General features: G+C 71.5%; 110 protein-coding genes and 1 pseudogene (2 of these 111 running past the window's edge). 45 read left to right on the plus strand and 66 right to left on the minus strand.

What is annotated here, in order from left to right; genetic code table 11:
• The 3 genes in view from AC3ANR_RS15280 to AC3ANR_RS15290 are tightly spaced (at most 37 nt apart) and all read right to left on the minus strand, a layout consistent with a single transcriptional unit that may run on beyond the window.
• Positions 1–201: the beginning of a sulfite exporter TauE/SafE family protein gene (locus tag AC3ANR_RS15280; protein ID WP_488291824.1), read on the minus strand. Its footprint begins 471 nt before the window's first position; the window shows 201 of its 672 coding nt (coding positions 1–201); it begins with the start codon at positions 199–201; the stop codon falls past the left edge of the window.
• 16 nt (positions 202–217) lie between these two features.
• Positions 218–1,597, minus strand: a complete 1,380-nt coding sequence (hemN, locus tag AC3ANR_RS15285) for an oxygen-independent coproporphyrinogen III oxidase (protein ID WP_488288961.1) — start codon at positions 1,595–1,597, stop codon at positions 218–220.
• Positions 1,598–1,634: 37 nt separating this feature from the next.
• On the minus strand, positions 1,635–2,075 hold the full coding sequence (locus AC3ANR_RS15290) for a universal stress protein (protein ID WP_488288962.1): 441 nt from the start codon (positions 2,073–2,075) through the stop codon (positions 1,635–1,637).
• A gap of 164 nt (positions 2,076–2,239) precedes the next feature.
• Between AC3ANR_RS15290 and AC3ANR_RS15295 the strand changes: the two genes are divergently transcribed.
• The 4 genes from AC3ANR_RS15295 to AC3ANR_RS15310 all read left to right on the plus strand — a co-directional run bounded on the left by AC3ANR_RS15295 (position 2,240) and on the right by AC3ANR_RS15310 (position 5,059).
• A complete protein-coding gene (locus tag AC3ANR_RS15295; protein WP_488288963.1) occupies positions 2,240–2,608 on the plus strand; it encodes a TraR/DksA family transcriptional regulator in 369 nt (122 codons plus the stop codon).
• A gap of 150 nt (positions 2,609–2,758) precedes the next feature.
• The gene (locus AC3ANR_RS15300; protein ID WP_488288964.1) at positions 2,759–3,052 is read left to right on the plus strand and encodes a GNAT family N-acetyltransferase; all 294 of its coding nucleotides are present in this window, start codon (positions 2,759–2,761) and stop codon (positions 3,050–3,052) included.
• A 64-nt stretch (positions 3,053–3,116) separates the two neighbouring features.
• On the plus strand, positions 3,117–3,776 hold the full coding sequence (locus AC3ANR_RS15305; protein ID WP_488288965.1) for a response regulator: 660 nt from the start codon (positions 3,117–3,119) through the stop codon (positions 3,774–3,776).
• A complete protein-coding gene (locus AC3ANR_RS15310; RefSeq protein WP_488288966.1) occupies positions 3,773–5,059 on the plus strand; it encodes an ATP-binding protein in 1,287 nt (428 codons plus the stop codon). Before AC3ANR_RS15305 ends, AC3ANR_RS15310 begins: the two co-directional genes overlap by 4 nt.
• A gap of 472 nt (positions 5,060–5,531) precedes the next feature.
• Here the strand turns inward: AC3ANR_RS15310 and AC3ANR_RS15315 are convergent, their stop codons facing one another.
• Positions 5,532–5,816, minus strand: coding sequence for a GIY-YIG nuclease family protein (locus tag AC3ANR_RS15315; protein ID WP_488288967.1), 285 nt, complete (start codon positions 5,814–5,816; stop codon positions 5,532–5,534).
• Positions 5,817–6,190: 374 nt separating this feature from the next.
• Between AC3ANR_RS15315 and AC3ANR_RS15320 the strand changes: the two genes are divergently transcribed.
• Positions 6,191–7,660, plus strand: a complete 1,470-nt coding sequence (locus tag AC3ANR_RS15320) for a DegQ family serine endoprotease (protein WP_488288968.1) — start codon at positions 6,191–6,193, stop codon at positions 7,658–7,660.
• 144 nt (positions 7,661–7,804) lie between these two features.
• Here the strand turns inward: AC3ANR_RS15320 and AC3ANR_RS15325 are convergent, their stop codons facing one another.
• From AC3ANR_RS15325 to AC3ANR_RS15350, 6 genes are all read right to left on the minus strand, one after another.
• Complete coding sequence (locus AC3ANR_RS15325; RefSeq protein WP_488288969.1) at positions 7,805–9,310, minus strand: hybrid sensor histidine kinase/response regulator; 1,506 nt, start codon at positions 9,308–9,310, stop codon at positions 7,805–7,807.
• A gap of 147 nt (positions 9,311–9,457) precedes the next feature.
• Positions 9,458–10,189, minus strand: a complete 732-nt coding sequence (locus AC3ANR_RS15330) for an arylmalonate decarboxylase (RefSeq protein ID WP_488288970.1) — start codon at positions 10,187–10,189, stop codon at positions 9,458–9,460.
• The gene (locus AC3ANR_RS15335; protein WP_488288971.1) at positions 10,186–11,172 is read right to left on the minus strand and encodes a Bug family tripartite tricarboxylate transporter substrate binding protein; all 987 of its coding nucleotides are present in this window, start codon (positions 11,170–11,172) and stop codon (positions 10,186–10,188) included. Before AC3ANR_RS15335 ends, AC3ANR_RS15330 begins: the two co-directional genes overlap by 4 nt.
• 37 nt (positions 11,173–11,209) lie before the next feature.
• Positions 11,210–12,391: a mandelate racemase/muconate lactonizing enzyme family protein gene (locus AC3ANR_RS15340; protein ID WP_488288972.1), complete on the minus strand. Its 1,182-nt coding sequence runs from the start codon at positions 12,389–12,391 to the stop codon at positions 11,210–11,212.
• 30 nt (positions 12,392–12,421) lie between these two features.
• Positions 12,422–14,641 carry an ATP-binding protein gene (locus AC3ANR_RS15345; protein ID WP_488288973.1) on the minus strand — a complete coding sequence of 740 codons (2,220 nt, stop codon included), beginning with the start codon at positions 14,639–14,641 and terminating at the stop codon, positions 12,422–12,424.
• A gap of 72 nt (positions 14,642–14,713) precedes the next feature.
• On the minus strand, positions 14,714–15,958 hold the full coding sequence (locus AC3ANR_RS15350) for a DNA topoisomerase IB (protein WP_488288974.1): 1,245 nt from the start codon (positions 15,956–15,958) through the stop codon (positions 14,714–14,716).
• A gap of 152 nt (positions 15,959–16,110) precedes the next feature.
• Here AC3ANR_RS15350 and AC3ANR_RS15355 point away from each other — a divergent pair, with 152 nt between their 5' ends.
• The 3 genes from AC3ANR_RS15355 (at position 16,111) to AC3ANR_RS15365 (ending at position 18,934) form a co-directional block, all read left to right on the plus strand.
• Entirely contained in the window at positions 16,111–17,619 is a 1,509-nt protein-coding gene (locus AC3ANR_RS15355; RefSeq protein ID WP_488288975.1) for a sensor histidine kinase, read from the plus strand.
• A 77-nt stretch (positions 17,620–17,696) separates the two neighbouring features.
• Positions 17,697–18,266 (plus strand): hypothetical protein, encoded by a 570-nt coding sequence (locus AC3ANR_RS15360; RefSeq protein WP_488288976.1) that lies wholly within the window; start codon positions 17,697–17,699, stop codon positions 18,264–18,266.
• Positions 18,267–18,661: 395 nt separating this feature from the next.
• On the plus strand, positions 18,662–18,934 hold the full coding sequence (locus AC3ANR_RS15365) for a hypothetical protein (protein ID WP_488288977.1): 273 nt from the start codon (positions 18,662–18,664) through the stop codon (positions 18,932–18,934).
• A gap of 24 nt (positions 18,935–18,958) precedes the next feature.
• Here the strand turns inward: AC3ANR_RS15365 and AC3ANR_RS15370 are convergent, their stop codons facing one another.
• The 4 genes from AC3ANR_RS15370 to AC3ANR_RS15385 form a co-directional block, all read right to left on the minus strand.
• Positions 18,959–19,345, minus strand: a complete 387-nt coding sequence (locus AC3ANR_RS15370; protein ID WP_488288978.1) for a hypothetical protein — start codon at positions 19,343–19,345, stop codon at positions 18,959–18,961.
• 164 nt (positions 19,346–19,509) lie between these two features.
• Complete coding sequence (locus AC3ANR_RS15375; RefSeq protein ID WP_488288979.1) at positions 19,510–20,880, minus strand: MmgE/PrpD family protein; 1,371 nt, start codon at positions 20,878–20,880, stop codon at positions 19,510–19,512.
• A 53-nt stretch (positions 20,881–20,933) separates the two neighbouring features.
• Positions 20,934–21,902 carry a Bug family tripartite tricarboxylate transporter substrate binding protein gene (locus tag AC3ANR_RS15380; protein WP_488288980.1) on the minus strand — a complete coding sequence of 323 codons (969 nt, stop codon included), beginning with the start codon at positions 21,900–21,902 and terminating at the stop codon, positions 20,934–20,936.
• Positions 21,903–21,970: 68 nt separating this feature from the next.
• Positions 21,971–22,267, minus strand: coding sequence for a DUF2917 domain-containing protein (locus tag AC3ANR_RS15385; protein WP_488288981.1), 297 nt, complete (start codon positions 22,265–22,267; stop codon positions 21,971–21,973).
• A 70-nt stretch (positions 22,268–22,337) separates the two neighbouring features.
• Between AC3ANR_RS15385 and AC3ANR_RS15390 the strand changes: the two genes are divergently transcribed.
• From AC3ANR_RS15390 to AC3ANR_RS15415, 6 genes are all read left to right on the plus strand, one after another.
• Entirely contained in the window at positions 22,338–23,327 is a 990-nt protein-coding gene (locus tag AC3ANR_RS15390; RefSeq protein ID WP_488288982.1) for a LysR substrate-binding domain-containing protein, read from the plus strand.
• Positions 23,328–23,423: 96 nt separating this feature from the next.
• Positions 23,424–24,437, plus strand: a complete 1,014-nt coding sequence (locus AC3ANR_RS15395) for an ABC transporter ATP-binding protein (protein WP_488288983.1) — start codon at positions 23,424–23,426, stop codon at positions 24,435–24,437.
• A 41-nt stretch (positions 24,438–24,478) separates the two neighbouring features.
• Positions 24,479–25,768 (plus strand): ABC transporter substrate-binding protein, encoded by a 1,290-nt coding sequence (locus AC3ANR_RS15400; protein WP_488288984.1) that lies wholly within the window; start codon positions 24,479–24,481, stop codon positions 25,766–25,768.
• Positions 25,765–26,670, plus strand: coding sequence for a carbohydrate ABC transporter permease (locus AC3ANR_RS15405; protein WP_488288985.1), 906 nt, complete (start codon positions 25,765–25,767; stop codon positions 26,668–26,670). Before AC3ANR_RS15400 ends, AC3ANR_RS15405 begins: the two co-directional genes overlap by 4 nt.
• A complete protein-coding gene (locus tag AC3ANR_RS15410; RefSeq protein ID WP_488288986.1) occupies positions 26,667–27,494 on the plus strand; it encodes a carbohydrate ABC transporter permease in 828 nt (275 codons plus the stop codon). Before AC3ANR_RS15405 ends, AC3ANR_RS15410 begins: the two co-directional genes overlap by 4 nt.
• Before the next feature lie 3 nt (positions 27,495–27,497).
• Positions 27,498–28,343: an endonuclease/exonuclease/phosphatase family protein gene (locus AC3ANR_RS15415; RefSeq protein WP_488288987.1), complete on the plus strand. Its 846-nt coding sequence runs from the start codon at positions 27,498–27,500 to the stop codon at positions 28,341–28,343.
• Positions 28,344–28,375: 32 nt separating this feature from the next.
• Here the strand turns inward: AC3ANR_RS15415 and paaZ are convergent, their stop codons facing one another.
• The 7 genes and pseudogenes from paaZ to paaA all read right to left on the minus strand — a co-directional run bounded on the left by paaZ (position 28,376) and on the right by paaA (position 35,199).
• The gene (gene paaZ, locus AC3ANR_RS15420) at positions 28,376–30,424 is read right to left on the minus strand and encodes a phenylacetic acid degradation bifunctional protein PaaZ (RefSeq protein ID WP_488288988.1); all 2,049 of its coding nucleotides are present in this window, start codon (positions 30,422–30,424) and stop codon (positions 28,376–28,378) included.
• Positions 30,425–30,552: 128 nt separating this feature from the next.
• Positions 30,553–31,170: pseudogene (locus tag AC3ANR_RS15425) on the minus strand (TetR/AcrR family transcriptional regulator); the annotation flags it as partial.
• A 92-nt stretch (positions 31,171–31,262) separates the two neighbouring features.
• Positions 31,263–32,369 carry a 1,2-phenylacetyl-CoA epoxidase subunit PaaE gene (gene paaE / locus AC3ANR_RS15430; protein ID WP_488288989.1) on the minus strand — a complete coding sequence of 369 codons (1,107 nt, stop codon included), beginning with the start codon at positions 32,367–32,369 and terminating at the stop codon, positions 31,263–31,265.
• 76 nt (positions 32,370–32,445) lie between these two features.
• Complete coding sequence (gene paaD / locus AC3ANR_RS15435) at positions 32,446–32,949, minus strand: 1,2-phenylacetyl-CoA epoxidase subunit PaaD (RefSeq protein ID WP_488288990.1); 504 nt, start codon at positions 32,947–32,949, stop codon at positions 32,446–32,448.
• 5 nt (positions 32,950–32,954) lie between these two features.
• Positions 32,955–33,728, minus strand: a complete 774-nt coding sequence (gene paaC, locus AC3ANR_RS15440; protein ID WP_488288991.1) for a 1,2-phenylacetyl-CoA epoxidase subunit PaaC — start codon at positions 33,726–33,728, stop codon at positions 32,955–32,957.
• Positions 33,729–33,782: 54 nt separating this feature from the next.
• Positions 33,783–34,073 (minus strand): 1,2-phenylacetyl-CoA epoxidase subunit PaaB, encoded by a 291-nt coding sequence (gene paaB, locus AC3ANR_RS15445; RefSeq protein WP_488288992.1) that lies wholly within the window; start codon positions 34,071–34,073, stop codon positions 33,783–33,785.
• A gap of 121 nt (positions 34,074–34,194) precedes the next feature.
• Positions 34,195–35,199, minus strand: a complete 1,005-nt coding sequence (gene paaA, locus AC3ANR_RS15450; RefSeq protein WP_488288993.1) for a 1,2-phenylacetyl-CoA epoxidase subunit PaaA — start codon at positions 35,197–35,199, stop codon at positions 34,195–34,197.
• Positions 35,200–35,353: 154 nt separating this feature from the next.
• On the opposite strand from paaA, the gene AC3ANR_RS15455 reads away from it, so the two are divergent.
• Positions 35,354–35,920, plus strand: coding sequence for a GNAT family N-acetyltransferase (locus AC3ANR_RS15455; RefSeq protein WP_488288994.1), 567 nt, complete (start codon positions 35,354–35,356; stop codon positions 35,918–35,920).
• A gap of 95 nt (positions 35,921–36,015) precedes the next feature.
• Positions 36,016–36,837 carry a hypothetical protein gene (locus tag AC3ANR_RS15460; protein ID WP_488288995.1) on the plus strand — a complete coding sequence of 274 codons (822 nt, stop codon included), beginning with the start codon at positions 36,016–36,018 and terminating at the stop codon, positions 36,835–36,837.
• A 33-nt stretch (positions 36,838–36,870) separates the two neighbouring features.
• On the opposite strand, the gene AC3ANR_RS15465 is transcribed toward AC3ANR_RS15460, so the two are convergent.
• Positions 36,871–37,599: an anti-sigma factor gene (locus AC3ANR_RS15465; RefSeq protein ID WP_488288996.1), complete on the minus strand. Its 729-nt coding sequence runs from the start codon at positions 37,597–37,599 to the stop codon at positions 36,871–36,873.
• Between the two features lie 8 nt (positions 37,600–37,607).
• On the minus strand, positions 37,608–38,207 hold the full coding sequence (locus AC3ANR_RS15470) for an RNA polymerase sigma factor (protein ID WP_488288997.1): 600 nt from the start codon (positions 38,205–38,207) through the stop codon (positions 37,608–37,610).
• A 263-nt stretch (positions 38,208–38,470) separates the two neighbouring features.
• Here AC3ANR_RS15470 and AC3ANR_RS15475 point away from each other — a divergent pair, with 263 nt between their 5' ends.
• Positions 38,471–38,983 (plus strand): fasciclin domain-containing protein, encoded by a 513-nt coding sequence (locus AC3ANR_RS15475; protein ID WP_488291825.1) that lies wholly within the window; start codon positions 38,471–38,473, stop codon positions 38,981–38,983.
• 202 nt (positions 38,984–39,185) lie between these two features.
• Here the strand turns inward: AC3ANR_RS15475 and AC3ANR_RS15480 are convergent, their stop codons facing one another.
• Both AC3ANR_RS15480 and AC3ANR_RS15485 read right to left on the minus strand, forming a co-directional pair.
• Positions 39,186–40,079 carry an alpha/beta fold hydrolase gene (locus tag AC3ANR_RS15480; RefSeq protein WP_488288998.1) on the minus strand — a complete coding sequence of 298 codons (894 nt, stop codon included), beginning with the start codon at positions 40,077–40,079 and terminating at the stop codon, positions 39,186–39,188.
• Positions 40,080–40,164: 85 nt separating this feature from the next.
• Positions 40,165–40,671 carry an Lrp/AsnC family transcriptional regulator gene (locus AC3ANR_RS15485; RefSeq protein WP_488288999.1) on the minus strand — a complete coding sequence of 169 codons (507 nt, stop codon included), beginning with the start codon at positions 40,669–40,671 and terminating at the stop codon, positions 40,165–40,167.
• Between the two features lie 208 nt (positions 40,672–40,879).
• On the opposite strand from AC3ANR_RS15485, the gene AC3ANR_RS15490 reads away from it, so the two are divergent.
• From AC3ANR_RS15490 to AC3ANR_RS15510, 5 genes are all read left to right on the plus strand, one after another.
• A complete protein-coding gene (locus AC3ANR_RS15490; protein WP_488289000.1) occupies positions 40,880–44,458 on the plus strand; it encodes an indolepyruvate ferredoxin oxidoreductase family protein in 3,579 nt (1,192 codons plus the stop codon).
• Between the two features lie 112 nt (positions 44,459–44,570).
• Entirely contained in the window at positions 44,571–45,446 is an 876-nt protein-coding gene (locus AC3ANR_RS15495; protein ID WP_488289001.1) for a hypothetical protein, read from the plus strand.
• 84 nt (positions 45,447–45,530) lie between these two features.
• Positions 45,531–45,833, plus strand: coding sequence for a hypothetical protein (locus AC3ANR_RS15500; RefSeq protein WP_488289002.1), 303 nt, complete (start codon positions 45,531–45,533; stop codon positions 45,831–45,833).
• A gap of 76 nt (positions 45,834–45,909) precedes the next feature.
• On the plus strand, positions 45,910–46,371 hold the full coding sequence (locus AC3ANR_RS15505; RefSeq protein ID WP_488289003.1) for a MarR family winged helix-turn-helix transcriptional regulator: 462 nt from the start codon (positions 45,910–45,912) through the stop codon (positions 46,369–46,371).
• Positions 46,368–47,903 carry an MDR family MFS transporter gene (locus AC3ANR_RS15510; RefSeq protein WP_488289004.1) on the plus strand — a complete coding sequence of 512 codons (1,536 nt, stop codon included), beginning with the start codon at positions 46,368–46,370 and terminating at the stop codon, positions 47,901–47,903. Before AC3ANR_RS15505 ends, AC3ANR_RS15510 begins: the two co-directional genes overlap by 4 nt.
• Before the next feature lie 21 nt (positions 47,904–47,924).
• Here AC3ANR_RS15510 and AC3ANR_RS15515 read toward each other — a convergent pair whose 3' ends face one another.
• The 8 genes from AC3ANR_RS15515 to AC3ANR_RS15550 all read right to left on the minus strand — a co-directional run bounded on the left by AC3ANR_RS15515 (position 47,925) and on the right by AC3ANR_RS15550 (position 62,751).
• Positions 47,925–49,262, minus strand: a complete 1,338-nt coding sequence (locus AC3ANR_RS15515) for an HlyD family type I secretion periplasmic adaptor subunit (protein ID WP_488289005.1) — start codon at positions 49,260–49,262, stop codon at positions 47,925–47,927.
• Positions 49,259–50,989, minus strand: coding sequence for a type I secretion system permease/ATPase (locus AC3ANR_RS15520; protein ID WP_488289006.1), 1,731 nt, complete (start codon positions 50,987–50,989; stop codon positions 49,259–49,261). Before AC3ANR_RS15520 ends, AC3ANR_RS15515 begins: the two co-directional genes overlap by 4 nt.
• Positions 50,990–50,999: 10 nt before the next feature.
• On the minus strand, positions 51,000–56,690 hold the full coding sequence (locus tag AC3ANR_RS15525; protein ID WP_488289007.1) for a VCBS domain-containing protein: 5,691 nt from the start codon (positions 56,688–56,690) through the stop codon (positions 51,000–51,002).
• 285 nt (positions 56,691–56,975) lie between these two features.
• On the minus strand, positions 56,976–58,373 hold the full coding sequence (lpdA, locus tag AC3ANR_RS15530) for a dihydrolipoyl dehydrogenase (RefSeq protein ID WP_488289008.1): 1,398 nt from the start codon (positions 58,371–58,373) through the stop codon (positions 56,976–56,978).
• Between the two features lie 7 nt (positions 58,374–58,380).
• The gene (locus tag AC3ANR_RS15535) at positions 58,381–59,802 is read right to left on the minus strand and encodes a dihydrolipoamide acetyltransferase family protein (RefSeq protein ID WP_488289009.1); all 1,422 of its coding nucleotides are present in this window, start codon (positions 59,800–59,802) and stop codon (positions 58,381–58,383) included.
• 4 nt (positions 59,803–59,806) lie between these two features.
• Positions 59,807–60,868: an alpha-ketoacid dehydrogenase subunit beta gene (locus tag AC3ANR_RS15540; RefSeq protein WP_488291826.1), complete on the minus strand. Its 1,062-nt coding sequence runs from the start codon at positions 60,866–60,868 to the stop codon at positions 59,807–59,809.
• A 2-nt stretch (positions 60,869–60,870) separates the two neighbouring features.
• Positions 60,871–62,106 carry a thiamine pyrophosphate-dependent enzyme gene (locus AC3ANR_RS15545; RefSeq protein ID WP_488289010.1) on the minus strand — a complete coding sequence of 412 codons (1,236 nt, stop codon included), beginning with the start codon at positions 62,104–62,106 and terminating at the stop codon, positions 60,871–60,873.
• A gap of 168 nt (positions 62,107–62,274) precedes the next feature.
• A complete protein-coding gene (locus tag AC3ANR_RS15550) occupies positions 62,275–62,751 on the minus strand; it encodes an FKBP-type peptidyl-prolyl cis-trans isomerase (protein WP_488289011.1) in 477 nt (158 codons plus the stop codon).
• A gap of 182 nt (positions 62,752–62,933) precedes the next feature.
• Between AC3ANR_RS15550 and glgC the strand changes: the two genes are divergently transcribed.
• Entirely contained in the window at positions 62,934–64,220 is a 1,287-nt protein-coding gene (glgC, locus tag AC3ANR_RS15555; protein WP_488291827.1) for a glucose-1-phosphate adenylyltransferase, read from the plus strand.
• A gap of 64 nt (positions 64,221–64,284) precedes the next feature.
• Positions 64,285–64,485: a hypothetical protein gene (locus tag AC3ANR_RS15560; RefSeq protein ID WP_488289012.1), complete on the plus strand. Its 201-nt coding sequence runs from the start codon at positions 64,285–64,287 to the stop codon at positions 64,483–64,485.
• Positions 64,486–64,561: 76 nt separating this feature from the next.
• Here AC3ANR_RS15560 and AC3ANR_RS15565 read toward each other — a convergent pair whose 3' ends face one another.
• The 7 genes from AC3ANR_RS15565 to AC3ANR_RS15595 form a co-directional block, all read right to left on the minus strand.
• Positions 64,562–64,789, minus strand: coding sequence for a hypothetical protein (locus AC3ANR_RS15565; protein ID WP_488289013.1), 228 nt, complete (start codon positions 64,787–64,789; stop codon positions 64,562–64,564).
• Positions 64,790–64,913: 124 nt separating this feature from the next.
• Positions 64,914–65,996 (minus strand): TRAP transporter substrate-binding protein, encoded by a 1,083-nt coding sequence (locus tag AC3ANR_RS15570; RefSeq protein WP_488289014.1) that lies wholly within the window; start codon positions 65,994–65,996, stop codon positions 64,914–64,916.
• Positions 65,997–66,174: 178 nt separating this feature from the next.
• On the minus strand, positions 66,175–67,254 hold the full coding sequence (locus AC3ANR_RS15575; protein ID WP_488289015.1) for a TRAP transporter substrate-binding protein: 1,080 nt from the start codon (positions 67,252–67,254) through the stop codon (positions 66,175–66,177).
• A gap of 216 nt (positions 67,255–67,470) precedes the next feature.
• Entirely contained in the window at positions 67,471–68,550 is a 1,080-nt protein-coding gene (locus AC3ANR_RS15580) for a TRAP transporter substrate-binding protein (RefSeq protein ID WP_488289016.1), read from the minus strand.
• Between the two features lie 161 nt (positions 68,551–68,711).
• Positions 68,712–70,616 carry a 1-deoxy-D-xylulose-5-phosphate synthase gene (dxs, locus tag AC3ANR_RS15585; protein ID WP_488289017.1) on the minus strand — a complete coding sequence of 635 codons (1,905 nt, stop codon included), beginning with the start codon at positions 70,614–70,616 and terminating at the stop codon, positions 68,712–68,714.
• 11 nt (positions 70,617–70,627) lie between these two features.
• Complete coding sequence (locus tag AC3ANR_RS15590; protein WP_488289018.1) at positions 70,628–71,533, minus strand: polyprenyl synthetase family protein; 906 nt, start codon at positions 71,531–71,533, stop codon at positions 70,628–70,630.
• Positions 71,518–71,745 (minus strand): exodeoxyribonuclease VII small subunit, encoded by a 228-nt coding sequence (locus AC3ANR_RS15595; RefSeq protein WP_488291828.1) that lies wholly within the window; start codon positions 71,743–71,745, stop codon positions 71,518–71,520. Before AC3ANR_RS15595 ends, AC3ANR_RS15590 begins: the two co-directional genes overlap by 16 nt.
• A 144-nt stretch (positions 71,746–71,889) precedes the next feature.
• Between AC3ANR_RS15595 and AC3ANR_RS15600 the strand changes: the two genes are divergently transcribed.
• The 4 genes from AC3ANR_RS15600 to AC3ANR_RS15615 are packed head-to-tail and all read left to right on the plus strand — an operon-like array spanning position 71,890 to position 75,488.
• Complete coding sequence (locus AC3ANR_RS15600) at positions 71,890–73,035, plus strand: aromatic ring-hydroxylating oxygenase subunit alpha (RefSeq protein WP_488289019.1); 1,146 nt, start codon at positions 71,890–71,892, stop codon at positions 73,033–73,035.
• Positions 73,035–73,685 (plus strand): 3-isopropylmalate dehydratase small subunit, encoded by a 651-nt coding sequence (gene leuD, locus AC3ANR_RS15605; RefSeq protein WP_488289020.1) that lies wholly within the window; start codon positions 73,035–73,037, stop codon positions 73,683–73,685. Before AC3ANR_RS15600 ends, leuD begins: the two co-directional genes overlap by 1 nt.
• A 22-nt stretch (positions 73,686–73,707) precedes the next feature.
• A complete protein-coding gene (locus AC3ANR_RS15610) occupies positions 73,708–74,598 on the plus strand; it encodes a DMT family transporter (protein WP_488289021.1) in 891 nt (296 codons plus the stop codon).
• Positions 74,598–75,488 carry a sulfurtransferase gene (locus AC3ANR_RS15615; RefSeq protein ID WP_488289022.1) on the plus strand — a complete coding sequence of 297 codons (891 nt, stop codon included), beginning with the start codon at positions 74,598–74,600 and terminating at the stop codon, positions 75,486–75,488. The genes AC3ANR_RS15610 and AC3ANR_RS15615 overlap by 1 nt, the downstream gene beginning before the upstream one ends.
• Positions 75,489–75,578: 90 nt before the next feature.
• Here the strand turns inward: AC3ANR_RS15615 and AC3ANR_RS15620 are convergent, their stop codons facing one another.
• The 8 genes from AC3ANR_RS15620 to AC3ANR_RS15655 all read right to left on the minus strand — a co-directional run bounded on the left by AC3ANR_RS15620 (position 75,579) and on the right by AC3ANR_RS15655 (position 81,376).
• The gene (locus AC3ANR_RS15620; protein ID WP_488289023.1) at positions 75,579–75,884 is read right to left on the minus strand and encodes a hypothetical protein; all 306 of its coding nucleotides are present in this window, start codon (positions 75,882–75,884) and stop codon (positions 75,579–75,581) included.
• Between the two features lie 156 nt (positions 75,885–76,040).
• Positions 76,041–76,538: a hemerythrin domain-containing protein gene (locus tag AC3ANR_RS15625; protein WP_488289024.1), complete on the minus strand. Its 498-nt coding sequence runs from the start codon at positions 76,536–76,538 to the stop codon at positions 76,041–76,043.
• A 35-nt stretch (positions 76,539–76,573) separates the two neighbouring features.
• Positions 76,574–76,768, minus strand: a complete 195-nt coding sequence (locus AC3ANR_RS15630; RefSeq protein ID WP_488289025.1) for a hypothetical protein — start codon at positions 76,766–76,768, stop codon at positions 76,574–76,576.
• 97 nt (positions 76,769–76,865) lie between these two features.
• On the minus strand, positions 76,866–78,185 hold the full coding sequence (locus AC3ANR_RS15635) for a cation:proton antiporter (RefSeq protein ID WP_488289026.1): 1,320 nt from the start codon (positions 78,183–78,185) through the stop codon (positions 76,866–76,868).
• 84 nt (positions 78,186–78,269) lie between these two features.
• Entirely contained in the window at positions 78,270–78,713 is a 444-nt protein-coding gene (locus AC3ANR_RS15640) for a hypothetical protein (RefSeq protein WP_488289027.1), read from the minus strand.
• Between the two features lie 34 nt (positions 78,714–78,747).
• Positions 78,748–79,635 carry an alpha/beta hydrolase gene (locus AC3ANR_RS15645; RefSeq protein ID WP_488289028.1) on the minus strand — a complete coding sequence of 296 codons (888 nt, stop codon included), beginning with the start codon at positions 79,633–79,635 and terminating at the stop codon, positions 78,748–78,750.
• 199 nt (positions 79,636–79,834) lie between these two features.
• On the minus strand, positions 79,835–80,563 hold the full coding sequence (locus tag AC3ANR_RS15650) for a tyrosine-protein phosphatase (RefSeq protein WP_488289029.1): 729 nt from the start codon (positions 80,561–80,563) through the stop codon (positions 79,835–79,837).
• Between the two features lie 111 nt (positions 80,564–80,674).
• Positions 80,675–81,376 (minus strand): TetR/AcrR family transcriptional regulator, encoded by a 702-nt coding sequence (locus tag AC3ANR_RS15655; RefSeq protein WP_488289030.1) that lies wholly within the window; start codon positions 81,374–81,376, stop codon positions 80,675–80,677.
• 71 nt (positions 81,377–81,447) lie between these two features.
• Between AC3ANR_RS15655 and AC3ANR_RS15660 the strand changes: the two genes are divergently transcribed.
• From AC3ANR_RS15660 to AC3ANR_RS15675, 4 genes are all read left to right on the plus strand, one after another.
• Entirely contained in the window at positions 81,448–82,341 is an 894-nt protein-coding gene (locus AC3ANR_RS15660) for a c-type cytochrome (protein WP_488289031.1), read from the plus strand.
• 51 nt (positions 82,342–82,392) lie between these two features.
• Positions 82,393–82,809, plus strand: coding sequence for a hypothetical protein (locus tag AC3ANR_RS15665; protein ID WP_488289032.1), 417 nt, complete (start codon positions 82,393–82,395; stop codon positions 82,807–82,809).
• A 128-nt stretch (positions 82,810–82,937) separates the two neighbouring features.
• Positions 82,938–83,261, plus strand: coding sequence for a hypothetical protein (locus AC3ANR_RS15670; RefSeq protein ID WP_488289033.1), 324 nt, complete (start codon positions 82,938–82,940; stop codon positions 83,259–83,261).
• Positions 83,262–83,271: 10 nt separating this feature from the next.
• Positions 83,272–84,300, plus strand: a complete 1,029-nt coding sequence (locus AC3ANR_RS15675; RefSeq protein WP_488289034.1) for an extracellular catalytic domain type 2 short-chain-length polyhydroxyalkanoate depolymerase — start codon at positions 83,272–83,274, stop codon at positions 84,298–84,300.
• Between the two features lie 4 nt (positions 84,301–84,304).
• On the opposite strand, the gene AC3ANR_RS15680 is transcribed toward AC3ANR_RS15675, so the two are convergent.
• Positions 84,305–85,213 carry an SDR family NAD(P)-dependent oxidoreductase gene (locus AC3ANR_RS15680; RefSeq protein ID WP_488289035.1) on the minus strand — a complete coding sequence of 303 codons (909 nt, stop codon included), beginning with the start codon at positions 85,211–85,213 and terminating at the stop codon, positions 84,305–84,307.
• Between the two features lie 107 nt (positions 85,214–85,320).
• Between AC3ANR_RS15680 and AC3ANR_RS15685 the strand changes: the two genes are divergently transcribed.
• Positions 85,321–86,304, plus strand: a complete 984-nt coding sequence (locus AC3ANR_RS15685) for a Bug family tripartite tricarboxylate transporter substrate binding protein (protein ID WP_488289036.1) — start codon at positions 85,321–85,323, stop codon at positions 86,302–86,304.
• Positions 86,305–86,308: 4 nt separating this feature from the next.
• The gene (locus AC3ANR_RS15690) at positions 86,309–87,520 is read left to right on the plus strand and encodes a Rieske 2Fe-2S domain-containing protein (protein WP_488289037.1); all 1,212 of its coding nucleotides are present in this window, start codon (positions 86,309–86,311) and stop codon (positions 87,518–87,520) included.
• A 79-nt stretch (positions 87,521–87,599) separates the two neighbouring features.
• On the opposite strand, the gene AC3ANR_RS15695 is transcribed toward AC3ANR_RS15690, so the two are convergent.
• Complete coding sequence (locus AC3ANR_RS15695; protein ID WP_488289038.1) at positions 87,600–88,118, minus strand: hypothetical protein; 519 nt, start codon at positions 88,116–88,118, stop codon at positions 87,600–87,602.
• Between the two features lie 95 nt (positions 88,119–88,213).
• Positions 88,214–89,767 (minus strand): glutamate--cysteine ligase, encoded by a 1,554-nt coding sequence (gshA, locus tag AC3ANR_RS15700; RefSeq protein WP_488289039.1) that lies wholly within the window; start codon positions 89,765–89,767, stop codon positions 88,214–88,216.
• A gap of 236 nt (positions 89,768–90,003) precedes the next feature.
• Here gshA and AC3ANR_RS15705 point away from each other — a divergent pair, with 236 nt between their 5' ends.
• The gene (locus AC3ANR_RS15705; protein WP_488289040.1) at positions 90,004–90,474 is read left to right on the plus strand and encodes an SRPBCC family protein; all 471 of its coding nucleotides are present in this window, start codon (positions 90,004–90,006) and stop codon (positions 90,472–90,474) included.
• A gap of 34 nt (positions 90,475–90,508) precedes the next feature.
• Here AC3ANR_RS15705 and AC3ANR_RS15710 read toward each other — a convergent pair whose 3' ends face one another.
• Entirely contained in the window at positions 90,509–91,180 is a 672-nt protein-coding gene (locus tag AC3ANR_RS15710; protein ID WP_488289041.1) for an alpha/beta hydrolase, read from the minus strand.
• Positions 91,181–91,297: 117 nt separating this feature from the next.
• Here AC3ANR_RS15710 and AC3ANR_RS15715 point away from each other — a divergent pair, with 117 nt between their 5' ends.
• A complete protein-coding gene (locus tag AC3ANR_RS15715; protein WP_488289042.1) occupies positions 91,298–91,666 on the plus strand; it encodes an HPF/RaiA family ribosome-associated protein in 369 nt (122 codons plus the stop codon).
• A 63-nt stretch (positions 91,667–91,729) separates the two neighbouring features.
• Entirely contained in the window at positions 91,730–92,545 is an 816-nt protein-coding gene (locus tag AC3ANR_RS15720; RefSeq protein ID WP_488289043.1) for a TIGR00266 family protein, read from the plus strand.
• Between the two features lie 7 nt (positions 92,546–92,552).
• Here the strand turns inward: AC3ANR_RS15720 and AC3ANR_RS15725 are convergent, their stop codons facing one another.
• Positions 92,553–92,720, minus strand: coding sequence for a hypothetical protein (locus AC3ANR_RS15725; protein ID WP_488289044.1), 168 nt, complete (start codon positions 92,718–92,720; stop codon positions 92,553–92,555).
• Between the two features lie 232 nt (positions 92,721–92,952).
• On the opposite strand from AC3ANR_RS15725, the gene AC3ANR_RS15730 reads away from it, so the two are divergent.
• From AC3ANR_RS15730 to AC3ANR_RS15740, 3 genes are all read left to right on the plus strand, one after another.
• Complete coding sequence (locus tag AC3ANR_RS15730; RefSeq protein WP_488289045.1) at positions 92,953–93,303, plus strand: PA2779 family protein; 351 nt, start codon at positions 92,953–92,955, stop codon at positions 93,301–93,303.
• A gap of 68 nt (positions 93,304–93,371) precedes the next feature.
• Positions 93,372–94,382 (plus strand): PA2778 family cysteine peptidase, encoded by a 1,011-nt coding sequence (locus tag AC3ANR_RS15735; RefSeq protein ID WP_488289046.1) that lies wholly within the window; start codon positions 93,372–93,374, stop codon positions 94,380–94,382.
• A 358-nt stretch (positions 94,383–94,740) separates the two neighbouring features.
• Positions 94,741–95,184 carry a DUF4864 domain-containing protein gene (locus AC3ANR_RS15740; protein ID WP_488289047.1) on the plus strand — a complete coding sequence of 148 codons (444 nt, stop codon included), beginning with the start codon at positions 94,741–94,743 and terminating at the stop codon, positions 95,182–95,184.
• Positions 95,185–95,268: 84 nt separating this feature from the next.
• Here AC3ANR_RS15740 and AC3ANR_RS15745 read toward each other — a convergent pair whose 3' ends face one another.
• The 3 genes from AC3ANR_RS15745 to AC3ANR_RS15755 form a co-directional block, all read right to left on the minus strand.
• Entirely contained in the window at positions 95,269–95,709 is a 441-nt protein-coding gene (locus tag AC3ANR_RS15745; protein WP_488289048.1) for a hypothetical protein, read from the minus strand.
• Positions 95,710–95,826: 117 nt separating this feature from the next.
• Positions 95,827–96,459 carry a L,D-transpeptidase gene (locus AC3ANR_RS15750; RefSeq protein WP_488289049.1) on the minus strand — a complete coding sequence of 211 codons (633 nt, stop codon included), beginning with the start codon at positions 96,457–96,459 and terminating at the stop codon, positions 95,827–95,829.
• Between the two features lie 153 nt (positions 96,460–96,612).
• Complete coding sequence (locus AC3ANR_RS15755; RefSeq protein WP_488289050.1) at positions 96,613–97,428, minus strand: hypothetical protein; 816 nt, start codon at positions 97,426–97,428, stop codon at positions 96,613–96,615.
• 93 nt (positions 97,429–97,521) lie between these two features.
• Here AC3ANR_RS15755 and AC3ANR_RS15760 point away from each other — a divergent pair, with 93 nt between their 5' ends.
• Complete coding sequence (locus AC3ANR_RS15760; RefSeq protein ID WP_488289051.1) at positions 97,522–97,944, plus strand: hypothetical protein; 423 nt, start codon at positions 97,522–97,524, stop codon at positions 97,942–97,944.
• Between the two features lie 219 nt (positions 97,945–98,163).
• Here AC3ANR_RS15760 and AC3ANR_RS15765 read toward each other — a convergent pair whose 3' ends face one another.
• The 3 genes from AC3ANR_RS15765 to AC3ANR_RS15775 form a co-directional block, all read right to left on the minus strand.
• Positions 98,164–98,343 carry a hypothetical protein gene (locus tag AC3ANR_RS15765; protein WP_488289052.1) on the minus strand — a complete coding sequence of 60 codons (180 nt, stop codon included), beginning with the start codon at positions 98,341–98,343 and terminating at the stop codon, positions 98,164–98,166.
• 98 nt (positions 98,344–98,441) lie between these two features.
• A complete protein-coding gene (locus tag AC3ANR_RS15770) occupies positions 98,442–98,714 on the minus strand; it encodes a hypothetical protein (RefSeq protein WP_488289053.1) in 273 nt (90 codons plus the stop codon).
• 76 nt (positions 98,715–98,790) lie between these two features.
• Entirely contained in the window at positions 98,791–99,708 is a 918-nt protein-coding gene (locus tag AC3ANR_RS15775; RefSeq protein WP_488289054.1) for a DUF808 domain-containing protein, read from the minus strand.
• A gap of 23 nt (positions 99,709–99,731) precedes the next feature.
• On the opposite strand from AC3ANR_RS15775, the gene AC3ANR_RS15780 reads away from it, so the two are divergent.
• Positions 99,732–100,058, plus strand: coding sequence for a 2Fe-2S iron-sulfur cluster-binding protein (locus tag AC3ANR_RS15780; RefSeq protein ID WP_488289055.1), 327 nt, complete (start codon positions 99,732–99,734; stop codon positions 100,056–100,058).
• Here the strand turns inward: AC3ANR_RS15780 and AC3ANR_RS15785 are convergent.
• Positions 100,037–100,234 carry a hypothetical protein gene (locus tag AC3ANR_RS15785; protein WP_488289056.1) on the minus strand — a complete coding sequence of 66 codons (198 nt, stop codon included), beginning with the start codon at positions 100,232–100,234 and terminating at the stop codon, positions 100,037–100,039. The two genes, AC3ANR_RS15780 and AC3ANR_RS15785, sit on opposite strands and share 22 nt — an antisense overlap.
• Before the next feature lie 112 nt (positions 100,235–100,346).
• On the opposite strand from AC3ANR_RS15785, the gene AC3ANR_RS15790 reads away from it, so the two are divergent.
• The 3 genes from AC3ANR_RS15790 (at position 100,347) to AC3ANR_RS15800 (ending at position 102,885) form a co-directional block, all read left to right on the plus strand.
• Positions 100,347–101,057 (plus strand): c-type cytochrome, encoded by a 711-nt coding sequence (locus AC3ANR_RS15790; protein ID WP_488289057.1) that lies wholly within the window; start codon positions 100,347–100,349, stop codon positions 101,055–101,057.
• Complete coding sequence (locus AC3ANR_RS15795) at positions 101,054–102,337, plus strand: c-type cytochrome (protein ID WP_488289058.1); 1,284 nt, start codon at positions 101,054–101,056, stop codon at positions 102,335–102,337. The genes AC3ANR_RS15790 and AC3ANR_RS15795 overlap by 4 nt, the downstream gene beginning before the upstream one ends.
• A gap of 71 nt (positions 102,338–102,408) precedes the next feature.
• On the plus strand, positions 102,409–102,885 hold the full coding sequence (locus AC3ANR_RS15800; RefSeq protein WP_488289059.1) for a protein-tyrosine phosphatase family protein: 477 nt from the start codon (positions 102,409–102,411) through the stop codon (positions 102,883–102,885).
• A gap of 2 nt (positions 102,886–102,887) precedes the next feature.
• Here AC3ANR_RS15800 and atpE read toward each other — a convergent pair whose 3' ends face one another.
• The 6 genes in view from atpE to AC3ANR_RS15830 are tightly spaced (at most 37 nt apart) and all read right to left on the minus strand, a layout consistent with a single transcriptional unit that may run on beyond the window.
• A complete protein-coding gene (atpE, locus tag AC3ANR_RS15805; RefSeq protein ID WP_488289060.1) occupies positions 102,888–103,130 on the minus strand; it encodes a F0F1 ATP synthase subunit C in 243 nt (80 codons plus the stop codon).
• A 37-nt stretch (positions 103,131–103,167) separates the two neighbouring features.
• Positions 103,168–103,635, minus strand: coding sequence for a 2-amino-4-hydroxy-6-hydroxymethyldihydropteridine diphosphokinase (folK, locus tag AC3ANR_RS15810; protein ID WP_488289061.1), 468 nt, complete (start codon positions 103,633–103,635; stop codon positions 103,168–103,170).
• 10 nt (positions 103,636–103,645) lie between these two features.
• Positions 103,646–105,220, minus strand: a complete 1,575-nt coding sequence (gene pcnB / locus AC3ANR_RS15815) for a polynucleotide adenylyltransferase PcnB (protein WP_488289062.1) — start codon at positions 105,218–105,220, stop codon at positions 103,646–103,648.
• A complete protein-coding gene (locus tag AC3ANR_RS15820; protein WP_488289063.1) occupies positions 105,217–105,903 on the minus strand; it encodes an HAD family hydrolase in 687 nt (228 codons plus the stop codon). The genes pcnB and AC3ANR_RS15820 overlap by 4 nt, the downstream gene beginning before the upstream one ends.
• Positions 105,903–106,577, minus strand: coding sequence for a DnaA regulatory inactivator Hda (hda, locus tag AC3ANR_RS15825; protein WP_488289064.1), 675 nt, complete (start codon positions 106,575–106,577; stop codon positions 105,903–105,905). Before hda ends, AC3ANR_RS15820 begins: the two co-directional genes overlap by 1 nt.
• Positions 106,574–107,348, minus strand: the 3' portion of a protein-coding gene (locus AC3ANR_RS15830) for an AI-2E family transporter (RefSeq protein WP_488289065.1). 299 nt of this gene lie beyond the right edge of the window; the window shows 775 of its 1,074 coding nt (coding positions 300–1,074); its start codon lies beyond the right edge, outside the window — the gene reads right to left on this strand; it ends in the stop codon at positions 106,574–106,576. The genes hda and AC3ANR_RS15830 overlap by 4 nt, the downstream gene beginning before the upstream one ends.

The following is a 107,348-nucleotide window of genomic DNA, read 5'->3' on the forward strand; positions in this document are numbered from 1 at the left end:
GAAGCTTTGCACCGCGCCCGCGGCGAGGGCCCCCGCCGTCGAATAGCCCGCCAGCCGCCCGGCCTGGAACAGCCAGCGCGCGCGGCCCGGCGCGCGGCCGGCCTGCGCGAGCCCGCCGCACGCCGCGCCGCACATCGCGGCGCAATGCGGCGCGCCGGCGATGCCCATGAGCAGCGCGGTGCCGGCGAGCGTGGCGGTGATCACGCGGGCCCCGCCGTCACAGGATGCGCGAGAAGCGCGCCCGGTTGCGATCGGCCTGCAGGTAGCGGTCGAACACCATCGCCACTGCGCGCACGAAGAACCAGCCCTCGGCCGTCACCTCGATGGCCTGGTCGGTGATGGTCACCAGGCCCTGGTCGGCCAGCGCCTGCATCTGCTCCAGCTCCTGCTTGAAGTAGCTGCGGAAGTCCAGCAGCCAGGCGACCTCGATGGTCTCGAACTGCACCAGCCCCTGGCACATCAGCGCCATGATCACCGCGCGCCGCACCAGGTCGTCGCGCGTGAGCGCCAGCCCGCGCACGATCGGCAGCCGGCCCTGGTCGATCAGGTCGCAGTACTCCTCGATCGACTTGGCGTTCTGGCTGTAGGTGGCGCCCACGCGGCCGATGGCCGAGACGCCCAGCGCGATCAGGTCGCAGTCGGGCTGCGTGCTGTAGCCCTGGAAATTGCGGTGCAGGCGGCCCTGCCGCTTGGCCACGGCCAGGGCGTCGGTCGGCAGCGCGAAGTGGTCCATGCCGATGTAGGTGTAGCCGGCATCCAGGAACACACCCAGCGCCTGCGACAGCATCGTCACCTTGGCGCCGGCCATCGGCAGGTCTGCGCTCAGGATGCGGCGCTGCGGCTTGAAGCGCTCGGGCAGGTGGGCGTAGCCGTACAGGGCGATGCGGTCGGGCCGCAGTTGCGCCACCTGCTCCAGCGTGCGCGCGAACGACTGCGGCGTCTGCTTGGGCAGGCCGTAGATCAGGTCCACGTTCACCGATTCGAAGCCGATGCGGCGCGCGTCCTCCACCAGCGCGAACACCTGCTCGGCGGGCTGCACGCGGTGCACGGCCTTCTGCACGATCGGGTCGAAGTCCTGCACGCCGAACGACAGCCGGTTGAAGCCCATGGCGGCCAGCGCCTCGAGCCGGCCGGTGTCCACGGTGCGCGGGTCGACCTCGATGGAGTACTCGCCGCCCGGCGCGAGCTCGAAGGCGCGGCGCAGCATCGCCATCAGGTGGTGCAGTTCGGCGTCGGACAGGAAGGTGGGCGAGCCGCCGCCCAGGTGCAGCTGCGACACCGTGGGGCGCGTGCCCAGGTGCGCGACGTGCAGGTCGATCTCGCGCTGCAGGTACTCCAGGTACACCTGCGCCCGGTTGTGGTGCTTGGTGATGATCTTGTTGCAGGCGCAGTAGTAGCACAGCGACTCGCAGAACGGGATGTGCACGTACAGCGACAGCGGCTGCGGCACCGTGGCCTCGCGCCGCTGCGCCAGGGCGTTGGCGTAGTCGGCGGCGGTGAAGGCCTCGACGAAGCGGTCGGCCGTCGGGTACGAGGTGTACCGCGGGCCGGGCACGTCGTAGCGGCGCAGCAGGTCTTCGGAAACGGGAATGGTCATCTCGGCCTCGCTCAGGACAACAACGACGAGGTCGAGATCAACGCGCCACCAGCACGGGCACGGTGGCCTGGGCCACCACCTTGGCGGCCACGCTGCCCAGGAGCATCCGCGGCAGCCCGCTGCGGCCGTGCGAGCCGACGACGATCAGGTCGGCCCCCACCTCGCGCGCGCTGTCGACAATGCCGGCGGCGGCGGCCACGTCCTCGACGCGCCGCAGGTCCACCTGCACCCGGGGACCCTGGTCGCACAGCGCCAGCACGCGCGCGTGCGCCTGGGCCGCGTGTTCCTGCGCGGCGCCCATGTAGGCCTGGAAGCCCATGGGGTTGGCCTCGCCGATGCCCAGGTACGGATAGGGATCGACGACGTACAGCACCGTGATCCGCGCGCCCTGCTCGCGCGCCATCGCCACGGCCAGGCGGGCGGCGCCCTCGGAAGCCTCGGAACCGTCGGTGGCCAGGAGGATGTGCTTGAACACCATGATGCGTCTCTCTCGTTGTCGGTGCGCCAATGGTGGGGCCGGGGGACCGCCGGGGGGTTGACGTGGGTCAACCGGCGGCGGCGGCGCGCCGGCAGCTTGAGCCAGATCAAGCGATCCGGGCGCGCGGCTTTCCACAATGGCCGGGCTGATCCCAAGGACCTGCCATGACCCCGACCCACGACCCCGTCCGCATCCGGCAGCTCCTCGCGCGCCGCGAGGCCGAACTGCACGAGCTCCTGCGCGAGCACACCCTGGAAGCCGCCGTCGTGGGCGACGACCGCTCGGTGGCCGACTTCAAGGACATGGCCGTGGCCGAGACGCAGGCGACGGTGGACGAGGCCCAGGCCGCGGCCGCCCTGGCGGAACTGCACCAACTGCACGCCGCGCGTGGCCGCCTGGAGGACGGCACGTACGGGCTGTGCATCGAGTGCGGCGAGGAGATCGACCCGCGCCGCCTGGCCGCCCTGCCCGCGACGGCGTACTGCCAGGCCTGCCAGGGGTTGCGCGAGCAGCGGGCCGCGCGCCGCGGCTGACCGCTCCCGCGGGCTTGGTCGTGCCGGCCGCGAACCGGCACCGGGCGCCGCCCGCCACGGAACCTGGCACCGGCGGCTCCTGCCTCCGTACGGCCCCATCGCGCGCCGCGTTCCTACACGCCGCCTCTTGCGTCCCCGTACCATGGCCGGATGAGCGACACGACCGCCCCGCAGATCCGCCGCAACGCCGAGCGCGCGTGCTACGAAATCGAGGTCGACGGCCAGACCGCCGGCCGCATCGAATACTGCGAGCGTGGCAGCACGCTCGACCTGGTGCACACCGAGGTCGGCCCCCAGTTCGAAGGCCGCGGGCTGGCCGGGCAGCTGGCGAAGTTCGCCCTCGACGACGCGCGCCGGTGCGGCAACAAGGTGGTCGCCACCTGCTCGTACGTCGCCTCGTACCTGCGGCGCCACCCGGAGTACGCCGACCTCGTCGCCGGCTGAGCCGGCAGTACCGGGCGAACGCTTAAGCGCGGCTTAAGCGCACCCGCCGCACAATGGCGGCGCGATGCGCATCCTGCTGGTCGAAGACGACACCATGATCGGCGAAGCCGTGCTCGACGCCCTGCGCGCCGAGCACTACGCCGTGGACTGGGTGCGCGACGGCGCCATGGCCGACACGGCGCTGGCCACCGGCAGCTACGACCTCGTGCTGCTGGACCTGGGCCTGCCGCGGCGCGACGGCCTGGACGTGCTGCGCGCCCTGCGAGCGCGCCGGTCCGCCGTGCCCGTGCTCGTCGCCACCGCGCGCGATGCCGTCGGCGACCGCATCGCCGGCCTGGACGCCGGCGCCGACGACTACGTGGTCAAGCCCTACGACACGCACGAGTTGCTGGCGCGCATCCGCGCCCTCCTGCGCCGCAGCGCCGGCCGCGGCGAGCCGGTCTACAGCCACAAGGGCGTGACGCTGGACCCTGCCACGCGCGAGGCCACGGTCAACGGCGAGCCGGTGCGGCTGTCGGCGCGCGAGTGGGCGGTGCTCGAACCGCTGATCGCCCGACCGGGCGTGGTGCTCTCGCGGGCGCAGCTGGAGGAAAAGCTGTACGGCTGGAAGGACGAGGTGAGCAGCAATGCCGTGGAGGTCTACGTCCACGGGCTGCGCAAGAAGCTCGGCGCCGAGCTGATCCAGACCGTGCGCGGCCTGGGCTACGTGGTGCCGCGCGAATGAGCCCCGCCGCCGCCCCGCCTTCGCTGCGGCGCCAGCTGCTCTGGCTGGTGCTGGCGGCCATCGCGCTCGTGTCCGTGCTGCAGGCGGGCACCGCGTACCGATCGGCACTCACCGAGGCCGACGCGCTGTTCGACGAGCACCTGCGCGAGCTGGCCCGCTCGGTGCACCACGGCGCCGCGCCGCAGGCGCTGGACCTGCAGGTGCAGATCTGGGGGCCCGACGGCGTGCAGATCTTCCGCTCCACCGGCGCCGCCCTGCCCTCGCAGGCGCTGCTCGGCTTCTCGGACGTGCTGGTCGAGGGCACCCACTACCGCGTCTACGCGCTGCAGACGCCCGAGCACACGATCCAGGTCGCGCAGGACCGCGACGCACGCCTGGCCCGCGCCCGCGGCCTGGCGCTGCGCGCGATGCTGCCGGTGGCGCTGCTGGCGCCGCTGCTGATGGCGGCGGTGTGGTGGCTGATCACGCGCTCGCTGGAACCGGTCGAGCGGATGCGGCGGCAGGTCGCGGCGCGGCCGGCGGACGACCTGTCGGCGCTGCCCGAGTCGGGCCTGCCGGAGGAGGTATTGCCGCTCGTGCGCGAGCTCAATCTGCTGTTCGGGCGGGTGCGGCTGGCCTTCGACGCCCAGCGGCACTTCGTCGCCGACGCCGCGCACGAGCTGCGCTCGCCGCTGGCGGCGCTGAAGCTGCAGGCGCAGGCGCTGCGGCGCGGCGGCGCCGACGACGCCCAGCGCGAGGCGGCGCTGCAGCGGCTCGAATCGGGCATCGAGCGCAGCATCCGGCTGGTGAGCCAGATGCTGGTGCTGGCGCGCGCCGAGGGCGACCCGGCCGGCGCGCCCGGCCCCGTCGAACTGCAGCAGCTCGCGCGCGAGGCCGTCGCCGAAGTCCTGCCCGCGGCGCGCGAGCGGGGCATCGACGTCGGGCTGGAGACCGAGCGCGAGGCGCAGGTGCAGGGCCAGGCCGAGGCGCTGCGCATCCTGCTGCGCAACTTGCTGGAGAACGCCGTCAAGTACACGCCCGCAGGCGGCCGCGTCGACATCTCGATCGACCGTGCCGGCGGCGCCGTGCAGCTGGCCGTGGAGGACAGCGGGCCGGGCATCGCGCCGGCGGACCGGGAGCGCGTGTTCGACCGCTTCTACCGCGCCGCCGAGTCCGGCGCCCCCGGCAGCGGCCTCGGCCTGGCCATCGTCCGCACGATCGCGGCGCGGCACGGCGCGACGGTGACGCTCGGCCGGTCGCAGCGCCTGGGGGGACTGCGGGTGGACGTGCGGTTCGGGGCGTAGGGCGCCCGGGGAGCGGCGGTCACGCCGGGATCGGGCCGAGGCGCGCTGTCTGGAATGGTGGCGGATCGGCATCAGCGGCTCGGGCCGCGGTCCGGACTGGATGGCGGGTCGAGCCCGCCATGACAGGTGATGTGGCTTGACCCAAGGTGCGATGGCGGGCCGAGCCCGCCATGACAGGCGTTCGGGCTTGACCCACCGCGCAACGGCGAACCGAGCCCGCGGCCCGCCCACCCACTCCTGTCATGCCGGGCTCGACCCGGCATCCAGCAGCTGAGCCGAATCGGCATCCGCGGCCCGGATGGCGGTCGAGACTGGATGGCGGGTCAAGCCCGCCAAGACAGGCCTGCGGGCCTGACCCACCGTGCGATGGCGGGTCGGGCTTGACCCAACAGGCAACGGCGAGCCGAGCCCGCGGCCCGCCCACCCACCCCTGTCATGCCGGGCTTGACCCGGCATCCAGCGACGAGGCCCGTCAGAGCAACTGTTCGTACAGGTCCAGCCACTGTGGGTTCTGCCGTTCGATCAGCGCCAGCTTCCATGCCCGCTTCCAGTTCTTGAGCTGCTTCTCGCGTTCGATCGCCCCGGTGATCGAGGGCGTGGCTTCGAACCAGACCAGCAGGTGGGTCCCATACCGCTTGCTGAAGCCGTCGACGAGCGACTCCCTGTGCTGGTGGACGCGGCGGATCAGGTCGCTCGTGACGCCGACATACAGCGTCCCGTTGCGCCGGCTGGCCATGATGTAGACGAAGCAGTCCATGCGACATCCTCCAATGCCGCTGGGACGGTGGCATCCTGCGACGAGCGGGTGTCCGGCGTCCGGGCTGGATTGCGGGCGGTCCGGCAATCACGGACCTTCGTCCGGGTCATGCCGGCTCGAACCCAGCTCGCAGGATGGCCGACCGGACTGGATTGCGGGTCAAGCCCGCAATGACAAGCCTTCACCCCCGTCATGCCGGGCTAGACCCGGCATCCAGCAGCGCCGTCATGCCGGGCTCGACCCGGCATCCAGCAGCAAGCGGCGGATCGACCCGCGCCAGACCGCCCGGCGCGCCGGACCCCTTAAGCCTCGCCTAAGCCCCCGGGCGCACATTGCATGGCATCGCATCCCGCATTCCATCGGAGGAACCGACCATGCAACGCATCACCGCCAAGGCCGCACCGCTCGTGCTGGCGATGGCCGCCGCCGGATTCGGCGGCGCCGTGGGCAACGAGCTGCTGCTGCACCGCGCCCACGCCCAATCCACGCCCGTTGCCGCCGCTGCGGCCGCGCCTGCGCCCGTGGCGCCGGTGCCGGCGGCCAGCACGCTGCCGGACTTCGCGCGCATCACCGAGCGCTTCGGCCCCGCCGTGGTCAACATCAGCGTCAACGGCATGCGCAAGACGTCCGCCCTCGAGGTCGACCCGCAGGAGATGGCCGATCCGTTCGAGTTCTTCCGCCGCTTCCAGCAGGGCCAGGGCGGGCGCCCGCGCGAAGTGCCGGTGCGCGGGCTCGGCTCGGGCTTCATCGTCAGCCCGGACGGCCTGATCCTCACCAACGCGCATGTGGTCAAGGACGCCAGCGAGGTCACCGTGAAGCTGACCGACCGGCGCGAGTTCCGCGCCAAGGTGCTGGGCAGCGACGCCAAGACCGACGTCGCGGTGCTCAAGATCGATGCGCGCAACCTGCCCGTGGTGCAGCTGGGCGACCCGAAGGCGCTGCGCTCGGGCGAGTGGGTGGCCGCCATCGGCTCACCGTTCGGTTTCGAGAACACGGTCACCGCCGGCGTCGTGAGCGCCAAGGGCCGCAGCCTGCCCGACGAGAGCGGCGTGCCCTTCATCCAGACCGACGTGGCGGTCAATCCCGGCAACTCGGGCGGCCCGCTATTCAACGCGCGCGGCGAGGTGGTGGGCATCAACTCGCAGATCTACAGCCAGTCGGGCGGCTACCAGGGCGTGTCGTTCGCGATCCCGATCGACGTGGCCACGCGGGTGCAGCAGCAGGTCGTCTCGACCGGCAAGGTGCAGCACGCTCGGCTGGGCGTGTCGGTGCAGGAGGTGAACCAGGCGATGGCCGACGCGTTCAAGCTCGACAAGCCCGAGGGCGCGCTGGTGGCCAGCGTGCAGAAGGGCAGCCCGGCGGACAAGGCGGGCCTGCAGCCCGGCGACGTGATCCGCGCGGTGGACGGCCAGCCGGTGGTCGCCTCGGGCGACCTGCCAGCGGCGATCGGGCTGTCCAAGCCCGGCGACAAGGTGCAGCTGAAGGTGCTGCGCCAGGGCCGCGCGCTCGACGTCACGGCATCGCTGGCGTCGAGCGACGAGAAGGTCGCCGCAGCCGGCAGCAAGGACGAGGCGGCGCCGCAGGGCCGGCTGGGCCTGGCGCTGCGGCCGCTGGACCGGGATGAACAGCGCCAGGTCGGCGCGGCCGGCCTGGCGGTGGAGGACGTCACCGGCGCCGCGGCGCGGGCCGGCGTGCAGCCCGGCGACGTGCTGCTGGCCGTGAACGGCACGCCGGCCAGGAACGTCGAGCAGGTGCGCTCGGTGGTGGCCAAGTCCGACAAGTCGGTGGCCCTGCTGATCCAGCGCGGCGACGACAAGATCTTCGTGCCGGTGCGCCTCGGGTGAGCGGCAGGCGCGGCCGCGGATGCACCCGCTGCTGGATGCCGGGTCGAGCCGGCATGACAAAAGTGGGTGGGGGGCCGTGTCGCGGCAGGCCAAGCCCGAAGCCTGTCATGGCGGGCTTGACCCGCCATCCAGCTCGCACGCGGCCTACAGCGCGTCGCGCGCCGCCAGCGCCAGCAGGCGGGCCACGTGGTCCGGGTCCACGGGCTTGACCAGGTGGTGGTCGAAGCCGGCATCGGCGGCGCGGCGCAGGTCTTCCTTGCGGCACCAGCCGGTGGTGGCGATCAGCACGGCGTCGGGCAGCAGCTCGCGGATGCGGCGCGCGGCTTCGTAGCCGTCCACGCGCGGCATGCCGATGTCCAGCAGCACCACGCGCGGATGGAAGGCCTCGGCCAGTTCCACCGCTTCCTGGCCGTCGCCGGCGACGCGCACGTCGTGCCCGAGCATCTGCAGCACCACCGCCAGCGTCTGCGCCGCATCGTGGTTGTCGTCGGCCAGCAGCACCCGCACGGTGCCGGACCCGCTGGGCCGCGCCTCGGGCCGCGGGGTGGGCATCACCTCCTGCTGCAGCAGGGGCAGGCGCACGACGAGTTCGGTGCCCCGGCCCACGCCTTCGGAGAACGCCTCCACCGAGCCGCCGTGCATGTCCACCAGCCCGCGCACCACCGCCAGCCCGATGCCCAGGCCGCCCTGGGCGCGCTCGCGGGCCGGCACGGCCTGCGCGTACAGGCGGAACAGGTTGGGCAGCGTCGCGGGATCGATGCCGATGCCGTTGTCGCGCACGCGCACGACGGCATGGCCCTCGTGCGCCTCGGTCGTGAGCGTCACCTCGCCGCCGCGATCGGTGTACTTGGCCGCGTTGTTCAGCAGGTTGGCGAACACCTGCGCCAGCCGCGGCATGTCGCCTTCGACCAGCAGCGGGCGCGCGGCGAGCGCCACCACGAAGCGGTGGCCATGCGCGTCCAGCAGCGGCCGGCTGGTCTCGATGGCGCGCTCGATCACCTGGTGCAGGTCGAAGTGGTCGCGGCGCACCTCCAGCTTGCCGCGCGCGATGCGCGTGAGGTCCAGCAGGTCGTCCAGCAGCCGCGCCATCTGGTCGACCTGCCGCTCGATGATGTCGTGCGCCCACGCCGCGCGGCTGTCGTCGGGCTCGCACGCCTTGAGCACGTGGACCGCGTTGCGGATCGGCGCGAGCGGGTTGCGCAGCTCGTGCGCGAGCACGCCCATGAACTCGTCCTTGCGCCGGTCGGCGATGCGCAGGGCCTGCTCGGCGTTCTTGCGTTCCTGGATGTCGATGCAGGTGCCGACCCAGCCGCGCACCTGCAGGTCGTGGTCGACGTCGGGCACCGCGCGCAACTCGAAATGGCGCCACGACTGGCTGGGCGCATGCCACATCCGAGCCTCGGCCACATACAGGCTGCGGTCTTCCCGCGCCTGCGACAGGCCGCGCCACAGCGCGTCCAGGTCATCCGGGTGGATGGCGCGCTGCCAGCCCAGCCCGCGGTGGACCTCCCACGGCTGGCCGGTGTAGGCCGACCAGGTGGGCTGCGGCTGGGCGAAATGGCCCTCGGCATCGGTGACCCACACCACGTGCCACTGCCCACGCGTGCGCGTGTCGTACCGCGATTGCGAGCCCGTCTCGGCGACGTCCATGCTGCCTCCGCTGACAGTGGATGAATGCTGTGCCAGACCAATATAGGTGGCTCGGCCGCACCGCAGCAAGATACTTTCGGGCTATCTGCATGAGATTTGCGGATTTGTCACACCTGAGCTGCGCGGGCCCGGGCGTGACGGGCGCGCTCAGTTGGGGCGGCGGTTCGGGTCGAACAGGCGTCCGAAGCCCGCCGACGTGGGGTCGCAACCGCCCACGCGCGCGATGTCCCAGAAGCCGGCGGGGGAGCTGGCGGTCACCGGCAGGCCCAGCGTGTCCTCCAGTTGGCGGATGGCGTCGAGCGTGAGCAGGCCGCCGCAGGAGATGAAGATGCCTTGCGCGGACCGGTCCTGCTCGTAGACCTGGCGGGACAGGTCGACCAGCGCCTGGGTGGGCACCTGGCCCACCGCCTCGACACCGGTGATCGACATGCCGCGGATGGCGGTCACCGTGAAGCCGGCACCCGAGAGATAGTCGACCAGCCGGTCGTTGAGCTCGTCGATGTACGAGGTGGCGACGGCCACGCGCTGGATGCCCAGTTCGCGCAGTGCCGCGACGATGGCATGGCTCATGGTGGTGCACGGCAGCCCGGTGGCCTCGGCCATCGCCGCGCGCAGCGACTCGGTGAACGCCGCGCCGCGATAGAAGCTGATCGACGTGCCCATCAGCGAGACGGCCTGCGCGCCAGCGTCGCGCAGCTCGCGCGCGCGGTCGAGCACGGTGTCCACCACCGGATCGAAGCCGCCCGGCGACACCGAGCCGATGCCGAGCCCGCGCGCGATGAAGCGGATGCGCTCGCCGTAGAGCATGGGGCCGTCCTGCGGCACCTGGCCATGGCCGGGCGGGACGATGAGGCCGAGGCAGGGGACGGGGCGGCTCATTCGACGCTGACCTTCTGCTGCTTGATGATGCGCGCCCAGTCGGCCGACTCGCGCGCCATCTCGGCCGCCAGCGCCGCCGGCGGCAGGTACGACGGGACCGCGCCCTGCTGCGCCGCCGCCTGCGCCAGATCGGCGCTGCCCAGCACGGTGCGGATGGCCTCGTTGAGTTGCTGCACGACCGGCGCGGGCGTGCCCGCCGGCGCCAGCACGAAGATGCGCGGCGCGACATCGAAGCCGGGGAGCGCGTCGGCCAGCGGCAGGACGTTCTCGGCGCCGGGCAGCCTGGCCCTGCTCATCATCGCGATCGCCTTCAGCCGGCCGGCGCGCGCCTGCGCCAGGCCCGCGGCCGCGCTGACCACGCCGAACGGCACCTGGCCGCTGATGACGTCGGGGACGATCTGCGCCGCGCCCCGGTACGGGATGTGCACGATGAAGGTGCCGGTGCGGGCCTTGAGGATTTCCATCCCGAGGTGGTGCACGGTGCCGACGCCCGAGGTCGCGTACGAATACCGGCCCGGATGCGCCTTCAGCAGCGCCACCATCTCCTTCGGGTTCGAGGCCGGCACGGCATTGCCGGCGACGATCATCAGCGGCGCCTGGAAGGCGCCCGCCACGGGGGTGAAGGACGCGAGCGGGTCGAACGGCAGCCTGGTGCCCAGGTGCGGCGCGATCAGCATCGCGGTCTCGCCGACCAGCAGCGTCGAACCGTCGGGCGCCGCCTTCGCCACGGCGTCGGCCGCGATGGCCCCGGTGGCGCCCGCGCGGTTCTCCACGATGACCTGCTGGCCCAGCAGGGCCGGCAGCCGCGACGACAGCATCCGGGCCATCGCGTCCACGCCGCCGCCGGCGGCATAGCCCACCATCAGGCGCACGGGCCGGTTCGGCAGCGCGCCGGCGGGTTGTGATCGCGCCCAGGGCGCGGCGGCCGCCAGGGCGGCGCCGAGCAGGCCGCGGCGGCGCAGGGCATGGGGATGCTGTGGCACGGAGGTCTCCTTCATGGTTGTGATGATGCGCGGGGCGTCAGGCCTTGCCCGCGCCGCGCGAACCGGGGCGCCTGGCGAGTTCGGCGATGCGCTCGCGGTTGGGCGTGAAGCCCAGGCCGGGCGCCGCCGGCAGCGCCAGCTGGCCCGCCGTCGGCTCGGGCAGGCCGTCGAACACCAGCTTGCAGCATTCGACCGCCACCGAGTGGTATTCCACCAGCGTGCCGTTGGCCAGGCCCGCATGCAGGTGCATGTTGTGGTGCGGCCAGGCGCCGCCGTTGGCGAACTGGGCGCCGAACGCGGCCGCCATGCCGGCGATGCGCTGGCATTGCGTGAAGCCGCCGGTGATGCAGGCATTGGGCTGCACCACGTCGATGGCCTGGGCGGTGAGCAGGTCGCGGAAGCGGCTGGCCAGGCCTTCGTTCTGCCCCGCCGCGAGCGGGATGCGCGTCTTGGCGCGCAGCTTGGCGAGGTTGGCCACGTCGTTGCCGGCCACGGGCTCCTCGAAGAAGCTGATGCCCAGCGGCTCCAGCCGCTCGGCCAGCCAGAGGGCATGCACGTAGTCCAGGCCGCAGTTGGCGTCGATGAAGATCTGCACGTCGGGGCCGACCGCATCGCGCACGGCGCGCACGCGGTGCACGTCCTCGGCCACGACGTCGGCCAGCGGCCGCGGCTCGTCGCGGCGGGCCAGCGCGTGGTGGCCCACGGTCATCTTCAGCCGGCGGAACCCGCGGTCGACCCAGCTGCGCGCCGCGGCCGAGAGTTCGTCGCGGTCGAAGAAGTTGAAGCCGAAGGTGGCGTACACCGGCACCTGCTCCCGCGCGCCGCCCAGCAGGCGCCAGCACGGCTGCCCGAGCAGCTGGCCCTTGAGGTCCCACAGCGCGAGGTCCACCGCGGCGATGGCGTGGCTGGCGTAGCCGGACTGGCCGCGCGGCGTGAGCAGCCAGTAGAGGCGGTCCCAGACCTGCTCGTGCCGCATCGCGTCCAGTCCCACCAGGTTCGGCGCGACGATCTCGTTGACGATGCTGCCGATCACCTCCTCTTCGGTGATCGCCGTCATGCCGGTGCCGGTGCGGCCGTCCTCAAGCGTCACGTCGACCAGGCACAGCGACAGTAAGGTGGACTTGGTCCTGCCCCCCGCCCCCACCGTCACCGGCAGGTTGAGCGGCGTGGCGCGGACGGAGGCGATCCTGGCGGGCGTGGGACTGGCGGTCTCGTGCATCGGCCCATGATACGGGCGCGCACGGGCGGCCTACGGCGCGGGTGCGGCGTCGCGGGAGGTCAGCGCGTGCATCACGTCGCGCAGGAACTCCGCCGCGACCGGCTTGGTGAGATGCAGGTCGAAGCCGGCTTCGTAGGCGGTGCGCTGGTCGTCGGGCTGGCCGAAGCCGCTGATGGCCACCAGGCGCGGCTGCGAGGGCAGCTGCAGCGCGCGCAGGCGCCGCGCCACCTCGTAGCCGTCGATGTCGGGCAGGCCGATGTCCACCAGCGCCACGTCGGGCGGCCAGGCAGCCGCCAGCGCCAGCGCGTCGGCGCCGTTGGCGGCCGAGCGCACGGTGTGGCCTTCCAGGGCCAGCACCATCTCCATCACCTGGCGGCCGTCCTCGTTGTCCTCCACCAGCAGCACGCGGCGTCCCGGGACGCTGGCCGCCTCGGTGGCGCCCTGCACCTCGCCGCCGTCGGCGGCCGCACCGGCGGCCAGCGGCAGCCGCACCGTGAGGCAGGCCCCGTGCCCGCGGCCCGCGCTGGCCGCGGTGACCGTGCCGTGCTGCAGTTCGACCAGGCGCCGCACCAGCGCCAGTCCCAGGCCGATGCCGCCCTGCGGCCGGTCGAAGCCCTGCTCGCCCTGCACGAACAGGTCGAAGATGTGCGGCAGGTCCTGGGCGGCGATGCCCTCGCCGCGGTCCTGCACCTCCAGCAGCGCCTGGTCGCCGTGCGCATGCACCCGCACCTCGATCGGACCCTGGCCGTGCGAGAACTTGTGGGCGTTGTCCAGCAGGTTGGAGAGCACCTGCTCCAGCCGGGCGCGGTCGCCCTCAACCCAGGCCGGCGTCGCCTCCAGCCGCACGCGGTCGGCGCGGCTGCGGCCGGCGTGCTGCCAGGTCTGCACGGTGCGCTCGGCGAGGGCGGCGAGGTCCAGCCGTTCGAGGTGCAGCGTCACCTTGCCCATCGCCAGGCGGCTGACGTCCATCAGGTCCTCGACCAGCCGCGTCATCTGCCGCGCCTGCCGGTCGATCACGTCGTGCGCCTTCACCGCCGCGGTGGCGCCCGGCTTGGACAGCCGCAGCACGTGCGCGGAGGCCGTGATGGCCGACAGCGGATTGCGCAGTTCGTGCCCGAGCATCGCCAGGAATTCGTCCTTGGCCTTGTCGGCCGCGCGCAGGGCCTCCTGCTCGCGTTGGCGCAGGGCCTCGCGCTCGGCCAGGGCGCGGTCGGCCTCCTCCAGCGCGGCGGCGACCTCGTGGACCTCGGCCACGGAACTGTTCGAGCGGGCGTGGGCGATCTGCGGCGCGATCGGCTCCTGCCCGAGCCGGCGGGCCGCGCCCGCCAGCCGCGCGATCGGCGTGGCGAGCCGCCGGCCCATCCAGGCCGCGATGCCCAGGGTCGCGAGCAGCGACAGCAGGGCGCCCGTGCCGAGCAGCGCGGCTGCCCGCCAGGCGGCGCCGGACACTTCGTCGCTCGGAATCGCCACGCCGGCGGCCCACCCGGTCATCACGGAGGTGCGGTAGGCCGTGTAGGTGTCGCGCCCCTCCAGCGTCCGGCCCCGGAACCAGCCCTCGGGGGCCGAGCGGCTGTGGCGCTCGAAGTCCGGCGACATACGCTGGCCGCGGGACGCGTCGGGCACGCGGACGATGAACACGCCGGCGCGATCCGTGAGCCCGTACGCCCAGCTGGAGGGATAGCCCAGCTGCCGCATCAGGGGCGCGAACGACTGCGGCTCCAGGATGAACTGCAACACCCGCAGTTCGCCGGCCGATCGCACCCGGATGCGCACCGGAATCCCGAGCAGCCCCGACACCGGACCGGGTCGCACGTTGCCGATCACCGGCGCGCTGGACGCCAGCGCGCGCTGGACGTCGGTCATTTCGTCCCCCGGGGCCTGCGCCTTGGCGGCGCCGTACGGGAAACGCAGGTTGACCAGGTGCCGGCCCTGCGGATCGAGCAGCATGACGTTCAGCCAGCCATCCTGCGAGGCCAGCACCCGCCGGGCCTCTTCGTCGAAGGTGCGCAGGTCGCCGCGCTGCAGCGCGGCCGATGCCGCCAAGGCGCGCAGCGAGGACACGTGCCCGTCCAGCTGTTCCTCCAGCGCGGTGACGAACATGCGGTTGCGGTCGAGCGCGGTTTCGCGGAAGTTGGTCCGCTCGTGGTCGAGCAGGATCCATCCCAGCGCCCACGCGAGCACGAGCACCGGCACCACGCTGCCCAGCGCGAGCAGGAGCAACCGGGAGCGCAGGGGGGCCAGCTGAGCCATGCGCGAGTGTAGACGGGCCTCCGTCGGGGCGGCCCGCGATCCGCAGCGCCGTGCGGATGGGTTGGATGGACGCTACGCCGGCGCCGGCGCCGGCGCCTCGCGCGCCTTGGACCGGGTCGTCCGGGTCGTGGACTTGGCCGGCGACTTGACCGGGGACCTGGACCTGGACTTGGACTTGGCCCGGGCGGAAGCCGGACGGGTGTCCTTCAGCGCCACCAGGCTGTCGGCCAGGCGCCCTTCGAGCGTGCGCTCGAGCCGCACCTGCAGCAGCGTGAGGACGGCCGCCTCCTCGGGCCGCAGCGCGGCGGCATCCTCGAGTTCGCTCTCGACCTGCTGGCCGATCTCGAGCAGCAGTTCGCCCTCGGCGTAGGCCTGCAGCACCTCGGGGTGCACGTAGCACTTGCGGCAGATGGTGGGGGTGTTGCCCAGCCGCGCGGCCACCCGCTCGATGGCGGCCTTGACGTTGCGCTTCGCAGCCGCCTGCGTCTCGGCCTTCTCCACCTCCTGCAGCGCCAGCGCCGCCATCACGGTGCCGGCCCAGGTGCGGAAGTCCTTGGCGGTGACGTCGCGGCCGGTGATCTCGCGCAGGTAGGCGTTGACGTCGGCCGAGGTCACCTCGCGCAGCTCGCCGGCCTCGTCCGTGTACTGGAACAGGCGCTGGCCCGGCAACTCCTGGCAGGCCCGCACGACCTTGGCGACGCGGCGGTTCTCCAGCTGCAGCTTCCAGGTCTTGCCACTCTTGCCCTTGAACTGGAAGCGCAGCTGCGCGCCGTCCACCGCCACGTGCCGGTTGCGCAGCGTGGTGAGCCCGTAGCTCTTGTTCTGCTTCGCGTAGTCGTCGTTGCCGACCCGGATCAGCGTCGTCTCGAGCAGGTGCACCACCGTGGCCAGCACCTTCTCGCGCGGCAGCCCGCGCAGCGCCATGTGGGCGGCCAGCGCGCGCCGGATGTCCGGCAGGGCGCGAGCGAACTCCATCATGTGCTCGTACTTGGTTTCCTCGCGCACCTCGCGAAAGCGCGGGTGGTAGCGGTACTGCTTGCGGCCTTTCGCGTCGCGCCCCGTGGCCTGCAGGTGGCCGTCGGCGCGAGGGCAGATCCACACATCGGTCCAGGCCGGCGGAATGGCGAGCTTGCGGATGCGCTCGAGCGTGCGCTCGTCGGCCACCGGCGAGCCGTCGGGCTTGCGGTAGGCGAAGCCCTCGCCCTGCGCCACGCGCGTGTGGCCCGGCTGCTCGTTCGACACGTAGCGCAGCCCGGCGGAACGGGCAGCCTCTTCCGGGTCGTCGCCCGCCGCGGTGTCGTCGGTGTCCTCTCGCATGCGGCCATGCTGCGCGCGCGCAGGTTGTTGAGCCGTAGGACGGCGGCGGCGAACGCACGGGCGCCACCACCGACATGCTGCCGATGGGCTCCCGCACGTCCAGTGCGCGACCATAATTCGCGCTGCCATCCGATCAGGCCCATCCCACCGCATTGACCTCCGCCGCCCGCCACGCCCTGCCCCCGCCGATCGACGAACGGCTGCAGCTGCTCGTGGATGCCGTCGTCGATTACGGCATCTTCGTGCTCGACCCGCAGGGCCGCATCGTCACCTGGAACAGCGGCGCGGAAAAGCTCAAGGGCTGGCGGCGCGAGGAGATCCTGGGCCAGCACTTCTCGATCTTCTATCCGCCCGAAGCCGTGGCCACCGGCTGGCCGCAGGAGGAACTGCGCCGCGCCGCCCGCGACGGCCGCTTCGAGGACGAAGGCTGGCGCCTTCGCAAGGACGGGAGCCGCTTCTGGGCCAATGTGGTGATCACGGCGCTGCGCGACCCGCGCACGGGCGAGCTGTCCGGCTACGCCAAGGTCACGCGCGACCTGACCGAGCGGCGCGCGCACGAGGAGGCGCTGCGCGCGAGCGAGGAGCGCTTCCGCCTGCTGGTGGACAGCGTGCGCGACCATGCGATCTTCGCGCTCGACCGCGGCGGCCTGGTGCAGAGCTGGAACCGCGCCGCCGAATCGATCCTCGGCTACCCGGCCGACGAGATCATGGGCCGGCACGTGAACGTGTTCTTCTCCACCGCCGATCGGCAGGCGGGCAAGCCGCAGGCGACGCTGGATGCGGCACTGGCGCACGGCCGCCTCGAGGAGGACGGCTGGCGGCTGCGCCAGGACGGCAGCCGGTTCTGGGCCAAGGTCGTGACCACGGCCGTGTACGGCCGCACCGGCGAGGCGGCGGGGTTCGGCGTGGTGATCCAGGACCTGTCGCAGCAGCGCCGGCTGGAGGACCTGGAGCGGTCGACCCGGCGCATGAACGAATTCATCGCCATGCTGGCCCACGAGCTGCGCAACCCGCTCGCGCCGATCCGCAACGCGGTGACGCTCATGCAGCTGAACAAGGAGCTGCCACCGCCGCTGGTGCGCATGCGCGACATCATCGACCGGCAGCTGACCCAGCTCACCCGGCTGGTCGACGACCTGCTGGACGTCTCGCGGCTGACCACGGGCAAGATCACGCTGCGGCCGGCGCGCGTGTCCATCGCCGAGGTCGTGCGGCGCAGCGTCGAGACCGTGCGGCCGCTGATCGAGTCGCGCCGCCACCAGCTCACAGTGGACATGCCCGCCGACGCCGAGCTGATGGTGGATGCGGATGTCACACGCCTGTCGCAGGTGCTGCAGAACCTGCTGGTCAACGCCGCCAAGTACACCGACGAGGGCGGCACGATCCGCGTGCGCGCGCGCCGGCTCGACGGCGAGGCGCAGGTCGAGGTGGAGGACAACGGGCGCGGCATCGACGCGGACGACCTCGACCGCATCTTCGAACTGTTCACCCAGGGCGAGGCCGGCGGCCTGACCCCGGTGCACGACGGCGGCCTGGGGGTCGGCCTGGCGCTGTCGCGCGCGCTCGTGCGACTGCACGGCGGCCGGCTGGCCGCGCGCAGCCCGGGACCGGGGCGCGGCTCGACGTTCTCGTTCCGCATCCCGCTCGCGCCGCCGGGCTGACGGCAGCCCGCGTCGCCTGGCGATGCGGTGGCTTGGGTCATGCCCAACTGATCAACGTTGGTTTATCATCGGGCATCATGCAACCCCGGGACGTCGCGCAGGTCCGCCTGGACAACGCGCTCGCGCTCTTCGAGGAGTTTGTCCGGGCCACGGTCAAGCACCCCGACGCCGCCACACTGCGTGGACTGGAAAGGCGTTTCGCCGAACGCCTGCAGATCCACCCCAGCTACTGGAGCCAGATCAAGAGCCGGTCACGGCAGATCGGCGAGCGCCTCGCGCGCCAGTTCGAGCAGCTGAGCCACAAGCCCAACGGCTGGATGGACGTGCCGCACGATGCGTCGGGCGCCCCGGCCCCCGCTTCCCCGGCCCCGCCCCACCTGGCGGCCGCCCCCGCCGAGGAAGCCCCGCTGCCGCAGGACGACGACGAGCGCTTCATCGTCGGCCTGGTCCTGACCTATTACCGCCGCCATCCGCAGCGTGCCCGCACCCGCCTCCTGGAGCTGCTGGGCGAAGTGCTGGTGCCGGCCCCGGCCCCCGCCGGCCCCCGGCCGGCCGCCAAGGGCTCGGCGCCGTCCCCGGCGGACGACGGCATGTCGCTGTGGCAGCGCTCGCAGTCGGGCGTGGCCCCGCTCAAGCGCAAGCGCTGACACGCACCGGTGTGGCAGGCACGACACAGCCGGTGTGCCGGTCGTGCCAATGCCCCTTGCGCCGTTGATCACAACTCCTTTATCATTTGATCAAGTCGGCGATCGCGCAGTTCCGCCGATGACGCCCAGCCCCTCAACCACCACGTCCCGCATGTCCAACGTCGCCGTCGCCTTCGCGCTGATTGCCTGCCGCCTTCCTGGCGGCATGGGCCGCGCGTTTGGCGCAGGCAATGCAGTCCGTGCACCGCGTGGCCAACGTCCCCGGGTCCTCGCGCCCCCCTGCTGATTTCCGCGGCAGGCAGCGCAAACGGCCCGGTGGCAATGCCCCCGGGCCGTTTTGTTTTCCGGCAGTGAACCCGCCGCCCGCACGAAGGCGGCCTCCAAGGAGAAGAACGATGAGCAAGAGCTTGACCTGGGCCGCCGGCGAAGCGGCCCGCCCCCTGAGCGCCACGCTGCTGCACCGGGCGTCGGCCGGCCTGCGGGCCGCGAGCGACGCGCTGGCCGGCGCGGCCACCCGGCTGGCGGCGGCGCATGCCGCGGCGGCGGCGGCGCCGGCGATCGAGTCGGTGGAATTCCACGAGCTGCACCGCGATGCGGGCGCGCCCGAAGGTGCGCTCTACATCAATGGGCGGCTGGTGGCGGTGATCCCGGGCGTGACGCGCCTGTGATGCGCCTGTGAGGCGACGACGCGGCTACCTGGCGGCAGGGGCCGCGTCGGGCCGGGGCACGCGCGAAGGCAGGCCCCGGATCATGCCGCCGATGCCGCCGCCTCCTTGCGGGACGGCGGCGCCGGGACCCGGCGCCGGGCGGCGGTAGTGCGAATGCGGCCGCGAGACGTGCGGCGGCGGCGGCCCGTAGTACAGGGGCGGCCGCACGAACACCGGCGGCGACGGCGCGTAGTAGTAGGGCGGGTAAGCCGCCGGCGGGTAGTACATCGGCGCGGGCGCCACGACCATCGGCGCGCCGCCATAGACGACCGGCCCCGGGTACACCGGCTCGGCGGGCACGATGGCGCACCCCGTGGCGGTGGCCAGCACGGCGAGCGGGGCGATCCAGCGAAGCGGGCGCAGCAAGGTCATGGCAGTGTGACCCGGACTCTGCCACGGGGTTCCCCCCGCCGCGATGTCCGCCGCGCAAAGAAGCTCTCCGGGTGTGAGGCGGCGGCTCATCGGTGCGCAGCCGCGTGCCGGACCGATCCCTCTTGCAGGCGACCGGCCCGCTGGCGCGCCGCGAGTCGCAGCCCTCACGGGCAGCACAGGGCCACGAGCTGGCGGATGTCCTTCAGCCCCGCCAGGTCGCGGCAGGTGCCGGCAATGGCCGTCACGCGTTCGGCGCCCAGCACCGGATCCACCAGCGCGGCGAACTTGGCATCGAGCTGCCGGTCGGTCAGCGGCCGCTGCAGCGAGCCGATCGCGTGGTCCACCCGCACGTGCACGCGGCGGCCGTCGGTGAGCACCGCGGTGACGTCGGCGGCCTCCTCGGCGATGCTGTCGTCCACGGTCGCCTGCACCTTGCGGCGCAGCGCCACGACGTCCGGCCGGTTGACCACCTCGTCGGCGAACTCCGGCTCGCCGGCGCGGCCGATCAGCAGCCCGATGGCGCAGCCGTGGTAGACGCTGAACTTGCCCTGCAGGCCGTCCCGGGGCTCCTTCTTGCCCGTGAGCTCGAGCACCAGCGAGTGCACGCGCAGCTCGATGCGCTCGACCTGCTCGGCGCCGATGCCCTGCTCGCGCAGCTGCACGCAGGCGTCGATGCTCGGATGGATGACGATGCCGCAGGCGAACGGCTTGTAGGTGTTGAACGAGATCTCGAAGCGCTGGCCGAGTTCGTCGGTCACCTCGTTCCAGGCCCGCTTGTCCGACACCACCTGCACGAAGCCGCGCGGCGCCTCCAGCGCGCGCGGGCTGGCGGTGAAGCCGTGCATGGCCAGCAGCGCGGACGTGAGGCCGGCGCGCGCCGCGCCGCCCGGGTGGAACGGCTTGGTCATGGTGCCGAACTGCTCGCGCAGCCCCACCGGCTGCGACGCCGCGATGCCCAGCGCCATCGCCGTGCGCGGCGCGTCCAGCCCGAGCAGGCGCGCGCAGCCGGCCGCCGCGCCCAGCATGCCGGTGGAGCCCGTGATGTGCCAGCCGCGGTCGTAGTGGTCGGGGTACATCACGTTGCCGATGCGGCAGGCGACGTCGATGCCCAGCACCAGCGCGTCGAGCACGTCGCGGCCGCTGGCGCCGCGCGTCTCGGCCAGCGCCAGCACCGCCGAGGCGACCGGGCCCGCGGGGTGGATGATGGTCTTCAGGTGGGTGTCGTCGAAGTCGAACGTGTGCGAGGTGATGCCGTTGACCAGCGCCGCGCTGGCCATGTCCACCCGCTCGCTGCGGCCCAGCACGGCCGCCTGCGGGGCGGGCTGCAGCATCGCGATGCCGCCGAGCGCCGCATCGGCGGCTTCATGGCCCGAGGCGCCGATCGCGCAGCCCAGCCAGTTGTAGAAGGTGCGGTGCGCCTCGTGCTCCACCGAGTCGCTCCAGCCGCGGCCGGGGTGGCCGGCCACGAAGCGGGCGAGGATGTCGGTGATGGGAGGCGCCTGGGTGTCGGCGGCGACGTGGGTGTTGCGAGCCACGGTGGTCCTTGTTGCGAAAGCGATTGGGAAAAGAAAGGCGGCGAGCGGCGGCGCTACTCGTCGAGGTGGATGTTGCGGGCCTTGGCCACGCGGCTCCAGCGGGCGATCTCGGCGCGGATGTACTCGCCGAATTCGGCCGCCGTCATGGGCCAAGGCTCGATCGCCTCGCCCGCGAGCTTGTCGCGGAAGTCCGGTGCGTCCAGCACCGTCACCAGCGTCTCGTTCAGCCGCTTCGTGACGTCGGCCGGCATGCCGGCCGGGCCCACGCAGCCGTACCACTGCATGGCGTCGAAGCCCTTGAGCCCCGACTCCTCGAGCGTGGGCACGTCCTTGATCTGGCGGTTGCGCGTGCGGCCGGTCACGGCCAGCGGCCGCAGCCGGCCGGAGCGGATGTGCGGCAGCGCCGCCGCGAGGCCGGGGAACATCGCCTGCGTCTGGCCGGCGATGACGTCGGTGATGGCCGGCGCGATGCCGCGGTACGGGATGTGCAGCATGAAGGTGCCGGTCTCGAGCTTGAACAGCTCCATCGTCAGGTGCGTGAGCGAGCCCTGCCCGGCCGAGCCGTAGTTCACCCGGCCCGGATTGCGCTTCACATAGTCGATGAACTCGGCCACGGTGCGCACGGGCAGGCTGGTGTTGACGGCCAGCACGTTAGGCGTGGCGCCGATCATGCCCACCGGCGTGAAGTCCTTCACCGCGTCGTACGGCACCTTGCGCGTGGCCGGGCTGGTGCCGTGCGTGGCGACGTAGCCCTGCATCAGCGTGTAGCCGTCGGCGGGCGAGCGCAGGGTGCTCTGGCACGCCACCACGCCGCCGCCGCCGCCCTGGTTGTCGACGACGAACGGCTGCCCCAGCAGCTTGCCCCAACGCTCCGTCACCACGCGCCCGACCATGTCGCTACCGCCGCCGGCGGCGACCGGCACGATGTAGCGGATCGGCTTGTTGGGAAAGGCGCCCTGGCCGAGCGCGATCGTCGGAAGCAGCAGCGCGCCCGAAGCGCGCAGCAAGTGCCTGCGGTGCATGCCTGTCTCCTGTGTGTCGTGGCCGGCCGGGGCCGGCACACGGACTTTACAGGCAGCGCACCGCAGGGTCAGGCGGGCTGCGGCCCGGCCGGGTGCAGCGTCGGCGCGTGTCGCCGCGCCCACGGCCGCGGCGGCGCGACCGTCGCGAGCTCGAGCACCGAGTCCTCCAGCGCCGACACCAGCACGCGCCGCCCGGCCTGGGTGCGCAGGCACTGGCCGGGGTCGAGCACGTGGTCGCGCAGGTCGTTGTCCTGCGTCACCCACAGCTGGCCGCCGCCGCAGGCGACCACCATCGGGGCATGCTGCGGGACTTCGAGGAGGCTGCCGCGCAGCATGGCGAACCGTCCGGGCCGATCGAGCTTCATGGGGCACCTCACATGCGGTATGCGAATGAATATACTGACGCCGCCCTCCTCCGACGAATGGTGAATGCGCATGGCTCGCATGCAGCAGGCGAATGCGAAACCGCCCCGTGGCCGGGAAGCCGGACTGCCCCGCTCGCGCCAGCTGCGGCTGGACCTGCTGCGCACCTTCGAGGCGGCCGCGCGGCACCTGAGCTTCACCGCCGCCGGAGCGGAACTGGCGCTGTCGCAGCCGGCGGTCAGCCGGCAGGTCCAGCAGCTGGAGACCTCGCTGGGCACGCCGCTGTTCGAGCGCCGGCACCGCTCGCTCGTGCTCACCGAGGCCGGGCAGGTGATGCACCGGGCGGTCGACGACAGCCTGGAGCGCCTGCGCGATGCGGCCGCGCGCGTGCGCAGCCAGGCCGCCGCGCGCCAGGTCGCCATCACGTGCACGCCGGGCTTCGCCTCGTTCTGGCTGATCCCGCGGCTGCCGCGCTTCACCGCCGCGCATCCGCACGTGGACGTGCGCATCTCGGCCACGCTGTCCCTGGTCGACCTGGACCGCGGCAATGTCGACCTCGCGGTGCGCTTCGTGCCGCTGGCCGACGGCGGCGGCCCGCGCCTGTTCGAGGAGGCGGTGCAACCGATATGCGCGCCGTCGCTGCTGCGCGACCGCTCGCGCCCGCTCGCCTCGCCGGCCGACCTGGCCCGGCACACGCTGCTCACCGTCGACATGCACGGCTCGACCTCCGCCGTCGACTGGGAGCCGTGGCTGCGCCTCATGGGGCTGGACGACGTGCGCATGGCGCACACGATGCGGTTCACGCAGTACGCCGAAGCGGTGGCCGCGGCCGTCGCCGGCCAGGGCATCGTGATCGGGCGGCTGCCGCTGCTGGCCGACCTGGTGCGCTCGCGCAAGCTGGTGGCGCCCTTTCGCAGCCCCGCGGATTCGCAGCGCGGCTACTTCCTCACCCTCGCGCCGCAGGCGCAGCGCAACCCGGACGCACTCGCATTCATGCACTGGCTGCAGGCCGAGGCGCAGCAGGCGACCGGCCCGGTCGCGGCCCCGCCCCGCAGGCCGTGACCGGCGACGCGGCAGGCGCCCTGCCCCGCCGCTGCAGCGAAATCAATCCCCCCAAACCCGCTGGGCCGCGCGCGGGCTGCTTCCTATACTCGACCGATGGCATCCATCCAGCTGGTCGACATCACCAAGCGCTGGGGTGAAACGACAGCCCTGGAACACATCTCCCTCGACATCGCCTCCGGCAGCTTCTGCGTGCTGCTCGGTCCCTCGGGCTGCGGCAAGTCCACGACGCTGCGCATCATCGCGGGCCTGGAGACCGCCTCCAGCGGCCAGGTGCTGATCGGCGGCCAGGATGTCACGGCGCTGCCACCATCGCGCCGCAACATCGCGATGGTGTTCCAGAACTACGCGCTGTTCCCGCATCTCACGGTGGCCGACAACATCACCTTCGGCCTGTCGGTGCGCAAGCTCGCGAAGGCCGAGACGGCCCGCCGCCTGCAGGAGACCGCCGAGCTGCTGGGCCTGACGGCCCTGCTGGCGCGCAAGCCGTCGCAACTCTCCGGCGGCCAGCAGCAGCGCGTGGCGCTCGCGCGCGCGCTGGTGGCCCAGGCCAAGGTCTGCCTCATGGACGAGCCGCTGTCCAACCTGGATGCGCAGCTGCGCCAGGAGATGCGCACCGAGCTGCGCCAGCTGCAGCAGCGGCTGGGCCTCACGGTGGTTTACGTCACGCACGACCAGGCCGAGGCGATGAGCATGGCCGACCAGGTGGTGCTGCTGCATCGCGGCCGCATCGAGCAGTGCGCCACGCCGCGCACGTTGTACGCGCAGCCTGCCACCACCTTCGCGGCCCGCTTCATCGGCACCCCGGCGATGAACCTGCTCAAGGTCGAGGGCGACCGCATCGCCGGCAGCGACGTGCCGGCGGGGCGCGAGTCGCACTGGCTGGGCGTGCGCCCCGAGGCGGTCACGCTGGGCGGCCGCATCCCGGCCACGGTGCGCAGCACCGAGTACCTGGGCGCCGACCTGATCGCGCACTGCGCCGTGGGCACCGAGACGCTGACGGTGCGCACCGACGGCCAGGCCGACCTGGCCGCCGGCGGCCAGGTCGCGCTCGACTGGGCACCCGCCAGCGCCCACCACTTCGACGCCCAGGGCCAACGCCTGGCCTGATTCCCTTCACGACCCCCCACGAAGAACGAGGAGACGAGCACATGCAACGCAAGACATTCAACCGATTCCTGCTGGCCGCCGGCGCCGCGGCCGCCCTGGCCTGCGGCAGCGCCCAGGCCCAGACCACCGAGTTCTCGTTCTTCTACCCCGTGGCGGTGGGCGGCCCGATCGCCAAGGCCATCGACGGCTTCGCCGCCGACTTCATGAAGGCCAACCCCGGCATCAAGGTCACCCCGATCTATGCGGGCACCTACCAGGAGACCATCGTCAAGGCGCTCACGGCGCACAAGGCGGGCACCCCGCCGGTCACCTCGGTGCTACTGTCCACCGACATGTTCACGCTCATCGACGAGGACGCGATCGTGCCGATCGACAACTTCGTCAAGACCGCCGACGACAAGGCCTGGCTCAACGGCTTCTACCCGGCCTTCATGATGAACAGCCGCACCGGCGGGAAGACGTGGGGCGTGCCGTTCCAGCGCTCCACCGTGGTCATGTACTACAACAAGGAGCTGTTCAAGGAAGCCGGCCTGGACCCGAACCACCCGCCGGCCAACTGGGCCGAGCTCAAGGCAGCAGCCGCCAAGCTCACGAAGAAGGACGCCAGCGGCAAGGTCACCCAGTGGGGCGTGCAGATCCCCTCCAGCGGCTTTCCCTACTGGCTGTTCCAGACCCTGACCACGCCCAACGACGCGATCCTCGCCAACGAGGCCGGCACGCAGGTGAAGTTCGACGATCCCAAGGTCATCGAGGCGCTGCAGTACTGGGTCGACCTGGGCAAGGCCGGCGTGCACCCGCCCGGCGTGGTGGAGTGGGGCACGACGCCCAAGGACTTCTTCGAGAAGAAGGTGGCCATGATGTACACCACTACCGGCAACCTGACCAACGTGAAGGCGAACGCCAAGTTCGACTTCGGCGTGGCGATGATCCCCGGCAACAAGCGCAAGGGCTCGCCCACCGGCGGCGGCAACTTCTACATCTTCAAGAAGGCTGCGCCGGCGCAGCAGGAAGCCGCCTTCAAGTTCATCAAGTGGATCACCCAGCCCGAGCGGGCCGCGGTGTGGAGCATGGACACGGGCTACGTGGCCGTCTCGCCGGCCGCCTATGACACCCCAACGCTGAAGAAGTACGGCCAGGACTTCCCGGCCGCCCTGGTGGCGCGCGACCAGCTGCCGCAGTCGGTGGCCGAGTTCTCCACGCACGACAACCAGCGCGTGACCAAGGCGCTCAACGACGGCCTGCAGGCGGCCCTGACCGGCACCAAGACGCCGGCCCAGGCGATGCAGGACGCGCAACGCGAAGCCGACCGCATCCTGCGCGCGTACAAGTGACGGGCGGGCGGGGCGAGGGCACCGCCGCCGGCGGCAACCAGGCGGCCATCCACGCCTGGCTGCTGCTGTTGCCGGCGCTGGTGCTGCTGGTGGCGTTCACCCACTGGCCGGCGGTCGCGACCTTCATCGACAGCTTCCACTCCACGCCCAAGGGCAGCCGCCCGGCGGTGTGGGTAGGCCTGGAGAACTACCAGGCGATGGTGGACGACCCGGTGTTCTGGAAGGCGGTGCGCAACAACCTGTGGTTCGCCGGCGCCACCATCCCGCTGTCCATCGGCCTGGCGCTGGTGATGGCGCTGTGGGTCAACGAGCGCATCGCCGGCCGCGCCTTCCTGCGCATGGCGTACTTCACGCCGACGGTGCTGCCGATGATCGCGGTGGCCAACATCTGGCTGTTCTTCTACACGCCGCAGTACGGCCTGCTGGAGCAGGTGACGGGCGCGCTGGGCCTGCCCTCGCACAACTGGCTGGGCGACCAGTCCACCGCGCTGGCCTGCATCACGGTGGTGGCGGTGTGGAAGGAAGCCGGCTTCTTCATGATCTTCTACCTGGCCGCGCTGCAGACGCTCAACCCGAGCCTGCGCGAGGCCGCGGCGATCGAGGGCGCCTCGCGCTGGTATTTCTTCCGCCGCGTGCAGTGGCCGCTGCTCATGCCCACCACGCTGTTCGTGCTGGTCAACGCGGTGATCAACGGCTTCCGGATGGTGGACCACGTGTTCGTCCTCACCCGCGGCGGCCCCGACAACGCCTCGACGCTGCTGCTCTACCACCTCTACGAGGTCGGCTTCAAGTTCTGGGACACCGCCTACGCGGCCGCCATCACGGTGCTGCTGCTGGCGGTGCTGGCGTCGGTGTCGCTGTTCCAGTTCTTCGTGCTCGACCGCCGGGTCCACTACAAATGAGCGCGCAACGACTGGCCTTCAACGAGCCGACCTGGCTCGACACCGCGGCCGCGTGGCTCCTGGCGCTGCTGTGGATCCTGCCGCTGGCGTACGCCGTCTGGACGGCGTTCCACCCGGCCGAGTACGCGACCCGCTTCGCCGTCGCGGCCCCGCTGACGCTGGACAACTTCCGCCGCGCCTGGGAAGCGGCGCCGTTCGCCCGCTACTTCCTCAACACCTCGCTGCTGGTGCTGATGATCCTGGCGGTGCAGATGGTGCTGGGCACGCTGGCCGCCTATGCGTTCGCGCGCTTCGAGTTCCGCGGGCGCGGCGTGGCCTTCGCCCTGGTGCTGGTGCAGCTGATGATCATGCCGGACATCCTGCTGGTGGAGAACTACCGCACCATGTCGCACCTGGGCCTGGTAGACACGCTGCTGGCGATCGGCCTGCCCTACTTCGCCTCGGCGTTCGCCATCTTCCTGCTGCGCCAGACGTTCCTGGGCATCCCGAAGGAGCTGGACGAGGCGGCCCGGGTCGAGGGCGCCGGCCCGATGCAGACGCTGTGGCGCGTCTATGTCCCGCTGGCCAAACCGGTGTACACGGCGTTCGCGCTGGTCTCGGTGAGCTACCACTGGAACAATTTCCTGTGGCCGCTGATCATCACCAACAGCGTCAACGCGCGCCCGCTCACGGTCGGCCTGCAGGTGTTCTCCTCGGTCGACCAGGGCGTGGACTGGTCCGTGATCACCGCCGCCACCCTGATGACGGCGGCCCCGCTGCTGGTGGCCTTCCTGCTCTTCCAGCGCCAGTTCGTCCAGAGCTTCATGCGCGCCGGCATCAAGTAACCCATGAAACTCGTCACCTGGAACACGCAATGGTGCTGCGGGCTGGACGGCGTCGTCAGCCCGCGGCGCATCGTCGAGGGCGCGCGCGCGCTCGCGGACTTCGACGTCCTGTGCCTGCAGGAGATCGCGGTCAACTACCCCCGGCTGGCGGGCGACGCCGGCCATGACCAGCCCGCCCTGCTGGCGCAGCTGCTGCCGGGCTTCCAGCTCTTCTTCGGGGCGGCCGTCGACGAATGGAGCCCCGACGGCCAGCGGCAGCGGTTCGGCAACCTGATCGCCACCCGGCTGCCCGTGGCCCAGGTCCAGCACCATCCCCTGCCCTACCCGGCCGATGGCGGCCTGCGCAGCATGCCGCGCATGTGCACCGTGGTGACGGTGCGCGACCCGCAGCTCGGCCCGGTGCGCGTGATGACCACGCACCTGGAGTTCTATTCCAAGCCGCAGCGCATGGCGCAGGCGATCGCCCTGCGCGAGCTGCACGCCCAGGCCAGCGGCCAGGCGGCCGCGCCGCCCGAGCCCAGCGACGACGGCTCGCCGTTCCAGACCAAGGCGCACACCGACCGGGCCATCCTCTGCGGCGACTTCAACCTCGAAGCCACCGAGCCGGAGTACGCGGCCATCACGCAGCCGACGGCGCACGGCCGGTTGTGGGACAGCTGGCGGCTGCTGCACGGCGCCGCGCCGCACCAGCCGACCTTCCGCCTGTACGACCGCACGTACGGCCCCGAGCCGGTCGCGTGCGACTTCGTGTTCGTGAGCGACGCGCTCCAGGGCCAGGTGCGCCGGCTGGAGATCGACAGCGCCACGCGCGTGTCCGACCACCAGCCGGTGTTCGTCGAGATCGGCTGAGGCGCCGCCGCTTCCCCGGGCGCCGCGACCCGTCAGCCCCGCTTGGCCACCAGCGTCAGGATGTCGTAGCTGGCGACCAGCTCGCCGTCCTGGTTGGTGACCTCCACGTCCCAGGCGACGACGCCCTGGCCGACGCCCTTGGCATCCTTCCTGTTGCGGTCGATCTTGCGCTTGGCCGTCAGGCGGGCCCGGATGGTGTCGCCGATGCCCACCGGCTTGACGAAGCGCAGCGTGTCCAGGCCGTAGTTCGCCAGCACCGGCCCGGGCGCGGGCGAGACGAACAGGCCGGCCGCCGCCGACAGCACGAGGTAGCCGTGCGCGATGCGCTTGCCGAACGGGCTCTCGCGCGCCGCGATCTCGTCGAAGTGCATGTAGAAGTAGTCGCCGGAGATGCCGCCGAAGGCCACGATGTCGGCCTCCGTCACCGTGCGGCGGTGCGTCAGCAGCGAGTCGCCGATCTGCAGGTCCTCGAAGTGGCGCCGGAACGGGTGCAGCTCGCTCTCGCGCACGCGGGCGCCGCGCACGTGCTCGCCGGTGACGGCCGCCAGCATCGTGGGCGAGCCCTGCACGGCCGCCCGCTGCAGGTAGTGCTTGACCGCGCGCAAGCCGCCCAGCTCCTCGCCGCCGCCCGCGCGGCCGGGTCCGCCGTGCTTGAGCAGGGGCAGCGGCGAGCCGTGCCCGGTCGACTCGGCCGCGGCTTCGCGGTCGAGCACCAGCAACCGGCCATGCGTGGCCGCCGCGGCGGGAATGAAGCGCGCCGCCGTCACCGGGTCCTTGGTCACCAGCGTACCCACCAGGCTGCCCTTGCCCTTGGCGGCCAGCACCAGCGCCTCGTCCAGGTCCTCGTAGGCCATCAGCGTGCTCACCGGCCCGAAGGCCTCGATGTCGTGCACCGCATCGTCGCCCAGCGGGTCCCGCGCCAGCAGCAGCGTCGGCGCGAAGAACGCGCCCTCGGCCACACCGTCGCCGCGCGGCGCGAAGCCGTCCCGCTCGCCGTGCACCAGCTCGGCTTTCTGCAGCAGCGCCTGCACCCGTTCGGCGACGTCGCGCTGCTGGTCCAGCGAGGCGAGCGCGCCCATGCGCACGTCCTCGAGCGCGGGATCGCCCACCACGACCTTGGCCAGCCGCGCCTTCAGGCGCCTGGCCACCTCGTCGACGTGGCGGCGCGGCACGATGGCGCGGCGGATGGCCGTGCACTTCTGCCCCGCCTTGACGGTCATCTCGCGCGCCACCTCCTTGACGAACAGGTCGAACTCCTCGTCGTCGGGCGTCACGTCGGGCGCCAGCACCGCCATGTTGAGCGAGTCGGCCTCGGCGTTGAACGGGATCGAATGGCGCACCAGGTTGGGATGCACGCGCAGCTTCGCGGCCGTGTCGGCCGAGCCGGTGAAGGTGACGACGTCGGCGCCGTCCAGCCGGTCCAGCAGGTCGCCGGTGCCGCCGATCACCAGCTGCAGGCTGCCCTCGGGCAGCAGGCCGGACTCGACCATCAGGCGGACCGCCGCCTCGGTGAGGTAGCTGGTCGAGGTGGCCGGCTTGCCGATGCAGGGCACCCCCGCCAGGAAGCTGGGGGCGAACTTCTCCAGCAACCCCCAGATCGGGAAATTGAAGGCGTTGATGTGCACGGCGAGGCCGCCGCGCGGCACCAGGATGTGCGTGCCGGCAAAGGAGCCCTTCTTGCCCAGCGGGATCGCCGGGCCTTCGTGCAGCACGTTGCCCGAGGGCAGCTCGTTGCTGCCCACGCCGGCGTACGAGAACAGCGTGCCGCTGCCGCCCTCGATGTCGATCCAGCCGTCGGTGCGCGTGGCGCCGGTGTGGGCCGAGATCGCGTACAGCTGCTCCTTGCGCTCGGCGAGGTATTTCGCCAGCGCCTTGAGCCGCTCGGCGCGCTGCTGGAAGTCGAGCTTGAGCAGGTTGGGCACGCCGACCCGGCGGGCGTGCTGCACCGCTTCGGCGAAGTCGGGCCGGTCGCCGTGCGTGCTGGCCACCGGGCGGCCGTTGACGGCGCTGCGCAGCAGCTGGCCGGCCTCGCGGCCGACCCAGCGGCCGGCGATGTAGCTTTGCAGGATGGGAGTGGTCATGTCGTCGTCTCCTTGTCTTGTGCCCCCTCCCCCTCCGGGGGAGGGTTGGGTTGGGGGCGCGCGGCGGTCCGGCGCATCCCGGAGCGCCCCCCTCCCGACCTCCCCCCGGCGGGGGGAGGCGCCGAACCCGTTTCGCCGGCGGGGGAAGGGGATTGGCGCACCGCGCCCAGGCCGCCCAGGAACAGGTCGGCCACGATCGGCGCCATCGCATCGTGGTCCAGGGCGCCGCCGGGTTGCATCCAGGTGAACATCCAGTTGACCATGCCGAACAGCAGCATGGTCAGCGGCTTGGCCAGCGCCACCTCCTTCAGGTCGGGGCGCAACGCGCCCACGACGTCGGCGAAGGCGGCGACAACCTCGCGCTCGCGGTCCAGCACCCGGCGGCGGTCGGCCGGCTCGAGGAAGCGGACCTCGCTGGTGAGCACCCAGTGCGCGTCCTGCGCGTCGGCGTATTCCTCCACCAGCCGGCGGATCAGCGCGCGCAGGCGGGCCTGCGGCTGCGGCGCCTCGGCGGCGGCCTCGCGCGCGATGCGCTGCAGCCGCTCGACGTGCGAGTCGGCGATGGAGAACAGCAGCGCGTACTTGTCGCGGTAGTAGTGGTACAGCGTCGCCTTGGACAACCCGCAGGCTTCGGCCACCTCGTTCATCGAGGTCGCCGAGTAGCCGCGCACCGCGAACAGGTGCGCGGCGCGCGCGAGGATCAGCTCGCGCTGGTCGTCATAGCCTGCGTGGCGGCCGCGGCCCATCTCAGCCGCCGCACGGCCGTCCGAAGGCGGCTGAAGCCCCCTCGTGGGGCAGCGCAGTCCACGAAGTGTCAAGCGTGGGGGCCGGCATGCCGCTAGCGCTCGTCGAACGACAGGACCACGCGGTCCGTCAGCGGGTGGGCCTGGCAGGTGAGCACGAAGCCGGCCGCGACCTCGGCCTTGTCGAGCGCGAAGTTGCGCTCCATGCGCACTCGGCCTTCCACCAGCTTGGCGCGGCAGGTGCCGCACACGCCCGAAGTGCACGAGAACGGCACCTCCAGCCCGGCGGCGGACGCGCAGTCCAGGATGCTGGGCTGGTCCTTGGTGAAGACGATCTCGCGCTGCAGGCCGTCGCGGATGATCACCACCCTGGCCTGCTCGGCGTCGCCGGGCTGCGGCTCGTGCATCACCGCCCCCACCTCGCCGGCGGCCTGCTGGGGCACGCCGAAACGCTCGATGTGGATGCGGTCCTCGGGCACGCCGGCGGCCAGCAGCGCGGCCTCGGCCTCGTCGTTCATCTGAAACGGCCCGCAGACGTACGCATGGTCGATGCGGCCGGCCGGCACCACCGTGCGCAGGAAGTCGCCGATCTTGTCGCGGTTGACCAGGCCCATGTTCAGCGGTGCATCGGTGTGCTCGTCGGAGAACACGTGGTGCAGCACCAGCCGCGTCATGTACTTGTCCTTCAGGTCCTCGATCTCCTCCTTGAACATCGTGGACTTGAGGCTGCGGTTGCCGTAGATCAGCGTGAACTCGCTGGCGGGCTCGCGCGCCAGCACCGTCTTCATGATCGACAGGATGGGCGTGATGCCGCTGCCGCCCGCGATGCCCAGGTGGTGGCGCCGCGCGCCCGGCTCGATCGGCACGAAGAAGCGGCCCTGTGGCGCCATCACGCTGATGGTGTCGCCGGGGCGCAGCTTCTCGTTGATCCAGTTGGAGAACACGCCGCCTTTGACCTTGCGCACGCCCACGCGCAGTTCGCCGTCGTCGACGCCGGCGCAGATCGAGTAGGAGCGCCGCAGGTCCTGGCCGTCGATCTCCTTGCGCAGCGTGAGGTACTGGCCCTGGGTGAAGCCGAACACGGGCTGCAGGTCCTCGGGCACGTCGAAGGCGACGACCACCGCCTCCTGCGTGTCGGGCTGGACGGAACGGACCTTGAGGGGATGGAAGAGAGGTGTGTTCATGGCACTCGTCGTTGTCATCGCGGGCTGGACTCGCCATCCGGTCCGGCGCCCGGCCGGGCCGCCGCAGCTGGATGCGGCATGACAGGGCTCGTCGTCATAGCGGCTTGAAGTACTCGAACGGCTCGCGGCAGTCCAGGCAGCGGTACAGCGCCTTGCAGGCGGTGGACCCGAAGGCCGAAGTGCGCTCGGTGTGGGTGCTGCCGCAGCGCGGGCAGGCAACGGCCGGCTGCCGGCGCACGATGCGGATCGGCACGCCGGCGTCGGGCAGCGTGGGGCCGGGCGGCGCGATGCCGTACTCGCGCAGCTTGCGCTTGCCTTCGTCGCTGATCCAGTCGGTGGTCCAGGCCGGCGCGCGCCGCAACGTGGCCCGCGCGGGCCCCAGCCCCTCGGCCTGCAGGGCGCCGAGCACGCTCTGCTCGATCACCTCGGTGGCCGGGCAGCCGGAGTAGGTGGGCGTGAGCACGATCTCGAGCTCCGCGCCATGGTCGATCACGTCGCGCACGATGCCCAGGTCGCACACCGACAGCGCGGGCACCTCCGGATCGAGCACGGTGCCCAGCACCTGCCAGGCGCGCGCGACGCGTTCGGCCGTGGCCATGGCCGTCACCACACGCCGCCGGGAAAGCTGCGCTGCAGCGTCTGCATCTCGGCCAGGATGAAGCCCATGTGCTCGCTGTGCACGCCGCGCTTGCCGGTCGAGCGGAACGGCGTGGCCTTGGGCACCTCGAGCCCGGCCTCGCCGAGCAGGCCCGCCATCTCGGCATCCCAGGCGTCGGCCAGGTCGCCCCAGCGCGGGCCGAGCCCGGTGGCGGCGGCATGCTCGTCGACGGCGTCCTCGTCGAACAGCTCGGCGCCGTAGCGCCACAGCTGGTCGAGGGCCGCGCGCAGGCGGCGCAGCGATTCGTCGGTGCCCTGCCCCAGCCGCACGACCCAGTCGGCCGAGTGCTGCTGGTGGTAGCGCGCTTCCTTGACGGCCTTGCCGGCGATGGCGGCCAGCTCGGGGTCGCTCGACTCCTTCAGCCGCTCCCAGAGCAGGCGCAGGAAGGTGGCCATCATGGCGTTGCGCAGCACGGTGACCGCGAAGTCGCCGCGCGGCAGCTCGACCAGCGTGACGTTGCGGTAGTCGCGCTCGTCGCGCAGGAAGGCCAGCTGGTCCTCGTCGTGGCCCGCGCCCTCGACCACGCCGGCGTGCGTGAGCACCGCGCGCGCCTGGCCGATCAGGTCCAGCGCGATGTTGGCCAGCGCGATGTCCTCCTCGAGCACCGGCGCGTGGCCGGTCCACTCGGCGATGCGCTGGCCCAGGATCAGCACCGTGTCGCCGATGCGCAGCAGATACTGGACGGACGGGTCGTCCTTGACGGAGATCGACGACTGCATGTCAGTGGCTTCCAAGGTTGAACGGGTCGCGGCGGGCGATCGGGTCCATGTTCTTCACATATGGTCGACGGAGCCGGGCAGCTTGTAGAAGGTCGGGTGGCGGTACACCTTGTCCTCCATCGGGTCGAAGTACATGTCCTTCTCGCCCGGGTCGCTGGCCACGATGTGGTCGGAGCGCACGACCCACACGCTCGTGCCTTCCTGCCGCCGCGTGTAGACGTCCCGCGCCATCTGGATGGCCATCTTCGCGTCGGCGGCGTGCAGGCTGCCGCAGTGCTTGTGGTCCAGTCCGCTCTTGGACCGGACGAAGACTTCCCACAACGGCCATTCGGTGTTCGTGCTCATGCTTGCTCCTTCAGCGTTCCCTCCCCTGGGGGAGGGTTGGGGTGGGGGCGCACGCGACGCCCGCGGCGGCCCCCAGCCCCCATCCCGGCCTTCCCCCGGAGGGGGGAAGGAGAAATCGATTTCAGGCCGCCAGCTGCTGCGGCTCCTGCTTCGCCGCATAGGCCAGCGCGGCCTCGCGCACCCAGGCGCCGTCGTCCCAGGCCTTGACGCGTTCGGCCAGGCGTTCCTTGTTGCAGGGGCCGTTGCCGTTGACCACGTTCCAGAACTCGTCCCAGTCGATGCGGCCGAAGTCGTGGTGCTGGCGCTCCTCGTTCCACTTCAGCTCGGGGTCGGGCAGCGTGACGCCCAGCACCTTGGCCTGTTCGGCCGTCGCGTCGATGAAGCGCTGGCGCAGTTCGTCGTTGGAGACGCGCTTGATGCCCCAGCGCATGGACTGCGCCGAGTTGGGCGACTGGTCGTCCGGCGGGCCGAACATCATGATCGAGGGCCACCACCAGCGGTTGACGGCGTCCTGCACCATGGCCTTCTGCGCCTGGGTGCCCTTGTCCATCATCGTCAGCAGCGACTCGAAGCCCTGGCGCTGGTGGAAGCTCTCCTCGCGGCAGATGCGGATCATGGCGCGCGCATACGGCCCGTACGAGCAGCGGCAGATCGGCACCTGGTTCATGATCGCCGCGCCGTCCACCAGCCAGCCGATCACGCCGACGTCGGCCCAGGTGAGCGTGGGGTAGTTGAAGATCGAGCTGTACTTGGCCTTGCCCGTGTGCAGCGCCTCCAGCATCTGGTCGCGCGAGGTGCCCAGCGTCTCGGCCGCCGAGTACAGGTACAGCCCGTGCCCGCCCTCGTCCTGCACCTTGGCCAGCAGGATCGCCTTGCGCTTGAGCGTGGGCGCGCGCGAGATCCAGTTGCCCTCGGGCAGCATGCCCACGATCTCCGAATGCGCGTGCTGGCTGATCTGCCGCACCAGCGTCTTGCGGTAGTGCTCGGGCATCCAGTCCTTGGCCTCGATGAACTCGCCGGCGTCGATGCGCTCGTCGAAGCGCTCCTGCAGCCGCACTTCGTCGGTCGAGCGCAGGGCCTTCTGCCCGTCGTCCTTGCCCATGGTGTCCATCGCCTGCGTGTACATGCCGTCTCCTTGGGTCGCGCGCCGTATTGCCGACCGATTGGTCGATCATAGACAAACCGCCGCACCCGTGCAACCTCGAGGGGCGTCGCCTGCCCCGTTGCTAGCATCGGCGCTGTCGGGCACGAGGACCGTGCCGGGGAGTGGAGATGAGCCAGTGAAACCAGAGACTGCGGACGGCGCCTTCCGGATCCGCCGGTTGGCGGCTGCGGAAGCGGCGGTGAGCGTGCCCGCCCTGGCCGACGTGCTGCTCGACTGCGTGGAGGGTGGCGCGTCGGTGAGCTTCATGCTGCCGATGGCACGCGCGACGGCCGAGTCGTTCTGGCAGCGCGTGGCCGAGGGCGTCGCTGCCGGCGAGCGCATCCTGCTGGTCGCGCAGGACGAGGCCGGGCGCATCGCGGGCACCGTGCAGCTCGTGGTCGGGCAGCCCGAGAACCAGCCCCACCGGGCCGACGTCGCCAAGATGCTGGTGCACCGCCGCGCGCGCCGCCGCGGCCTGGCGCAACGGCTGCTGGAGGCCGTGGACGCGCACGCGCGCGCCGAGGGAAAGACCGTGCTGGTGCTGGACACCGTCACGGGTGGCGACGCCGAGCGCCTGTACGAGCGCTGCGGCTGGCAGCGCGTGGGCACGATCCCCAACTACGCGCTGATGCCCGACGGCGTGCCGTGCAGCACGACGTACTTCCACAAGCAGCTGGCCGCGGCGCCGCGCGCGCCGGACTGACGGCTGCCGGCTCGCATCGGCATCGCCCGGGTGCCGCTTTCGGCACGGAACGGCTAAGCTCGTCGCGCCACCAACGACACCCCAGGAGACAAGGCATGAAGACGTTCACCCCATGGCGCCGCCTGCTGGCGCTGCTGCCGCTGCTCGCGGCCCTGCTGGCCCCCGCCGTCGCCCCGGCGCAGGCCGCGCCCAAGCGCACCGACCCCGGCGCCCGGCCCGAGTCGATGCTGTGGGTGGGCAACAGCTTCTTCTACTACAACAACAGCATGCACAACCACTTCGGCCAGCTGGTGGCATCGCTGGGCGAGAAGCCGGGGGTGCGCAGCACCTCCGTGACCATCAGCGGCTCGGGCCTGGACTGGCACGACATGGAGTCGCTGGTGCGCCCGAACGGCATCGGTCGCTACTCCTTCGTCGGCGACAACGAGATCCGCTTCAACCCGCCGGCGCGCCAGTACGACACGGTGGTGATGATGGACTGCAGCCAGTGCCCGGTCCATCCGCAGCTGCAGCGGGCGTTCCACGACACCGTGCGCAAGGATGTCGAGATCCTGCGCAAGCAGGGCATCCGCCCCGTGCTGTTCATGTCCTGGGCCTACAAGGACAAGCCGGAGATGACCCAGCAGCTGGCCGAGCAGTACACGCGCGCCGGCAACGACAACGACCTGGTGGTGATCCCCGCCGGGCTGGCGTTCGCCAAGGCGATCTCGCGCCAGGGCGGCCTCGAGCTGTACCAGCCGGACAAGCGCCACCCCAGCGTGGCGGGCACCTACCTCGCCAGTTGCGCGAGCTACGCGACGCTGTTCCGCAAGAGCCCGGTCGGCGCCACCTACACCGCCGGCCTGCCGCCGGACACGGCCAAGCTGCTGCAGCAGGCCGCGTGGGACGCGGTGCAGGATTACTTCAGCGCCAGATGACGTCCTTGCGGTCCGCCCTCGTCGGCGGACGGGCTAGAGCGTCGTCTGCAACAGCGCACCCTTGAACAGCACGGGGCCGGTCGGGCCGCTGCCCGCCGGCGCGCCGCCCTTGGGCTCGAGGCTGATCGCCAGGGCGGGCGCGGTCGTCACCTCGCGCGAGCCGGCCGTGAGCTTGACCACCGGCCGCCCCTGCAGCACACCCAGCGACCGCGGCGCCTGCCCGGGCGGCAGGGCCCACAGTTGCAGCGAACGGTCCGCCGCTTCCTGGTAGCCACCGACCCGCTTGAGCGTGAGCGTCCGCTTCGCGGCATCGAACGTCACCAGCACCGACGCGTTCTGCGCTTCGTCCTGCAGCACGGCGACGTACTGGACTTCGGGCCGGTCGGCCAACTGCACGGTGACCGCGACCGCGGCCACGGCCGCCACCGCGGCGGCTGCGGCGGCGCCACGCCACCACGCGAGATGGCGGCGCAAACGGGTCAGCATGGGGGCCTCCTGCACCGGTCCGGCTGGCTGCGTGCGCGGTGACTCGGCCTGGATGGCCGCTTCGATCCGCTTCCACGTGGCCGCACCCGGCGAGCGCGCCGGCTGCAATTCGGCCATCACGGCGAAGTGCTCCTGCCACACGATGATCCGCGCCCGGGCCGCCGGGCTCTGGCGGGCAACCGCCTCGAAGCGCCGGCGCGCGCCACCGCGCAGCGTGCCCAGCGCATAGGCGGCGGCAAGGCGGTCGATGAGGTCGGGATGGCGCAGGATGTCCATGGCCGTCCTCAGGCGAAGCGGCCCATGCACGCGCGCAGCTGCTCCAGCCCGCGCCGCACCCAGGTCTTCACGGTGCCCAGCGGCAGCTTCAGCTGCTGCGCCAGTTCCCCGTGGCTCAGGTCGCGGTAGTAGGCCAGGCTGACCACTTCCCGGTGCCTGGGCTCCAGCTTGCGCAGGCACTCGCGCAGCGCGAACGCGTGCTCGCTCGCGTCGTGCGAATCCAGCGGATCGGCGGCATCGCCCGGCAGCGTCTCGCCCAGCGCATCGTCCAGTTCCACCGTCCTGTGCAGCCGCTCGCTGGCGCGGCGGCGCAGGAAGTCGAGCGCGCGGCTGCGCGCGATGAGGCCCAGCCAGGCCATCGGCGGGCTCAGCGTCTGCCGGTAGTCCTGTGCGCTGCGCCAGACCTGCAGGAAGGTGTCCTGCAGGACGTCCTCGGCCCATTCCGCGTTGCCCAGCACGCGCATCGCCACCGCGTACAGGCGGCCGCCCGCGACGTCGTACAGCTCGCGCAACGCGGCCTCCGCGTCGGTGCGGCGCGCGGGCGTGACGTCGGGGTGCGCGATGCGCTCGAGAAGAGCGATCAGCAGGGCCTGGGACTCGTCGTTCATGGGGCTGGATTGTCGGGGTACGCGCGCAATCCCGGGCTGGATGTGGGGAATGGGCGAATCCACGCGGCTGGTTGCCCGCGTATCCGGTGCAGGGCGGAGCGACCGCATCCGCCCGCAACCCAACCGGAGAGAAGTCCATGAAGAAGATCGCACTCGCCGCGGCCGCCAGCGCCGCCACCCTGCTGGCCGCCTGCGGCAGCATGCAAGGCCAGGACATGGCCTACGCCGGCCGCAACGGCGGCACCGGCCCGGCCGATTCCGCCATGACGGGCGCCGCCCCCATGGGCGCCGAGAAGACCAGGATGGTCGGCGGCGCGCCGATGTACCCGAGCAAGACCATCGTCGACAACGCGGTGAACTCCAGGGACCACACGACGCTGGTCGCCGCCGTGAAGGCCGCGGGGCTCGTCGACACGCTGCAGGGCCCCGGCCCCTTCACGGTGTTCGCCCCGACCAACATGGCTTTCGACGCGCTGCCCGCCGGCACGGTGCCGACCCTGCTCAAGCCCGAGAACAAGGCAACGCTCACCAAGGTGCTGACCTACCACGTGGTCCCCGGCAGGATCGACGCCGCCGACCTCGCGCGGCAGATCCGCGCCGGCGGCGGCAAGGCCATGCTCAAGACCGCGAGCGGCGGCACGCTGACGGCGTCGATGCAGGGCAGCGACGTCGTCATCACGGACGCGAAGGGCGGCATGGCCAAGGTGACGATCGCCGACGTCGGCCAGTCCAACGGCGTGATCCACGTGGTGGACAAGGTGCTGCTGCCGGGTTGAGGCGACGTCATTGCGGGCCCGACCCGCAACACCGTCAGTGCGGGCCCGACCCGCAATCCAGCTCCGCGGCCACGACAAGCGCGGACCTGGGTCCCGGCTTTCGCCGATGACAGCAACGCGCGCCCCGGGCCACAGGCGTGCCCGGGTCCGCACGCGCGCCCGCGGCCCTGCCCATCGACCCGGGGAGCCGCAGGCGCCGCGCTCAGGACTTGCCCAGCCGCCGCAGGAAGCCCGCCAGCAATTGCTGGAACCGCTGCGGCTGGTCGAGGAAGACGGCATGGCCCGCATCGGCCACCGTCTCCAGGCTGGCTCCCGCGATCGCGCCCGCCATCTCGCGCTGCGCCTGCAGGTCGCCCGCGTCCGCCGCGGCGACCACCAGCGTGGGCCGGTTGAACTTGGCCAGCGCCGGGCGCCGGTCCACCGTGATGAAGTCCGCCAGCAGCATGCCCACGCCCAGGTCCGGCGGCGTGCGCAGGCCCGTCGCCACGTACTCGTCGATGCGCTCGCGCCCCTGCTGCGACCGGATGATGGCGTTCAGCATGCCGCGCAGGTACTCGCGCGGGTAGCGCTGGTACATGGCCATCCGCTCCAGTTGCTGCTGCAGCTCCTGCGGACGCGCCACCGCGGCGGCGGGACCGGCGCCGACGGCCGCGTCGACCAGGACATAGCCGGCGACGCCCGCGCCCTCGAAGGCGGCGGCGTGGGCGGCCACGTCCTGCACGCCCTGCGACCAGCCCACCAGCACCACGTCGCGCAGTGCGAGCGCCTCCATCACGCGGCGCAGGTCGCGGGCCCGCTGCTCGGGCGTGTTGGACTGCACCGTGACCGTGGACATCCCTTGCGAGCGCGGATCGATGGCGACCACGCGGGCCGAGCCGGCGAACGCCTCCATGGACTGGCGCCACACGGCGCCGGACATGCACCAGCCCGGAACGAACAGCAGCGTGGTCGCGGCGGTCCGGTCGCCGCCTTCGACGTAGTGGATCTTCACGTCCCCGCCCACGTCCACGTCGCCCTGGGTGAAGGGGACGTCGGCGCGGGCGGCGCCCGACAGAGCCAGGCAGGCAGCGACGATGGCGGCGCGCAAGAGTCTCATGGCGCGGGCTCCTCCAGAAAGCCGCGAGTGTCGGCGCGCACGGCACCTGCAGGCAAGGGGACCAGCCCCGGCCGCCGGCAGGCGGTCACTTGCGCGCGCGCCTGGCCGGTGCCGGTTTGGCGCGCGGCACGTCCAGCGGCAGCCGCGCCTCCGACTTCACTTCCTTGAGCACCACGCTCGAGCGCACGTGGGTCACGCCGGGCAGCTTGAACATGGTGTCGTGCAGGAAGCTCTCGTAGCGCTTGATGTCCGGCACCAGCACCTTGATCACGTAGTCGGCCTGCCCGGTCGTCGCGTAGCAGCTGACGATCTGCGGGCACGCGGCCACCGCCTGCTCGAAGCGGCGCACGTCGTCCTCGTTGTGGCGCGAGAGGTTCACCTCGGCCAGCACGCACAGCGACAGGCCCACGCGCTCGCGGTCCACCAGCGCCGTGTAGCCGCGGATGATCCCGGCCGCCTCCATCTCCTTGACGCGCTTCCAGCAGGGCGTGCTCGACAGGCCGGCGGCGGCGGCGAGCTGCTGCACGGTCTGGCGCGCATCCCGCTGCAGCTCGGCGAGCAGCAGCACGTCGTGGCGATCGAGTTCGTCCATTCTTCGAAAGTGCGTTCTTGGAGAACCGCATTCTCCCGCACCGGCCGCAGGTCGGGAGAAAAGAAGCCCATTTCCGCTTACCGCGGGTACGCTGACCCCTCGAAGCCGTCATGGCGGGCGCGACCCGCGATGGAGGCCTGCGCTCGATCGTCCGGCCGTCGCCGGATGCCGGATCGAGCCCGGCATGACGGCACACGGAGACAAAGCCATGGACACCACTGCGACGCCCACGACCCTCGCCCGCCCCGACTACCAGCTCAGCGACAGCCTGTGGGCCGGCGGCGGCGCGATCTTCCTCACCGGCACGCAGGCGCTGGTGCGCCTGATGCTGATGCAGCGCCAGCGCGATGCCGCGGCCGGCCTGGACACGCGCGGCTTCATCAGCGGCTACCGGGGATCGCCGCTGGGCATGGTCGACCAGGCGGTGTGGAAGGCCGGCCGCAAGTTCGAGGAAGCCGGGCTGCGCTTCCTGCCCGCGATCAACGAGGAACTGGGCGCCACGGCGGTGCTTGGCACCCAGCGCGTCGAGGCCGACCCCGAGCGCACCTGCGACGGCGTGTTCGCCATGTGGTACGGCAAGGGCCCCGGCGTGGATCGCGCCGGCGACGCGCTCAAGCACGGCAACGCCTACGGCGCCTCGCCGCACGGCGGCGTGCTGATGGTGGCGGGCGACGACCACGGCTGCGTGTCGTCGTCGATGCCGCACCAGAGCGACCAGGCGTTCCAGTCCTGGCACGCGCCCATCGTGTCGCCGGGCAGCGTGGCGGAGTACCTGGAGTTCGGCCTGTACGGCTGGCAGCTCTCGCGCTTCTCGGGCAACTGGGTGGGCTTCACGGCGCTGTCCGAAGTGGTGGAGAGCGCCTCGACCGTCGACCTCGACCTGGTCAACGCCCGCGTGGCCACCTGGCAGGACGGCGACACCGTGCGCCGGCTCACCGGCTACACGCCCCCCGCCGGCGGCCTGCACTACCGCTGGCCCGACCTGCCCTCGCTGGTGATCGAGCAGCGCCTGCACGCCAAGCTGGACGCCGTGCGTGCCTTCGCGCGCATCAACAGCATCGACCGCCACGTCGTCGCGAGCGAGCGCGCCACGGTGGGCATCGTCACGGCCGGCAAGGCGCACTACGACTTCATGGAGGTGCTGCGCCGGCTCGACATCTCGCCCGAGACGCTGGCGCAGCACGGCGTGCGGATCGACAAGCTGGGCCTGACCTACCCCATCGAGCCGACGCGCATGCGCGAGTTCGCGCGCGGCCTGAAGGAGGTGCTGGTCATCGAGGAGAAAGGCCCGGTGGTCGAGGACCAGCTGCGCGCGATGTTCTACAACGCGGCCGAACGCCCGGTGATCGTGGGCAAGACCGACGCGCAGGGCGCGCCGCTGGTGTCCGCGCTGGGCGAGCTGCGCCCGTCGCGCCTGATCGAGATCGTCGCCAACTGGCTGGCCGGCCACTTCGCCGACCTGGATCGCCGCCACCTGGTGCGCGACTTCACGCTGCCCGAGCTGCTGTCCAACGCCAGCGACAGCGTCAAGCGCCTGCCCTACTTCTGCGCCGGCTGCCCGCACAACACCAGCACCAGGGTGCCCGAGGGCTCGCACGCGCAGGCGGGCATCGGCTGCCACTTCATGGCCAGCTGGATGGACCGCGACACCGAGGGCCTGATCCAGATGGGCGGCGAGGGCGTGGACTGGGTCTCGCACGCCATGTTCACCAAGGTGCCGCACGTGTTCCAGAACCTGGGCGACGGCACCTACTACCACTCGGGCTACCTGGCGATCCGGCAGGCGGTGGCGGCCAGGGCCACGCTCACCTACAAGATCCTGTTCAACGACGCGGTGGCCATGACCGGCGGCCAGCCGGTGGACGGGATCATCACCGTCGACGGCATCGCGCGGCAGGTCGAAGCCGAGGGCGTGAAGAAGGTGGTGGTGCTCTCCGACGACATCGCCAAGTACGACGCGATCCATGGCCGCTTTCCCGCCGGCACCGAGTTCCACGATCGCGCCGAGCTCGACGCCGTGCAGCGCCGGTTGCGCGAGATGCCGGGCGTCACGGTGCTGATCTACGAGCAGACCTGCGCGGCCGAGAAGCGCCGCCGCCGCAAGAAGGGCGAGCTGATCGATCCGGCAAGGCGCCTGTACATCAACGACCGCGTCTGCGAAGGCTGCGGCGACTGCAGCGTGCAGAGCAACTGCGTCGCCGTGCTGCCGCAGGAGACGCCGCTGGGGCGCAAGCGCAAGATCGACCAGAGCAGCTGCAACAAGGACTACTCCTGCGCCAAGGGCTTCTGCCCCAGCTTCGTCGGCGTGCTGGGCGGCAAGCTGAAGAAGCGCGCCGGCGCGCTGGCCGGCGGCACGGCCGACTTCATGCAGCGCGTGGACGCGCTGCCGCAACCGGCCGCGCACGCCTGGACCGGCCCGTACGACCTGCTGGTCACCGGCGTGGGCGGCACCGGCGTGGTGACGGTGGGCGCGCTGATCACGATGGCCGCGCACCTCGAGGGCAAGAGCGCGAGCGTGCTGGACTTCATGGGCTTTGCGCAGAAGGGCGGCTCGGTGCTGAGCTTCGTGCGGCTGGCGGACGTGCCCGCGCGCCTGAACCAGGTGCGCATCGACACGCAGCAGGCCGACGCCATCCTCGCCTGCGACCTGGTGGTGGGCGCCTCGCCCGACTCGCTGGCCACGGTGCGCCACGGCCGCACCCGGGTCCTGGCCAACACGCACGAGGTGCCGGTGGCCGAGAGCCTGCGCAACCCGGATGCGAGCCTGAAGGTGCCGCAACTGCTGGAGAAGCTGCGCTTTGCCGCCGGCGCCGATCGCGTGGAAACGCTGGATGCGCAGGCGCTGGCCGAGGCGTTCCTGGGCGACTCCATCGTCTCCAACATCCTCGCGCTCGGCTACGCCTGGCAGCGCGGCCTGGTGCCCGTGGGCGCGGCGGCGCTGCTGCGCGCCATCGAGCTCAATGGCGTGGGCGTGGAGAACAACAAGCTCGCCTTCTCGCTGGGCCGGCTCGCGGCCGCCGATCCGCAGGCCGTCGCCGCGCTGCTGCAGGAGCCGCCGGCGCAGCCCACCCCCGCCGTCGAGCCGCTGGAGGCGATCGTCTCGCGCGGCCTGCGACACCTGACCGGCTACCAGGGCGCGGCGTATGCGCGGCGCTTCGCCGACTTCGTCGCCCGGGTGCGGGTGCGCGAGGCGTCGCTGGGCGCCGATCCCACCTTGCCCTTCACGCGCGCGGTGGCGCAGTCGCTGCTGAAGCTGATGGCATACAAGGACGAGTACGAGGTCGCGCGCCTGTACACCGACGGCGAGTTCCAGCGCACGCTGCGCCAGCAGTTCGAGGGCGACCCGCAGCTGGAGTTCTACATGGCGCCGCCCATCCTCTCGCGGGCCAGGAACGGGCAGGCGCCGCGCAAGGTGCGCCTGGGCGGCTGGATGATGCCGCTGATGAAGGTGCTGGCCCAGGGCCGGCGCGTGCGCGGCACGGTGTTCGACGTGTTCGGCTACACGGAGGAGCGCCGGCTCGAGCGCGCGCTGGTGCGCCAGTACCGCGACCGCATCGAGTCGCTGCTGCCCGCCCTGTCGGCCGAGCGGCTGAAGGTGGCCGGCGAGATCGCGGCGCTGCCGCTGTCCATGCGCGGCTTCGGGCACGTGAAGCTCGCCAACGTGGCGCTCGCCCGCGCGCGCGAGGCCGAACTGCTGCACCGCTTCGACCCCGAGACCTACCCGCGTCCCGAGCGCGTGCCGCAGGCCGGCCAGCTGCGCGGCATTCGCGTCACCGCGTCGGCCTGAACCCGCCGCTCCGGCGCGGCGAACGGGCCGGCCTTGCAACACGCTGTTACAGTGTGCGCATGCCCCCCGGACGCGCCCGCCATCCCTTCGCCGGACCGGCCGGCCACGCGTGATGGCCACCGGGAAATCCGCCCCCGTCGCGACCGATCCGGCGCAGCGCCAGGCGGCGGGCGTGCTGGCCTCCTGGCTCGAGCAGCTGCTCGAGAAGATGGCGGCGCCGCACACCGATTGCCTGCTGAAGGTGTCGGTCGACCTCGGGGCGCGGGCCTACGACCGCCATGCGAACCAGCTGGCCGATGCCCTGCGCACGCTCGACTCGGCCGTGGTGAACCTCGATTACGGCGTGATCGTCGAGCGCGACGGCGACCTCAGCGGCTTCCAGGGGCCGTGGCAGGCGGCCGCGCGCGCCGCCCACAAGACGGCCGACCTGGCCGGCGAGCTCGCGGCCTGGCTGCAGGGCAACGACCCGGGCGTGCGGCGGGCGATCGTCGAACTGCGCATGGAGCAGCAGCGGCTGCACGAAGTGCTGCGGCACGCGGACCAGTGGCTCGTCGACCTGTGGGCGGACTTGCGCCTGCGGCGGCCGGCCGACGGTGACAGCGCCGGCCTCGAGACCCTGCGTTCGCTGGCGGGCAAGGCCGACGCGCTGGGCACCCGCGTGCGCCGGCTGCATGCGGCGGGCCGCGCGGTCGAGGAGGCCTGCGTGCTCGCCGAGCATGTCCTCGCGCTGCGCCGCGCGCTGGTCCAGGAGATCGACGAGGTGCTCCAGCCCCGCCACAGCGCCTGGGAGCAATCGGTGCTGCGCCTGCTCGAGGCCGCCCAGGACAGCAACTGGCAGCTGGACGTCGATCCCGCGCAGCAGCAGGACGCGCAGCTGCGCGCCGACCTGCAGCGCTGCATCGTCGGCTGCGACAAGCTGCGCCAGGAAGAACGCGCGCTGCAGCGCTGCCTGGCGACGTCCTGCGAGCAGTTGCGGGCGGGGGTGTAGCGGCGGCAGGGCCAGCCGGTTCTCCCCGCCATCGGCCATTTGCCGGATCGCGCAGGACCGGGGCCGGTCCTTAAGCTCGCCCGCGTGGAAGAAATCGCCGGTCCCGTGTTCGGTTACTACCTCGCCTGCTACACGCTGGTGGGCAGCGACGGGCATTACGGCTACGCCAAGCTCTGCGTCCGCCGCCCCGCCTGCGTCTGGGAATCCGGCCCCGCCTTGCGCAAGGTGGCGGCCGGCCCGTACGACTCCGCCAGCGCCGCCCTGCAAGGCGTCATCGCCCGCAGCGAACGCAAGCTGGCCCGCCGCCAGGCGCGCCTGAGCGACTGGGCCGTGCTCGAATCCGGCACGCCCGAGCCGGACACCCTGCGCCCCGCTCCCCGCTCCTGACCCCTCGCGCGCGCGGGCAGGCCCCGCGGCCCCGCGTCGCCGGCATTTGCTAAATGCCTTTATCATCTACCCGTCGATGAAAACCGACCTGACCGCCCGCTTCGGCTTCCTCGTCAACGAGCTGGGGCGGCTGTACTCCCAGCAATTCGACCGGCGCTCGCGCGAGGAACTGGGCCTGAGCCAGGCCCAGTGCCGCCTGCTGGCCGCGCTCGCGGCGCACGACGACGAACCGGTGTCGCAGGTCGACCTGGCGCAGAAGGTGGGCGTCACGCCGATGGCCGTGGCGGCGCTGTGCGACCGGCTGGCGGCGGGCGGCTGGATCGAGCGCCGCCCGCACCCGCAGGACCGGCGCGTGAACCACCTGCACATGCTGCCCAAGGCGCACAAGGCCCTGCAGCAGGCCATGGCGATCGGCGACGAGCTCACCGGCGCCGTGCTGGCGGGCTTCAGCGCGGCCGAGCGCCGCCAGCTCGTCGCCCTGCTCGGCCGCGCGCGCGCGGGGCTGCTCGCGCTCGCGAGCGAGGAGGCGCAGGCATGACCGCCGCCGCCATCCCGGCCGAGGTGCAGAAGCACCGCGGCATGATCACCGTGGCCATCATGCTGGCGACCATCATGCAGGCGCTGGACACCACCATCGCCAACGTCGCCCTGCCCCACATGCAGGGCAGCCTGCAGGCCTCGCAGGACCAGATCACGTGGGTGCTCACCTCCTACATCGTGGCCTCGGCGATCACGCTGCCCCTCACCGGCTGGATGTGCGCGCAATGGGGCCGGCGCAAGGTGTTCATCGTCTCGGTGATCGGCTTCACCATCGCCTCGGCGCTGTGCGGCCTGGCGACCTCGCTCACCGGCATCGTGGCGGCCCGGCTGCTGCAGGGCGTCTTCGGCGCCGCGCTGGTGCCGCTGTCGCAGGCGGTGCTGCTGGACATCAACCCGCCACAGAAGGTGGGCCAGGCCATGGCGATCTGGGGCGCCGGCATCATGGTCGGCCCGATCCTGGGGCCGATGATGGGCGGCTGGCTGACCGAGAACTTCGACTGGCGCTGGGTGTTCTTCATCAACCTGCCGGTGGGCCTGTTCGCGCTCTGGGGCATCGTGCGCTACCTGCCCGAGAACCGGCCGCGCGCGCAGCCATTGGACAAGTTCGGGCTGGTCACGCTCAGCATCGCCATCGGCATGCTGCAGATGTTCCTGGACCGCGGCGAGCTGCTGGACTGGTTCGACGCCTGGGAGATCAAGCTGGAGGCCGCCGCGGCGCTGGTCGCCTTCGCCTTCTTCGCGGTGCACACCTGGACGGTCGACGGCGTCTCGTTCCTGGACCGCGAGCTGCTCAAGGACCGCAACTTCGTCACCGGTTCGGCGTTCGGCTTCATCGTCGGGATGGTGCTCTACGGCACGATGGCGCTGCTGCCGATGTTCCTGCAGGGCCTGATGAACTATCCGGTGGTCTGGACCGGCATCGTCACCGCCCCGCGCGGCATCGGCACCATGCTGGCGATGATCGCGGTGGGCCGCCTGGTGCACCGGGTGGACCTGCGGCTGATCATGGCCACGGGCTTCACCCTCACCGCGCTGGCGCTGTGGCAGATGACGCACATCACGCTGGAGATGGACAGCCACCTGGTCGTGGTGTCCGGCTTCATCCAGGGCCTGGGCATCGGCTTCACGTTCGTGCCGCTGTCCACCGCCGCCTTCGCCACGCTGGCCCCGCGGCTGCGCAACGAGGGCACGCCGATCTACAGCCTCGTGCGCAACATCGGCGGCAGCGTGGGCATCTCGATCGTGCAGGCGCTGCTGTCCCACGGCGCCGCGCAGGCCCATGCACAGCTCGCCTCGCTGGTGGCCCCCGGCAACCAGGGCCTCGCCAGCCTGCCGCCCGGGCTGGGAGCGGACACGCCCGCCGGCCTGGCGATGCTCAATGCCGAGGTGACGCGGCAGGCGGCGCTGCTGGCGTACGTGAACGACTTCTGGATCATGATGGCGATCACGCTGGCCACCATCCCGCTGCTGCTGCTGATCCGCCGGGCGCGCAGCGCACCTGCGGCTGCGTCGGGCGACGTGCCGCACTGACTCGCGGCCGGGGCGGCCCGCTCAGCGCTCGCGGCCGCCGCGCCGCAGCACGTCCGTCACCGGTTCGAGCAGGTACTGCAGCGGCGTGCGCCGCTCGCCCTGCAGGTACACGTCGGCCGGCATCCCGGCCTGCAGCTTCAGGTCGCCCGCTTCCGCCAAGGAGGCGGCATCGGCCTGGACGTGCACCGCGTAGTACGCGAGGTTGGTCGCGCGGTCGACCAGCCGGTCCGGCGAGATGTAGACCACCTGGCCCTTCACCAGGCGCGTGGTGCGGTTGCGGAACGCCGTGAAGCGGACCTCGGCGGCCTGCGCCAGCGCGACGCGCTCGATGTCCTCGGGCCGGATGCGGGCCTCGGTGAGCAAGGGGGTGTCCGCCGGCACGATCGCGGCGATGGTCTCGCGCGGCGGGATCACCGCACCCGGCGTGGCGTACTTCAGGTCGATGACCGCGCCACTCGCGGGCGCGCGGATGACCTGGCGCGCCGAGGCATCCATCGACTTGCGCAGCTCCTGCTCCAGCTCGGACAGCCGCGCGGCCGCCACCCGGCGCTGCTCGCTCGCCTGCTGGCGGTACTCGCCCTCCAGCGCGCTGATGCGCAGCTGGGCGTCGGCCAGCCGCTGGTGCGCGCGCGCCAGCTCCGAGCGGCGCTCCTCGATCTTCACCCCGTAGTCGGCGACGGTGCCTTCCAGCTGCGCCACGCGGGTGGGCGAGATGAAGCCGTCGCCCAGCAGCTTGCGGTTGGTCTCCAGGTCCACCTGCTGGAACTGCAGCGACTGCCGCGCCTTGCCCACCTGCGCCTGCAGGGCCTCGATCTCCTCGCCCACGCGCGCCCGCTGGTCCTGCAGCAGCCGCACCTGGCGCTGCAGCGCCTCGCGCCGGGTGGCGAACAGCTGGCGCTCCCTGGCCAGCTGCTCCGACAGGCGCGTGTCCTCGCGCGCGGCCGCCAGCACGTCGGCCGGAAAGCCCACGGCGTCGGCGGCCAGCTGCTCGGCATCGAGCCGGGCCAGGCCGGCCCGCTCCGCCATCACGCGGTAGGCCAGCCGGTTGCGGTCGGCGTCGACGGACACGTCGCCCAGCACCAGCAGCGGGTCGCCCTGGCGCACCTGCTGGCCGTCGCGCACCAGCACCTCCAGCACGGTGCCGCCTTCCGCATGCTGCACCGGCCGGCGGTCCAGGTCGACCTTCACCAGCCCGGGCGCGATCACGGCCGACGCCAGCGGCGCGAAGGCCAACCACGCCAGCACCGGCACCAGGCCGAGGGCCACGACCAGGGCCGCCCAGCGGCACAGGCGCCGCAGGTCCTGCAGGTGGACCTGCGACCCGGACGCGGCGTCCGGCAGCGCGAGCGAGCCGCTCATGACGCGCTCCGGGCCACCGCCTGCACGGCGGGCCGGGTTGCCGGCGCCGGCCGCGGCAGCACCGTGACCTGCGCGCCACCCGGGGCCTGCATCTTCTGCAGCACCTCCTCGCGCGGGCCGAAGTGCTGCACGCGGCCGCCTCCCAGCACCAGCAACTTGTCGACATGCCGCACCAGCGACACGCGGTGCGTGACGACCACGACCGTCACCTGGCCCTGCAGGGCGCGCAGGCAGGCCTCCAGCGCCAGCTCGCCGTCGCCGTCCAGGTTGGCGTTGGGTTCGTCCAGCACCAGGAGCTTCGGAGAACCGTAGAGCGCGCGCGCCAGCGCGATCCGCTGCCGCTGCCCGGGCGAGAGCACCATGCCGCCGGGTTCCAGCAGCGTGTCGTAGCCCTGGGGCAGCGACAGCACCAGGTCGTGCACGCCGGCGCGGCGCGCGGCATCGACGACGCGCTGCGCGTCGGGCGGGCCCAGCCGCGCGATGTTCTCCGCCACGGTGCCCGCGAACAGCTCGACGTCCTGCGGCACGTAGCCGAGCCAGGGCCCCAGCGCCTCGCGCGGCCACTGCGCCAGGTCGGCCTGGTCCAGGCGCACGACGCCGGCGCTGGGCCGCCACAGGCCGGTGAGCAGGCGCAGCAGCGTCGACTTGCCGGCGCCGCTGGGGCCGATGACGGCGAGCGACTCGCCCGGCGCGAGCCGCAGCGAGACGCCCGAGAGCAGCAGCCGGTCGCCGCCGGGCGCGCGCAGCACCAGGTCGTGCGCCTCGAGGCGGCCCACCGGCGGCGGCAGCGCCATCGGCGACGGCTCCGCCTCCGTCGCGGCCAGCAGGGCCGCGACGCGGCGCAACGCCAGGCGTCCCTCGGCCAGCACGCGCCAGCTGCCCACCACCTGGTCGATCGGCGAGAGCGCACGGCCCAGCAGCAGCGTGGTGGCGACCAGCACGCCCGGCGTGCCCTCCCCGGTGATGACGAGCGAAGCGCCGATCGCGGGCACCAGCACCTGCACCGACTGGCGCAGCGCGCGTGCCATCACGGCCAGCGACACCGACCGCCGCGACAAGCCGCGCTGCAGTGCCGCGCATCCCGCATTCAACGCACGCCAGCGCGCCAGCATCGCGGGCGCCATGCCCAGCGTCTGCGCCACCTCGGCGTTCTGCATGCAGGCTTCCAGCGATCGCGTCGCGCCTGCCGCCTGCGCCTGCACGGCCTCGATGCCGCGCCGCGTCAGCAGGTCGTTGGCCACCGCCAGCGCCAGCAGCGCCAGGGCCGAAGCCGCCGCGGCCGCCCCGAGCCAGGGGTGCGCCAGCCAGATCACGCCGATGTAGATCGGCGCCCAGGGCAGGTCCAGCAGCGCCAGCAGGCCCTGGGAGGAGAACAGGTTGCGCAGCACCGCGACGTCGCGCAGCCCCTCGCCGGAGGATCCGCCGCCCCCGCCGGCGGTGCGGGCGAGCATGGTGCGCGCGACCCGCGGCGACAGTTCGTCGGCAACCAGGCTGCCGGCCACGCCCTGGATGCGCCCGCGCAGCGCATCGAGCGCCGCCATGAAGGCGATCGCCACGGCCACCCCGAGCAGCAGCAGGAGCAGCGTCTCCTGGCTGCGGCTGGCCAGCACGCGGTCGAACAGCTGCAGCATGAACAGGGCCGGCGCCAGCAGCAGCACGTTCACGAGCATCGACAGCGCTGCGACGCACAGCAGGGGGCGGCGCAGCTGGATGAGCAAGGACTGCATGGCTGCTGGCTCAGAGGCCGACCTTGAAGTCCGCGGCGGCGACAGTGCCGCTCACGCCGGCCGGATCCAGCGTGGCGAACAGCGTGCGCTGGGCGGTGCCGCCGCCGTCGGCGTCGTAGAACAGGTTGCCCGTGGTCGTGTCGTAGACGATGTGGGCGGTGCCAACCGACGCGGTGCCCGCGTTGGCGCCGGCGAAGAAGTCGGAGGCCAGCAGCGTCGTTCCGGCCGCGGACCCGCCCGTGGCCAGGGCGCCGAAGACCGCCTTGGACAGTAGCACCGTGTCGCCCGCCACATGGAAGTCGGCGATGCGGTCCACGTTGTTCGCCGCCGAGAGGCTCGTGTTGAAGACGAACACGTCGTTGCCGGCTCCGCCCACCAGCACGTCATTGCCGTCGCCGCCCTGGAGAGTGTCGTCGCCCGCGCCGCCCACAAGCAGGTCGCCGGCGTTCTGCCCCACCAGCGTGTCGTTGCCGCCGTTGCCGAACAGCAGGTCGCGCCCGCTCGCGCCGCCGCCGCCGTCGATCGTCTGCGCCACCGAGGTGCCGGCGATGACATCGTTGCTGTTGCCGTTGCCGGCGGTGAAGCCGCTGCCCGCGAACAGGTTGTAGGTGCCGGCGAGGGAATAGCCGGCGAAGGTCTGCCCGGTCGCGAAGGTGAGCTGCTCCACCGCGTTCGCCGAGGCGCCGAAGTGGTTGAGGATCGTGACGGTCTGGTTGTTGACCTGCAACTGCAGATCGTTGCCCAGGCGCTCGACGTTGAGCACCGAGAGCGCGGTGTTGTCGCCCAGGAAGGTGATTTCGTCGCTGCCGCCCGGGTCGCTGATGGCCGCCGTGCCCGTGCCGCTCGCCTGGAAGCTGTAGGTGTCCGCCTTGGTGGTGCCGACGATGGTGTCGTCCAGGCCCTGGATGGTCACCGTCACCAGCTGGCTGGCGCTGCCGTCCTGCGAGATCGCGGTGAAACTGTCCGGCAGCGACTGGCCGGTGTTCAGCGCCTGGATGGCCGCGAGCGAATTGTTCACCGAGTAGGTCCACGCGCCCGTGCTGCCGAGGGTGAAGACGCCGTAGGTGCCGGCGATCGACGCCTGGGCCTGGAACGCGGCCTGCCCGGTGTCGGCGTCGGTGATGGTCAGCTGGCCCGCGGTGGTCAGCTGGCCCGCCGTCACCGAGGTGTCTTCCTGCACCGTCCCGGAGGTCGCGCCGCCGATGGCGGCCGCGTCGTTGGCGCCCTGGATCGTGAAGCTGACCTGCCTGGTGGTGCCGTCGAGGGCGGACACGGTGAACTGGTCGACGTGGCTGTCGGCGGCGCCCAGGAACTGCACCGCGCTGTTGGCGACGCTGTACGTGTAGCTGCCGTCCGCGGCCAGCGCCAGGCTGCCCAGGTTCCCCGCCACCGTGCCGACCGTGGTCTGGAACGAGGCCTGGTTCTGGTCGGCATCGGTGATCGAGATCGTGCCCACGGCCCGCAGCTGGCCGGCAGTGACGGCCACGTCCTCGGTCACCGACGTGACGGTCGGGCCACCGATCACGGCGGCGTCGTTCGCACCATGGATGGTGAAGCTCAGGTCCTTGGTCGTGCCGTCGAAGGACGTCACGGTGAACGTGTCGACCTTGGAGTCAGTGGCCCCCAGGGACTGCACGTCGGCATTGGCGACGCTGAAGACGAAGCTGCCGTCGCTGCCGAGGGTCAGGCTGCCGAGGTTGCCTGCCGCCGACACCACGGTCGTCTGGAACGTTGCCTGGTTCTGGTCGGCATCGGTGATCGACAGGGTGCCGGCGGCGCTCAGCTGGCCTGCGCCGCTGACCGCGAGGTCTTCAGTGACGGCTGCGGAGGCCGGATCGCCGATGACGGCGGCGTCGTTGGTGCCATGGACGGTGAAGCTCACGTCCTTCGTCGTCCCGTCGAAAGACGTCACGGTGAACGTGTCGACCTTGGTGTCGGTGGCTCCCAGATATTGCACGGCACTATTGGCCACGCTGTACGAATAGCTGCCGTCGGCCGCCAGCGTCAGGCTGCCGAGATTCCCAGCTGCGGAAGCAACCGTGGTCTGAAACGTCGATTGATTCTGGTCGGCGTCGGTGATCGACAGGGTGCCCGCCGCGCTCAGCTGGCCGCCGCCGCTGACCGCCAGATCCTCGCTCACGGCCGCAGCAGCCGGATCGCCGATCACCGCCGCGTCGTTCGTGCCATGAACCGTGAAGCTCACGTCCTTCGTCGTGCCGTCGAAGGACGTCACCGTGAACGTGTCGACCTTGGAGTCCGAGCCACCCAGATATTGCACGGCGCTGTTGGCCACGCTGTACGCGTAACTGCCATCGGCTGCCAGCGTGAGGCTGCCCACGTTGCCTGCCGCGGAAGCGACCATTGTCTGGAAAGTGGATTGGTTCTGGTCAGCGTCGGTGATCGACAGGGTGCCCGCGGCGCTCAGCTGCCCACTGCCGCCGACCGCGACGTCCTCTGTCACGGCGGCGGAAGCAGGATCGCCGATCACGGCGGCGTCGTTGGTGCCGTGGACCGTGAAGCTCACGTCTTTCGTCGTCCCGTCGAAAGACGTCACGGTGAACGTGTCGACCTTGGAGTCCGACCCACCCAGATACTGCACGGCACTGTTGGCCACGCTGTATGCGTAACTGCCATCGGCTGCCAAGGTGAGGCTTCCAAGATTCCCCGCTGCCGACGCGACCGTCGTCTGAAACGTCGACTGATTCTGATCGGCGTCGGTGATCGACAAGGTCCCCGCCGCGCTCAGCTGGCCGCCGCCGCTGACCGCCAGATCCTCGCTCACGGCCGCCGCAGCCGGGTCGCCGATCACCGCCGCGTCGTTCGTGCCATGAACCGTGAAGCTCACGTTTTTCGTCGTCCCGTCGAACGACGTCACCGTAAACGTGTCGACCTTGGAGTCGCTGGCTCCCAGATATTGCACGCCGCTGTTGGCCACGCTGTACGAATAGCTACCGTCGGCCGCCAGCGTGAGGCTGCCGAGATTCCCCGCCGCGGAAGCGACCGTTGTCTGAAACGTCGACTGATTCTGGTCGGCGTCGGTGATCGACAGGGTGCCGGCGGCGCTCAGCTGGCCGCCGCCGCTGACCGCGAGGTCTTCGGTGACGTCTGCGGAGGCCGGATCGCCGATGACGGCGGCGTCGTTGGTGCCGTGGACCGTGAAGCTCACGTCCTTCGTCGTGCCGTCGAAAGACGTCACCGTGAACGTGTCGACCTTGGAGTCCGAGCCACCCAGATATTGCACGGCGCTGTTGGCCACGTTGTACGCGTAACTGCCATCGGCTGCCAGCGTGAGGCTGCCCACGTTGCCTGCCGCGGAAGCGACCGTTGTCTGGAAAGTGGATTGGTTCTGGTCGGCGTCGGTGATCGACAGGGTCCCCGCCGCGCTCAGCTGCCCACTGCCGCCGACCGCGACGTCCTCTGTCACGGCGGCGGAAGCAGGATCGCCGATCACCGCCGCGTCGTTCACCCCGTGGATGGTGAAGCTCACCACCTTGGTCGTGCCATCGAAAGACGTCACCGTGAACGTGTCGACCTTGGAGTCCGAACCACCCAGATATTGCACGGCGCTGTTGGCCACGCTGTACGCGTAACTGCCATCGGCTGCCAGCGTGAGGCTGCCCACGTTGCCTGCCGCGGAAGCGACCATTGTCTGGAAAGTGGATTGGTTCTGGTCAGCGTCGGTGATCGACAGGGTCCCCGCGGCGCCCAGTTGGCCCGCGCCGCTGACCGCCACGTCCTCTGTCACGGCGGCGGAAGCAGGATCACCGATCACCGCCGCGTCGTTCACCCCGTGGATGGTGAAGCTCACGTCCTTGGTCGTGCCATCGAAAGACGTCACGGTGAACGTGTCGACCTTGGAGTCGCTGGCTCCCAGGTACTGCACGGCGCTGTTGGCCACGCTGTACGAATAGCTACCGTCGGCCGCCAGGGTGAGGCTGCCGAGATTCCCTGCCGCGGAAGCAACCGTGGTCTGGAACGTCGATTGATTCTGGTCGGCGTCGGTGATCGACAAGGTCCCCGCCGCGCTCAGTTGGCCACCGCCGCCGACCGCGACGTCCTCGGTGACGGCGGCGGAGGCCGGATCACCGATCACGGCGGCGTCGTTGGTGCCGTGGACCGTGAAGCTCACGTCTTTCGTCGTCCCGTCGAAAGACGTCACGGTGAACGTGTCGACCTTGGAGTCCGACCCGCCCAGATACTGCACGGCACTGTTGGCCACGCTGTACGAATAGCTACCGTCGGCCGCCAGGGTGAGGCTGCCGAGATTCCCTGCCGCGGAAGCAACCGTGGTCTGGAACGTCGATTGATTCTGGTCGGCGTCGGTGATCGACAAGGTCCCCGCCGCGCTCAGTTGGCCACCGCCGCCGACCGCGACGTCCTCGGTGACGGCGGCGGAGGCCGGATCACCGATCACGGCGGCGTCGTTGGCGCCGTGGACCGTGAAGCTCACGTCCTTCGTCGTGCCGTCGAAGGACGTCACCGTGAACGTGTCGACCTTGGAGTCCGACCCACCCAGATACTGCACGGCACTGTTGGCCACGCTATACGAATAACTACCGTCGGCCGCCAGGGTGAGGCTGCCGAGATTCCCAGCCGCGGAAGCAACCGTGGTCTGGAACGTCGACTGGTTCTGGTCGGCATCGGTGATCGACAGGGTGCCCGCCGCGCCCAGCTGGCCCCCGCCGCTGACCGCCAGATCCTCGGTCACGGCCGCCGCAGCCGGATCGCCGATCACTGCCGCGTCGTTCACCCCATGGACGGTGAAGCTCACCTCCTTGGTCGTGCCGTCGACCGACGTCACGGTGAACTTGTCCGTGCGGTCCTCTCCGGCGCCCAGGAACTGCACCGCGCTGTTGGCCACGCTGTACGAGTAGCTGCCGTCGCTGGCCAGCGTGAGGCCGCCCAGGTTGCCCGCCGCCGGCGTGACCGCCGTCTGGAACGCCGCTTCGCCGTCATCCACGTCGGTGACCGCCAGCGTGCCGCTGGCAGCGAGCATCCCGCCGGAGATGCCGGTGTCTTCCGTCACCTCGTGATTGCCCGGACCGCCGATCACCGCTGCATCGTTGGTGCCCGTGACGGTGAAGGTCACGGCGGCCTGCGTGGTGACGAGCCCGTCCGACACGCCGTACTGCACGGTGACGGGCAGCACCTGGTTGGCCGCGAGGTGCTGGTAGGCCGCATTGGACGGATCGATCGAGAAGCTGTGCGTCGCCGCGTCGTAGGTCACGCCCGGCGGCAGCGTGGTGGGCACGTTGACGACCTGCAGCACCGCCCCGGCGTCCACGTCCGAGGCGTGCGCGAGCGCATCCAGCGTGAGGGCGGTCCCGTCCTCCACCGCGTTGCCCAGGACGGCGCTGCTGACAACCGGCGCGTCGTTGAGGCCCCCGAACTGCACAGTCGCCGTCGCCCAGCTCAGGGTGCCGTTGCCCAGGCGGATCGCATAGGTGAAGGTGTCCGTCAGCGTCTGGCCGGCGTTCAGGGCCTGCAGTTGCGCGACGAAGCTGGCGCTCAGGGTGGAGGTGTCGTAGCCCACGCGGCCGTCGGCCGTGATCCAGATGTGGGCGCCGGCAAGGCTGGTGTCGGTGCTCACGGCCTCGGCCCGCGCGGTGTCCTGCACCAGCAGGTCGGACGAGCTGCCCGTGCTGGTGCCGTCGTCCAGCGAATAGAGCGACTTGGCGGCGCCACCCAGGTCGTTGGCCATCACGTCCAGCCAGACGATCGTGCTCGAATCCTCGGTCAGTCCGGTGCTGGTGGCGAGGAAGAAGTCGCCGTTCGCCTGGGGCGCGTTGGTGAACGAGATCGGGTTGATGGGCATGGGGAGCCTTCCGGAGTGGGCGCCCTTGCATTAGGGCGTTCCCCTCCCCGGCAGGTCATCTGACGAAGCTCCCGATCTGCCCGACCGGTTTGTCATGGCCGGGCCGGGACAAACGTCCCGGCTGAGCTTGGCGGACCCGTGGCGCCGGCGCGCGCACGCCGGCGCCGGGCCTCAGATGTGCAGCGCGTGTCCCAGCGCCCGCAGCGCCGACTCCTGGACGGCTTCGCCCAGCGTCGGGTGCGCATGGATGATGCCGGCCACGTCCTCGAGGCGCCCGCCCATCTCGATGGCGTAGCAGAAGGCGGCGCTCAGTTCCGAGACGCCGTGGCCCACGGCCTGCCAGCCGAGGATCTGGTGGCTGTCGCGGCGCGCGACCACGCGCACGAACCCTTCGCTGCCTTCCACGCTCAGCGCGCGGCCGTTGGCGGAGAACGGGAACGACGAGACGAGCACGTCCAGGCCCGCGGCTTCGGCCTGCGCCGGCGTCATGCCGGCGACGACCAGCTCGGGATCGGTGAAGCACACGGCGGGGATGGCCAGCGGCGCGAAGCGGCGCTTGCGACCGGCGACCAGCTCGGCAACCATTTCGCCCTGCGCCATCGCGCGGTGCGCGAGCATCGGCTCGCCCGTGAGGTCGCCGATGGCCCACACGTTGCGCATCGACGTGCGGCACTGCTCGTCCACCCTGACGGCGCGGCCGGCCATGTCCAGCTGCAGCGACTCGAGGCCGAAGCCCGCGGTGCGCGGCACGCGGCCGACGGCCACCAGCACCTTGTCGGCGGGCAGCACGAATTCGTCCGCGTTGCTGCTGCGAACGCGCAGCCCGTCGCCGCCGGCGGTCAGGCCCTCGGCCGTGCAGTTCAGGTGCAGCACGATGCCCAGCTTGCGCAGCGATGCCAGCACGGGCCGGGTCAGTTCCTCGTCGTAGCTGGGAAGCACCTGGCCGGCGGCTTCGACCACCGCCACGTCGGCGCCGAGCTTGCGCCAGGCGATGCCCAGTTCCAGCCCGATGTAGCCGGCGCCCACAACCACCAGGTGCCGGGGCCGCTCGGCGAGCGCGAGCGCCTCGGTGGAGGAGATCACCGGCCCGCCGATCGGCAGGTGCGGCAGTTGCACGGCCTGCGAGCCCGTGGCCAGCAGCAGGTGCTCGCACTGGATGCGCACCGGCTCGCCTTCCTGCGCGTCGACCTCGACGGTCTTGCCGTCGACGATGCGCGCCCAGCCCTGGACCACCTGCACGCCGTTCTTGCGCAGCAGCGCGCCGACGCCGCCGGTGAGCTTGCCCACCACGCCGTCCTTCCACTTCTGCGCCTGGGCGAGGTCCACGCTCGGCTTCTCGACCCGGATGCCGAGCGGGTTGGCGCCCGTGAACCGGCAGGCCTGCGCGTACTCGTCGGCCAGGTGGATCAGCGCCTTGGAGGGGATGCAGCCGATGTTCAGGCAGGTGCCGCCCAGCCGGTCGCCTTCGACCAGCATCGTCGGCACACCCAGTTGCGCGGCGCGGATGGCGGCCACGTAGCCGCCCGGCCCGCCGCCGATCACCAGCAGCGTCGTCGTCTTCGTCTTCATCCGGGGGCTACTCCACGAACAGCAGGGCGGGCGTCTCGAGCAGCGCGCGGATCGCCTGGACGAAGCGCGCCGCGTCCATGCCGTCGACCACGCGGTGGTCGAACGAGGACGACAGGTTCATCAGCGAGCGCCTGACCACCGCGTCGCCCTGGAACATCGGGCGCTCGACGATGCGGTTGACGCCGATGATGGCCACCTCGGGATGGTTGATCACCGGCGTGGTGACGATGCCGCCCAGGGGGCCCAGGCTGGTGATGGTGATGGTGGAGCCGGTCAGCTCGTCGCGGCCGGCCTTGCCGGTGCGCGACGCCTCGGCCAGGCGCGACACCTCGCGCGCGAAGGTCCACAGGTCCATCGCCTCCGCGTGCCGCAGCACGGGCACCATCAGGCCGCCCTCGGTCTGCGTGGCGATACCCAGGTGCACCGGCTGGAAGCGCGTGACCACGCCCGCATCGTCGTCGAAGCGGGCGTTCATCATCGGGAACTCCTCCAGCGCCAGCACGACCGCGCGGGCGATGAAGGGCAGCACGGTGAGCTTGCCGCGCGCGGCGCCGTGCCTGGCATTGAGCTTGGCGCGCAGCGCTTCCAGCTCGGTGACGTCGATCTCCTCGACGTAGCTGAAGTGCGGGATGCGGCGCTTGGCCTCCTGCATCTTCTGCGCGATCTTGCGACGCAGGCCGATGACGGGAATCGCTTCCTCGCCCTGGCGCTCGCGCAGGCGCGCAGTGCCGGCCGGCAGCGGCTGGCCACGCGAGGCGAGGTACACGTCCAGGTCGGCGTGCTCGATGCGCCCGGCCGGCCCGCTGCCGTGCACGAACTGCAGCTCGATGCCCAGCTCCCAGGCGCGGCGGCGCACGGCGGGCGAGGCGATCGGTCGCTCGCCCGGCGCGCGGCGCGGTGCCGGCGTGGCGGCGGGGGGCTTCACCCCCTCCCCCGCTGGGGGAGGGTTGGGGTGGGGGCGTCCTGCGCCCGATGCATCACCGCTGCTGGATGCAGGCCCCTGCGCCCCCTCCCCAGCCCTCCCTCGGGGGGGGAGGGAGTGGGAGTCGTGCGCGCGCCCGCTCGCCGGCTGGGAGTCGGAACCGGCCGTGACGTCGTCCTTCAGGTCCGGCGGCAATGCGGCTGCAGTTGCACTTGCTGTTGCGGCCTTCGCCGCTGCCGGCGCACCGGCCTTGACGTTCCCCTCGCCGGCCACCTCGATGCGCACCAGCTCCGAGCCCACGGCCATCAGCTGGCCGGGCTGGCCGCCGAGCTCCAGCACCTTGCCCGCGACCGGCGACGGGATCTCCACCGTCGCCTTGTCGGTCATCACGTCGGCGACGACCTGGTCTTCCTTGACCTCGTCGCCCGCCTTGATGCGCCACTCGACCAGTTCGACCTCGGCGATGCCTTCGCCGATGTCGGGCATCTTGATTGCGTAGATTCCCATCGCCTCAGCCTCCCATCACACGCTTGAACGCCGCGCCCACGCGGTCCGGTCCGGGGAAATAAGCCCACTCCTGCGCATGCGGGTAAGGCGTGTCCCACCCCGCGACGCGCTCGATCGGCGCTTCGAGGTGGTAGAAGCAGTGCTCCTGCACCAGCGCCGACAGCTCGGCGCCGAAGCCGCTGGTCTTGGTGGCCTCGTGCACGATCACGCAGCGGCCGGTCTTCTTCACCGATGCGACCACGGTGTCCAGGTCCATCGGCCAGATCGAGCGCAGGTCGATGATCTCGGCGTCGATGCCGGTCTCCTGCGCCGCGGCCTCGGACACCCACACCATGGTGCCGTAGGTCAGCACCGTCACCTGCGAGCCGGCGCGGAACACCGAAGCGGAATCCAGCGGCACGCGGTAGTAGCCCTCGGGCACGTTGCCCATCGCGTGCTTGGACCAAGGCACGACCGGCCGGTCGTGGTGGCCGTCGAACGGGCCGTTGTACAGGCGCTTGGGCTCCAGGAAGATCACCGGGTCGTCGCACTCGATCGCCGAGATCAGCAGGCCCTTGGCGTCGTACGGGTTGCTGGGCATCACGGTGCGGATGCCGCACACGTGGGTGAACAGCGCCTCCGGGCTCTGGCTGTGGGTCTGGCCGCCGTAGATGCCGCCGCCGCAGGGCATGCGCACGGTGATCGGGCAGGTGAAGTCGCCCGCCGAGCGGTAGCGCAGGCGCGCCGCCTCCGACACGATCTGGTCGGACGCGGGATAGAAGTAGTCGGCGAACTGGATCTCGGCGACCGGGCGCAGCCCGTACGCGCCCATGCCCACCGCCACGCCGACGATGCCGCCTTCGCTGATCGGCGCATCGAAGCAGCGGCTCTTGCCGTACTTGGCCTGCAGCCCCTCGGTGACGCGGAACACGCCGCCGAAGTAGCCCACGTCCTGGCCGAACACGACGACGTTGTCGTCGCGCTCCATCATCACGTCCATGGCCGAGCGCAGGGCCTGGATCATGGTCATCGGCTTGGCCTCGCCGGCGGGGCTTTCCACCTGGGCGTCCTTGGTCTTGGTCAGCATCATCAGACTCCCAGCTCCTGGCGTTGCCGGCGCAGGTGCGCGGGCATCTCGGCGTACACGTCCTCGAACATCGTCGCGGCGCTGGGGATGTGGCCGTCCAGCAGCGTGCCGTGGCTCTCGGCTTCCTTCTGCGCGGCGGCCACCTCGGCCTCCAGCTCCAGGCGCACCTGCTCATGCTCCTGCTCGCTCCAGGCGCCCAGGCCGATCAGGTGCGCCTTCAGGCGCTCGATCGGATCGCCGAGCGGGAAGCGCTCCCAGTCGTCGGCCGGCCGGTACTTGGACGGGTCGTCCGAGGTGGAGTGCGCGCCGGCCCGGTACGTCACCCATTCGATCAGCGTCGGGCCCAGGTTCAGGCGGGCGCGCTCGGCCGCCCACTGCGAGGCCGCGTACACGGCCAGGAAGTCGTTGCCGTCCACGCGCAGCGAGGCGATGCCGCAGCCCACGCCGCGGGCGGCGAAGGTGGTCGACTCGCCCCCGGCGATGGCCTGGAAGGTCGAGATCGCCCACTGGTTGTTCACCACGTTGAGGATCACCGGCGCGCGGTAGACGTGCGCGAAGGTGAGCGCGGTGTGGAAGTCGCTCTCGGCCGTGGCGCCGTCGCCGATCCAGGCCGAGGCGATGCGGGTGTCGCCCTTGATCGCCGAGGCCATGGCCCAGCCCACCGCCTGGATGAACTGGGTGGCCAGGTTGCCCGAGATCGAGAAGAAGCCGGCGCGCTTGAACGAGTACATGACCGGCAGCTGGCGGCCCTTGAGGTGGTCGCGCTCGTTGCTCATGAGCTGGCACATGAGGTCGACCATGGAGACGTCGTCCCGCGACAGCAGCAGCCCCTGCTGCCGGTAGGTCGGGAAGCACATGTCGCCCTGTTCGATGGCCGCGGCGTGGGCGCAGGCGATCGCCTCCTCGCCCAGGCTCTGCATGTAGAAGGAGATCTTGCGCTGGCGCTGCACGATGGTCATGCGGGCGTCGAAGATGCGTGTCTTCATCATCGACCGCAGGCCCTTGCGCAGCCGGGCGGTCGAGATCTCGGGGGCCCACGGACCCACGGCCTGGCCGTCGCGGTCGAGCACGCGGACCAGCCCGTAGGCCAGGTCGGCGGTGTCGAAGTGGGGGGTGTCCACCGGCGGCCGTCTCACGGCGCCGGCCTGCGAGACGTGCAGGTAGGAAAAGTCGGTGGCACAGCCGGGCCGCCCAGAAGGCTCCGGCACGTGCAGCCGCAAGGGCTGGTGCTGCGTCATGCAATCGCTCCGCGCACGGGTGGTGCGCCGTCAGGTGATGCGGGCGGAACGCGACAGCGGATGGCCGGCACGTTCCACGTGCTGCGCCGGGGTGTGGCGCAGGCTGACGAGTTTAGGGCGAAACGGGGCGCCCGAGGCTCAGGGCGAACCCAGAGGCCGGCGCAGCTTTCAGTGGTGGTGCCCGCCGGCGCCGTGCACGTGCCGGTGCGCGATCTCTTCCGCGCTGGCGGCGCGGACGCCGACCACCTTGAGCATGAACTTGAGCGCCTTGCCCGCGAGCGGGTGGTTGCCGTCCAGGTGAACGGTGTCGCCCTTGATCTTCATGACGTGGTAGACGTGCGGCGTGCCGTCGTCGGTGGTGCCTTCGAGCTGGCCGCCGACCTTCACGCCGGGCGGGAATTCGCTCTTGGGGATGGTGCGCACGAGGCCCTCGTCGCGCACGCCGAACGCGTCCTCGGGCTGCAGCTGCAGCGTGACCTGGTAGCCCGGCTCCTGGCCCGCCAGGGCTTCCTCGATCCTGGGCAGCGTGTTGTCGTAGCCGCCATGCAGGTAGGCCAGCGGTTCCCTGGTCTGCTCCAGCAGGCGGCCCTGCAGGTCGGCGACCTTGTAGGTCAGGGTGACGACGGTGTCTTTCTCGATGCGCATGCGGCGATTGTCCCATCGGCGGGCCGCCTGCCGCGGCGGGCTGTCCCCGAACGCGACGGCGCGACCGCCGCGCGCGGTGCCATGCAAATCGTGCTCGCGTCCTACACGGTGCGCGGCCGCGCTGCGGGACAGTCAGCCGCATGGCCAAGGAAGACCGTGCATTCGCCGACCACCTCAACGGCATGGTGCAGGCCAGCGACCCGCGGCACGCGGAGCGCCTGAGCCTCGCGCGCCAGCTCCCCAAGCGCACCGTGGCGCTGGTCCTGGCGGGCGGGCGCGGCTCCCGCCTGCAAGAGCTGACCGACAAGCGCGCCAAGCCGGCCGTCTACTTCGGCGGCAAGTTCCGCATCGTCGACTTCGCGCTGTCCAACTGCATCAACTCGGGCATCCGGCGCATCGGCGTGCTGACCCAGTACAAGTCGCACTCGCTGCTGCGCCACCTGCAGCGCGGCTGGAACTTCCTGCGCGGCGAGGCCAACGAGTTCATCGACCTGCTGCCCGCGCAGCAGCGCGTCAACGAGGCCGACTGGTACCGCGGCACGGCCGACGCCATCTACCAGAACATCGACATCCTGCGGTCGTATGCGCCCGAGTACATCCTGGTGCTGGCCGGCGACCACATCTACAAGCAGGACTACTCGCTGATGCTGCTGGACCACGTGGAGAACAACAGCCGCTGCACCGTCGGCTGCATCGAGGTGCCGCGGATGGAAGCCACCGCCCTCGGCGTGATGGCGATCGACGAGCGCCGCCGCATCACCGCGTTCCTGGAAAAGCCGGCCGACCCGCCCGGCATGCCGGGCAAGCCCGACCGGGCGCTGGGCAGCATGGGCATCTACGTCTTCGATGCCGAGTACCTGTACCGCCTGCTCGAGGAGGACTTCGCCGACCCGCAGTCGGCCCGCGACTTCGGCAAGGACATCATCCCGCGCATCGTGCGCGAGGGCCAGGCGCTGGCGCATCCGCTGGGCATGTCCAGCGTGCCCGCCGCCACGCGCCAGAACCCGTACTGGCGCGACGTGGGCACCGTCGACGCCTTCTGGGCCGCCAACCTCGACCTCGCGTCGAACATGCCCGAGCTGGACATCTATGACCGCGACTGGCCGATCTGGACCTACCAGGAGCAGTTGCCGCCCGCCAAGTTCGTGCCCGACGAGCGCGGCCACCACGGCGAGATCGCCAACGTGATGGTCTCGGGCGGCTGCATCGTTTCGGGCTCGGACCTCGATTGCTCGGTGCTGTTCTCCAACGTGCGGGTGTACTCGTGCTGCAAGATCCGCGACGCGGTGATCCTGCCGGGCTGCACCATCGGGCGGGGCTGCCGCCTGACCAAGGTCGTGATCGATCGCGGCTGCCAGATCCCCGAGGGCACCGTCATCGGCGAGGACGCCGAGGCGGACAAGAAGCGCTTCTACCGCACCCCCAGCGGCGTGGTGCTGGTCACGCGCGACATGCTCGACCAGCTGTAGCCACCGGCGCACGCCGGGGCCTTGCCCTGGCGGCGGCGCGTGCCGCATCCCTTACGCTTGCGCGATGGAACCACGCAAGCTCCGGGCCGGACAGGCCATCACGCCGCAGGAATTCGACGAGCTGTCGGACGAGCAGCTCGCGCGCCTGGTGCCCAAGCGCTACCGCGACGACTTCCCGGGCAAGGACGGCTGCGCCGACGGCTACTTCTACCTGCACGACGGCACCGCCTGGAGCTTCTACAAGGGCGGCTTCCTGGACGAGTGACGCGCCGCGCGGGCAGTCCGAGGGCCGGCATGAGCCGGCCCCGATCCAGCCGCAGCGGACGGCCTGGATGCCGGCGTCAGTTCGGGCGGGTGCCCATGCCGCCACCCCGCGTGAGGGTGTCCAGCGCGCCGCTGCCGACGGTGGGCATGTCGGAGCGCTTGGGATCCCTGCGCGGGATGTTGCTGCCGGTCGGGATGTAGGCCTCCTCGCGGCTGGCCGACCGCTCGGCCTGGGCGGGATCGGCGGCGCAGCCGGCCAGCAGCAGGCAGCCCAGGCCGAGGGCCAGGATGATGGAACGTTGCATGAAGACTCCCCTTTCCTCGATGGCGCCGCTGCATCGGCGGCTTCGAAAACGCGCGAGCCGCCCGAAGGCGGCCCGCGCAGCTTAACAGCCTGGCATCAAAGCCTCCGCCGCGTGGCGGCGCGGCTCAGATCTTCACGCTGGTCATGTAGTTGTCGAAGCGGAACTCGGAAAAGCGCGTCCACAGCAGCTGGTCGCGCTGGAAGGCGCGCATGTCCTGGTGGATCTTCTTGAACTCGGGCGACTTGGCCTCGTGCTCGGCGAACACTTCCATCGAGGCCTTGAAGCCGGCGTCCATGACGTCCTTGGAGAACGGCTTGAGCTGCGTCTTGGCGGCCACCAGGCGCTTGAGCGCGGTCGGGTTCAGCGCGTCGTACTTGGCCGTCATGTCGCGCGCGGCCACCTGGGTCGCGGCGTCGACGATGGCCTTGTTCTCCGCCGACAGGGCGTCGTAGGCCTTGGTGTTGACGAAGAACTCCAGTTCGGCGCCGCCTTCCCACCAGCCGGGGTAGTAGTAGAACGGGGCCACCTTGTTGAAGCCCAGCTTCTCGTCGTCGTAGGGACCGACGAACTCGGTGGCGTCCAGCGTGCCCTTCTCGAGCGCCTGGTAGACCTCGCCGGCCGGCATGTTCTGCGCCACCACGCCCAGCTTGGCCATCGCCTCGCCGAACAGGCCGCCGCCCATGCGCATCTTCAGGCCCTTGAGGTCGGCCACCGACTTGATCTCCTTGCGGTACCAGCCGCCCATCTGGGTGCCGGTGTTGCCCGCGCTGAAGCTGCGCATGTTGTACTTGGCATAGAAGGCGTCCATCAGCTTGCGGCCGTTGCCGTGCTCCATCCAGGAGTCCATCTGGCGCGCCGTCAGGCCGAAGGGAACCGCGCAGCCGAACGCGAAGATCGAGTCCTTGCCGGTGAAGTAGTAGGGCGCGGTCTGCGCCATCTCCAGGGTGCCGTTCTGCAGCGCGTCGACGACGCCGAATGCCGGCATCAGCTCACCGGCCGCATGCACGGACACCTCGAACTTGCCGCCCGACAGCGCCTTGACGGTGGCGGCGAACTTCTCGGCGCTGCCGAAGATGGTGTCCAGCGACTTGGGGAAGCTCGAGGCGAGGCGCCAGCGCACGGCGGCCTGGGCGTGCACTGCCGGCGCGGCGCCGGCGGCCAGCACGCCCGCGATGCCGGCATGCTTGATGAGGGAACGACGATCCATGGATGCAGACTCCTTGTAGTTCGCGGGAAAAGGCGCGGCGATGATGGGCTGAGCAGGGGCCAAAGCCTGTCAGAAGGCTGGCGACGGTTACAGCCCGGGTATTCGCCGCCGCTCGCAATGCATGAAAAAAGCCGCACTTCCGTGCGGCTTTGGCATGAGCCTGGCGTGCGGCCCGGCCTCAGAGCTTCTGGCTCTGCATGAAGCGGTCGAACGTCGCCTCGGTGAAGCGGAACCACAGGTTCTGGTCGGCGCGGAACTTGGCGTAGTCCGCGTACACCTTCTTCCAGTTCTCGTTCTTGGCGCTCAGCTCGTCGTACAGCGACATCGAGGCCTTGAAGGCCTGCGCCATCAGGTCGGCCGGGAACGGGCGCAGCTTGGCGCCAGCGCCCACCAGCTGCTTGAGCGCCTGCGGGTTCTTGACGTCGTACTTGGCCTGCATCTCCACGTGCGCGAACGCGCTGGCGGCCTCGACGATCGCCTTCTGCTCGGCGTTCAGCGCGTCGTAGGCCTTCTGGTTGATGTACAGGTCCAGCTGCAGGCCGCCTTCCCACCAGCCGGGGTAGTAGTAGAACGGCGCGACCTTGTTGAAGCCCAGCTTCTGGTCGTCGTACGGGCCGATCCATTCGGCCGCGTCGATGGTGCCCTTCTCCAGCGCCTGGTAGATCTCGCCGCCGGGGATGTTCTGCGGCACGCCGCCCAGGCGCTCGAGCACCTTGCCGGCGAAGCCGCCGATGCGGAACTTCAGGCCCTTGAGGTCGGCGACGCTCTTGATCTCCTTGCGGAACCAGCCGCCCATCTGGGCGCCCGTGTTGCCGCAGGGGAAGCTGATCATGTTGTACTTCGCATAGAACTCGCGCATCAGCTTCAGGCCGTTGCCGTCGAACGTCCACGCGCTCATCTGGCGGCTGTTCAGGCCGAAGGGGATCGCGCCGCCGATGGCGAAGGTCTCGTCCTTGCCGAAGAAGTAGTAGGGCGCGGTGTGCGCCGCTTCCACGGTGCCGTTCTGCACGCCGTCGACCACGCCGAAGGCGGGCATCAGCTCGCCGGCCGCGTGGACCGACACCTCGAACTTGCCGCCCGACAGCGCCTTGACCTTCTGCGCGAACACCTCGGCGCCGCCAAAGATCGTGTCGAGCGACTTGGGGAAGCTCGAGGCCAGGCGCCAGCGGACGGCGGCCTGCGCGTGGGCCGCGGGCGCGACGCCTGCGGCCAGGACGCCGGCGAGGCCGGCGTGCTTGATGATGGAACGGCGATCCATGGGGGTCATCTCCTTGTGTGCTTGTGGGCGGCCACCTCGCGTGGCGCGGCGCCATGATCACGTGCACGCGGGGGGCACCCTTGCAGTCCCCTGACGCCCCGGGCGACCAGTCAGCAATCCGCAAGCCGGCCGCGCAGGCAAGAAAAAAGGCCGCACGAGTGCGGCCTTTGGTTTGCCTTGCACGCCCCCCGCGGGCGGGACGTGCCGGGCGCGGGCTCAGAGCTTCTGGGCCTGCATGAAGCGGTCGAACGTCGCTTCCGTGAAGCGGAACCACAGGTTCTGCTCGGCACGGAACTTGGAGTAGTCGGCGTAGATCTTCTTCCAGCTCTCGTTCTTGGCGTTGAGCTCGCTGTACAGGTCCATCGCGGCCTTGAACGAGGCGTTCATCATGTCGGCCGGGAACGGGCGCAGCTTGGTGCCGCTGCCCACCAGCTGCTTGAGCGCCGCGGGGTTGAACGCGTCGTAGCGCGCCTGCATGGTCACGTGCGCATGCGAGGCGGCGGACTGCACGATCGCCTTGTTCTCGGGCGACAGCCCGTCGAAGGCCTTCTGGTTGATGAAGAAATCGAGCTGCGGGCCGCCTTCCCACCAGCCGGGGTAGTAGTAGAACGGCGCGATCTTGGAAAAGCCCAGCTTCTGGTCGTCGTACGGGCCGATCCACTCGGCCGCGTCGATGGTGCCCTTCTCCAGCGCCTGGTAGATCTCGCCGCCCGGGATGTTCTGCGGCACGCCGCCGATGCGCTCGATCACCTTGCCGCCGAAGCCGCCGATGCGGAACTTCAGGCCCTTCATGTCGGCCAGCGTCTTGACTTCCTTGCGGAACCAGCCGCCCATCTGCGCGCCGGTGTTGCCGCCGGGGAAGTTGACGATGCTGTACTTGGCGTAGAACTCGCGCATCAGCTTCAGGCCGTTGCCCTCGTACATCCACGCCGACATCTGGCGGCTGTTCAGGCCGAAGGGGATCGCGCAGCCGAGCGCGAAGCACTCGTCCTTGCCGAAGAAGTAGTACGGCGCCGTGTGCGCCACTTCCACCGTGCCCTGCTGCACGCCGTCGACCACGCCGAACGCGGGCATCAGCTCGCCGGCCGCATGCACCGAGATCTCGAACTTGCCGCCGGACATGGACTTGACCGAATTGGCGAACGTCTCGGCCGCGCCGAAGATCGTGTCCAGCGACTTGGGGAAACTGGACGCCAGGCGCCAGCGGATGGCGGCCTGCGCATGCACAGCCGGGGCGGCACCCGCGGCCAGCACGCCGGCGATGCCTGCGTTCTTGATCAATGCACGACGATCCATGGGGAACTCCTCTACTCGGACGATGGGGAATGACAGCGTTCTGACAGCAATGTCGCTCGCCATTCTAGAAATCGCCACACTAAGGTACTCAGGGGTTTTCCCTTGCGGAGAACCCCTGACTTACATCGCCATGGATCGCGCGGCGCGTGCCGCGCGCAACGTCAGCCCACGACCTTCAGGCTGGGCGCGATGCGCGGCACGAGATCGGCGAAGCGCTCGCGCACGGAGCGCTCGATGCCCGCCGCATCCAGTCCCTGCAGCGACAGGAGCTTGGCCGGATCGCCGTGCTCGATGAAAACGTCGGGCAGGCCCAGGTGCAGCATCGGCTTGACGATGCCGGCGGCGGCCAGTGCCTCGGCCACGGCGCTGCCCGCGCCACCGGCGATGCAGCCCTCCTCCACCGTCACCAGCGCCTCGTGCGTGGCCGCCAGTTCCAGCAGCAGCGCCGTGTCCAGCGGCTTGGCCCACCGCATGTTGGCCACCGTCGCATCGAGCCGGCCGGCGGCCTGCAGCGCGGGGTAGAGCAAGGTGCCGAAGGCCAGGATCGCGACGCCTTGCGGCGTGCCGTCGGACACGCCGCGCGAGCGGCGCACCTCGCCGCGCCCGAACGGCAGCGCGTGCAGGCCCGGCTCGATCGCCGCGCCGACACCGGCGCCGCGCGGATAGCGCACGGCGACCGGATGCTCCTGCTCGAAGGCGCTGGTGAGCAGGCGCCGGCACTCGTTCTCGTCGGCCGGGCACGCGATGCTCATGTTCGGGATGCAGCGCAGGTACGCGATGTCGTACGCGCCGGCATGCGTGGCGCCGTCGGCGCCGACCAGGCCGGCCCGGTCGAGCGCGAACACCACGGGCAGGTTCTGGATCGCGACGTCGTGCACCAGCTGGTCGTAGCCGCGCTGCAGGAAGGTGGAGTAGATCGCCACCACGGGCTTGAGGCCCTCGCACGCGAGGCCGGCCGCGAACGTGACGGCGTGCTGCTCGGCGATGCCCACGTCGAAGTAGCGCTCGGGGAACCGGCGCTCGAATTCGACCAGGCCCGAGCCCTCGCGCATCGCCGGCGTGATGCCCACCAGGCGCGTGTCCTGCGCCGCCATGTCGCACAGCCACTGGCCGAACACCTGCGTGAAGGTCGTCTTGGCCGGCGTCGCCGGCGTCGTCAGACCCACCTTCGGATCGAACTTGCCCGGCCCGTGGTAGGCCACCGGGTCGGCCTCGGCCAGCTTGTAGCCCTGGCCCTTCTTCGTCACCACGTGCAGGAACTGCGGGCCCGGCAGGTGGCGGATGTTCTCCAGCGTCGGCACCAGCGACTCGAGGTCGTGGCCGTCGATCGGGCCGATGTAGTTGAAGCCGAACTTCTCGAACAGCGTGGCCGGCACCACCATGCCCTTGGCATGTTCCTCGAAACGCTTGGCCAGCTCGAACAGCGGCGGCGCGACCTTCAGCACGTTCTTGCCCACGCTCTTGGCGGCGGCATAGAACTGGCCGCTCATGAGCTGCGCGAGGTAGCGGTTCAGCGCGCCCACCGGCGGGCTGATGGACATGTCGTTGTCGTTCAGGATCACCAGCAGGTCGCAGTCGGCCACGCCGGCGTTGTTCAGCGCCTCGAACGCCATGCCGGCGGTCATCGCGCCGTCGCCGATGATCGCCACCGCCTTGCGGTCCTCGCCCTTGCGCTTGGCGGCCAGCGCCATGCCCAGCGCCGCCGAGATGCTGGTGGACGAGTGCGCGGTGCCGAACGTGTCGTACTCGCTCTCGTCGCGGCGCGGGAACCCCGACAGGCCGCCCAGCTGGCGCAGCGTCGGCATGCGGTCGCGCCGCCCGGTCAGGATCTTGTGCGGATAGGTCTGGTGGCCCACGTCCCACACCAGCCGGTCGTAGGGCGTGTTGAAGACGTAGTGCAGCGCGATCGTCAGTTCCACCGTGCCCAGGTTGGAGCTGAGGTGGCCGCCCGTGCGCGACACGCTGTCGAGCACGAAGGCGCGCAACTCCGCCGCGAGCTGCGTGAGCTGCTCGCGCGGCAGCCGGCGCATGTCGGCGGGGGATTGAATGGTCTCGAGCAATGCCATGGATGCGCCTGTCAGTTGTTCCGGTCCACCACCGTGATGGCCAGCGCGCGCAAGGCGCGGGTGTCGGGAAGGCCGGAAGCGTCCAGCGCCTCCAGCGCCTGGCCCAGCAGGTCGCTGGCGTACGCACGCGAGCGCTCCAGCCCCATCACGGACACATAGGTCGGCTTGTCCTGCTCGGCGTCCTTGCCCGCGGTCTTGCCGAGGGTGGCCGAGTCCGCGGTGACGTCCAGGATGTCGTCGACCACCTGGAACGCCAGGCCCAGCGCCGCGCCGTAGCGCGACAGGGCCTCCTGGGCACGCGCCGTCGTCTCGCCGCAAGCCGCCCCCATCAGGACGCTGCCCTGCAGCAGCGCGCCGGTCTTGAGGCGGTGCATGTGCCGCAGCTGGTCCTCGTCGAGCGCCACGCCGATGCTCGCCAGGTCGATCGCCTGGCCGCCGGCCATGCCCTCGTGGCCCGCGGCGCGCGCGAGCAGGCGCACCAGCCGCGCCTGCACGGCAGGCGGCACGCCCTCGTCCTCGGGCGCGAGCAGCTCGAACGCGAGCGCCTGCAGCGCATCGCCGGCGAGCAGCGCGCGCGCCTGCCCGAACTGCACGTGCACCGTGGGCTTGCCCCGGCGCAGCACGTCGTTGTCCATGCACGGCATGTCGTCGTGCACCAGCGAGTAGGCGTGGATCAATTCGACGGCGCACGCCGCGCGCAGCGCCGCCCGGGTGTTGCCGCCCACGGCGTCGGCGGCCGCCAGCACCAGCAGCGGACGCAGCCGCTTGCCGCCATCGAGCACCGCGTAGCGCATCGCCTCGCCCAGGCCGGCCGGCGCCTCGGCGACCACCCACTGCGACAGGGCCGCCTCGACGCGCGCGAGCCGCTGGGCGATCCAGGACTTCAGGTCGAACCCCGCGGTCACTGCGGCATCCACGGCTTGAGCGTGCCCTCGTCGAGCAACTTGATCTGGTTCTCCACGGCTTCGAGCTTGCCCCGGCAGAAGGCCAGCAGCTCGGCCCCGCGCTTGTAGCCCGAAAGCAGCTGCTCCAGGGGCAGCTGGCCCGACTCGATCACCTGCACCAGCTGTTCGAGCTCTTCGAGGGCCGCCTCGTAACTGGCGGGTGGCTGGGACGGGTCTTGGGACATCTTGGACGCGCGCAAAGCAGCAATTCTAGGACGGCCCGCTTGCCTGCACCCCGGGGGGTACAATCCCCGTCCCTTGCCGCGCCCCAGTCTCCGGATCAAGCGCTTTCCTGCCCCTTCATAGGGGGAGTCTCTAGGTCAGGTGAAATGTCTGATTTAAGTCTTCAGCTCCAGCAGGCCAAAAGCCAACTTCCCGTTACCAGCTACTTCGACCAGGCGCTCTTCCAGCGCGAGATGGACACGATCTTCCAGCGTGGGCCCCGCTACGTGGGGCACCAGCTGGCCGTTCCGGACATCGGCGATTACCACGCCCTGCCCCAGGAGGGCGAGGGCCGCGCCCTGCTGCGCACGCCGCGCGGCGTCGAACTCATCTCCAACGTGTGCCGGCACCGGCAGGCGGTGATCCTGCGCGGCCGCGGCTCGGTCAATGCCGCGGGGGGCTCGGGCGGCAACATCGTCTGCCCGCTGCACCGCTGGACCTACAGCGGCGGCGACGGCAGCAAGGCCGGCACGCTGCTGGGCGCGCCGCACTTCGCGCAGGACCCGTGCCTGAACCTCAACAACTACCGGCTGCGCGAGTGGAACGGCCTGCTGTTCGAGGACAACGGCCGCGACATCGCGGCCGACCTGGCCGGCATGCGCGTCGCGCGCGACCTGGACTTCGGCGGCATGGTGCTCGATCGCATCGAGATGCACGAGTGCAACTACAACTGGAAGACGTTCATCGAGGTCTACCTCGAGGACTACCACGTCGGCCCGTTCCACCCGGGCCTGGGCAACTTCGTCACGTGCGACGACCTGCGCTGGGAGTTCCGCGACAGCTACTCGGTGCAGACCGTGGGCGTGGCCAACCGCCTGGGCAAGGCCGGCAGCCCCGTGTACGAGCGCTGGCACAAGGAACTGCTGGACTACCGCCGCGGCGAGCCGCCCAAGTACGGCGCGATCTGGCTGACCTACTACCCCCACATCATGGTGGAGTGGTATCCGCACGTGCTCACGGTGTCCACGCTGCACCCGATCTCGCCGCAGAAGACGCTGAACATGGTGTCCTTCTTCTATCCGGAGGAGATCGCCGCGTTCGAGCGCGGCTTCGTCGAAGCCCAGCAGGCCGCCTACATGGAGACCTGCGTCGAGGACGACGAGATCGCCCTGCGCATGGATGCCGGCCGCAAGGCGCTGATGGACCGCGGCGACAACGAGGTCGGCCCCTACCAGAGCCCGATGGAAGACGGCATGCAGCACTTCCACGAGTGGTACCGGGTGCAGCTGGGCGCCTCGCGTTTCGCGGCCTGATGCCGGCGTTCCCAGGCGGCCGCCACGCCGGCACCGTGGTGCCGCTGGACCGCCCGAACGTCGACACCGACGCCATCTTCCCCAAGCAGTACGGCCGCTCGACCGCGCGCAGCGGCTACGGCCCGGTGCTGTTCGACAACTGGCGCTACCTGGACCCGGGCGACCTGGATTCGGACCACGCCCGGCGCCGGCCCGACCCGGACTTCGTCCTCAACCGCCCCGACCTGCGCGGCGCCACGGTGCTGCTGGCGCGCGCCAACTTCGGCTGCGGCTCCAGCCGCGAGCACGCGGTCTGGGCGTTGCGCGACCACGGGTTCCGCGCCGTGCTGGCGCCCAGCTTCGGCGACATCTTCCGGCAGAACTGTCCGCTCAACGGCGTGGCCGCGCTCGTGCTGCCGGCGCCGGCGATCGACCGCCTGTTCGCGCTGGCCGCCACCGGCGCGCTGCAGGTCACGCTCGACCTGGACGCGCGGCTGGTGCGGTGCGCCGGCGAAGCGTGGCCCTTTCCCCTCAGCGCGCGCGAGGCCCTGCTGCTGACGCAGGACATCGACTGGATCGGGGCGACCCTGGCCCAGCGCGAGCGCATCGCTGCATTCGAGCAGGCCCGCCTCGCCCGGCAGCCCTGGCTCGCCAAGGACTATCCCGAATGACCCGTTTTCCGGACCGGCGCTGATGCAGGCGCTGTGGATGCTCCTCGCGGCGTTCTCGTTCGCCACCATGGCGGTGTGCGTGAAGATCGCCTCGGCCTGGTTCAACAGCGCCGAGCTGGTGTTCTGGCGCGGCGTGCTCGGCATGCTGGTCATGTGGGCGCTCGCGCGCGGCCAGGGCGTGTCGCTGGCGACCCGCTACCTAGGCATGCACGCGTGGCGCAGCCTGGTGGGCGTGCTCTCGCTGGGCGCCTGGTTCTACGCCATCGCCGGCCTGCCGCTGGCGACCGCGATGACGCTCAACTACATGAGCAGCGTGTGGATCGCCGCCTTCCTGGTGGGCGGGGCCTACCTCGCCTGGAACCCGCGCGAGGGCGCGCTGCGCCAGGGGCCGCTCGCGCTCGCCGTGCTGGCCGGCTTTGCCGGGGTGCTGCTGATGCTGCGGCCCACGATCGACCAGAACCAGGTGTTCGCCGGCGTGGTGGGCCTGCTCTCGGGCCTCACCGCCGCCTTCGCGTACATGCAGGTCATGGCGCTGGGCCGCATCGGCGAGCCCGAATCGCGCACGGTCTTCTACTTCGCGGCCGGCTCGACGGTCGCGGGCGGCCTGGGCATGCTGGTGATGGGCGTGTCGCCGTGGAACTGGACGCATGCGCTGTGGCTGCTGCCGGTCGGCCTGCTCGCCTCGCTCGGCCAGTGGTGCATGACGCGCGCCTACAGCCACGGCGCCACACTGGTGGTCGCCAGTTTGCAATACTCCGGCATCGTGTTCGGTGCGCTGTACAGCGTGGTGCTGTTCGGCGATGCCATCCCGCCCATGGGATGGCTGGGCATGGCGCTCATCGTCGGCAGCGGCATCGCCGCCACCGCCCTGCGCGCCCGCGCGGCGCCGAACGCTCCCGCGGAGGAACATTGATGCCCTACACCACCCTCATCAGCGTCGACGAGCTGCGCGCGCTGCGCCGCAGCGGCGCGCGGCACATGGTGTTCGACTGCAGCTTCGACCTGGCCAACACCGCGGCCGGCCTCGAGCAGTACCACCAGGCGCACATCCCCGGCGCCGTGTACGCGCACCTGGACACCGCCCTGTCCGACCAGGGCGTCGTCCAGGCCGACGGCACCCGGCATCCGCACGCCGACGCGGCGTCCGGCGGCCGCCACCCGCTGCCCAACCGCGAGAAGTTCGCCGCCTGGCTGTGCGCGGTCGGTTTCGCCAACGACATGCAGGCGGTGGTCTACGACCGCCAGGGCAGCGTGTACTGCGGCCGCCTGTGGTGGATGCTCAAGTGGGCCGGCCACGACGCGGTCGCCGTGCTCGATGGCGGCTGGCCCGCCTGGGCCGCGGCCGGCGGCGAATCGGCCAGCGGGGAGGAAGTCGCGCACTTCCAGTCCAACTTCGAGCTCGGCCCGCCGCTGCGGCGCCTGGTCACGACACGCGAGGTGATGGACGGCCTCGGCCGGTCGGGCCAGACCCTGGTCGATGCGCGCGCGGCGCCGCGCTACCGCGGCGAGGTCGAACCGCTCGATCCCGTGGCGGGCCACATTCCCGGCGCGCTGAATCGCCCCTTCAGCGACAACCTGGGCCCGGACGGGCGCTACAAGGCGCCCGCGCAACTGCGCGCCGAGTTCGACGCGCTGCTGGGCGGCCGTGATCCTTCCGGGGTGGTCTGCTACTGCGGCAGCGGCGTCAGCACGGTGCCGAACGTGCTCGCGATGGAACTGGCCGGGCATGCGCCGGCGGGGCTCTACGCGGGAAGCTGGAGCGAGTGGTGCAGCGACCCCTCGCGGCCGGTGGAGCGCGGCTGAGACGCCGGCGCTGCCTGGCGGCCGGCTCGCAGCGGCTGCACCGCGCTTGAACGACGCCCGAACCGGGTGGCCGGCCCGGGCGTCGGGGGCTCACTTGGTCGTGGTGCCCGTGGTGCTGGACGAGCTGGAAGCGCCCATGCCGCTGCTGGAGCCGGGAGCGGTCGAGCCGGCGGTGCTGCCGCTGGAGCTCGGCTCGGTGCTCGTGCTGCCGGACCCGCTGGCGCCCATGGAGCCGGTGCTGCCGGGGCCCGAGCTGCCGGTGGTGGTGCCGGAGCGGGTCGTGGACGATCCGGTGGTGGTGTCGGTGCCGGCGGGGCGGTTGCAGGCCGTGAGGGACAGCGCGGCCGCGGCGACGAGGGCCAGGGTGGCGGCGCGCGAGAGGGACGTTGCGTTCATCTGGGGACTCCTTGGTTCAGACTGTCATGGAGGGACGTAGAAACGGCAGCCCGCGCTGCCTGCGGTTCACTCTAGGGAGCGCACACGGCCCGGCTGTCGTCTGCCACTGTCGAACTCTGTAGGACAAGCGCAGGCACAGCCCGGCTGCACCGCTGCTCAGGCGAGCGAGACCAGCAGTTCCTCGCGCAGGGCCTCCGGCACGGCCTGCAACTCTCGCTTGCGCACGCGCAGCAGCTCGGCCATGCGGCCCAGGTCGACGCCGCTGCGCCGCACCTTGGGGAACATTTCCTCGCGTTCCTCGCGCACGTGGTGGTCGATGTACTCGCCCAGCACGGTGACCTTGGCGTCGTACAGTTCCTCGTGCGGGTCCATCGACAGGATCTGCACGATCAGGTCGCGGGCCAAGGCGTGTTCCACCTCGGCCTCGTCCATCAGGTCGTCGTCGCGGATCGCCTCGCGCACGGCCGGATAGACGAGCTCCTCCTCCAGCTTGGCGTGGATGGTGAGCTCCATGCAGATCTGCTCGGCCAGGGCCTTGCGGCGCGCCTCGGGCGCGTCGTTGGCCGCCAGCCCGCGGTAGGCACGGAACAACTCGTGCACGGCGCGGTGGTCCGCGTCGAGCAGGTCGAGCGCGTCGCCGGTGGTCTCGCTCATGTTCAGTCCTCCGTCTGCCACGTCAGGCGCCGCGGCTAGCGCCCGGTGCCCGGCTCGTTGCCGCTCTTGCCGGGTTCGACCGCCGGTTCGGCGGCGGTGCCGCGGCCCGCGGGTTGTCCGCTCTCGGCCGTGCCCGTGTCCTCCGGCTGCATGTCCGTGTTGGGCGTGCGCTGCTCGCGCTGCGCCGTCCGCCTGGCGTCCGGGCGGTCCTCGTTCGGCTTGGATGTCATGGCTGGGGCTCCTCTGTGCTCCCCTGCACTCTAGGCAGGGCGGCAGGCAACAGGCTGTCAGCTTGCCTCTGCCGCCGCTGTAGGACGGCGGGTGGCCTCATCGCCGCCCCTTGCGGCGCTCGTAGGCGGTCATGAGCGGCGTGACCGAGATGCCGTGCACGACGACGGAGACGACCAGGACCGACAGTGTCAGTGCGACGAACCGGTCGGCGAGGTCGCCGGGCAGCCCGTGGTTGACGGCGTACATCAGGTAGTACAGCGACCCGATGCCGCGGATGCCGAACCAGCCGATCAGCCAGCGGCGGGTGCGCACGGCGGCCGAGCCGGCCAGGCCCACCGCCACCGAGAGCGGGCGGATCACCACCAGCAGCAGCGCGACGAACGTCCAGGACGCCAGCTCCCAGGGCACGGCCCACAGCAGGGCGCCGATGGTGACGACCACCGCCACCTCGCCGATCCGCTCGAGCTGCTGGTTGAAGCCGAGCACGGCGTGGGCCATGAACGCCGGCGCGTGCTCGCGGTCCACCGCCATCGAGTCGGCCACCCGGCGGTCCGGTGCCGCAGCCGCCCGCTCGGCGGCATGCTGGCTGCCCTTGACCGAGCGGGACTCCTTCTGCACCAGGTTGCGCAGCGCGACGCCGGCGGCGAACACGGCGAGGAAGCCGAACGCGTGCAGCAGGAGCGCTGCGCCATAGGCCAGCGCGATCAGCCCGAGCGCCAGGAAGTCGTCGAGCCCCACCGCCTCCTTGTGCTCGCGGCGCAGGTACAGCACCAGCCTGCCGACGGCAAGGCCGAGCCCGGCACCGACGGCCAGTCCCGCGCCGACGGACCACACCAGGTCGATGGCGAACCAGCGCCAGGCGAAAGGGCCGAGATCGTGCGCGCCGAGCAGGCCCAGGCCGAGCAGCACGAACGGGAAGGCCGTGCCGTCGTTCAGGCCGCCCTCGCCGGTGAGCGCGAAGCGCAGCTGGTCCCGATCGCCCGGCTCGTGCACCTGCACGTCCGACGCCAGCACCGGGTCGGTCGGCGCCAGCACGCCCCCCAGCAGCACCGCAGCGCCGAGCGGCAGGCCGAGCAGGCCCCACCCGACCAAAGTGATGCAGCCGACGGTCACGACCATCGAGGTCGTCGCCAGCCGCAGCGGCAGCAGCCAGCGCCGGTCGCCCCAGCCGTGGCTGAGCTTCAGCCCCGCCGTGAACAGCGACACCAGCACCACCACCTCGGTCAGGCGTTCGAGGAGGTGGGTGTGCGTGAGCGGGCCGAAGCCGGTCCATCCCAATCCGATCGGGCTCACGCCGACGCCCACCGCCACGTACAGCATGGCCGTGGACAGCGGCAGGCGCTCGAGCACCGAGCTGCCGAGCGCCATCAGGATGAGGAGCAGGCCGATCAGCAGCGACCAGAGCGCGAAATCCATCCGCCCATGCTGCTCGGCCTGGGCAGCGGCAGCTGTGCGCCGGCAGGCCGACGTGCCGTCGGCCAACAGCCGGGCTGCGGCGCGTCAGTCCGCGCGGTCGTCCTTCTTCGCGTCGGGATCGCTCGGGCCGATGCGGTCGGACAGGCCCGGGCCGGGCGACTTGCCGATCGCGCCCGAATCGCCACCGCGCGCGGCCCAGGTCCCGCCGCTGCGGGAGGTGTTGCCGCGCGGATGCTCCTCGGTCTCGTCGTCGAAGTTCACCGAGCCGCCGCCCATCGGCTTGTCGTCGGCGGCGCCGTGGTCACGCTCGTTCACGCCACTGGGCGCGACGAGGTCGGGCTGGTTGTCGCTGGTGAGGCCGATCTTGCCCGGGCCGTCGCCGCGCTCCGCGCCGGCACCCCGGGGCGCTCCGCCGGCGGCCTTGCCGCGCGCGTTCGGCTGGCCAGCGGCGGCATCGCGCCCGACGTCGGGCGTGGGGACGGCGTCCTTGGGCGGCACGCCGTCGGGGGAACGTTTCTGGTCGGGCATGGCAATCTCCTTGCGATGCCCCATCGTGGCCCGCTCAGGCCACCGCAGCTGTAGGTGCCTCGCCGCTCGCCGCGTAGGAAGCCTCGACCGCGGCCAGGCCGGCCAGGTCGATCAGTGCCGACGCGAGGCCCTGGCGGAACGACGGGAACTGGTGCACGTCGCTGTGGCCCGCGCCCTCGACGCGCAGCAGCTGGCATGTCGGCAGCACCTGGCGGATCGCTTCGCTGTGGTGAAAGCCGATCAGCTCGTCCTTGTCGCCGTGCACCAGCAGCACCTGCCCCTTCACCTTGGGCGCATGGTCCACGGTGGACAGCGGGTAGCGCAGCACCTTGCTCGGCACCCACGGATAGTGTTCGTCCGCGAGCGCGCGCATGCTGCTGTACGGCGAGACCAGGATCGTCAGGTCCGGCGTGCACCCCGCGTCCGACAGTTCGGCCGACAGGCCCGACGCCAGGCCGGTGCCCAGCGACTGCCCCGAGATGACGATGCGGCGGCCCGCGTACTGCGTGGCGACGGCGTTCCACACCGCGCGCACGTCGGCGCGCAGCTGCTCCTCGCTGCCGATGCGGCCGGTGCTCTTGCCGTAGCCCCGGTAGTCCATCATCACCACGTCGAAATTGAGTTCGCGGAAGGCGTCGAGGCCGACGAACCACTTGCGCAGGTTGCCCGAGTTGCCGTGCAGGTAGAACACCACGCCGCGCGGCTGCGGCAGCTTCAGCTGGGCGACCGACAGGCGGGCGCCCGGCACCTCGACGAAGAATTCGCGCACGTCCGGGTCGGTGGAGATCGGCTCGTCCACGCCCAGCAACTCGGGCTCGAACAGCAGCCGTTCCTGCCGGAACCACAACCAGGCGATGGCGGCGCCGTAAAGCGCGGCGCCCACCGCGGGCAGCGCGATCAGCGTGGGCAGCAGCTTGCTCATGGCGCCCCCTCCGAAACCCGGTTCGTGCCGCTCGCCTGCGCGGCCCTCGTCTCGACTGCCATGGCTTCTCCCTTCGCCGTGCCGGCTCCATGCCGGCATGCCATGGTGCGGCGAAGACGGGCGAGGCCCTGTCGGTGCCGGTGACCGGATGAAGTAGGAAGCAGCCGCGCTGGCGTGTCGAGCGCGCGGCCGGTGCGCGTCAGGCGCGCGTGTACAGCGCCTGCAGGCGGCGGCGCTCGGCCTCGCCGACACCGAGCGCGCGGTCCAGGAAGCGGTCCAGGCCGCCCCAGTCCTCGTCGACCGCGTCGAAGGCGGCCTGCAGGAAGGCCGGCTGCACGCCCCACAAGACGCGCGCCACGTGCGGATCGAGCCCCTTCCACACGAAGGTGGGCGGCTTGAGCCGCTCGTTCGTGAGCAGGTAGTCGTGCATCACCTCGTCGCGCGTGGCGCCGAGGGCGTGCAGCAACAGGGCCGCGGCGAAGCCGGTGCGGTCCTTGCCGGCGGTGCAGTGGAAGACGGTGGGCTCGTCGGACGCGAGCAGGAACTGGAAGAACTCCGCGAAGCGCTGCGCGCTGCCGCGCACGAAGCCACGGTAGGTGTCCTGCATGTGGTGCACGACGTCCGGCTCGCCGAGGCGATGGCCGGCCTGCGTGAGTTCGGCCAGCACCTGCACGATGGTGGGCTCGATGGCCAGCGAGTGCACTTGCACGCCGGGCACGGCGCAGGCGGCGGCGGTGCGCTCGTGCACGCCGCGGAAGTCGAGCACGCGCCGGATCCCCAGTGCCTGGATCTGCCGCGCGTCGTTCGCGTCGAGGGCGCCCAGGTGGTCGGAGCGGAACAGCACGTGCGAGCGGACCGGCCGGCTGCGCACGGTGGCGGCGAGATCGCGGAAGTTCGACGGGTTGGTGATCGAAAGCGGTCCGGGCATCGGGTGCATTGTCGCCGGGACGCACGGCCCAGCAGAAATGCCGGGGCGATGGGCGCGCCGGAGGTGCGTCGGCCCGGGGCCCGGTGGCCCCCGCCGCTCCGGCGTGCGCCGTCAGCGCCCGGCTTCCAGCGGCGGGAAATCCGGCAGCGGCCGGCGCGCGATCGCCGCGGCCTCGTCCGCCGCGACGCCCAGGGCGCGCAGGACCAGCGTGGCGCTGGCGACGTCGTGGCGCGCCGGCGCCAGGCCGAGGGCGACGCGGCGCATGGCCGAGGCGCACACGCCGTTGATGACATCGAGCGCCGCCTCCTCGCTGGGCACCTTGAAGCGCTTTTGCCGCACGCCCAGCCGCAGGTCGTGCAGCGGGTACGCCTGCAGTTCCGCCGGCAGGTCCGGCACGGACGCCACCACGTCCAGCAGCAGCAGCGCCCAGCCCGGATGCTCGGCGGCCAGCCAGACGTAGCGCCGCTGCCCGATCGCCATCCGATGGGCCGCGTCGGCGATGTCCTGGGCGCTGTCGTTGATCGCCCGGCACAGGCTGTCGGCCAGCACCACGGCCAGGCGCGCCACCAGCTCCTCCTTGGTGCGGAAGTGGTTGTAGACGGTGCCGGTGGTCACGCCGGCGACGTCGGCGATCTCCTGGATCGTCGCGCCCGCCACGCCGCGCCCGGCGCAGACGGTGACGGCCGCCTTGACCAGCTGGGCCTGCGTGCGCTCCCGCTTGCCGCCCGACCCCAGCGACGCGGCGAAACGCGCGGCCAGCGCAGGCGGCAGGAGCGACATTGACGGCGCGGCGAACTTGGTTGTAGGATCCATTTTTGAATACGTCGTTCATTTTTGAACGACACGCCGATTCTAACCTCCACAACAGCTCGAAGGAGCAAACCATGAAGACCTGGCTCAGGCGCGGGGCGATCGCCCTCGGTGTTCTCGTCCTGCTCGCGATCGCCGCCGTGCTCGCCGGCGAGCAACTGGCCGAACGCAGGGCCCGCCGCGTGGTGGACGTGCGCGTGCAGGCCGTCGCCTACCGCGACGACCCGCAGTCGCTCGAGCGCGGCAAGTACCTCTTCCAGTCGCGCGGGTGCGCCGACTGCCACGGCGCGAACGGCGCCGGCCGCGTCTTCGTCGACGACGGCAAGGGACTGCGCATCAAGGGCCCGAACATCAGCCCGGGGCCGGGCAACGTGGTCGCCGCCTACCAGCCGATCGACTGGGTGCGCGCCATCCGCCACGGCGTGGCGCCGGGGGGACGGCCCCTGATGGTGATGCCCAGCGAGGACTACAACCGGTGGACCGACGCCGACCTCGCGGCCCTGGTGGCCCATGTGCGATCGCTGCCGCCGGCCAGCGGCACGGGGGCCGACGTGCAGCTGCCGCTGCCCGCCCGCGTGCTCTACGGGTTCGGGATGATCCCGGACGCCGCTTCCAAGATCGACCACCTGCTGCCGCCGCAGCAGCCCGTGGCCGAGGGCGTGACGCTCGAGCACGGCGCATACGTGGCCAACATGTGCCTGGGCTGCCATGGCCCGCAGCTCACCGGCGGCCGCATCCCCGGCGCGCCCCCGGACTGGCCGGCGGCACCGGGCCTGCGCCCGGGTGCGAACTCCGCGCTGCCGAAGTACCCGACGGCCGAGTCGCTGCAGGCCCTGTTCCGCTCCGGCAAGCGCGCCGACGGCTCGGCCGTGCGCGTGATGCCGTTCGAGGCCCTGTCGAAGATCAGCGACACCGACGTGCGCGCGCTGCATCTTTACCTGCAGAGCCTGAAGGCGAACCCGGCCTGATCGGGCCGGGCCTCGCAGCTCGGCCGCGCCTCTCCTGCTATGGTGCGGGCCATGCTTCGACGCATTGCCATCCTTCTCGCGGCCTGCGCGGCGACGTCCTTCCTGTCGCCGGCCATCGCGCAGGGGCCGGACGTCGCCACCGCGCCGACGGCGCCGGCTGGCGAAACCGCGCCCGCGTCGCCCGCCGTTTCCGGCCTGTGGTGCGGCAGCGGCCCGCTGCACGAATTCAGCCTGCGCCTCACGCAGCGCCAGCAGGACGTCGAGGGCGAACTGGTGCGCCGCGGCCGCGCCCGCACGATCGAGGGCCGCATCGACGGCAACGTGCTGCGCACGCAGGCCACCAAGGTCGGCGCCCTCGTGCTGGAACACCAGGGCGACCAGCTGAAGGTCACCGACGGCGACGGCCCGCTGGTGCTGGTGCGCGGCCAGACCTTCCGCCGCGCCGAATCGGGCACCTGCGCGGGCTGATCCCGCCCGCGCGCGGCGCCGTGCTTGGGTGCGCGCCGTACGGCACCTGTGGGCGGGTTCCTACAGCGTGGCTCTGGCATCGGCCGAACACTGGCGGGCAACCGTCGTTCGACCGGCAGGACCGCAACGTGCAAGAAACGGAATTCCGCACCCTCCTGTACCGCTACTTCTTCTTCGGGTGGCTGTTCCGCGACGTGACGCGCGGAACGCTCTTCGAACGCGCGGCGGCCTGGCGCTACAACCGCGAGCAGGCCCGCTGGCTGCCCACCTACATGTGGCGCTGGATGTGGTGGGGCCTGGCCTTCTACGGGCTCGGGGGCATCGTCGAGCTGGTGCTCGACTCCCCGGTGCTGTCCATGCTCTTCTACGTGCCGGGGGCGCTGGCCGTCCCCGTCAACGCGGTGATCGGCGCGGCCTGGATCGGCTTCAAGGCGCTGCCAGGCCCCTTGTGACCCGCTGACCATGCCTCGCCTGCTCACGCTGCGCGCCGCGCTCGCTGCCATCGCCCCGTTCCTCGCCGCCGCGGCCGGCGCCGCTCCCCTGCCCGCCCTCAACGCCGACCCGCAGTCCGTCACCGTGTCCGGCATCTCGTCGGGCGGCGCGATGGCCGTGCAGGCGCACGTGGCCTGGTCGGGCACCTTCAAGGGCGCGGCCGTGTTCGCCGGCGCCGCCTACGACTGCGCGCAGGGCAACGTGGCGCTGGCCATCGGCCGCTGCCAGGAGGCGGCCACGGCCGCGGAGATCCCGGTGGCCGACCTGGTGGCCACGACCCGGGCCCGGGCGGCCCAGGGCCTGGTGGACGACCCGACCAACCTGGCGGCGAGCCGGGTCTACCTGTTCAGCGGCACGCTGGACCAGACGGTGCGCCAGCCGGGCATGGATGCGGCGCGCGACTACTACCTGAACTTCGTGCCGGCCGCGAACCTCGCCTACGACAACGGCGTGGCCGCGGGACACGGCTGGATCTCGCCGCTGGGCCAGGTGCTGTGCCCGCTGCAGTCCAGCCCCTACGTCAACAACTGCAACATCGATCCGCAGCAGGTGTTCCTGTCCATGTTCTACGGCCCGTTGCAGCCGCGGCAGGTGGGCGCCCTGTCGGGCACGCTGCAGCCGGTGGACCAGGCCGAGTTCCTGGACGACCACGACCCCGCCGCCCACAGCATGGACGCCAATGCCTGGCTGTACGTGCCGGCCGCCTGCAAGCCCGGCGTTCCGTGCCGCTTGCACGTGGCCTTCCACGGCTGCAACCAGTCGTTCTCCAGGATCGGCGACCAGTTCATCCGCCAGGCCAACCTCAACGAGTGGGCCGACACCAACCGCATCGTCGTGCTGTACCCGCAGGCGATCGCCACCCCGCCCACCAATGGCCTGGGATGCTGGGACTGGTGGGGCTACGACAGCGCGGACTACGGCACGCACAAGGGCCCGCAGCTGCTGGCCGTCAAGCGCATGGTGGACCGGCTCACCAGCCCGCCGGGGCTGGCGCGCTGACCGGTCAGCCGCCGCGCTGCTGCGCGAGCCGGAACTCGTTGGCGCCCTGCGCCGAGCCGCTGCCCGGCACGATCTCGCCCGTGCGGTCGCGCACCCGCTCCAGCTGGGCGGCCAGCTGCGCGTCCGCGTCCGGGCCGGTGCCGATGTAGGTGCCCTGCGTGAGCGTGACGTGCGCGGCTTCGAAGGCGCCGGCCCCGGCGCACAGCACCGTGCGCGTGGGCGCCTGCTCCGACGCCAGCACCAGCATCGCCGGCACCACCGACTTCGGCCCGAACGCCTCGCGCATCTCGGCCGGGAACAGGTCCTCGGTCATGCGGGTGGTGGCGGTGGGGGCGAGGCAGTTGACGCGGATGCCGTGCTTCTCGCCCTCGATCGCCAGCGTCTGCATCAGCCCGACCAGCGCGAGCTTGGCCGCGCCGTAGTTGCTCTGGCCGAAGTTGCCGTACAGGCCGCTGGACGAAGTGGTCATCACGATGCGCCCGTACCGGGCCGCCACCATGTGCGGCCAGGCCGCCTTGGTGCAGTGCACGGCGCCCATCAGGTGCACGTCGAGCACCAGGCGGAAGTCGGCCAGGTCCATCTTGGCGAACGACTTGTCGCGCAGGATGCCGGCGTTGTTCACCAGGATGTCGACGCGCCCCCAGGTGTCGACGGCCTGCTGCACCATGCCCTGCACCGCCGCGAAGTCGGTGACCGACGCGCCGTTGGCGATCGCCTCGCCACCGGCCGCGCGGATCTGGTCCACCACCGCCTGGGCCGCGGCCGACGAGCCGCCCGAGCCATCGACGGCGCCGCCCAGGTCGTTGACGAGCACCCTGGCCCCGCGCGCGGCCAGCGCCAGCGCGTGTTCGCGGCCGAGCCCGCCGCCCGCGCCGGTCACGATGGCGACGCGGCCCTTGAAATCCAATGCCATTGCAGAGTCTCCTTGCGAAGCCGGCCACTGTAGCGCAGGGGAAGATGCGGATGGCCGGGCAGCCGTCCGCCGGCCATCATGGGCCACGCAACCCACTGGAGACGACGATGGAGCACGGCAGGAGAACCTTCACCCACTGGCTGGCCGGCGGGCTGCTCGGCGCAGGCGCCGCGCCCCTGCTGGCGCAGGCCCCGGCGTTCCCCAGCCGGCCGGTGCGCATCGTGCCGTTCGGCACCGCCGGCGGGCCGATCGACACGCTGGCGCGCGTCTACGGCGACAAGCTGTCGGCGCGCTGGTCGCAGCCCGTGGTCGTGGACGCCAAGCCGGGCGCGAGCGGCATCATCGCGGCCGACTTCGTGGCCAAGGCGCCGGCGGACGGCCACACGGTGCTCTTCACGCTGCCGCTGACGCACGTGAACAACGCCATCCTGCAGCCCAAGCTGCCCTACGACCCGGTCAGGGACTTCCAGCCGCTGTCGATGCTGGCCACCGGCGGGCCGATGCTGGTGGCGCGCGCGAACGCGCCGTACGCGACCCTGCGCGAATTCGTCGAGTTCGCGAAGAAGAAGGGCCGCATGACCTACGGCACCTGGGGCAACGGCTCCACGGCCCACCTGTTCGGCGAACTGCTGCGCCGCCAGACCGGCGCCGACCTGGTGCACGTGGCCTACAAGTCGGAGGCCGCGGCGCACAACGACCTGTTCGGCGAGCAGCTCGACTTCGCCTGGGCCAATCCCTCCACGGCACGCAACCACAGCCAGGCCGGCAAGATGAAGGTGCTGGGCATCGCGGGCACCAGCCGCGTGTCCACGCTGCCCAACGTCCCCACCTTCCAGGAACAGGGCTTCAGCGGCTTCGACATCGACAGCTGGATCGGCGTCTATGCGCCCGCCCGCACGCCCCAGCCGGTGGTGGACGCGTGGGTGCAGGCGCTGCGCGAGACGACTGCGATGGCCGACGTGCAGGCGCGGCTCACGGCGTTCGGCTTCGAGCCGCTGGGCAACACGCCGGCGCAGTTCCTGGAGCGCTACCGCGCCGACTACCCGCGCATGGCGGAGCTGATCAAGGCCGCCGGCGTCACCCTGGAGTGAGGCCATGCAGGACCCGAAAGCCTCGCTGCACCGGGTGATCCCGATCACCACCGACACCGGCACCGCCTACGGCCGGCCGCCGCCCACGTCGTTCGACGAACTCACCCGGGTCGGCCCCGGCACGCCCATGGGCGAGCTGCTGCGGCGCTACTGGCACCCGATCGGCCTGGCCGCCGATGCCGGCGCAACGCCACGCCAGGTGCGCGTGCTGGGCGAGGACCTGGTGCTGTTCCGCGACGGCCAGGGCCGCCCGGGCCTGGTCCATCCGCACTGCGCGCACCGCGGCGCATCGCTCTACTACGGCAAGACCGAGGAGCGCGGCATCCGCTGCTGCTACCACGGCTGGCTGTTCGACGTGCACGGCCACTGCCTGGAGCAGCCCTGCGAGCCGGGCGGCGGCCGCGCGCGCGAGAAGGTGCGCCAGCCCTGGTACCCGGTGCAGGAGCTGTACGGCCTGGTGTGGGCGTACATGGGCCCGCCGGAGAAGAAGCCGGTGCTGCCGCGCTACGAGTGCCTGGAGGTGCTGGAGGACGGCGAGTTCCTGGAGACGGACGACCGCAGCATCGGCGGCGGCGGCCCGCAGGTGATCGACTGCAACTGGCTGCAGCACTACGAGAACCTGGTCGACCCGTTCCACGTGGTGATCCTGCATTCGGCCTTCAGCGGCACCCAGTTCGTGCCCGAGATGGCCGTGATGCCCGAGGTGACCTGGGACACCACCGACATCTCCGTGCGGACCCTTTCGCTGCGCAAGCTGCCCGACGGGCGCACCTTCCGCCGCATCAGCGAGGCCGGGCTGCCCACGCTGCGCGTGATCCCGTCGCCGCGCGTGGGGCGGTTCGGCCCGGTGGAGTCGCTCGGCTGGGTGCTGCCCATCGACGACACGCACTTCCGCATCTACGTCGTCGGCCGCGTGCGCGAGCCGGGCGAGCTGCAGCGCATGCGCTCGCGCCCCGACGGCCAGCGGCTGTGGGAGGAGATGAGCGAGGAGGACCACCAGCGCTACCCGGGCGACTACGAGGCGATGGTCAGCCAGGGGCCGACGGCCCGGCATTCCGAGGAGCACCTGGCCACCAGCGACCGTGGGCTGGTGATGCTGCGCCGGCTGCTGCGCAGGCAGCTGGAGATCGTGCAGCAGGGCGGCGACCCCGCCGGTGTGGGCTTCGACCCCGAGGCGCCGCCCGTGCGCTTCTCGGCCGGCAACTGGATGGAGTGACGCAGCCGGGGCGCCCCCGGCCTCGCGGCCATGAAAAAAGCCGGGCGGCGCCCGGCTTGTTGTCATCGCGCGGCGGCGATCACATGCGCGTCAGGTCGGAGATGGCGTCCACCACCATGGACGAACCCACCGCGATCAGCAGGATGTCGGCGGCCACGCGCACGTACTTGTAGCCCGCCGGCGCCGGCGGCAGCTGCACCAGCACCGGTTGCGGCACCGGGTAGACCACCACGCCGGCCGGCAGCGGCTGGCCGACGGCGTACTTCTTCGCCTGCCCGGGCGGCATGCAGCCGTTGTTCTTCTTGGCCAGCCCCGGCGGGCAGTGCCTGCCGCCGCCGCCGTACTGCTGCTCGTAGTAGCCGCGCGCGGCATGGCGGTCATGGTCGTTGAAGAAGCCGCCCACGCGGACATCGCGCCGGTCGTCGTTGCGGCGGCCGGACTTGCCGTGGCCGCCGTCGTCGCGATCCTGGTGCCGGTTGCCGTGGCCACCGCCCTTGCCGCCACCGGCCCACTCGGGCTTGTCGGCGAACACCGGCCCGGCGGCGAGCGTGCAAGCGAGCAGCGCGGCGATGGCGCGGCGAACGGAAGCATGGGTCATGGGTCCCTCCACGAGATGTCAGAATTTTCTCAACGGCCACTGTCGAGGCAGCGTTGACCGCTGCCGCGGGCAAATGTGACCAACCGTGAAGGATGTCAAACCGCGGCCAGCGCGGGCGCGACGGCGGCCTTGCCCAGGCCCAGCCGCTCCGGCGCGGTGTACTGCTGGCGGTAGGCCTCGAACGGCATGCTGTCGCGCGATTCGATGTCCTTCTGCTCCTGCAGCGACTCCTGGCTGAGCGCCTCGAACCGGGTCTGCTGCGCGGCCGAGAACGGCAGCGACAGCAGCTTGGAGCGCACCTGCAGCGACTGCGCGCGGGTGAACCCGAGGAACGACCCCGCATGGTCCCGCTGCATCACGTCCAGCACGCGCGCCGAGGGCAGCATCGACGGGTCCTGCAGCATCGCGCGGGCCGAACGGACCGCATCGATGTGGTCGCTGGTGCCGTGCGCCCGGTCGAGCGTCTCGGCCACCGGCACGCACCCGTCGAGCAGCTCGGCGGCCCAATCCGACAGCGCGACCTCGCCGCCGTCGCGCTCCAGGCGCAGGCCCGGTTGGCGTCCGAACGCCGCGGTGCGGTGCTGGTTGCGGCCGATCGCCGCGATCTCCGCCGGCGTGTCCGGCGGGCTGGCGGCCAGCAGGCAGTGCAGGAGGAACACGTCGAGGAAGCGCAGCGTCTGCGGCTTGATGCCGACCGGCACGAACGGGTCGAGGTCGAGCAGCCGCACCTCGACGTACTCGACGCCGCGCTCGCGCAGCGCGTGCAGCGGGCGTTCGCCGGGAAAGATCACGCGCTTGGGCCGGATCGTGCCGTAGAACTCGTTCTCGATCTGCAGCAGGCTGGTGGCGAGCTGGTTGTACTCGCCGCCCGGATTCATGATGCCCACGGCCTCGTAGGCCGGGTACGGCCGCGTGAGCGCCTCGTAGAGCGAATCGGCGTAGCCGTCCAGGCCGTTGTAGCTCACCGCCAGGCTGGCCTGCGCCTCGCTCTGGTACCCCAGCCGCCCCATGCGCAGCGACGTGGCGTGCGGCATGAACATCGTGCCGGGCGCCAGCTCCTGCAGGCCGTGGTCGCGGCCCTCGACGAACGACGAGCACAGCGCCGGCGAGGCGCCGAACAGGTACAGCAGCAGGAACGCGTGGCGGCGGAAGTTGCGGATCAGCGCGAAGTACTCGTCGCTGTCCACGCCCGGCAGCGACCAGTTGTAGTGGATGCCCGAGATGGTCTGCATCCGGCGCCCGTAGCGGTGCGCCAGGCCCATCCGGTACACGCTCTTGGCGCGGCCCACGTTGGAGGAGCCGTAGCGGCCGATCGGGATGTTCTCGTCGGCCGGCAGCAGGCACGGCATGCTGGACACCCACAGCATCTCGTCGCCCAGCGCGCGCACCGTGAACTGGTGGATGCGCAGCAGCTCCTCCAGGCAGGTTTCCGGCGTGGGATGCACGGCCGTGATGAGCTCGAGCTGCGACTCGCTGTAGTCGGTGGTGATGTGCGGATGCGTGAGCGCCGAGCCGAGCGCCTGCGGATGCGGCGTGAGCGCCAGCGCGCCCGCGGCAGTGGCGCGCAGGCTCTCCTTCTCGATGCCACGCCGGATGCCCTGCAGCCGCTGGGCAGGCAGGTTGGAGAGGGCATCGTGCAGGCGGGTCATGGGCAAGGGGTCGCGCCCCGGAACGGGGCAGGGACGCGGAAGGTAACACCTTTGCGGCAAGCTTGCAGCGCACGGTGCCGAGCCGTTTCTGCTAGTCACGGCGGAGTCCCCGGCGCGGGCGGCCGGCAGCGCGATCGAGCACGCCGAAGCGTTGCGCCGCTCGCGCCGCTGGCGCGTGCGCCGGCCGGGGAGCCGGTGGCAGAATCGCCGCACCAGCACGACCTGAGGAGACTCGCATGGCGATCACGGTGCCCGTGTCGATGGGCTACGAGATGGAGGTCAAGGCCAAGGCGGCCGAGGTCTTCGACGTCCTGTCCGACGTGCCGACATCGGTCTCTTTTTTCCCCAAGGTCGACCGGCTCAAGGACCTGGGCGACGGCGTGTACCAGTGGGAGATGGCCAAGGTGGGCACCCCGCAGGTGAACATCCAGACCGTCTATGCGAGCAAGTACACCAGCAACCGGGCCAAGGGCTCGGTGACCTGGAAGCCGGTGCCCGGCATCGGCAACGCGCTGGTGGGCGGCAGCTGGAAGATCTCCGAGGGCAAGGCCTCCACCCACGTCGAGCTCAAGATCGACGGCGAACTGCACGTGCCGCTGCCGGCGCTGATGAAGATGGTGGTGGCACCCGTGGTCGAGGGCGAGTTCGAGAAGCTCGTCGAGAAATACCTGGCCAACCTGGCCAGGCGCTTCGGCGGCGAGGTCTGAGCCGCCCCTCCGCGCCGCGCTGCGCTCTGCGCGCTCAGTCGCGGCGCAACACCTTCAGCAGCCAGGCATTGAGGTCGCGGATCTCCTCCATGCAGACCGAATGCGCCATCGGATAGACGTGCCAGCTCACGTCGTAGCCCAGCTCGCGCAGGTGCTCGCACGACTGCTGCCCGCGCGCGAGCGGCACCACGTTGTCCATGCTGCCGTGGGCCAGGAAGATGGGCGTGAGCGCATTGGCCGCGCTGCGTTCCTGCCCCGTCGTCGCGGCGAGCGGCAGGTAGCCTGACAGCCCCGCGATGCCGGCCAGGCGCTCGCGGTGGCGCAGGCCCGTGAGCAGCGCCATGGCGCAGCCCTGCGAGAAACCGGCCACGACGATGCGGCCGGCGGCGATGCCCCGCTCCTTCTCGCGCGCGATCAGCGACTCCACCAGCGCCAGCGAGTCGCGCAGGCCCGCCTCGTCCTCGCGCCGCACCAGGTCCGCGCCCAGGATGTCGTACCACGCGCGCATGCGGTAGCCGTTGTTGATGGTCACGGGCATCACCGGCGCATGCGGGAACACGAAGCGCACCGGGCCCACGGCCTGCAGTTGCAGCTCGCTCGCGATCGGAACGAAATCGTTGCCGTCCGCGCCCAGGCCGTGCAGCACGATGACGGTGGCGGTGGGATCGGGCCCGGTCTCGGTCTCGATGGTGTCCAGCAGGCTCATGGGAAAGGGTCCAAAGGGGGGCTGACGCAGGGCTCGCCATTGTCCTACAGGCCCGCGACGCCGCGCTGGCCCACACTGGGCCATCCCCAGCCACAGTGAAGACAAAGGAAGAGCGAGATGCAGGTCCAGGTGAACACCAGCAACGGCGTGGAAAACAAGGAGGCGCTCGATCGCTGGGCCAACGAGTACCTCAACGAATCGCTGGCAAGGTTCGCGCAGGACATCACCCGCGTCGAGGTCCAGCTGCGCGACACCAACAGCGCCAGGAAGGGCGCCGACGACATCCGCTGCATGCTCGAGGCCCGCATCGCCGGCCGCGAGCCGGTGGCCGCCACCCACCATGCCGCCACGCAGGACGAGGCGTTCCGCGGCGCGACGCAGCGCCTGATCCACCTGCTCGATCACACCTTGGGCAAGCTCGATCGCCACCATCACCGCGACCGCGACACCATCCGCAAGGACGCCAGCGCCAGCGCCGTCGACTGAGCGCCGCGGGCGCCACGCGGCGCTTCGCTACCATCGCGCCTCGCACGACAGGAGGAATGCGCGATGGCGATGGACGTGATCGATTACGAGATCCGCGGCGCGGAGATGCAGTTCGTGGAGATCGAACTGGATCCGGGCGAGGCGGCGGTGGGCGAGGCCGGCAGCATGATGTTCATGGATGCCGGCATCGGGATGGACACGGTGTTCGGCGACGGCAGCAACCAGCAGGGCGGCCTGTTCGGCAAGCTGCTGGGCGCGGGCAAGCGGCTGGTCACGGGCGAGTCGCTCTTCACCACGGTCTACACCAACAACGCGCCGGCCAGGCAGCGCGTCGCGTTCGCGGCGCCCTACCCCGGCAAGATCCTGCCGATGGACCTGCGGCAGCTGGGCGGCACGCTGATCTGCCAGAAGGACGCGTTCCTGTGCGCGGCGCGCGGCGTGTCGCTGGGCATCGCGCTGCAGCGCAAGCTGGGGGCGGGCTTCTTCGGCGGCGAGGGTTTCATCATGCAGCGCCTCGAGGGCGACGGCCTGGCCTTCGTGCACGCCGGCGGCACCGTGGTGCGCCGCGAACTGCAGCCCGGCCAGGTGCTGCTGGTGGACACGGGCTGCGTCGTCGCGTACACGCCCTCGGTGTCGTTCGACATCCAGTACGTGGGCAAGGTCAAGACGGCGCTGTTCGGCGGCGAAGGCCTGTTCTTCGCCCGCCTCGCGGGCCCGGGCACCGTGTGGCTGCAGAGCCTGCCGTTCTCGCGCCTCGCCTCGCGCGTGTTCGCGGCCGCGCCGCAGGCAGGCGGCGGCTCGCGCGAGGAGGGCTCGGTCCTGGGCGGCTTCGGCGCGGGCGGCCTGCTGGGCGCCGTCCTGGGCGGCGACGAGGATTGAGAACGGGCTAGTCGCCCGGCCGGGCGGAGCGCTCGAGCGGCCCGTGGAAGCCGAGGAACGACGCCCCGTCCGGATTCGCGTACCCCTCCCACAGGTCGTCGCCGTGGCGCAGGGCGCGCGTGGTGCAGGCGGACAGCAGCAGGCAGGTGGCGATCAGGCAGGCGGCTCGGCGCATTCGGGGGTCTCGATGTCGAAGACCCGAAGGTAGGCCGGCCGCCGCGTCCGGCTCGTAGGAACGCGCAGCCAGCCGCCGTCGGCAGGCACCGCCGCGGCCATTGCACACCGGGCGCGACGCAATGGAGCCCATCGGTGCGCGGTTTTCCCCCACAAGCACGAGGCACCCGCGTATATTGGCCCCGCGCCCGGTGCCGCGCCGCGGCCGGCGCGACCCTCACAAGGAGCCCGTGATGAACCTGAAGAAGATGACCTGCCGTGCCCTGATCGTGTCGATGTTCGCGCTCTCCGTGCAGGCCGCGGGAGCCGGGATGATCGGCGCCGAGCAGGCCGCCGCAGGGACCGCGCAATCCGATCGGTCGACGGTCATGGAGGTCCTGGCGCGCGCCGGCACCGCCTCGCGCCTGCAGGCCATGGGGGTCGATCCAGTGCAGGCCCGCGAGCGCGTGGCGGCGATGAGCGACCAGGAGGTCAGCCAGCTCGCCCAGGACATCCGCAACGCCCCTGCCGGCGCCGACGGCGGCACGGTGGTCGCGGTGATCGTCATCGTCGCGGCGATCTGGTACTTCGCCTTCCGCCGCTGAGGCAGGGGCTGACCCGGGTGCGCTGCGGCGCTCTTTCCAGCCAGGCCCGCCTTCGTGCGGGCCTTGCCTTGTGGTGGCGCCAGGGCCTGGCCGCCACCTTCGCGGTGCTGCTCGCCGGCTGCGCCCAGATGGTGCCGCAGACCATGGGCCTGCGCACGGACTGGCCCACCGGCGTGCCGCAGAGCACGCAGATCGGCGGCGTGCCCTTCTTTCCCCAGGACGATTACCAATGCGGCCCGGCCGCGCTGGCCACGGTGCTCGCCTTCTCCGGCGTCGCCATCACGCCCGAGCCCCTGGTCGACCAGGTCTGGCTGCCCGCGCGGCGCGGCAGCCTGCAGCTCGAGCTGCTCGCGGCGGCGCGCCGCCATGACCGCGTGTCGTACGTGCTGGCGCCGCGCTACGCGGACGTGCTGCGCGAAGTGGGCGCGGGCAACCCGGTGCTGGTGCTGCAGGACGTCGGCCTGGTCACCACGCAGTGGCACTACGCGGTGGTGAACGGGTTCGACTACCCCAGCGGCACGGTCTACCTGCGCTCGGGCACGAACCCGCGGCTGGAGATGCCGTTCACCGCCTTCGAGCGCAGCTGGATGCCCGGCGGCTACTGGGCCATGGTGTCCATGCCGCCCGAGCGCATCCCGGCCACCGCCACCGAGGACGCCTGGATGAATGCCGTGCTGGCGATGGCCCGCGTGGCCCAGCCCGCGGCCGCGGCGGCGGCGTTCCGTGCCGCCCTCGCCCGCTGGCCGGACAACCAGGCCGCCGCGGTCGGCCTGGGCAACCAGCTGCATGCGCGCGGCGATCTCGACGGCGCCGCGGCCGTGCTGGCGGACGCGCGCCGGCGCCATCCCGACTCGGCCATCGTGGCCAACAACCTGGCGCAGGTGCTGTCGGATCTCGGCCGTCAGCAGGAAGCGCTGGCGCTGCTCGATCCGCTGGTGGGCGACAACGGCAATCCGTTCGCCTCCGAGCTGCGCGCCACCCGCGAGCTGATCCTGCGGCGGCTGCAAGGCCCCGCCGCCGCGCCGGCGCCCTCGCCCTCGCCCTCGCCCTCGCCCTCGCCCTCGCCCTCGCCGCGCTAGCGGTCGGCCGGCGTCGGCCCCCCGCACGGGTGGCCGCCTACACGCGCTCGCGACCGCGGCTTGCGGCGCCGGCCCGGGTGCTCGCCCATCCTGCACACGTGCCCGCCGGGTGCCGCGCTACGAGACAGGTATCGGTCTTCCGCTCCATTCCCTCAGGAAAGCGAAACGAACGAACATTGTCCAGCGGCCGCGGTGGGCCTTTTCCTGCCCGCGGCGCTGCCCGCGCACCTCCCCGATCGACCAGCTGCCGCGCCCACGGAACGTCCGACGGGGCCCGGCGTGTTCTGCCTACAGCGCAGGCAGGGACCGCTGCCTACGCTGGATGCACACACCATCCAATCGCTCGCGGGAGTCTCCCATGCCCAGGCAGTCCGTCCGCTTCCTCACGTTGCTGGCCCTCGTGCTGGCGGCATTCGGCGTTCACGTACGTGCCCTGGCGGCCCCGCTGCCCGAGATGGAAGCGGCCAAGGTCCGCGAGGTGATCGTCGTGCAGTTGTCGGCGCTGGCGCTCGACGACGCCGACAAGGCGTTCGAGACCACCACCCCCGCCGTGCGCCAGGAGATCGGCAGCCCGGGCCGCTTCCTCTCGATGGTGCGCGGCTCCTACCCGATGGTCTACCGCCCCTCGTCGGTGAGCTTCCACAAGCCCGAGATGGAGGACGGCAGTGTGCTGCAGCTGGTGGAGATCAAGGACGACCGCGACAAGTCGTGGCTCGCCCTGTTCGCGCTCGAGCAGCAGCCGGACCAGAGCTGGCGCATCAGCGGCTGCGTCGTCATCGAGAACCACTGGCTGTCGACCTGACGCCAGCCCCCCAGCGGCCGGGCAGCGACAGCAGGCCAGAAAAAAGCCGGGCATCGCCCGGCTTTTTCATGGGGCGCAGGCACCTCAGTTGCGGTCGGCGCGGGCCGCGCGCTTCTTGGCGCGCTTGTCCATCGTGCTGTCCGAGCCCGAGACGACCGGGTCGTTCGCGCGCATCGTGGTGCTCGAGGTGCTGGTGCTCGAATCGCTGGACATCGTGTTCGACGAAGCCGGGGTGCCTGCCGTGCCCGAGGCGCCCATCGCCGAGGACGACGACGGCGTGGCGGTCGCGGCCGTGTCGCTGGCGGCCGGGGCAGCCGCGGCGCCGCTGTTCATGGAGCCGCTGGCCTGGCCCGCATTCGGCGTGCCGGTCGTGCCCTGGGGCAGGCCCTTCGAATTGATCTGGCCGGCGCCCGTGGCCGGATCCTTCACGGCGGGGTCGGGCGGCGTGCCCTGGGCGGCGGCGGCGCCCGCGACGGCGATGGTCGCCACGGCCAGCAGGGTCTTCAGTTGCTTCGATGCGTTCATCCACTACTCCTTTGTTGACGTTGTGCGCCGGTCGGGCCGGCTGCGCAAGCGTCGCGCGTGCTCGGCTTTCGCAACGTCAGCAGGCGGCGTCGACCGCTGTCGGACAGCGGCCGCGCGTCAGAGCTGCGAGAAGACCTCGGCGCCCGACTCGGTCTCGGGCAGCACATAGACCACGCCTTCGCGCCGTCCGAGCAGCGGCTCGATCACATCGAGGTAGAACTTCACCGGCACCACGACGCAGCCGAGCGACAGGCGCCGCTCCTGCGGCTGCGAATCGGCCAGCCGCGCCGCGCGCATGGCGTGCGAGCGTCCGGGCCGCAGCCGGTGGATGGCGAGCGCCGCGTCGTAGTCGAACCAGACGACCGGCTCGCCGGCGAGGTTCACGCCCGGCTGGGTCTCGAACCGGCCGGCGGGCGTCGTGCGTTCCTCCAGCGGCAGGTGGCCGCTCTGGGCCCGGTCGCCGACGCCCGGGGCGCTGGTGTCGCCGCGCGCCGCACCAAGCAGCACCGGCGTCGCGGCGCGCAGGCGTCCGCCGGTTTCGAAGACGTACAGGCGCGCTTCCTTCTTGTCGACCACCAGGAACGGCTTGCCCTCGGCATCGCCGCTGCGGCGCACCCACTGCACCATGCGCCAGGCCTCCGCCGAAGGCCGCTGCTTGTCGAAGCCCGCATCGTGCGGCGCCGCCAGCGCGGCGCCGGATGCGATCACCCACGCCACGCCCAGCAGCGCGGCCCTGCCCGTCCATTGCATCCGAGTCCCCATCCATGCCCGCGCCGCGAGGCGGCGCCGCCTGCGAGCCGCGGGCGGTTCCCCTGCGGCTCAGTCAGCGCGGATGCTAGCCACGCGCGGCGTGGCTCGGCCGCACGGGGCGGCCCATGGATGGGTTCTCGGGGGCAGCGTGGTTTATTTCACGCCGGTGAGCGCCAGGCCGGCGAGGCGGGCGGGCGCGTCGACGTCGTACGAGCCGAACTGCTGCTGGGGCGAGCGCGTTTCGGGCAGCACGTAGACGATGGCGCCGGTGCGGTCCACGGTCGGCCGCACCACCTTCTCGTAGAAGGCCGGCGGCAGGTTGATGCAGCCGAAGGAGATCCGGTTGTCGGCCGAGGTCGGCGACGCGAGCCGCTCGAGCCGGTGCTCGGCCTGGACGAGCGGGCGCACGCGGTGCATCGAGACGGCCAGGTCGTAGGAGACCCAGACGACGTCCTCGTGGCCCGAATTGACGCCCGGTTCGGCGACGAAGCGGCCGGCCGGCGTGGTCTTTTCCTCGGGCAACACCTGCGACAGGGGCTTCTCGCCGATGCCCGGGACAGGGTCGTCGCCGACGGCGGCGCCGAGCAGCGCCGGCGAATCGGCGACCAGCCTGCCGCGCGGGTCGAACACCCAGACGCGCGCGTCCTTCTTGTCGACGATCACGAACGAGTGGCCGTGCTGGTCACCCGAGTCCACCACCCAGTTGGCCAAGTGGCGCACGTCGGGCGTGGGCGACCTGCGGCCGAAGTCGGCCCGGCGCGGCACGTGCTGCAGCGACGGCGAGCGCTTGAGCAGCGGTGACAGCGGATGGTCGCCATGCCCCGCCGCGGGGTTCTGCGTCCACAGCCCGTAGCCATAGCCCACCGCGGCGGCGGCCAGCAGCATCGGCCACATCGTGCGCAGCCAGCCCGGCTGGGTGTGCGGCTGCGTCGTGGGCGCATGGGGGTCGTCTTGGCGGGGGGGCTGCATGGTGCTGCGGGGTCAGTCGGGCGGACAAAAAACAAAGGGCGGACCCTCGCGGGCCCGCCCTTCCCTTTTCACTGGAGCGAAGACGCTCTTTAGTTGCGGTCGGCGCGGGCGGCGCGGCCGCTGGTCGTGCTGTCGGTCGAGCTGGAGCCCATCGTCGAGCCGCTGCTCGAAGGCGTGGAGCTGGAGCTGGAGCTGGAAGCGGCCGGGTCGGTGCTGGTGGAGCCGGTGCCGGAGGCGCCCATGCTGCCCGACGAGCTGGTGCTCGGCGTGGCGCTCGGCGTGGTGGTGGTCGTGGTCGTCGTGGTGCCGGAGCCCGCGCCCATCGTGCTGGACGAACGATCGGTGCTGCTGCTCGGAGCCGAGGCGGCGCCCATGCTGCCCGTGCTGCTGGCGCCGGAGCCGGCCGTGCCGCCACCCGTGGTCGGGGCCGTGGTGCTGCTGCTGCTGCTGGCGCCGCTGCCGCTGGTGGTGCTGTCGGAGGTGCCGGTGCCGGAGGACGTCTGGGCCAGGGCGTAGCCGCCGAATGCCAGGGCGGCCGCCGCCGCGAGGGTCGTGAGGGTGGTCTTGGTTGCGCTCATGTCGAACTCCTAGGTATCTGCCCGCGAGGGATTTGGTTGAACCGAGGCCGGCATTCCGGCCGGCTGGAGCAGAGATTAGGGGTCCGCCCTGCAGGGCCTAAGTGAGTCGACAGCGGCACGGCATGTAGGACCGCCGCTGTCACGATTTGCTGCTCAGTCAGTTCAGCGCCGGGTCCTGCGGCGGCGTGACCGCATGTATGGCGTCCCAGCCTTCGAGTTGCAGCGCGGGGCAGGCCGACTCCCAGCCGAGGGCCAGGTCGTCGTCGAGCAGTGCGGAGGAATCGACGTGCGCGGCGTTGCGGTCGAGCGGGGACCAACGGGTGGGCAGGCTGGGCATCGTCGTCTCCTTCTGCGGCTTGAATCTGTGATCGGATGATGCGCGGCTGGGCCAGGGCGCGCATCGCCCGAACGCCGCATTGCCGGGTAGGAGCCCGCCTACGCCTGAGCTTGCGTGCCGGCGGAGTCGCCCGCAGAAGGAGGTTCGGTCTTGAACACGCCGCGGATGTTCAGTGCGGCGAGCGCCACCTGCAGCGCGATGAGGGCCCAGGCCCCGTCGTGCCATCCCCAGGCGGCCCACAGGACGTTGCTGGCCAGGAACACCCAGAAGCCCGTGTTGCGGCGTTTCTTGCGGTTCGATGCCACCAGCCACGCGGCCAGCAGGCTGGTGGCCATCGCGGGCCATTGGAGCAGGTCGATCCAATCGTTCATGGCAGGCGGCAGCTTAGGCGCGCAGGCGCGCCGCCGGCGACGGCCCGGTCCATGCGCGGATGTAGGACGCGCGCGTTCAGGCGGCGGATGCGCGCCTGCCGGTGGTGCGGCGCACGGCCTCCACGCCGAGCAGCACCAGGGCGCCGGCGAGCGCGCCGACCACCGCGTGCAGCACGGGCGTGGCGACCAGGCCCAGCGTATCGGGCCAGCCGTCGACCAGGGCCTCGATGGCATGCTCGAGCGGCGGCGCGCCATGCGCGAGGATGCTGCCGCCGACGAGGAACATCGCGGCGGTGCCCGCCACCGACAGCCCGCGCATCAGCCACGGCGCCGCGCGCAGGATGCCGCGGCCCGTGGCCCGGGCCACCGCGCCGGAGCGCCGGTGCAGCCAGGCGCCCAGGTCGTCGAGCTTCACGATGCCCGCCACGAGCCCGTACACGCCGACCGTCATCAGCAGCCCGATGCCCGCCATCACCGCCACCCGCGTGAGCATCGGCTCCTGCGCCACCGTGCCCAGCGCGATCACGATGATCTCGGCCGACAGGATGAAATCGGTGCGGATGGCGCCGCGCACCTTGTCCTTCTCCACCGCGACGATGTCCACCTGGCGGTCCGCGACGAGGCGCTCGAGTTCCTCGCGGTGCGCCTTCTCCTCGCCGGGATGCAGGAAGTGGTGCGCCACCTTCTCGACGCCCTCGAAGCACAGGTACAGGCCGCCCACCATCAGCAGCGGCAGCACGGCCCAGGGCGCGATCGCGCTGATGGCCAGCGCGGCTGGCACCAGGATCGCCTTGTTCAGCAGCGAGCCCTTGGCGACCGCCCAGACGACCGGCAGCTCGCGATCGGCGCGCACGCCGCCGACCTGCTGCGCATTGAGCGCGAGGTCATCGCCCAGCACGCCCGCCGTCTTCTTGGCCGCGACCTTGGTCAGCAGCGACACGTCGTCCAGCAGCGTGGCGATGTCGTCGAGGAGGGCGAAGAAGCTCGAGGCCATGGCCGTCCCTATGATGCCGCACGATGAGCGGGCGCACGACAACGACGGACAGCACGGCGGCCTGGCAGGTGCGCGACGGCGACACCGTGTTCACGGCCCGCGCGGACGAGGCGGTGCTGGCCGCCGCCGAACGGGCGGGGCTGGCCTGGCCGAACTCGTGCCGCAACGGGACCTGCCGCACCTGCCTGCGCCGGCTCGCGTCCGGCGAGGTCGCCTACCGCATCGAGTGGCCCGGCGTGCTCGCCGAGGAGCGGCGCGCGGGCTGGTTCCTGCCCTGCATCGCGCTGGCGCGCAGCGACCTGGTGCTCGCCGACCCGTGCGGGCCGGCTCAGTCGTTGCCGCTCACGTAGGGGTTGCGCGGCCTGTGGTCCGTGCGCGCCGGATGCTCGGTCGCGTGCGGGTCCGGATGGTGGATGGTCTCGTTCGTGCCCTCGAGCTCCTCGTCGGGGTCCGGCGGAGGCAGCACGTGCGGCGGCATCACGTCGGGCGCGGAGGCAGGCTTGTGGCCGGAATGCGGTTTGTTCACGGCAAGTCTCCATGGTTGCCTCCACTCTAGGAAGCCGGGCGCGCCGGCCCTGTAGGACGGTGGCGCGACGGGCGCCGGCGCGCCCGTCCTGTTGCATGATGCGCTCCGTTCCATGCACCGCACCCTCCTCGGCCTCCTGTTCGCCCTGCTCGCCGGCGCCGCGGCCGCCGCCGCGCCGTTCGAGGATTCGATCGCCCAGCGCACGCTGGCCTGCACCGTCTGCCACGGCGCCCAGGGCCGCGCCGGACCCGACGGCTACTACCCGCGCATCGCGGGCAAGCCGGCCGGCTACCTCTACAACCAGCTGCTCAATTTCCGCGACGGCCGCCGCCACTACGCCGCGATGACGCGCCTGCTGGATCCGTTGTCCGAGGCGTACCTGCTGGAGATCGCCCGGCACTTCTCCGGCCTCGAGCTGCCCTACGAGGCCCCGCGCGCGCCGCAGGCGCCGCCTGCCGTGCTGCAGCGCGGCCGGCAGCTCGCGCTCCAGGGCGATGCCGCTACCCGCGTGCCTGCCTGCGTGGCCTGCCATGGCCCGGCGCTCACCGGCGTGCAGCCGAACACGCCCGGCCTGCTGGGCCTGCCGCGCGATTACCTGCAGGCCCAGCTGGGTGCGTGGCGCACCGGCGAACGCCGCGCGCATGCGCCCGACTGCATGGCCCAGGTGGCGCGCTCTCTCTCGACCGCGGACCTGGCCTCGGTGGCCAGCTGGCTCGCGGCGCAGCCGCTGCCGGCCCAGCCGCGCGCCGTGGCGCGCCTGCCGCAGCCCGCGCCGGTGGCCTGCGGCAGCGCCGTGCTGCCGGCGGGAAGGCAGCAGCCGTGAGGCGCTGGAAGCTCCTGGCCGCCGCCGTCGTGGCCGTGGCGGCGGCCGCGGCGGCCTGGGTGGTGGTCCAGAACTTCGTCGAGGACCGCACGCCGGGCTCCGCGGCTGCGACCTCGCCCGCCGGCGCCGAGCGCGGTGCGTACCTCGTGCGCGTGGGCAACTGCATGGCCTGCCACACGGATCGCGGCGGCGCGCCGTGGGCCGGCGGGCGGGCCATCGACACGCCCTTCGGCACCGTCTACTCGACCAACCTGACCCCCGACGCGCGCCACGGCCTGGGCGCGTGGAGCGCCGACGACTTCTGGCGCGCCATGCACCAGGGGCGCTCGCGCGACGGCCGGCTGCTGACCCCGGCCTTCCCCTACCCCAACTTCACCGAGGTCACGCGCGAGGACTCGGATGCGATGTACGCCTACCTGCGCACCGTGCCTCCAGTGGCGCGGCCGAACACGCCGCACCAGCTGCGCTGGCCGTACAGCACGCAGGCCGCGCTGGCCGTGTGGCGGGCGCTGTACTTCCGCCCCGGCGTGTACCAGCCCGAGCCGTCGCGCCCGGCCGACTGGAACCGCGGCGCGTACCTGGTGCGCGGGCTGGGGCACTGCTCGGCCTGCCACACCTCCCGCAACGCGCTCGGCGCCAGCAGCGACCTGATGGACCTGTCCGGCGGGCTGATCCCGATGCAGAACTGGTACGCGCCCTCGCTCGCCTCCGACGCCGAGGCCGGCGTCGGCCACTGGAAACCCGAGGACACCGCGCAGCTGCTGCGCACCGGCGCCGCCGCCGGCGCGACCATGCTCGGCCCGATGGCCGAGGTGGTGCAGTCGAGCACGCAGTACCTCACGCCGGCCGACGCGCTGGCGATGGCGGTCTTCCTGCAGGCGCTGCCCGCCTCGCAGCCGGCGGCGCCGCCGGAGGCCGCGCCCGTGGCGCCGGTCAACGCGAGCGTGGCCGAGCGCGGCGCGCGCGTGTACGGCGAGCAGTGCGCGCAATGCCATGGCGAGCGCGGCGAAGGCGTGCGCGGCGCCTACCCGCCGCTGGCGGGCAACCGGGCCGTCACGCTGCCGGTCACCGCCAACCTGGTGCAGGTGGTGCTCGGCGGCGGCTTCGCGCCCGCCACGGCAGGCAACCCGCGCCCCTTCGGCATGCCGCCGTACGTGATGGTGCTGAACGACGCCGACGTGGCCGCCGTGCTGACGCACATCCGCACCTCGTGGGGCAACCGCGCCGCGCCGGTGACCGAGCTGGACGTCGTGCGCCAGCGCGGCGGCAGCCTGCGCTAGCGGACGCCATCGGCCGTCGGTGCGATGCCCGCGCGTGCGCGCGGACATCGGGCCCGCCCGACAATCGAGGCATGCCCTTTCGCGCGGTCACGCTCCCCTCCACGTCACGCGGCACGCTGTGGCTGTCGGCCATGCCGGGCCGTTTCGAGCCGTGGAACACCTTCCTGGCCGAAGCGGCGCGGGCCGGCCTGACGGAGGTCGTCTGCCTCACGCCGCGCCAGGAGATCGCCGGCCTCTCGCCGCGCTACCACACCGCCGTCGCGACCGGCGACCTGCCCTTCCGCTGGCGCCACCTGCCGGTGCCCAACTTCGGCGTGCCGGACGACCCGCCGGGCTTTCGCGCCGAGGTCCACACCATCGCGCGGGCCGTGCAGGCCGGCGACGCCATCCTGCTGCACTGCGCGGCCGGGCTGGGGCGCACCGGCAGCGCGGCGGCGTGCGTGCTCAAGGCCCTGGGCGTGGACACCGCGCGCGCGCTCGCGCTGGTGCGCGAGGCCGGCTCGAACCCGCAGAACGCCGAGCAGTCGGGCCTGGTCGCCTGGTTCTGAAGCTACTTCGCGAACGGGTTCGCGAACACGAACATCATCGCGACGCCCACGCCGATCAGGAAGTTGGCGTCGATCAGGCCGGCGAGCAGGAACATCTTGGTCTGCAGCGGCTCCATCATCTCGGGCTGGCGCACGGCGCCGTCGATGAAGCGGCCGCCCATGGTGCCGATGCCCAGGCAGGCGCCGATGGCGCCCAGCCCGATGATCAGGCCGCACGCGACGGCAATGAGTCCGGTGTCTGTCATGGAACCTCCTTGTTGGAACGGCTCCATGCTCGCCCGCTCAAGGCATGCGCGCAATGACCTGGGAGGTCACGGCCGCCAGGTCGCCCGGTGCGACCCGGTCCGGCGCGATCTCGGCCAGCGGCACCAGCACGAAGGCGCGCTCGTGCATGCGCGGATGCGGCACCGTGAGGGCGGCGCTGTCGATGCGCGCATCGCCGTACAGCAGCAGGTCCAAGTCCAGCGTGCGCGGCGCGTTGCGCCAGGGACGCTCCCGTCCCGCCGCCTGCTCGATCGCCTGCAAGGCCGCCAGCAGGGCCGGCGCAGTCAGCGTGGTGCGGACCGCGGCGACCGCGTTGACGTAGTCCGGCCCCTGGGCATCGACCGGCGTGGTCCGGTACAGGGACGAGCGCGCCGTGACGGTGGTGCCGGGCAGACGGTCCAGCGCCGCCATCGCATCGCGCACGGCGGCCACCGGGTCGCCCAGGTTGGCCCCGAGCGCCACGTGGGCGGTCACCGGCGCGCGCATGGCGGCCGGCTCACTCGCCGGCTGCAGGGGCGGCGGGCCCGCCGGCGCCCGAGGGCTTGCGGCGGCGGCGGCGGCGCTTCTTCGGCGCGGACGCCTCCCCGCCCAGGGGCTCCTCGTCGCCATCGGGCTCCTGCGCCACCGGCTCGCCGCCGGAGGCCGGACGCTCGGCGGGGGACGCATTCTCCTGCGGGCGCACCACGCGCACGCGGCGCGCGCCCTTGTGCTGCTCCTCGCGCACCTGGGCGACGAGGTCCTCGCGCACCGCGTCGCTGGCCTGGCTGAACTCCTGCCACCAGTCGGCCAGCACCACGTCGACCTCGCCGGCGTCCGCGCGCAGGCGCATGAAGTCGAAGCCGGCGCGAAAGCGCGGCTGCTCCACCAGGCTGAACGGGGTGCTGCCGGTGCGCTTGTCGAACCGCGGCTGCATCATCCAGATCTCGCGCATGTCGGCCGCCAGCTTGCCGCGGCCGGAGACGTCGCCGATGCGCGCATTGAAGACGTCGTCGATCGCATCCTGCAACGCGGGGAACGGGTGCTGCTTCTGCGCCAGGCGCGCGGCCCAGCCGTCGCGCACATCGGACCACAGCACGCAGGCCAGCAGGAAGCTGGGCGCCACGGGCTTGTCCTCGGCGACGCGGCGGTCGGTGTCCTGCAGCGCGGCGCGCACGAACGGCCGGTCGGCGCGCTCGACCACCAGGTCCAGCAGCGGGTAGATGCCCGTGGCCATGCCCAGCACCTTGAGCTGCTCGATCGTCGCCAGCGAATGGCCCGTCTGCAGCAGCTTGAGCATCTCGTCGAACAGGCGGCTCTGCGGCACGTCGCCCAGCAGGCCCAGGCTCGGCTTAAGCGCCGAGCCGGTCTTGGGCTCCAGCGTGAAGCCCAGTCCGCTCAGCTTGGCCAGGAACCGCACGGCCCGGATGATGCGCACCGGGTCCTCGCGGTAGCGCGTGGCCGGGTCACCGATCATGCGCAGCATCTTCCTGGCCGCGTCCTTCATCCCGCCGTGGTAGTCGACCAGGATGCGCGTCTGCGGGTCGTAGTACATGGCGTTGATGGTGAAGTCGCGCCGCGTGGCGTCCTCCTCCTGCGGGCCCCAGACGTTGTCGCGCAGGACGCGGCCGCTGGCGTCGACCGCGTGCTTCATGCCCGCCAGTTCGCTCTTGCTGGTCTTCTCGTTGCCCGCCACCGCCTCGGCGGCGGCGTTGTCCATGTAGGCGCGGAAGGTGGAGACCTCGATCACCTCGTGCTCGCGGCCCCGGCCGTACACCACGTGCACGATGCGAAAGCGCCGGCCGATGATGAAGGCGCGCCGGAACAGGCCCTTGACCTGCTCGGGGGTGGCGTTGGTGGCGACGTCGAAGTCCTTGGGCCGCAGGCCCAGCAGCAGGTCGCGCACGGCCCCGCCGACGATGTAGGCCTCGAACCCCGCCTCCTTGAGCGTGCGCACCACGTTGAGCGCCCGCTCGTCGACGAGCGCCGGGTCGATGTTGTGCTCCTGCGGGCCGATCTCCTGTCGCTTGCCGAAGCGGGGCTTGCGCCCGTTGCCGCCCGTGCCGAGGAGGCGGTCGATGAATTTCTTGATCATGGGTGATGGGAAAACAGGTCCAGTATGCGCCAGCCGCGCTGGGACGCGACGTGGCGCAGCCGCTCGTCCGGGTTGGTGGCCACCGGGTGGTCCACGCGCTCGAGCAGCGGCAGGTCGTTCATGGAATCGGAATAGAAGGTGGCTTCGACGGCGTCCCAGTCCAGGCCGCGCGAGCGCAGCCACTCGTCGACGCGCTGCACCTTGCCGGCGCGCATGGACGGCACGCCGTCGATCTCGCCGGTGATCCAGCCGTCGGGCCCGGCGGCGAGCCGCACGGCGATGAGTTCGGCCACGCCGAACGCCTGCGCGATCGGGGCGGTGACGAACTCGTTGGTGGCCGTCACGATCAGCACCCGGTCGCCGGCGCGCTGGTGCGTTCGCACGAGCTCCAGCGCCTGCGGCCGGATGGCGGGGGCGATCACCTCGCGCATGAAGCGCTCGCGCGCGGCCAGCGACGCCTCGCGCCCGTGGCGGCGGATCGCGTCGGTGGCGAAGCGCACGTAGGCGTGCACGTCCAGCGTGCCGGCCTGGTACTGGGCGAAGAACTCGTCGTTGCGGCGGGCGAACTCCACCGGGTCGGTCCAGCCGATCGCCTGCGTGAACGCGCCCCACGCGTAGTCGGAGTCGATCGGCAGCAGGGTGTGGTCGAGGTCGAACAGCGCGAGCCGCGCGAGTGCCGGCATCACTCGTTCTCCAGCATGGACTTGATCAGCGGGATGGTGACGGCGCGCTGGGTCTGCAGCGCATAGGCGTCCAGGTGCTCGAGCAGCTGCATGAGGCTGCCGAGGTCGCGCGAGAAGCGCGAGAGCATGAAGTCCATCACCTCGTCGCCCAGGAACACGCCGCGCGCATCGGCGGCCTGCCGCAGCACCGCGCGCCGCTCCGGCTCGGAGAGCACCTGCATCTGGAACACGTGGCCCCAGCCCATGCGGGTGCGCAGGTCCTCGCGCACCCGCAGGTCCGCGGGCGGCAGCGCGCCGGCCGCCAGCACGCCGCGCTGCATCGGCTGCGCGCTGACGAACCAGCTGAACGCCGCGTGCTGCTGCACGGCGGTGTACAGGTGCACGTCGTCCATCAGCACGACCGCCCAGCGGTCGTCGAAGGGGGGCGGCTCGGCGATCGAGGGATCGAGCCAGCCCACGGCGGCGCCCTGCTCGCGCAGGGCCTCGCGCACGGCCAGCAGCAGGTGGGTCTTGCCGCTTCCGGGCGGCCCCCACAGGTAGGTGGGCACGGGCGAGCGCGTCGGGCTGCCCACCCACAGCTTCAGGTGCTCCAGCGCGGGCGCGTTGGGGCCGGCGCAGAACGCGTCCAGCGTCGGCGCGCGCGCCATCGCGATGGGTAAGGCCAGTTGCTTCATCCGCCCTGGTACAGCTTGCTGCCCATGTAGCCGGCGCGGATGCGGCGCACGCCCACGAGCAGCACCGCGCTCGCGGGCAGCGCGACGAGCACGCCGACGAAGCCGAACACCTGCCCGAAGGCGAGCAGCGCGAAGATCACCGCCAGCGGGTGCAACCCGATGCGCTGGCCCACCAGCCGCGGCGTGAAATAGAAGCCCTCGACCAGCTGGCCGAGGCCGTAGACGACGGCCACCATGAGGAAGGCCTTGGCCGAGGCGAACTGCAGCAGCCCGGCGACCAGCGCCAGCGCCAGGCCGATGCCGAAGCCCAGGTAGGGCACGAACATCGCGAGCCCGGTGAACAGCCCGATGGGCAGCGCCAGGTCGAGCCCGAAGAGCGCCAGCCCCACCGAATAGAACACCGCCATGGTGAGCATCACGAGCAGCTGGCCGCGCAGGTACTGCCCGAGCACCTGGTCGGCCTCGTGGGTGAAGGAGTCGACCGCGGGCCGGGTGCGCGGCGGCACCAGTTCGAGCACGCGGTGCACGAAGCGATCCCAGTCGAGCAGGAGGTAGAACAGCGCCACCGGGGTCAGCAGCACGTTGAACAGCACGGTGAAGGCGAAGCTGCCGCCGACCTTGAGCGAGGCCATCAGGCGGGCCATGAAGTCGTCGTAGTTCACGTGCAGGTACCGCATCATCTGTGCCTTGAGGCTCTCCACGTCCAGCGCCACGTGGATGCCGAACTGCGCCAGCCAGGGCCGCATGGTGGCGTCCAGGCGGTCGAACAGG

It is taken from the genome of Ramlibacter sp. JJN2-2R (assembly GCF_057747835.1).

What these genes read in the sequence shown, in the direction of transcription:
- hemN (WP_488288961.1), bottom strand. Translation starts at nt 1,597, where the DNA reads ATGACCATTCCCGTTTCCGAAGACCTGCTGCGCCGCTACGACGTGCCC.
- AC3ANR_RS15290 (WP_488288962.1), bottom strand. Translation starts at nt 2,075, where the DNA reads ATGGTGTTCAAGCACATCCTCCTGGCCACCGACGGTTCCGAGGCTTCC.
- AC3ANR_RS15295 (WP_488288963.1), top strand. Translation starts at nt 2,240, where the DNA reads ATGACCCCGACCCACGACCCCGTCCGCATCCGGCAGCTCCTCGCGCGC.
- AC3ANR_RS15300 (WP_488288964.1), top strand. Translation starts at nt 2,759, where the DNA reads ATGAGCGACACGACCGCCCCGCAGATCCGCCGCAACGCCGAGCGCGCG.
- AC3ANR_RS15305 (WP_488288965.1), top strand. Translation starts at nt 3,117, where the DNA reads ATGCGCATCCTGCTGGTCGAAGACGACACCATGATCGGCGAAGCCGTG.
- AC3ANR_RS15310 (WP_488288966.1), top strand. Translation starts at nt 3,773, where the DNA reads ATGAGCCCCGCCGCCGCCCCGCCTTCGCTGCGGCGCCAGCTGCTCTGG.
- AC3ANR_RS15315 (WP_488288967.1), bottom strand. Translation starts at nt 5,816, where the DNA reads ATGGACTGCTTCGTCTACATCATGGCCAGCCGGCGCAACGGGACGCTG.
- AC3ANR_RS15320 (WP_488288968.1), top strand. Translation starts at nt 6,191, where the DNA reads ATGCAACGCATCACCGCCAAGGCCGCACCGCTCGTGCTGGCGATGGCC.
- AC3ANR_RS15325 (WP_488288969.1), bottom strand. Translation starts at nt 9,310, where the DNA reads ATGGACGTCGCCGAGACGGGCTCGCAATCGCGGTACGACACGCGCACG.
- AC3ANR_RS15330 (WP_488288970.1), bottom strand. Translation starts at nt 10,189, where the DNA reads ATGAGCCGCCCCGTCCCCTGCCTCGGCCTCATCGTCCCGCCCGGCCAT.
- AC3ANR_RS15340 (WP_488288972.1), bottom strand. Translation starts at nt 12,391, where the DNA reads ATGCACGAGACCGCCAGTCCCACGCCCGCCAGGATCGCCTCCGTCCGC.
- AC3ANR_RS15345 (WP_488288973.1), bottom strand. Translation starts at nt 14,641, where the DNA reads ATGGCTCAGCTGGCCCCCCTGCGCTCCCGGTTGCTCCTGCTCGCGCTG.
- AC3ANR_RS15350 (WP_488288974.1), bottom strand. Translation starts at nt 15,958, where the DNA reads ATGCGAGAGGACACCGACGACACCGCGGCGGGCGACGACCCGGAAGAG.
- AC3ANR_RS15360 (WP_488288976.1), top strand. Translation starts at nt 17,697, where the DNA reads ATGCAACCCCGGGACGTCGCGCAGGTCCGCCTGGACAACGCGCTCGCG.
- AC3ANR_RS15365 (WP_488288977.1), top strand. Translation starts at nt 18,662, where the DNA reads ATGAGCAAGAGCTTGACCTGGGCCGCCGGCGAAGCGGCCCGCCCCCTG.
- AC3ANR_RS15370 (WP_488288978.1), bottom strand. Translation starts at nt 19,345, where the DNA reads ATGACCTTGCTGCGCCCGCTTCGCTGGATCGCCCCGCTCGCCGTGCTG.
- AC3ANR_RS15380 (WP_488288980.1), bottom strand. Translation starts at nt 21,902, where the DNA reads ATGCACCGCAGGCACTTGCTGCGCGCTTCGGGCGCGCTGCTGCTTCCG.
- AC3ANR_RS15385 (WP_488288981.1), bottom strand. Translation starts at nt 22,267, where the DNA reads ATGAAGCTCGATCGGCCCGGACGGTTCGCCATGCTGCGCGGCAGCCTC.
- AC3ANR_RS15390 (WP_488288982.1), top strand. Translation starts at nt 22,338, where the DNA reads ATGGCTCGCATGCAGCAGGCGAATGCGAAACCGCCCCGTGGCCGGGAA.
- AC3ANR_RS15395 (WP_488288983.1), top strand. Translation starts at nt 23,424, where the DNA reads ATGGCATCCATCCAGCTGGTCGACATCACCAAGCGCTGGGGTGAAACG.
- AC3ANR_RS15400 (WP_488288984.1), top strand. Translation starts at nt 24,479, where the DNA reads ATGCAACGCAAGACATTCAACCGATTCCTGCTGGCCGCCGGCGCCGCG.
- AC3ANR_RS15410 (WP_488288986.1), top strand. Translation starts at nt 26,667, where the DNA reads ATGAGCGCGCAACGACTGGCCTTCAACGAGCCGACCTGGCTCGACACC.
- AC3ANR_RS15415 (WP_488288987.1), top strand. Translation starts at nt 27,498, where the DNA reads ATGAAACTCGTCACCTGGAACACGCAATGGTGCTGCGGGCTGGACGGC.
- paaZ (WP_488288988.1), bottom strand. Translation starts at nt 30,424, where the DNA reads ATGACCACTCCCATCCTGCAAAGCTACATCGCCGGCCGCTGGGTCGGC.
- paaE (WP_488288989.1), bottom strand. Translation starts at nt 32,369, where the DNA reads ATGACAACGACGAGTGCCATGAACACACCTCTCTTCCATCCCCTCAAG.
- paaD (WP_488288990.1), bottom strand. Translation starts at nt 32,949, where the DNA reads ATGGCCACGGCCGAACGCGTCGCGCGCGCCTGGCAGGTGCTGGGCACC.
- paaC (WP_488288991.1), bottom strand. Translation starts at nt 33,728, where the DNA reads ATGCAGTCGTCGATCTCCGTCAAGGACGACCCGTCCGTCCAGTATCTG.
- paaB (WP_488288992.1), bottom strand. Translation starts at nt 34,073, where the DNA reads ATGAGCACGAACACCGAATGGCCGTTGTGGGAAGTCTTCGTCCGGTCC.
- paaA (WP_488288993.1), bottom strand. Translation starts at nt 35,199, where the DNA reads ATGTACACGCAGGCGATGGACACCATGGGCAAGGACGACGGGCAGAAG.
- AC3ANR_RS15460 (WP_488288995.1), top strand. Translation starts at nt 36,016, where the DNA reads ATGAAGACGTTCACCCCATGGCGCCGCCTGCTGGCGCTGCTGCCGCTG.
- AC3ANR_RS15465 (WP_488288996.1), bottom strand. Translation starts at nt 37,599, where the DNA reads ATGGACATCCTGCGCCATCCCGACCTCATCGACCGCCTTGCCGCCGCC.
- AC3ANR_RS15470 (WP_488288997.1), bottom strand. Translation starts at nt 38,207, where the DNA reads ATGAACGACGAGTCCCAGGCCCTGCTGATCGCTCTTCTCGAGCGCATC.
- AC3ANR_RS15475 (WP_488291825.1), top strand. Translation starts at nt 38,471, where the DNA reads ATGACGGGCGCCGCCCCCATGGGCGCCGAGAAGACCAGGATGGTCGGC.
- AC3ANR_RS15480 (WP_488288998.1), bottom strand. Translation starts at nt 40,079, where the DNA reads ATGAGACTCTTGCGCGCCGCCATCGTCGCTGCCTGCCTGGCTCTGTCG.
- AC3ANR_RS15485 (WP_488288999.1), bottom strand. Translation starts at nt 40,671, where the DNA reads ATGGACGAACTCGATCGCCACGACGTGCTGCTGCTCGCCGAGCTGCAG.
- AC3ANR_RS15490 (WP_488289000.1), top strand. Translation starts at nt 40,880, where the DNA reads ATGGACACCACTGCGACGCCCACGACCCTCGCCCGCCCCGACTACCAG.
- AC3ANR_RS15495 (WP_488289001.1), top strand. Translation starts at nt 44,571, where the DNA reads ATGGCCACCGGGAAATCCGCCCCCGTCGCGACCGATCCGGCGCAGCGC.
- AC3ANR_RS15505 (WP_488289003.1), top strand. Translation starts at nt 45,910, where the DNA reads ATGAAAACCGACCTGACCGCCCGCTTCGGCTTCCTCGTCAACGAGCTG.
- AC3ANR_RS15510 (WP_488289004.1), top strand. Translation starts at nt 46,368, where the DNA reads ATGACCGCCGCCGCCATCCCGGCCGAGGTGCAGAAGCACCGCGGCATG.
- AC3ANR_RS15515 (WP_488289005.1), bottom strand. Translation starts at nt 49,262, where the DNA reads ATGAGCGGCTCGCTCGCGCTGCCGGACGCCGCGTCCGGGTCGCAGGTC.
- AC3ANR_RS15520 (WP_488289006.1), bottom strand. Translation starts at nt 50,989, where the DNA reads ATGCAGTCCTTGCTCATCCAGCTGCGCCGCCCCCTGCTGTGCGTCGCA.
- AC3ANR_RS15525 (WP_488289007.1), bottom strand. Translation starts at nt 56,690, where the DNA reads ATGGCCAACGACCTGGGTGGCGCCGCCAAGTCGCTCTATTCGCTGGAC.
- lpdA (WP_488289008.1), bottom strand. Translation starts at nt 58,373, where the DNA reads ATGAAGACGAAGACGACGACGCTGCTGGTGATCGGCGGCGGGCCGGGC.
- AC3ANR_RS15535 (WP_488289009.1), bottom strand. Translation starts at nt 59,802, where the DNA reads ATGGGAATCTACGCAATCAAGATGCCCGACATCGGCGAAGGCATCGCC.
- AC3ANR_RS15540 (WP_488291826.1), bottom strand. Translation starts at nt 60,868, where the DNA reads ATGCTGACCAAGACCAAGGACGCCCAGGTGGAAAGCCCCGCCGGCGAG.
- AC3ANR_RS15545 (WP_488289010.1), bottom strand. Translation starts at nt 62,106, where the DNA reads ATGACGCAGCACCAGCCCTTGCGGCTGCACGTGCCGGAGCCTTCTGGG.
- AC3ANR_RS15550 (WP_488289011.1), bottom strand. Translation starts at nt 62,751, where the DNA reads ATGCGCATCGAGAAAGACACCGTCGTCACCCTGACCTACAAGGTCGCC.
- glgC (WP_488291827.1), top strand. Translation starts at nt 62,934, where the DNA reads ATGGTGCAGGCCAGCGACCCGCGGCACGCGGAGCGCCTGAGCCTCGCG.
- AC3ANR_RS15560 (WP_488289012.1), top strand. Translation starts at nt 64,285, where the DNA reads ATGGAACCACGCAAGCTCCGGGCCGGACAGGCCATCACGCCGCAGGAA.
- AC3ANR_RS15565 (WP_488289013.1), bottom strand. Translation starts at nt 64,789, where the DNA reads ATGCAACGTTCCATCATCCTGGCCCTCGGCCTGGGCTGCCTGCTGCTG.
- AC3ANR_RS15570 (WP_488289014.1), bottom strand. Translation starts at nt 65,996, where the DNA reads ATGGATCGTCGTTCCCTCATCAAGCATGCCGGCATCGCGGGCGTGCTG.
- AC3ANR_RS15575 (WP_488289015.1), bottom strand. Translation starts at nt 67,254, where the DNA reads ATGGATCGCCGTTCCATCATCAAGCACGCCGGCCTCGCCGGCGTCCTG.
- AC3ANR_RS15580 (WP_488289016.1), bottom strand. Translation starts at nt 68,550, where the DNA reads ATGGATCGTCGTGCATTGATCAAGAACGCAGGCATCGCCGGCGTGCTG.
- dxs (WP_488289017.1), bottom strand. Translation starts at nt 70,616, where the DNA reads ATGGCATTGCTCGAGACCATTCAATCCCCCGCCGACATGCGCCGGCTG.
- AC3ANR_RS15595 (WP_488291828.1), bottom strand. Translation starts at nt 71,745, where the DNA reads ATGTCCCAAGACCCGTCCCAGCCACCCGCCAGTTACGAGGCGGCCCTC.
- AC3ANR_RS15600 (WP_488289019.1), top strand. Translation starts at nt 71,890, where the DNA reads ATGTCTGATTTAAGTCTTCAGCTCCAGCAGGCCAAAAGCCAACTTCCC.
- leuD (WP_488289020.1), top strand. Translation starts at nt 73,035, where the DNA reads ATGCCGGCGTTCCCAGGCGGCCGCCACGCCGGCACCGTGGTGCCGCTG.
- AC3ANR_RS15610 (WP_488289021.1), top strand. Translation starts at nt 73,708, where the DNA reads ATGCAGGCGCTGTGGATGCTCCTCGCGGCGTTCTCGTTCGCCACCATG.
- AC3ANR_RS15615 (WP_488289022.1), top strand. Translation starts at nt 74,598, where the DNA reads ATGCCCTACACCACCCTCATCAGCGTCGACGAGCTGCGCGCGCTGCGC.
- AC3ANR_RS15620 (WP_488289023.1), bottom strand. Translation starts at nt 75,884, where the DNA reads ATGAACGCAACGTCCCTCTCGCGCGCCGCCACCCTGGCCCTCGTCGCC.
- AC3ANR_RS15625 (WP_488289024.1), bottom strand. Translation starts at nt 76,538, where the DNA reads ATGAGCGAGACCACCGGCGACGCGCTCGACCTGCTCGACGCGGACCAC.
- AC3ANR_RS15630 (WP_488289025.1), bottom strand. Translation starts at nt 76,768, where the DNA reads ATGACATCCAAGCCGAACGAGGACCGCCCGGACGCCAGGCGGACGGCG.
- AC3ANR_RS15635 (WP_488289026.1), bottom strand. Translation starts at nt 78,185, where the DNA reads ATGGATTTCGCGCTCTGGTCGCTGCTGATCGGCCTGCTCCTCATCCTG.
- AC3ANR_RS15640 (WP_488289027.1), bottom strand. Translation starts at nt 78,713, where the DNA reads ATGCCCGACCAGAAACGTTCCCCCGACGGCGTGCCGCCCAAGGACGCC.
- AC3ANR_RS15645 (WP_488289028.1), bottom strand. Translation starts at nt 79,635, where the DNA reads ATGAGCAAGCTGCTGCCCACGCTGATCGCGCTGCCCGCGGTGGGCGCC.
- AC3ANR_RS15650 (WP_488289029.1), bottom strand. Translation starts at nt 80,563, where the DNA reads ATGCCCGGACCGCTTTCGATCACCAACCCGTCGAACTTCCGCGATCTC.
- AC3ANR_RS15655 (WP_488289030.1), bottom strand. Translation starts at nt 81,376, where the DNA reads ATGGATCCTACAACCAAGTTCGCCGCGCCGTCAATGTCGCTCCTGCCG.
- AC3ANR_RS15660 (WP_488289031.1), top strand. Translation starts at nt 81,448, where the DNA reads ATGAAGACCTGGCTCAGGCGCGGGGCGATCGCCCTCGGTGTTCTCGTC.
- AC3ANR_RS15665 (WP_488289032.1), top strand. Translation starts at nt 82,393, where the DNA reads ATGCTTCGACGCATTGCCATCCTTCTCGCGGCCTGCGCGGCGACGTCC.
- AC3ANR_RS15675 (WP_488289034.1), top strand. Translation starts at nt 83,272, where the DNA reads ATGCCTCGCCTGCTCACGCTGCGCGCCGCGCTCGCTGCCATCGCCCCG.
- AC3ANR_RS15680 (WP_488289035.1), bottom strand. Translation starts at nt 85,213, where the DNA reads ATGGCATTGGATTTCAAGGGCCGCGTCGCCATCGTGACCGGCGCGGGC.
- AC3ANR_RS15685 (WP_488289036.1), top strand. Translation starts at nt 85,321, where the DNA reads ATGGAGCACGGCAGGAGAACCTTCACCCACTGGCTGGCCGGCGGGCTG.
- AC3ANR_RS15690 (WP_488289037.1), top strand. Translation starts at nt 86,309, where the DNA reads ATGCAGGACCCGAAAGCCTCGCTGCACCGGGTGATCCCGATCACCACC.
- AC3ANR_RS15695 (WP_488289038.1), bottom strand. Translation starts at nt 88,118, where the DNA reads ATGACCCATGCTTCCGTTCGCCGCGCCATCGCCGCGCTGCTCGCTTGC.
- gshA (WP_488289039.1), bottom strand. Translation starts at nt 89,767, where the DNA reads ATGACCCGCCTGCACGATGCCCTCTCCAACCTGCCTGCCCAGCGGCTG.
- AC3ANR_RS15705 (WP_488289040.1), top strand. Translation starts at nt 90,004, where the DNA reads ATGGCGATCACGGTGCCCGTGTCGATGGGCTACGAGATGGAGGTCAAG.
- AC3ANR_RS15710 (WP_488289041.1), bottom strand. Translation starts at nt 91,180, where the DNA reads ATGAGCCTGCTGGACACCATCGAGACCGAGACCGGGCCCGATCCCACC.
- AC3ANR_RS15715 (WP_488289042.1), top strand. Translation starts at nt 91,298, where the DNA reads ATGCAGGTCCAGGTGAACACCAGCAACGGCGTGGAAAACAAGGAGGCG.
- AC3ANR_RS15720 (WP_488289043.1), top strand. Translation starts at nt 91,730, where the DNA reads ATGGCGATGGACGTGATCGATTACGAGATCCGCGGCGCGGAGATGCAG.
- AC3ANR_RS15725 (WP_488289044.1), bottom strand. Translation starts at nt 92,720, where the DNA reads ATGCGCCGAGCCGCCTGCCTGATCGCCACCTGCCTGCTGCTGTCCGCC.
- AC3ANR_RS15730 (WP_488289045.1), top strand. Translation starts at nt 92,953, where the DNA reads ATGAACCTGAAGAAGATGACCTGCCGTGCCCTGATCGTGTCGATGTTC.
- AC3ANR_RS15740 (WP_488289047.1), top strand. Translation starts at nt 94,741, where the DNA reads ATGCCCAGGCAGTCCGTCCGCTTCCTCACGTTGCTGGCCCTCGTGCTG.
- AC3ANR_RS15745 (WP_488289048.1), bottom strand. Translation starts at nt 95,709, where the DNA reads ATGAACGCATCGAAGCAACTGAAGACCCTGCTGGCCGTGGCGACCATC.
- AC3ANR_RS15750 (WP_488289049.1), bottom strand. Translation starts at nt 96,459, where the DNA reads ATGCAATGGACGGGCAGGGCCGCGCTGCTGGGCGTGGCGTGGGTGATC.
- AC3ANR_RS15755 (WP_488289050.1), bottom strand. Translation starts at nt 97,428, where the DNA reads ATGCAGCCCCCCCGCCAAGACGACCCCCATGCGCCCACGACGCAGCCG.
- AC3ANR_RS15765 (WP_488289052.1), bottom strand. Translation starts at nt 98,343, where the DNA reads ATGCCCAGCCTGCCCACCCGTTGGTCCCCGCTCGACCGCAACGCCGCG.
- AC3ANR_RS15770 (WP_488289053.1), bottom strand. Translation starts at nt 98,714, where the DNA reads ATGAACGATTGGATCGACCTGCTCCAATGGCCCGCGATGGCCACCAGC.
- AC3ANR_RS15775 (WP_488289054.1), bottom strand. Translation starts at nt 99,708, where the DNA reads ATGGCCTCGAGCTTCTTCGCCCTCCTCGACGACATCGCCACGCTGCTG.
- AC3ANR_RS15780 (WP_488289055.1), top strand. Translation starts at nt 99,732, where the DNA reads ATGAGCGGGCGCACGACAACGACGGACAGCACGGCGGCCTGGCAGGTG.
- AC3ANR_RS15790 (WP_488289057.1), top strand. Translation starts at nt 100,347, where the DNA reads ATGCACCGCACCCTCCTCGGCCTCCTGTTCGCCCTGCTCGCCGGCGCC.
- AC3ANR_RS15800 (WP_488289059.1), top strand. Translation starts at nt 102,409, where the DNA reads ATGCCCTTTCGCGCGGTCACGCTCCCCTCCACGTCACGCGGCACGCTG.
- atpE (WP_488289060.1), bottom strand. Translation starts at nt 103,130, where the DNA reads ATGACAGACACCGGACTCATTGCCGTCGCGTGCGGCCTGATCATCGGG.
- folK (WP_488289061.1), bottom strand. Translation starts at nt 103,635, where the DNA reads ATGCGCGCGCCGGTGACCGCCCACGTGGCGCTCGGGGCCAACCTGGGC.
- pcnB (WP_488289062.1), bottom strand. Translation starts at nt 105,220, where the DNA reads ATGATCAAGAAATTCATCGACCGCCTCCTCGGCACGGGCGGCAACGGG.
- AC3ANR_RS15820 (WP_488289063.1), bottom strand. Translation starts at nt 105,903, where the DNA reads ATGCCGGCACTCGCGCGGCTCGCGCTGTTCGACCTCGACCACACCCTG.
- hda (WP_488289064.1), bottom strand. Translation starts at nt 106,577, where the DNA reads ATGAAGCAACTGGCCTTACCCATCGCGATGGCGCGCGCGCCGACGCTG.